Origin of the sequence: Acutalibacter sp. 1XD8-33 (assembly GCF_003612555.1) — a bacterium.
In the GTDB taxonomy this organism is placed as follows: domain Bacteria; phylum Bacillota; class Clostridia; order Oscillospirales; family Acutalibacteraceae; genus Acutalibacter.
On sequence record NZ_RAZF01000002.1, the window covers coordinates 1 to 113,271 of the forward strand.

117 protein-coding genes and 2 pseudogenes are annotated in these 113,271 nt (G+C 55.7%); 56 read left to right on the forward strand and 63 right to left on the reverse strand.

Translation table 11 applies throughout. The features are described 5' to 3' along the window. Positions 1-112: 112 nt before the first annotated feature. From D7X94_RS01935 to D7X94_RS18935, 6 genes are all read right to left on the reverse strand, one after another. Positions 113-2,977 (reverse strand): DEAD/DEAH box helicase, encoded by a 2,865-nt coding sequence (locus D7X94_RS01935; protein WP_120426020.1) that lies wholly within the window; start codon positions 2,975-2,977, stop codon positions 113-115. 2 nt (positions 2,978-2,979) lie between these two features. Next, on the reverse strand, positions 2,980-5,103 hold the full coding sequence (locus tag D7X94_RS01940; RefSeq protein WP_120426021.1) for a site-specific DNA-methyltransferase: 2,124 nt from the start codon (positions 5,101-5,103) through the stop codon (positions 2,980-2,982). A gap of 10 nt (positions 5,104-5,113) precedes the next feature. Then, the gene (locus D7X94_RS01945) at positions 5,114-5,890 is read right to left on the reverse strand and encodes a radical SAM protein (protein ID WP_120426022.1); all 777 of its coding nucleotides are present in this window, start codon (positions 5,888-5,890) and stop codon (positions 5,114-5,116) included. Beyond that, the gene (gene tcmP / locus D7X94_RS01950; protein WP_120426023.1) at positions 5,887-7,035 is read right to left on the reverse strand and encodes a three-Cys-motif partner protein TcmP; all 1,149 of its coding nucleotides are present in this window, start codon (positions 7,033-7,035) and stop codon (positions 5,887-5,889) included. Before tcmP ends, D7X94_RS01945 begins: the two co-directional genes overlap by 4 nt. Before the next feature lie 294 nt (positions 7,036-7,329). Then, on the reverse strand, positions 7,330-7,716 hold the full coding sequence (locus D7X94_RS01955; protein WP_120426024.1) for a TnpV protein: 387 nt from the start codon (positions 7,714-7,716) through the stop codon (positions 7,330-7,332). A gap of 134 nt (positions 7,717-7,850) precedes the next feature. Then, positions 7,851-8,066: a hypothetical protein gene (locus tag D7X94_RS18935; RefSeq protein ID WP_243111126.1), complete on the reverse strand. Its 216-nt coding sequence runs from the start codon at positions 8,064-8,066 to the stop codon at positions 7,851-7,853. Positions 8,067-8,142: 76 nt separating this feature from the next. Here D7X94_RS18935 and D7X94_RS01965 point away from each other — a divergent pair, with 76 nt between their 5' ends. From D7X94_RS01965 to D7X94_RS19755, 4 genes and pseudogenes are all read left to right on the forward strand, one after another. Further along, positions 8,143-8,451, forward strand: coding sequence for a cysteine-rich VLP protein (locus D7X94_RS01965; RefSeq protein WP_120426249.1), 309 nt, complete (start codon positions 8,143-8,145; stop codon positions 8,449-8,451). Between the two features lie 374 nt (positions 8,452-8,825). Then, positions 8,826-9,191, forward strand: coding sequence for a replication initiator protein A (locus D7X94_RS01970; RefSeq protein WP_066534764.1), 366 nt, complete (start codon positions 8,826-8,828; stop codon positions 9,189-9,191). Next, a complete protein-coding gene (locus D7X94_RS01975) occupies positions 9,178-9,423 on the forward strand; it encodes a hypothetical protein (RefSeq protein WP_066534767.1) in 246 nt (81 codons plus the stop codon). The genes D7X94_RS01970 and D7X94_RS01975 overlap by 14 nt, the downstream gene beginning before the upstream one ends. Positions 9,424-9,513: 90 nt before the next feature. Next, positions 9,514-9,603 (forward strand): annotated as a pseudogene (locus tag D7X94_RS19755) (recombinase family protein); the annotation flags it as partial. On the opposite strand, the pseudogene D7X94_RS01980 reads toward D7X94_RS19755, so the two are convergent. The 7 genes and pseudogenes from D7X94_RS01980 to D7X94_RS02010 all read right to left on the reverse strand — a co-directional run. After that, positions 9,602-9,691: pseudogene (locus D7X94_RS01980) on the reverse strand (cysteine-rich VLP protein); the annotation flags it as partial. The pseudogenes D7X94_RS19755 and D7X94_RS01980 sit on opposite strands and share 2 nt — an antisense overlap. A gap of 252 nt (positions 9,692-9,943) precedes the next feature. Continuing rightward, positions 9,944-10,408 (reverse strand): winged helix-turn-helix domain-containing protein, encoded by a 465-nt coding sequence (locus D7X94_RS01985; RefSeq protein ID WP_243111127.1) that lies wholly within the window; start codon positions 10,406-10,408, stop codon positions 9,944-9,946. A gap of 67 nt (positions 10,409-10,475) precedes the next feature. Beyond that, positions 10,476-11,111, reverse strand: coding sequence for an ATP-binding cassette domain-containing protein (locus D7X94_RS01990; RefSeq protein WP_120426026.1), 636 nt, complete (start codon positions 11,109-11,111; stop codon positions 10,476-10,478). A 14-nt stretch (positions 11,112-11,125) separates the two neighbouring features. After that, a complete protein-coding gene (locus tag D7X94_RS01995; protein ID WP_120426027.1) occupies positions 11,126-12,427 on the reverse strand; it encodes an ABC transporter permease in 1,302 nt (433 codons plus the stop codon). 14 nt (positions 12,428-12,441) lie between these two features. Continuing rightward, a complete protein-coding gene (locus tag D7X94_RS02000) occupies positions 12,442-13,821 on the reverse strand; it encodes an ABC transporter permease (RefSeq protein ID WP_120426028.1) in 1,380 nt (459 codons plus the stop codon). A gap of 137 nt (positions 13,822-13,958) precedes the next feature. Beyond that, complete coding sequence (locus tag D7X94_RS02005; protein ID WP_120426029.1) at positions 13,959-15,326, reverse strand: sensor histidine kinase; 1,368 nt, start codon at positions 15,324-15,326, stop codon at positions 13,959-13,961. Further along, positions 15,307-15,981, reverse strand: coding sequence for a response regulator transcription factor (locus D7X94_RS02010; RefSeq protein ID WP_120426030.1), 675 nt, complete (start codon positions 15,979-15,981; stop codon positions 15,307-15,309). The genes D7X94_RS02005 and D7X94_RS02010 overlap by 20 nt, the downstream gene beginning before the upstream one ends. A 610-nt stretch (positions 15,982-16,591) precedes the next feature. On the opposite strand from D7X94_RS02010, the gene D7X94_RS02015 reads away from it, so the two are divergent. From D7X94_RS02015 to D7X94_RS02025, 3 genes are read left to right on the forward strand one after another with little or no spacing between them, the layout of a single operon-like run. Beyond that, on the forward strand, positions 16,592-17,578 hold the full coding sequence (locus D7X94_RS02015) for a glycosyltransferase family 2 protein (protein WP_243111107.1): 987 nt from the start codon (positions 16,592-16,594) through the stop codon (positions 17,576-17,578). Further along, positions 17,562-19,415 carry a DUF6056 family protein gene (locus D7X94_RS02020; RefSeq protein WP_120426031.1) on the forward strand — a complete coding sequence of 618 codons (1,854 nt, stop codon included), beginning with the start codon at positions 17,562-17,564 and terminating at the stop codon, positions 19,413-19,415. The genes D7X94_RS02015 and D7X94_RS02020 overlap by 17 nt, the downstream gene beginning before the upstream one ends. Continuing rightward, complete coding sequence (locus tag D7X94_RS02025; protein ID WP_120426032.1) at positions 19,412-21,280, forward strand: DUF6056 family protein; 1,869 nt, start codon at positions 19,412-19,414, stop codon at positions 21,278-21,280. The genes D7X94_RS02020 and D7X94_RS02025 overlap by 4 nt, the downstream gene beginning before the upstream one ends. Positions 21,281-21,490: 210 nt before the next feature. On the opposite strand, the gene D7X94_RS02030 is transcribed toward D7X94_RS02025, so the two are convergent. The 3 genes from D7X94_RS02030 to D7X94_RS02040 all read right to left on the reverse strand — a co-directional run bounded on the left by D7X94_RS02030 (position 21,491) and on the right by D7X94_RS02040 (position 24,225). Continuing rightward, the gene (locus tag D7X94_RS02030; protein WP_158590852.1) at positions 21,491-22,141 is read right to left on the reverse strand and encodes a GNAT family N-acetyltransferase; all 651 of its coding nucleotides are present in this window, start codon (positions 22,139-22,141) and stop codon (positions 21,491-21,493) included. Between the two features lie 64 nt (positions 22,142-22,205). Then, positions 22,206-22,919 carry a 5'-methylthioadenosine/adenosylhomocysteine nucleosidase gene (locus D7X94_RS02035; protein ID WP_120426034.1) on the reverse strand — a complete coding sequence of 238 codons (714 nt, stop codon included), beginning with the start codon at positions 22,917-22,919 and terminating at the stop codon, positions 22,206-22,208. 31 nt (positions 22,920-22,950) lie between these two features. Beyond that, positions 22,951-24,225, reverse strand: a complete 1,275-nt coding sequence (locus tag D7X94_RS02040; RefSeq protein WP_120426035.1) for a YcxB family protein — start codon at positions 24,223-24,225, stop codon at positions 22,951-22,953. Positions 24,226-24,701: 476 nt separating this feature from the next. Here D7X94_RS02040 and D7X94_RS02045 point away from each other — a divergent pair, with 476 nt between their 5' ends. Then, positions 24,702-25,463 (forward strand): SDR family NAD(P)-dependent oxidoreductase, encoded by a 762-nt coding sequence (locus tag D7X94_RS02045; RefSeq protein WP_158590853.1) that lies wholly within the window; start codon positions 24,702-24,704, stop codon positions 25,461-25,463. Between the two features lie 2 nt (positions 25,464-25,465). Further along, positions 25,466-26,014, forward strand: coding sequence for a GNAT family N-acetyltransferase (locus D7X94_RS02050; protein WP_120426037.1), 549 nt, complete (start codon positions 25,466-25,468; stop codon positions 26,012-26,014). Between the two features lie 540 nt (positions 26,015-26,554). On the opposite strand, the gene rplQ is transcribed toward D7X94_RS02050, so the two are convergent. From rplQ to D7X94_RS02215, 33 genes are all read right to left on the reverse strand, one after another. Further along, positions 26,555-26,896: a 50S ribosomal protein L17 gene (gene rplQ / locus D7X94_RS02055; protein WP_120426038.1), complete on the reverse strand. Its 342-nt coding sequence runs from the start codon at positions 26,894-26,896 to the stop codon at positions 26,555-26,557. 21 nt (positions 26,897-26,917) lie between these two features. Beyond that, positions 26,918-27,871 (reverse strand): DNA-directed RNA polymerase subunit alpha, encoded by a 954-nt coding sequence (locus D7X94_RS02060; RefSeq protein ID WP_120426039.1) that lies wholly within the window; start codon positions 27,869-27,871, stop codon positions 26,918-26,920. A 318-nt stretch (positions 27,872-28,189) separates the two neighbouring features. Continuing rightward, on the reverse strand, positions 28,190-28,816 hold the full coding sequence (gene rpsD / locus D7X94_RS02065; RefSeq protein ID WP_120426040.1) for a 30S ribosomal protein S4: 627 nt from the start codon (positions 28,814-28,816) through the stop codon (positions 28,190-28,192). Between the two features lie 28 nt (positions 28,817-28,844). Beyond that, positions 28,845-29,243: a 30S ribosomal protein S11 gene (gene rpsK / locus D7X94_RS02070; protein WP_066537809.1), complete on the reverse strand. Its 399-nt coding sequence runs from the start codon at positions 29,241-29,243 to the stop codon at positions 28,845-28,847. Positions 29,244-29,258: 15 nt separating this feature from the next. Beyond that, a complete protein-coding gene (rpsM, locus tag D7X94_RS02075) occupies positions 29,259-29,627 on the reverse strand; it encodes a 30S ribosomal protein S13 (protein ID WP_120426041.1) in 369 nt (122 codons plus the stop codon). 42 nt (positions 29,628-29,669) lie between these two features. Continuing rightward, the gene (gene rpmJ / locus D7X94_RS02080; protein WP_016404088.1) at positions 29,670-29,783 is read right to left on the reverse strand and encodes a 50S ribosomal protein L36; all 114 of its coding nucleotides are present in this window, start codon (positions 29,781-29,783) and stop codon (positions 29,670-29,672) included. A 144-nt stretch (positions 29,784-29,927) separates the two neighbouring features. Next, positions 29,928-30,146 (reverse strand): translation initiation factor IF-1, encoded by a 219-nt coding sequence (gene infA / locus D7X94_RS02085; protein ID WP_120426042.1) that lies wholly within the window; start codon positions 30,144-30,146, stop codon positions 29,928-29,930. Between the two features lie 61 nt (positions 30,147-30,207). Continuing rightward, the gene (locus tag D7X94_RS02090; protein WP_243111110.1) at positions 30,208-30,456 is read right to left on the reverse strand and encodes a KOW domain-containing RNA-binding protein; all 249 of its coding nucleotides are present in this window, start codon (positions 30,454-30,456) and stop codon (positions 30,208-30,210) included. A 10-nt stretch (positions 30,457-30,466) separates the two neighbouring features. Then, the gene (gene map, locus D7X94_RS02095; protein WP_120426043.1) at positions 30,467-31,219 is read right to left on the reverse strand and encodes a type I methionyl aminopeptidase; all 753 of its coding nucleotides are present in this window, start codon (positions 31,217-31,219) and stop codon (positions 30,467-30,469) included. Then, a complete protein-coding gene (locus tag D7X94_RS02100) occupies positions 31,216-31,854 on the reverse strand; it encodes an adenylate kinase (RefSeq protein ID WP_120426044.1) in 639 nt (212 codons plus the stop codon). The genes map and D7X94_RS02100 overlap by 4 nt, the downstream gene beginning before the upstream one ends. 80 nt (positions 31,855-31,934) lie before the next feature. After that, positions 31,935-33,248 carry a preprotein translocase subunit SecY gene (gene secY, locus D7X94_RS02105; RefSeq protein WP_120426045.1) on the reverse strand — a complete coding sequence of 438 codons (1,314 nt, stop codon included), beginning with the start codon at positions 33,246-33,248 and terminating at the stop codon, positions 31,935-31,937. Between the two features lies 1 nt (position 33,249). Then, a complete protein-coding gene (gene rplO / locus D7X94_RS02110) occupies positions 33,250-33,690 on the reverse strand; it encodes a 50S ribosomal protein L15 (RefSeq protein ID WP_120426046.1) in 441 nt (146 codons plus the stop codon). Positions 33,691-33,711: 21 nt separating this feature from the next. Next, positions 33,712-33,879: a 50S ribosomal protein L30 gene (rpmD, locus tag D7X94_RS02115; protein ID WP_120426047.1), complete on the reverse strand. Its 168-nt coding sequence runs from the start codon at positions 33,877-33,879 to the stop codon at positions 33,712-33,714. 108 nt (positions 33,880-33,987) lie between these two features. Beyond that, entirely contained in the window at positions 33,988-34,455 is a 468-nt protein-coding gene (rpsE, locus tag D7X94_RS02120) for a 30S ribosomal protein S5 (RefSeq protein WP_120426048.1), read from the reverse strand. A 56-nt stretch (positions 34,456-34,511) separates the two neighbouring features. Beyond that, the gene (gene rplR, locus D7X94_RS02125) at positions 34,512-34,871 is read right to left on the reverse strand and encodes a 50S ribosomal protein L18 (protein ID WP_120426049.1); all 360 of its coding nucleotides are present in this window, start codon (positions 34,869-34,871) and stop codon (positions 34,512-34,514) included. A 358-nt stretch (positions 34,872-35,229) separates the two neighbouring features. After that, entirely contained in the window at positions 35,230-35,778 is a 549-nt protein-coding gene (gene rplF, locus D7X94_RS02130) for a 50S ribosomal protein L6 (protein WP_120426050.1), read from the reverse strand. Positions 35,779-35,797: 19 nt separating this feature from the next. Beyond that, positions 35,798-36,196 (reverse strand): 30S ribosomal protein S8, encoded by a 399-nt coding sequence (gene rpsH / locus D7X94_RS02135; RefSeq protein WP_120426051.1) that lies wholly within the window; start codon positions 36,194-36,196, stop codon positions 35,798-35,800. 54 nt (positions 36,197-36,250) lie between these two features. Continuing rightward, positions 36,251-36,436: a type Z 30S ribosomal protein S14 gene (locus tag D7X94_RS02140; protein ID WP_120426052.1), complete on the reverse strand. Its 186-nt coding sequence runs from the start codon at positions 36,434-36,436 to the stop codon at positions 36,251-36,253. A gap of 14 nt (positions 36,437-36,450) precedes the next feature. Next, on the reverse strand, positions 36,451-36,990 hold the full coding sequence (gene rplE / locus D7X94_RS02145; protein ID WP_120426053.1) for a 50S ribosomal protein L5: 540 nt from the start codon (positions 36,988-36,990) through the stop codon (positions 36,451-36,453). Between the two features lie 17 nt (positions 36,991-37,007). Continuing rightward, positions 37,008-37,328, reverse strand: coding sequence for a 50S ribosomal protein L24 (gene rplX, locus D7X94_RS02150; RefSeq protein WP_120426054.1), 321 nt, complete (start codon positions 37,326-37,328; stop codon positions 37,008-37,010). A gap of 16 nt (positions 37,329-37,344) precedes the next feature. Beyond that, entirely contained in the window at positions 37,345-37,713 is a 369-nt protein-coding gene (gene rplN, locus D7X94_RS02155) for a 50S ribosomal protein L14 (RefSeq protein WP_120426055.1), read from the reverse strand. A gap of 38 nt (positions 37,714-37,751) precedes the next feature. Next, the gene (gene rpsQ / locus D7X94_RS02160; protein WP_120426056.1) at positions 37,752-38,009 is read right to left on the reverse strand and encodes a 30S ribosomal protein S17; all 258 of its coding nucleotides are present in this window, start codon (positions 38,007-38,009) and stop codon (positions 37,752-37,754) included. Between the two features lie 19 nt (positions 38,010-38,028). Beyond that, positions 38,029-38,232, reverse strand: a complete 204-nt coding sequence (gene rpmC / locus D7X94_RS02165) for a 50S ribosomal protein L29 (RefSeq protein WP_120426057.1) — start codon at positions 38,230-38,232, stop codon at positions 38,029-38,031. Further along, entirely contained in the window at positions 38,229-38,651 is a 423-nt protein-coding gene (rplP, locus tag D7X94_RS02170; protein WP_120426058.1) for a 50S ribosomal protein L16, read from the reverse strand. The genes rpmC and rplP overlap by 4 nt, the downstream gene beginning before the upstream one ends. After that, positions 38,652-39,416, reverse strand: coding sequence for a 30S ribosomal protein S3 (gene rpsC, locus D7X94_RS02175; RefSeq protein ID WP_120426059.1), 765 nt, complete (start codon positions 39,414-39,416; stop codon positions 38,652-38,654). A 13-nt stretch (positions 39,417-39,429) separates the two neighbouring features. Further along, the gene (gene rplV / locus D7X94_RS02180) at positions 39,430-39,765 is read right to left on the reverse strand and encodes a 50S ribosomal protein L22 (protein ID WP_120426060.1); all 336 of its coding nucleotides are present in this window, start codon (positions 39,763-39,765) and stop codon (positions 39,430-39,432) included. 20 nt (positions 39,766-39,785) lie between these two features. Then, positions 39,786-40,058, reverse strand: coding sequence for a 30S ribosomal protein S19 (gene rpsS, locus D7X94_RS02185; RefSeq protein ID WP_120426061.1), 273 nt, complete (start codon positions 40,056-40,058; stop codon positions 39,786-39,788). A gap of 25 nt (positions 40,059-40,083) precedes the next feature. Next, a complete protein-coding gene (gene rplB / locus D7X94_RS02190; RefSeq protein ID WP_120426062.1) occupies positions 40,084-40,917 on the reverse strand; it encodes a 50S ribosomal protein L2 in 834 nt (277 codons plus the stop codon). Positions 40,918-40,958: 41 nt separating this feature from the next. After that, a complete protein-coding gene (rplW, locus tag D7X94_RS02195; protein ID WP_120426063.1) occupies positions 40,959-41,249 on the reverse strand; it encodes a 50S ribosomal protein L23 in 291 nt (96 codons plus the stop codon). Then, complete coding sequence (gene rplD / locus D7X94_RS02200) at positions 41,249-41,872, reverse strand: 50S ribosomal protein L4 (protein ID WP_120426064.1); 624 nt, start codon at positions 41,870-41,872, stop codon at positions 41,249-41,251. Before rplD ends, rplW begins: the two co-directional genes overlap by 1 nt. Positions 41,873-41,889: 17 nt before the next feature. Beyond that, on the reverse strand, positions 41,890-42,522 hold the full coding sequence (rplC, locus tag D7X94_RS02205; RefSeq protein ID WP_120426065.1) for a 50S ribosomal protein L3: 633 nt from the start codon (positions 42,520-42,522) through the stop codon (positions 41,890-41,892). Between the two features lie 120 nt (positions 42,523-42,642). Next, on the reverse strand, positions 42,643-42,954 hold the full coding sequence (gene rpsJ / locus D7X94_RS02210; RefSeq protein ID WP_120426066.1) for a 30S ribosomal protein S10: 312 nt from the start codon (positions 42,952-42,954) through the stop codon (positions 42,643-42,645). A 385-nt stretch (positions 42,955-43,339) separates the two neighbouring features. Beyond that, positions 43,340-44,065 carry a class II aldolase/adducin family protein gene (locus D7X94_RS02215; RefSeq protein ID WP_120426067.1) on the reverse strand — a complete coding sequence of 242 codons (726 nt, stop codon included), beginning with the start codon at positions 44,063-44,065 and terminating at the stop codon, positions 43,340-43,342. Positions 44,066-44,264: 199 nt separating this feature from the next. Here D7X94_RS02215 and D7X94_RS02220 point away from each other — a divergent pair, with 199 nt between their 5' ends. From D7X94_RS02220 to D7X94_RS02250, 7 genes are all read left to right on the forward strand, one after another. Then, positions 44,265-45,134, forward strand: coding sequence for an AraC family transcriptional regulator (locus D7X94_RS02220; RefSeq protein WP_158590854.1), 870 nt, complete (start codon positions 44,265-44,267; stop codon positions 45,132-45,134). A gap of 399 nt (positions 45,135-45,533) precedes the next feature. Then, positions 45,534-46,997: a sulfatase gene (locus D7X94_RS02225; RefSeq protein ID WP_120426069.1), complete on the forward strand. Its 1,464-nt coding sequence runs from the start codon at positions 45,534-45,536 to the stop codon at positions 46,995-46,997. A gap of 26 nt (positions 46,998-47,023) precedes the next feature. Continuing rightward, entirely contained in the window at positions 47,024-48,490 is a 1,467-nt protein-coding gene (locus D7X94_RS02230) for a hypothetical protein (protein ID WP_120426070.1), read from the forward strand. Positions 48,491-48,753: 263 nt separating this feature from the next. After that, positions 48,754-49,707, forward strand: coding sequence for an ABC transporter permease (locus D7X94_RS02235; RefSeq protein WP_120426071.1), 954 nt, complete (start codon positions 48,754-48,756; stop codon positions 49,705-49,707). Positions 49,708-49,730: 23 nt separating this feature from the next. Next, a complete protein-coding gene (locus tag D7X94_RS02240; RefSeq protein ID WP_120426072.1) occupies positions 49,731-50,633 on the forward strand; it encodes a carbohydrate ABC transporter permease in 903 nt (300 codons plus the stop codon). Positions 50,634-50,711: 78 nt separating this feature from the next. Next, positions 50,712-52,409, forward strand: coding sequence for an extracellular solute-binding protein (locus tag D7X94_RS02245; protein ID WP_120426073.1), 1,698 nt, complete (start codon positions 50,712-50,714; stop codon positions 52,407-52,409). Positions 52,410-52,989: 580 nt separating this feature from the next. Then, positions 52,990-54,066, forward strand: coding sequence for a Gfo/Idh/MocA family protein (locus tag D7X94_RS02250; protein ID WP_120426074.1), 1,077 nt, complete (start codon positions 52,990-52,992; stop codon positions 54,064-54,066). 20 nt (positions 54,067-54,086) lie between these two features. Here the strand turns inward: D7X94_RS02250 and D7X94_RS02255 are convergent, their stop codons facing one another. Beyond that, complete coding sequence (locus tag D7X94_RS02255; RefSeq protein WP_147401643.1) at positions 54,087-55,643, reverse strand: response regulator; 1,557 nt, start codon at positions 55,641-55,643, stop codon at positions 54,087-54,089. Positions 55,644-55,657: 14 nt separating this feature from the next. Beyond that, positions 55,658-57,397 (reverse strand): sensor histidine kinase, encoded by a 1,740-nt coding sequence (locus tag D7X94_RS02260; RefSeq protein ID WP_158590855.1) that lies wholly within the window; start codon positions 57,395-57,397, stop codon positions 55,658-55,660. A 155-nt stretch (positions 57,398-57,552) separates the two neighbouring features. On the opposite strand from D7X94_RS02260, the gene D7X94_RS02265 reads away from it, so the two are divergent. From D7X94_RS02265 to ribF, 20 genes are all read left to right on the forward strand, one after another. Further along, the gene (locus tag D7X94_RS02265; protein WP_120426077.1) at positions 57,553-58,437 is read left to right on the forward strand and encodes an AraC family transcriptional regulator; all 885 of its coding nucleotides are present in this window, start codon (positions 57,553-57,555) and stop codon (positions 58,435-58,437) included. Positions 58,438-58,617: 180 nt separating this feature from the next. Next, entirely contained in the window at positions 58,618-59,382 is a 765-nt protein-coding gene (locus D7X94_RS02270; protein ID WP_120426078.1) for a ThuA domain-containing protein, read from the forward strand. Positions 59,383-59,942: 560 nt separating this feature from the next. Then, positions 59,943-60,794, forward strand: coding sequence for a class II fructose-bisphosphate aldolase (locus D7X94_RS02275; protein WP_120426079.1), 852 nt, complete (start codon positions 59,943-59,945; stop codon positions 60,792-60,794). 14 nt (positions 60,795-60,808) lie between these two features. Further along, positions 60,809-61,771 carry a carbohydrate kinase family protein gene (locus D7X94_RS02280; RefSeq protein WP_243111111.1) on the forward strand — a complete coding sequence of 321 codons (963 nt, stop codon included), beginning with the start codon at positions 60,809-60,811 and terminating at the stop codon, positions 61,769-61,771. 328 nt (positions 61,772-62,099) lie between these two features. After that, a complete protein-coding gene (locus D7X94_RS02285; RefSeq protein ID WP_120426081.1) occupies positions 62,100-63,485 on the forward strand; it encodes an L-fucose/L-arabinose isomerase family protein in 1,386 nt (461 codons plus the stop codon). A gap of 205 nt (positions 63,486-63,690) precedes the next feature. Next, positions 63,691-64,767 (forward strand): Gfo/Idh/MocA family protein, encoded by a 1,077-nt coding sequence (locus D7X94_RS02290; protein WP_120426082.1) that lies wholly within the window; start codon positions 63,691-63,693, stop codon positions 64,765-64,767. 36 nt (positions 64,768-64,803) lie between these two features. Further along, positions 64,804-66,591 (forward strand): glycoside hydrolase family 13 protein, encoded by a 1,788-nt coding sequence (locus tag D7X94_RS02295; protein ID WP_207667174.1) that lies wholly within the window; start codon positions 64,804-64,806, stop codon positions 66,589-66,591. Positions 66,592-66,889: 298 nt separating this feature from the next. Continuing rightward, positions 66,890-67,429 (forward strand): stage V sporulation T C-terminal domain-containing protein, encoded by a 540-nt coding sequence (locus tag D7X94_RS02300; protein ID WP_120426084.1) that lies wholly within the window; start codon positions 66,890-66,892, stop codon positions 67,427-67,429. Between the two features lie 153 nt (positions 67,430-67,582). Continuing rightward, on the forward strand, positions 67,583-68,065 hold the full coding sequence (rimP, locus tag D7X94_RS02305) for a ribosome maturation factor RimP (RefSeq protein ID WP_158590856.1): 483 nt from the start codon (positions 67,583-67,585) through the stop codon (positions 68,063-68,065). A gap of 11 nt (positions 68,066-68,076) precedes the next feature. Further along, positions 68,077-68,508, forward strand: coding sequence for a GNAT family N-acetyltransferase (locus D7X94_RS02310; RefSeq protein ID WP_120426086.1), 432 nt, complete (start codon positions 68,077-68,079; stop codon positions 68,506-68,508). A gap of 131 nt (positions 68,509-68,639) precedes the next feature. Beyond that, entirely contained in the window at positions 68,640-69,728 is a 1,089-nt protein-coding gene (gene nusA / locus D7X94_RS02315; RefSeq protein ID WP_120426087.1) for a transcription termination factor NusA, read from the forward strand. 182 nt (positions 69,729-69,910) lie between these two features. Next, positions 69,911-70,228, forward strand: a complete 318-nt coding sequence (gene rnpM, locus D7X94_RS02320) for an RNase P modulator RnpM (protein WP_120426088.1) — start codon at positions 69,911-69,913, stop codon at positions 70,226-70,228. After that, entirely contained in the window at positions 70,221-70,562 is a 342-nt protein-coding gene (locus D7X94_RS02325; protein WP_120426089.1) for a L7Ae/L30e/S12e/Gadd45 family ribosomal protein, read from the forward strand. Before rnpM ends, D7X94_RS02325 begins: the two co-directional genes overlap by 8 nt. Beyond that, on the forward strand, positions 70,546-72,933 hold the full coding sequence (gene infB / locus D7X94_RS02330; RefSeq protein ID WP_120426090.1) for a translation initiation factor IF-2: 2,388 nt from the start codon (positions 70,546-70,548) through the stop codon (positions 72,931-72,933). Before D7X94_RS02325 ends, infB begins: the two co-directional genes overlap by 17 nt. 20 nt (positions 72,934-72,953) lie before the next feature. Further along, on the forward strand, positions 72,954-73,181 hold the full coding sequence (locus tag D7X94_RS02335; RefSeq protein ID WP_120426091.1) for a hypothetical protein: 228 nt from the start codon (positions 72,954-72,956) through the stop codon (positions 73,179-73,181). 49 nt (positions 73,182-73,230) lie between these two features. Continuing rightward, positions 73,231-73,770 (forward strand): GNAT family N-acetyltransferase, encoded by a 540-nt coding sequence (locus tag D7X94_RS02340; protein ID WP_158590857.1) that lies wholly within the window; start codon positions 73,231-73,233, stop codon positions 73,768-73,770. A 76-nt stretch (positions 73,771-73,846) separates the two neighbouring features. Further along, on the forward strand, positions 73,847-74,233 hold the full coding sequence (rbfA, locus tag D7X94_RS02345) for a 30S ribosome-binding factor RbfA (protein ID WP_120426093.1): 387 nt from the start codon (positions 73,847-73,849) through the stop codon (positions 74,231-74,233). Then, positions 74,220-75,185, forward strand: coding sequence for a DHH family phosphoesterase (locus D7X94_RS02350; RefSeq protein ID WP_120426094.1), 966 nt, complete (start codon positions 74,220-74,222; stop codon positions 75,183-75,185). Before rbfA ends, D7X94_RS02350 begins: the two co-directional genes overlap by 14 nt. Beyond that, entirely contained in the window at positions 75,182-76,090 is a 909-nt protein-coding gene (gene truB / locus D7X94_RS02355; RefSeq protein ID WP_120426095.1) for a tRNA pseudouridine(55) synthase TruB, read from the forward strand. The genes D7X94_RS02350 and truB overlap by 4 nt, the downstream gene beginning before the upstream one ends. 185 nt (positions 76,091-76,275) lie before the next feature. Then, on the forward strand, positions 76,276-77,193 hold the full coding sequence (gene ribF / locus D7X94_RS02360; protein WP_120426096.1) for a riboflavin biosynthesis protein RibF: 918 nt from the start codon (positions 76,276-76,278) through the stop codon (positions 77,191-77,193). A gap of 593 nt (positions 77,194-77,786) precedes the next feature. On the opposite strand, the gene D7X94_RS02365 is transcribed toward ribF, so the two are convergent. Further along, entirely contained in the window at positions 77,787-78,266 is a 480-nt protein-coding gene (locus D7X94_RS02365) for an AAA family ATPase (protein WP_120426097.1), read from the reverse strand. Next, positions 78,267-78,713 (reverse strand): acyl-CoA thioesterase, encoded by a 447-nt coding sequence (locus D7X94_RS02370; RefSeq protein ID WP_120426098.1) that lies wholly within the window; start codon positions 78,711-78,713, stop codon positions 78,267-78,269. 43 nt (positions 78,714-78,756) lie between these two features. Here D7X94_RS02370 and D7X94_RS02375 point away from each other — a divergent pair, with 43 nt between their 5' ends. From D7X94_RS02375 to prmC, 8 genes are all read left to right on the forward strand, one after another. Further along, positions 78,757-79,314 (forward strand): AAA family ATPase, encoded by a 558-nt coding sequence (locus D7X94_RS02375; RefSeq protein ID WP_120426099.1) that lies wholly within the window; start codon positions 78,757-78,759, stop codon positions 79,312-79,314. Positions 79,315-80,189: 875 nt separating this feature from the next. Continuing rightward, on the forward strand, positions 80,190-83,114 hold the full coding sequence (locus tag D7X94_RS02380) for an acyl-CoA dehydratase activase-related protein (protein ID WP_120426100.1): 2,925 nt from the start codon (positions 80,190-80,192) through the stop codon (positions 83,112-83,114). A 521-nt stretch (positions 83,115-83,635) separates the two neighbouring features. Then, positions 83,636-84,877 (forward strand): 2-hydroxyacyl-CoA dehydratase, encoded by a 1,242-nt coding sequence (locus D7X94_RS02385; protein ID WP_120426101.1) that lies wholly within the window; start codon positions 83,636-83,638, stop codon positions 84,875-84,877. 428 nt (positions 84,878-85,305) lie between these two features. Beyond that, the gene (locus D7X94_RS02390; RefSeq protein WP_120426102.1) at positions 85,306-86,667 is read left to right on the forward strand and encodes a hypothetical protein; all 1,362 of its coding nucleotides are present in this window, start codon (positions 85,306-85,308) and stop codon (positions 86,665-86,667) included. A gap of 15 nt (positions 86,668-86,682) precedes the next feature. Beyond that, positions 86,683-87,387: a response regulator transcription factor gene (locus D7X94_RS02395; RefSeq protein WP_120426103.1), complete on the forward strand. Its 705-nt coding sequence runs from the start codon at positions 86,683-86,685 to the stop codon at positions 87,385-87,387. 9 nt (positions 87,388-87,396) lie between these two features. Next, positions 87,397-88,803, forward strand: a complete 1,407-nt coding sequence (locus D7X94_RS02400) for a sensor histidine kinase (protein WP_120426104.1) — start codon at positions 87,397-87,399, stop codon at positions 88,801-88,803. A 406-nt stretch (positions 88,804-89,209) separates the two neighbouring features. Then, positions 89,210-90,145, forward strand: coding sequence for a DUF1385 domain-containing protein (locus D7X94_RS02405; RefSeq protein WP_120426105.1), 936 nt, complete (start codon positions 89,210-89,212; stop codon positions 90,143-90,145). Continuing rightward, positions 90,142-90,981 carry a peptide chain release factor N(5)-glutamine methyltransferase gene (gene prmC, locus D7X94_RS02410; RefSeq protein ID WP_120426106.1) on the forward strand — a complete coding sequence of 280 codons (840 nt, stop codon included), beginning with the start codon at positions 90,142-90,144 and terminating at the stop codon, positions 90,979-90,981. Before D7X94_RS02405 ends, prmC begins: the two co-directional genes overlap by 4 nt. Positions 90,982-91,035: 54 nt before the next feature. On the opposite strand, the gene D7X94_RS02415 is transcribed toward prmC, so the two are convergent. From D7X94_RS02415 to recA, 3 genes are read right to left on the reverse strand one after another with little or no spacing between them, the layout of a single operon-like run. Then, complete coding sequence (locus D7X94_RS02415) at positions 91,036-91,506, reverse strand: hypothetical protein (protein ID WP_120426107.1); 471 nt, start codon at positions 91,504-91,506, stop codon at positions 91,036-91,038. Then, the gene (locus tag D7X94_RS02420; protein ID WP_120426108.1) at positions 91,503-92,120 is read right to left on the reverse strand and encodes a regulatory protein RecX; all 618 of its coding nucleotides are present in this window, start codon (positions 92,118-92,120) and stop codon (positions 91,503-91,505) included. The genes D7X94_RS02415 and D7X94_RS02420 overlap by 4 nt, the downstream gene beginning before the upstream one ends. Beyond that, positions 92,120-93,295 (reverse strand): recombinase RecA, encoded by a 1,176-nt coding sequence (gene recA / locus D7X94_RS02425; RefSeq protein WP_243111114.1) that lies wholly within the window; start codon positions 93,293-93,295, stop codon positions 92,120-92,122. Before recA ends, D7X94_RS02420 begins: the two co-directional genes overlap by 1 nt. Before the next feature lie 369 nt (positions 93,296-93,664). On the opposite strand from recA, the gene D7X94_RS02430 reads away from it, so the two are divergent. The 3 genes from D7X94_RS02430 (at position 93,665) to D7X94_RS02440 (ending at position 97,484) form a co-directional block, all read left to right on the forward strand. Beyond that, on the forward strand, positions 93,665-95,149 hold the full coding sequence (locus D7X94_RS02430; protein ID WP_120426109.1) for an L-fucose/L-arabinose isomerase family protein: 1,485 nt from the start codon (positions 93,665-93,667) through the stop codon (positions 95,147-95,149). A 24-nt stretch (positions 95,150-95,173) separates the two neighbouring features. Then, entirely contained in the window at positions 95,174-96,514 is a 1,341-nt protein-coding gene (locus D7X94_RS02435; protein ID WP_120426110.1) for a sulfatase-like hydrolase/transferase, read from the forward strand. 685 nt (positions 96,515-97,199) lie between these two features. Next, on the forward strand, positions 97,200-97,484 hold the full coding sequence (locus D7X94_RS02440) for a hypothetical protein (protein ID WP_120426111.1): 285 nt from the start codon (positions 97,200-97,202) through the stop codon (positions 97,482-97,484). A 64-nt stretch (positions 97,485-97,548) separates the two neighbouring features. On the opposite strand, the gene D7X94_RS02445 is transcribed toward D7X94_RS02440, so the two are convergent. From D7X94_RS02445 to D7X94_RS02475, 7 genes are all read right to left on the reverse strand, one after another. Beyond that, positions 97,549-98,499 (reverse strand): helix-turn-helix transcriptional regulator, encoded by a 951-nt coding sequence (locus D7X94_RS02445; protein ID WP_120426112.1) that lies wholly within the window; start codon positions 98,497-98,499, stop codon positions 97,549-97,551. Positions 98,500-98,775: 276 nt separating this feature from the next. After that, the gene (locus tag D7X94_RS02450; protein WP_120426113.1) at positions 98,776-100,155 is read right to left on the reverse strand and encodes an MATE family efflux transporter; all 1,380 of its coding nucleotides are present in this window, start codon (positions 100,153-100,155) and stop codon (positions 98,776-98,778) included. 6 nt (positions 100,156-100,161) lie between these two features. Next, positions 100,162-101,526, reverse strand: a complete 1,365-nt coding sequence (locus D7X94_RS02455; RefSeq protein WP_120426114.1) for an MATE family efflux transporter — start codon at positions 101,524-101,526, stop codon at positions 100,162-100,164. 189 nt (positions 101,527-101,715) lie between these two features. Beyond that, positions 101,716-102,645 carry a metallophosphoesterase family protein gene (locus tag D7X94_RS02460; RefSeq protein ID WP_120426115.1) on the reverse strand — a complete coding sequence of 310 codons (930 nt, stop codon included), beginning with the start codon at positions 102,643-102,645 and terminating at the stop codon, positions 101,716-101,718. Beyond that, positions 102,642-103,409, reverse strand: a complete 768-nt coding sequence (locus D7X94_RS02465) for a TrmH family RNA methyltransferase (protein WP_120426116.1) — start codon at positions 103,407-103,409, stop codon at positions 102,642-102,644. Before D7X94_RS02465 ends, D7X94_RS02460 begins: the two co-directional genes overlap by 4 nt. 22 nt (positions 103,410-103,431) lie before the next feature. Next, a complete protein-coding gene (locus D7X94_RS02470; RefSeq protein ID WP_120426117.1) occupies positions 103,432-104,013 on the reverse strand; it encodes a S24 family peptidase in 582 nt (193 codons plus the stop codon). Continuing rightward, positions 104,010-104,855 carry an HAD family hydrolase gene (locus D7X94_RS02475; RefSeq protein WP_120426118.1) on the reverse strand — a complete coding sequence of 282 codons (846 nt, stop codon included), beginning with the start codon at positions 104,853-104,855 and terminating at the stop codon, positions 104,010-104,012. Before D7X94_RS02475 ends, D7X94_RS02470 begins: the two co-directional genes overlap by 4 nt. Before the next feature lie 538 nt (positions 104,856-105,393). On the opposite strand from D7X94_RS02475, the gene D7X94_RS02480 reads away from it, so the two are divergent. From D7X94_RS02480 to rsmI, 9 genes are all read left to right on the forward strand, one after another. Next, positions 105,394-106,281, forward strand: a complete 888-nt coding sequence (locus tag D7X94_RS02480) for a polysaccharide deacetylase family protein (protein WP_243111116.1) — start codon at positions 105,394-105,396, stop codon at positions 106,279-106,281. Between the two features lie 66 nt (positions 106,282-106,347). Then, complete coding sequence (locus D7X94_RS02485; protein WP_120426254.1) at positions 106,348-106,854, forward strand: N-acetylmuramoyl-L-alanine amidase; 507 nt, start codon at positions 106,348-106,350, stop codon at positions 106,852-106,854. Further along, positions 106,844-108,175: an alanine/glycine:cation symporter family protein gene (locus D7X94_RS02490; protein ID WP_158590858.1), complete on the forward strand. Its 1,332-nt coding sequence runs from the start codon at positions 106,844-106,846 to the stop codon at positions 108,173-108,175. The genes D7X94_RS02485 and D7X94_RS02490 overlap by 11 nt, the downstream gene beginning before the upstream one ends. A gap of 189 nt (positions 108,176-108,364) precedes the next feature. Further along, positions 108,365-108,688, forward strand: coding sequence for a cyclic-di-AMP receptor (locus D7X94_RS02495; RefSeq protein ID WP_120426120.1), 324 nt, complete (start codon positions 108,365-108,367; stop codon positions 108,686-108,688). Positions 108,689-108,705: 17 nt separating this feature from the next. Further along, entirely contained in the window at positions 108,706-109,668 is a 963-nt protein-coding gene (locus D7X94_RS02500) for a DNA polymerase III subunit (protein ID WP_158590859.1), read from the forward strand. Positions 109,669-110,222: 554 nt separating this feature from the next. Then, positions 110,223-111,086 carry a PSP1 domain-containing protein gene (locus D7X94_RS02505; RefSeq protein WP_120426122.1) on the forward strand — a complete coding sequence of 288 codons (864 nt, stop codon included), beginning with the start codon at positions 110,223-110,225 and terminating at the stop codon, positions 111,084-111,086. A gap of 122 nt (positions 111,087-111,208) precedes the next feature. After that, positions 111,209-111,379: a DUF362 domain-containing protein gene (locus D7X94_RS02510; protein WP_120426123.1), complete on the forward strand. Its 171-nt coding sequence runs from the start codon at positions 111,209-111,211 to the stop codon at positions 111,377-111,379. 90 nt (positions 111,380-111,469) lie between these two features. Then, the gene (locus D7X94_RS02515; RefSeq protein ID WP_120426124.1) at positions 111,470-112,198 is read left to right on the forward strand and encodes a tRNA1(Val) (adenine(37)-N6)-methyltransferase; all 729 of its coding nucleotides are present in this window, start codon (positions 111,470-111,472) and stop codon (positions 112,196-112,198) included. Positions 112,199-112,352: 154 nt separating this feature from the next. Beyond that, positions 112,353-113,198: a 16S rRNA (cytidine(1402)-2'-O)-methyltransferase gene (gene rsmI / locus D7X94_RS02520; RefSeq protein ID WP_120426125.1), complete on the forward strand. Its 846-nt coding sequence runs from the start codon at positions 112,353-112,355 to the stop codon at positions 113,196-113,198. Positions 113,199-113,271: the final 73 nt, after the last annotated feature.

The following is a 113,271-nucleotide window of genomic DNA, read 5'->3' on the forward strand; positions in this document are numbered from 1 at the left end:
CAAAAATTATGCTGACTTTTTTATTTTGGGGCTTGACACCTATTTGCAGGTTTGCAAAGTAGCGCACGACCCACCGTTCCCGCCAACCTGGTACAGTTGACTTCATCGTTCATTATACAAAGAATCCATCAGTATCAAAGAGATGGTTAAGTTCCTCGCTGGTTTGTGCATGAGAAACTTTATCCCTGACAGCACTTTTCGACATGTCCAGTCGCTTGTATTTATAAGTTCCCGATGCCTGTTTCATTTGGCGAATTAGTTGGATTCTGCCAAGTCCAGGATTTTGTCTTGCATATTCTGCAAATCCTTTTGCCTTGCTAAGATTATCATCAAGGTCTGCGCGGTGAGGTTCTAAAATATCAATGACATATTTCGAAACAGGGTCTCTACGCACAATGATAAAGTCTGGGTATGCAGGCTTCATTTCCCCATCCATTTCGTAAGGGATGCAAAGAGACCATGCACCTCTGGAGGGGTTACGAATAAAACAGACAAAGCCATCCTGCGCCTGTTCTTCTTCAAGCGTTCCGATTTCCCATGTGTTCAACTTTAATATAGCGATTCCTGTTGCATCGCTGACAAACAAATGATCTCGATACGCTTTTCCGCCTGCTTCGTGTGGAACCTGAATTGTTTCCGGTAAACGGAAATTGTGCTTGCTTACCACATCCCCGTCAGATACAATAGTATCATATTGTCTGCGTATCTTCTCATCAACGCTCGTAGCAATATGACGGCGATAATCATCGTTCAAGCGGTGGAAACGTTGCTGAGCATAGGTGTGCAGTTTATTCATGCTGTCTTCATCGGCGACAAATAGAATGACATCTACCTTGAATCCATTGGGATCATCTTCATCTATATATTTGTTGCCATAAATATTTCCGATACCCTCATTGCCGAGTTTACTTTCCGCAATGCGAAACTGCCTGTCCACATCTGTGTCTGTAGTTGTGAAAAGGTTATGCACATAGTAGTTATCAACAGTTTCCCCGAATGCATCAAAAATCTGTGTTGCCAACTTGAACTGCTTGACCTGTAGCACAAGGTCATCGTATTCTCCGCAGGTTTTCAAATCTTCCACATAGTTGTGAATCATATCCGCAATCTCGGATTGTACTTCTCTGATTGCCATGCGATGCAAACCAGACATAGTAAGCAAGTGTGCCATTTTAAAGAGAGATGTCAGGTAGTTGTTAATTCGCACAACTCTAACATTGTAGGAGAGAAGACCCGCGTCATTGATGAATTTCATAACCTCTTCGCGGTCGAATAAATCAACTGGGGTTTCCTGATCTGCTTCATCTGCATTCTCGCCTGCAGAAGATTCTGCCACTGGAGCCGATATCCCGTTGTCGGCTGTTGATGTAGCGTCAGTAGCTTGAATATCGGAAGATTCAACCATTGAACTAAAACTGGAACTCTCAGCTGTATTCACTGCTGGAGGGCTTATCTCACTAACAGGCTTTGCTGCACCTGTTCCGCCTTGACTTTGGGAATCTGTTGTAGTAGCTTCATCTTGTTCTGTTGTGCCACCCGAAATATCGAGTGAAAGCTGTCCAGGCATATTGTTATTTGGCTTTTTTCTACCAGGCCTGACCGTCAAGGTATCGTATCGCCTTTGATTGGGAGTTTCCCCATACACATCTGTTGGTATATCGCCACCCTCTGCACTTTGCAAAGCATCTACGACATCCTTAACCGTATCCTCATTAAAGTGCGGCAAAAACAGATGAACATCATTCAACACTTCATCTACTGTGATGTGCATCTGCATCGGTGTTCTGACCATTCTGCCGAGCAGCTGTGCAATGTAGGTGGCATCGCTGGCGTGCTTGAAGGACATCATAGTTTCTGCCCTTGGGCAGTCCCATCCAGTGGAAAGATTCTCCTTGAAAAATACTACACGGATATTCCTATCCTCGGAGATATCTGACGGTTCCACATAGCGCACATCCAGTCCGCCCACCGTAATTGTTCCCTTTTCGCCGAAAGTATGCACAACTTGTCCAGCGTCAAAGCGGAAACCAGTGCGTTCCTCGATTTTCTGCAAGCAGTCCTGTAAATCCGTATCTGTAAGTTTGCCATTGCTGCCGTTCAGTACCTGTATAACAAAAACAGGGTTTACATAGGCATAGTGCTGTTCTTGGCAATACTGTGTCCAATGTTGCCATTTTTCCTGCCAATCATCGGCGGCGGCTTGTAGAATAGCCATATCCTTGTTTACGGTACTTTCTTCCGGGTAGGTAATCACAATGCGGTCTTTCAGCAGGCCTGACGCCCGCACCTCATCTGCTGTGACAATAGATTTGTGTATCGTTGAGGAAGTCCCCTCCACCAAGACATTAAAACGCTGGGGGGTGGCAGACATCCCGATTACCAGAGGCATCGGAGGTATCTTATCTTCCTCACTGCCTTTCAGGAATTTTTGCATGATGGTCGTTGCCTTGCCAGCTTCTCTGCCCTGCATCCCACGATGTGCTTCGTCAATGATAAAATAGAGACGGTCACTCTTTTCCCTTGCAGTATTAGCGATGGTCTGCCAAATCGTGTATGTGCGTCCATCTCCATTTTTTGTGAGTTTGGATGTCTTTGACAATTTCTGCGTGTTCAAGAAGTAAATATGGCCGTCCTCGAACAACTCCATATCAAAGGAATCCTCACTGACCGTCACACACCGCCCAAGGCGGATTCTATCTGCCTTGGCATCGATTTTCAGTTTGGACTGCTCATTCAGTTGCGGCGAGTCCGACAGCCAAATCACAATGGCGTTCTGCTGTTCCATATAGGATTCATCCCCAAAGAAAATACTTTCAATCAAGGATGCCATGATAATTGTTTTGCCCGCACCCGTGGGTGCAGTAAAGGAAACCACCTGCGGAGCGTGTGTCCTATGGTAGCTGCCGAGGGCTTCTGCTGTTTTCAAGCGGATGTCCACAAGCGCCCGTTTTTGAAATGGAAATAATTCTACTTTCATGTTTATCTCCCCGTGTTAATGCGGAAATTGTCCAAATAATCCCTGTAAAGCTGGTAGCAGTCCTTACCGTCATAGTTGCGGATCATCTCACGGTAGGCCGTCTCTGAATCCGTCACAATGAATATCGTTTGAATCTCCGAGTATTTGCGAATCTCATTATCAAACTCGGAATAGAAAGTTTCATCAATCAGAACCGCCATCTTGTTTTCTGGTAGGAGCAACATAGGCGGCAGTTCCTCTGTATTCAAAACCGGACATTTCCCAATTGCTCTACCCTTCATCCAGAGAACAGGCAGCAACTCCGCAAACTGTTTTCCAAGCGCAACAGATGTCTTGTCAAGAAAACTAAGTTTGAAAAAAGCGGCGTTAGCCTTGAATCCATCTGACATAGGAATATCGCTACCAAAGTAGTTTCCACTGAGAGGATTGCCGTTTATATCATGCCCCTCAATACTGCATACTGTGCGCGGCCAGTTTACATATCTGGCAATACCGAGTTTTTCCCATTCTTCGTCCCCAGGTTGGTAGCCTTGTGCGGTTAGAGCCGTTGCTTCATCTGCCGAGACCTCATTATTTGTGACCATGATACAACGGCGATGTCCACCGTCTTCGGCGTTAAGAAGATTGACAGCATGAAGGGTAGTGCCAGAACCAGAAAAGAAGTCAAGGATAAGAGCATGGGTTTTACTTTTCAATGAGAAATTTATACAATCATGTACGGCATAAAGTGACTTTGGAAAAGTGAATTTTTGACCACCAATAATATTCCGTAGCATCGTAGAGCCATAAACACTTGCATCATGTCTATCCCGCACCCATATTGTCCGAGGATTTTGAACTGAGTCAAAATCCCCAGTTTTTTGCGCTACTACATAAGCGCCAGAATCATCTGTTCCGAGAATTTCTAAGAGGCCATTTTCAATTTGTTCCATCTGTTTGTCTTTCAACATGACAATACTGCATTGCTGAGTAGTCGCATTAAACTGACCAGCCTTAACGCGATGTTCCGCCATTCGTTTCCTTAGTGTATCTTGTCCTACTTGCCACCGCCCCTCAACATTGTTTTTTCTTAATGGCCAGCAGATAACAGCACTGCTGGGAAGCGTTGACGGCCAAGGAATGTTGTTGCGGTTTTCTTCCAAAGCAAGTGAATCTCCAACATACAAAATCTTATGAGTTTCCTTATCCACATAAATAGGATAAAACAGATTTGGCCTGTCAGAACGGAGAGCTGCAGTTCCTCGGCGGAGTAAGCTATTCCATATTGTTATAGTCTGTTCTGATTCATCATCCTCATCATTGGACAATAACATATTGTCATTAACCTGTTCAATTGTGTGATTTCCCATGAAAACATAAAAGAAGTATTCACCTGCCCTGGAAAACTGCCCCGGTCTTGTGGACCCTTTTTTATTGGTCATTGCAGAAATCATCTGAATCTTTGCCTCTTTGAATATCTCCTCAAGCAGACAACCCAAGTGCAGGTATTCTTTTTCATCTATGGTGGCGATTAACACCGAATCTGTAGGATTAAGCAATTTTTTCGCCAATCGTAACCGTTTCTCCATCATGGACAGCCATTTACTGTGTCGGTACTGATCGTTTCCGTCTACATAATCATTATTGTATTTCCAGTCCTTCGCCCCCGTGTTGTAGGGCGGGTCAATATAGATGCAATCCACTTTCCCGGCGTAGAGATATTCCAGTAACTGAAGGGCGTGGTAATTGTCGGCTTCAATCAGCGTATGCCAAAGGTCACTGTCTGGTGCATTCTCGACCGCATCAATCGGCGTAAGTGTCGGGTAAATTGGCTCACCAAATTCCGCAACAACTACAATCTCATCGAGCCTGAAGGTTTTTTGCTCATGCGTTTCTCTGCGATCACAGATTGTATTGTCACCATCAATGCGCAGAACCGTGTAGATGTCACTGACGTACCCGGTTTTTAGAGCAACCTTGGAGCCAACTCGAATCGGCATACTATAAAGCGGTGTACATTCCGGCAGATGTTCCTCAAACACAAGGCCGAACTTTTTCTGCTCGATTAGTTTATCAGTTTCTTGCAGAATCCGCTCCCGGAGTATCGGGTCATCTATCTGCTGGATCAAATCCTGTAAGAGTGCCATAGCTTGCACCTCATCCTTCAGTAATCGTCTTTTCCTTTATGTGATACTGAATGCCATGTTCCTCACAGAAGAAAATGACCTTCGCTGCACATTTGTTATAAAAATCCTTGTGTTCCTCATAGGAACTTGCGGTCTTATTGTAATTTGTTCTTCCAAAAATAATTCGGTCAACGAAACTAACGGCCTCCAGCAACTCTTGTAAATCTTGCTCTGCCATATTTGGAGTTGGATATGGTTCCATGCTTATCCATGTCTTGCATCCGGCATTATGTAGTGCTTTCAATGCTTCCAGCCGGTCTTTATAGGGTGCTGCCCCCGGTTCCATCTTCTTTCTATACTCTTCATCCAATGAGATGAGTGTTATGCCGTACTCATTTTCATCTGAAAGTTCAGCCAGCGATATGGGAAGAATTCCTTTTGTCAGCACTGTGCATTTGATTCCGGCAGCATTCAACTTTTTGATTGATGCGATTGCCATGTCTGCGATCTCCTGATATCCATACATGAACGGGTCAGTAGTAAAACACAGCTGCACGGACACAATCTTTCCCTTTAATCTCGGAATTTCTTTATCAAGGAGTTCAAGCGTGTTCAATACGAGCCTTGGACTGCGCCAGTCTTCATAGTCTTTTATTTGCCCGAAACGCTTTTTTTGTAAAAAGGCGTAGCAAGGGAACAGGCAGCCATGAGAACAGCCCAGCACAAAATTCATTGTATAATCGCCATACTCCACGCCCGTTTTGTAAAGCATAGTTTTTCTTTGTACATAGCCAGTCACTTTACTCATAGTGCGGGCGTTCCTTTCTGAAACGAAACAACAGTGTGCCTTTTTCCATCCTTGGAATCAACGGCAGTGCTGAATATCGCTCCATATGTGTTTTTCAGTTCATTCCGTATTTCCTGTCTAAATCCGTCAGACGGAAAAATCGGATGATAATCCAAAAGCTGCCATAATGACTCAAGTGGCACATTTTTCTGGCCAGAAAATGATTTTTGCAAATATTTTGCAATGTCTGTCACAAAAAAGCAGGACTCGTCCGTTGCAGGCACAAGAAAACCCTCATTGCCAAAATCAAACGATAACTGGTACTGACCACCGTGCGTGTCTTTAGTTGAGGACTTTCCTCCGAAAGTTTTCCATGCCACCTGTTTATATAGCTTGAAGCCTTCGATATGGCTGGTACAATGAATCAAACTGTACAACTGTGAATTTTGCGTATTGAAAAATGGAAATGCACCCACAAAATATCTGCGTTGACCTTTTAGCTCTTGTATGATTTCTTCCACCCGTTCTTCATATGCCTCTTTGTCGCTGCCAAATGGAATTAGTTTCTCAAAGTCAGTGAGATAGGTGTTTTCATATTTTTCCTTCGCAGCTTCCCGCCTTACCTGCGAAATTGCTCGTACTGTATCCGAGACCATGTGGTTAATCATGACCTCGCCCCAATTTCTTAAAAACGGGATAAGCACAGGCCAGTTGATAGATGCATCATACGGATCGTAAAACAGAAAATAGTGCAGATGCTGACGACCATACAACTGAGGACCTATCGTCTCTAATAGTTCATCCCGATCTTTGGCAGTTGCGATGATTCTAAAATTCCCTTCGTCAGCGGGAAGATGTTTTTTAAGTTCGTCCACTTTCTCTTGAGAATTATCATTCAAATATATCTGGATCTGTTTCTGCGGATAGGTGCGGGCAACATCAAGAAGCGCCTTAGCAACCCGAACAGGCGTCCCTTCGACAACTTCCCCATTATGTGTATAAACGCCGCTATTACACATACAGTCGATAAACACCAATCCATAGCAGGAACTATTTAGCATCAGCTTTTGCGCCCAAGCTTTTATGTACTCCTCTACCAGTTTGAATTTCATGATGGTGTGAGGACTTGCCTTACTTATTATTTTACTATTGTTACTGCTTGACATAAACTCCCTCACATTCTTCATTTGATTTCACAATATCAAAATCAAATCCACCATGCTATTTCAGCATCAATCGGCCAAAGACGCTTACCCGTACTTAAATTAACAAACACTTCTATAATCTACTATACCACATAACACGACTGATTTCCAGAACCCCCAGCAATTTTCCTCATGTTTTCAGATATTCTACCCATTTGTAACGCATAAAACGCCAGAGGGAGCCTTGCCTTATAACAAGTCTCCCCCTGGTGTTCATGGTCTCCTGTTGGCGCATTTGCCAGAGTTTTGAACCTATCAAACGTTACTCATCTCGCTCTTGATGATTTCCTCTGCACGGTTCACAATACTGTTCATGGCTCTGACCCATTCCCATTGCGATTGGCGCTTCAAATCCTCCGTCACGCCCTCGGTGGTTGCCATCTGCTGGATGATAAGCCGATAACGCTCCTGTACCTGTTCGTTCAGGTCGGCAAGATAGGTGTGTAGCTTGCCCGTCAAGATTAGATGATTGAGCAGGAGAGGATTTGTTTTTTCCATATACGCCTTGTGCATCCACCCCCATTTCCCGATGGGACGGTCATCGTCCTCTGAAAGCTCGATAGCCGGAATGTAGTAGTCCCCGACAAGGACATAATCAAGTCCACTCGCTTCATCATGGATTCTCGGTTTTAATTCGTTCATTGTGTTTTCCTCCGTTATTTTCGGTAGCCGCTACCGTTAATACGATGTTTGGCATAAAGTTGTTTCTGTCTGTGGTACAAATCAACTTTGTCGGAGGTAACAGGGATGCTATGTCCTGCATGTAATGTCATTCTTTATGAGAGGGTGTCATTAAAAACATTCTTGAATACAGCAAAATCATTCTCGCCCTTGGCGCTGTCCACATCATCATTGATGGCAATAAAGCGGACATCATAAGCGGGAAAGATGAAATCCTGTAAACGTCCCATATAGAAATATTCCCTGCCCAGACGGGACAGGTCTTTGACGATCAGGGTGGAGACTGAATAGTCCTCCACATATTTCATCATTTCCAAAAACCCGGGCCTTTGAAAATTTGCCCTGAGAATCCGTCGTCCACGAAAAACATAGTGTTTCTAAAGCCGTGTGCTGCCGCATATTTGGACAATAGAGCCTTTTGGTGAGGAATGTGTATGTGTCCAGAGTATATCCTATTCGCTTCTCTGCAAATGGTTCCGCTCTGCTGTCCTGCCGCTGGACAAGTCCCTGGAAACGGTGCTCTTATTCCGGGATGAGTTAAAACGCTGTTCCGTCTGCGGGCAGCCGTTCCGCCCCGGTTCTAACCGGGCCAAATACTGCAAGTCCTGTGCGGCGAAGGTTCACCGCCGGCAGAAAACGGACAGCGACCGGAAAAGGCGGCTGGCATGCGGACAATTAGAGTCGAAAAAGCATTGAATTTACTGCTGTTTTAAGCTGCTGTCAATGGGCGTGAGGGATAAATCTCCTGCGCCCCTCATAAACCTGCTTTTAACCGTCCGCAGAAGGATTTTCACCTAAATTGGAAAATCCCATTTAGGTGCGGTTTCTATTCTGCCGGTTTATCGGTTTATTACATATCCTGCCTGTATGGGATTTGCCAATACTGGATTTTCAGAGACTGGAAAACCTGACGTTCCAGACAACCCTGTCCCTCTCTTTCAGACGCTGGATTTCCAGACCTTTCTGGCAGCCCATATTTAGACGGAAATAAAAGAAAAGAAGTTAATAACAAAATAGTCAATATCAATCAAATCAATCTAAGGGGATGGATTGATGGAAGGGAGTGTGCTATGCAAAAACATTTTTTGATACCTTACAAGGAGGACAGCGGCGTACCGCCCTATCTGCCCTTTCCACGTTTTCTGATACCATTGGATTTATCCAATGATGCAAAGGTTCTGTACGCCCTGCTCTTTGACCGGGCAGGCATTTCCAGGGAGAACGGCTACATAGACCCGAACGGCCGGATCCGTCTTTATTTTACAGTGGAAGAAGCAAAGGAAAAACTGCACCGTAGCCGCCAGGTGGTGACAAGGGCTTTTCAGGAACTGGAGCGCAGCGGCCTGATTGTCCGCTGGAAACAAGGGCTTGGCCGTCCGGCGGTCATTACGCTGAATATTTTGCCTGCAAGGAAGGAGGGAGATGCGATTGTGTAAACCTGCAGATATGAACGAACTTCCTAAATATTTGAAGCCGGAAATTGCCGAGCGGGTGGCGGAGCATTTCAAGAACGGCATCTTTGAGTTTGAATTCAGCAGGGAAGAACTAATTGAAATTGAAGGAAACACCGTCTACCATACGATTCCCCATTATGCGGAGGAAGGGGCGGAAAGCGTGCTGGATAAGCTGCGCCGCATCATGGCCGGGAATTTGGAGGAAACAGAATGAAACCTGCTGAAAAAAGAGAAACAACGCGATATAATATAGGCAACCGTTTACCGGGCTGTTATCCCGGATTGCGGGAAGAAAGGAGCTACTATGAACCAGCAGCCAGATAAAATTACAGCTTTATACTGCCGTCTGAGCCAGGACGATGCGCTTGATGGAGAAAGCAATTCCATTACTAACCATTATCCAATGCGATACAGTTACCGTTGTCATAGTTACAGCATTCATGCACCAGTTTCCGCATCCGGCGGTACTGTCGATAGTCCATGACCGGAATCTTTTTATGGATAGTAACACCTCCTTCCATACGAAAAAGTATCCCTCTACATATTCAGTACATTTTTAGGGCAAATTGTGGGGGGCAGCTTGAAAAATTCACAAAAAATTCAGATTTGAAACATATGAACACTCCCTACAGAACAAAATTCCCTCTATATATCCGTTCATTTTCTCCTCAAAAATTGCCGTCTGTGTTTAGTTATTTACAAAAAATCCGCCGCAGGTTTTCCTGCAACGGATTTTATGGACTTGGCTGGTATTCAAATTTATATCCGACACCAGCAACGCTTTTGATATAATCGGACACATCCGGCGAGATTTTCAGTTTCTTCCGCATATTGCTGATATGGTTGTTGACAGCTTTTCGTGAGTAGTAAGAATAATCCTCATTCCACACAAAATCAATAATCATCTCATAGGTGAACACCCGCTTTGGATTTCGAATCAGCAATGCCAGTATATCAAACTCCTTAGCTGTCAGATTGACAGTCTGATCCTGAACCCGTACAAGCCTTTGCTCCAGGCATACGTACAGGTTGCCCTCCTGAAATTCAGTTAATGATGGATTGTTGCTACGAAGGTATGAAGGAAAACGTGGAACACAGTTTCCCTCATATTCCCGGACAAATTCAGTCAGTTCTTTTTTTCTTCCAGCATTAAGAACCGCAAATAACTTCTCACCAATCTGTCTGCCGGATTCGGATATATCTAATACAACTAATTTCCCATGTTACCCCCCTCCTGTTCATTCTGAATATTTCGTTGCTTACCCTCTAATTTCCTGCGACCTGCAAGTCACCTTTCTTCAATCGAAAGATAACATCTGCCTGCTTTGCAAGCTCATTGGAGTGCGTGACGATAACCACGCATTTATTCATCTGATGGGCACATTCTTTCAAAATTGCCGTGATTTCTGCTGCTGTATCTTCATCAAGGTTGCCTGTCGGCTCATCGGCAAGGATGACCTTTGCATCAGAAGCTAACGCACGGGCAATCGCTACACGCTGTTGCTGACCGCCAGAAAGTTTCAGAACATTTCGTTTGCTTTCTTCTTCGGTCAGTCCCACACGCTCTAAAATAGGCTGTGGCGGCAGTTTTGAAGTGAGAGCTACATTCTCTTTTGGTGTTAGATAGTCAATCAGATTGTAGCTCTGAAAGATAAAGGCTACATTATTTTTACGATGTGCCGCAAGACCTGTAATTTCAATGTCTTGTCCATCAAAAAGGATTTGACCCTCAAGAGGACTGTCCAACCCACCAAGCAGGGAAAGCAGCGTTGTCTTTCCGCAACCACTCGGTCCAAGTATGGCGTACATTTTCCCTGCGTCCAATTCGGCACTCACGCCTTTTAACACATTTCGCTTGTTATCATAGGAGTAGCGAACTCCTTTTATTTCCATAATACTCATCGTTTTATACCTCCTTAGCTCATCTTTGAAAGAATATCTCTCGGCTTCAAACGGAACACCGTCCACGATGCAAGTACCACCGAAGCGGCAATAATGGCAATACCAATAAGGTATAGAGGCAACAGATATGTCGCTGAAATTTCAACATTAAGCGTTGCTGCACTTGTTGTTACTCTGGACACCAGAAATTCACTTGCTTTTCCTGCAATCAGACCGCCAAAGAAAACAGAAGTTGCAAAGGCGACAATCGCTACAGTCACCGTTTCCACAAAAAATTGTCCGATAATACCCATCTTGCTCTTGCCGATAGACAGGTAAACGCCAATCTCTTTTTTACGCCCTCTAATCCAAAGAGTTAAAAGAAGTGTCAGTACAAGAGAGCTTACAACCACGATAATCACGATGATAGTGTTTACTAAGCTCTGCAAAGTTTCAAGCGGTGCTTGTACGACCTCATATTCATCCGTATCAATGCTGAGTTTCAAGGATTTCCCACGAAGCTCTGACAAGTTCTTTACTTTATCATAGACATTTTGGATGCTTACAGGGTCTTCCACATAAATATCAATCTGTGTATAACCATCTATCTTACGACCAAAGTTTTCAAACATTGTCGTGTAGTCCACATAGCCGCAGTTTGCTGGTATGTCCGATACAGAAAAACCTCCGTTTCCAGAAGTACCCTCCGTACCATCAAAAATACCAATGATTTCAAGCTTCACATTGCTGTCAGAGTCAAGACAGTACATTGTCATTATATCGCCCACAGACAGCTTATTGTAATCCGCAAGCTCTTTTGAAATCATCACAACATACTTATCCTCGGGAGTGATGTGCCTGCCATCCACAAGGCTATATTTTCCGCTTTCAAAATCAGAACTTTTTTCAGAGGAAAGAGCTGCCGTATAAGCAGACGACTCTCCATAAGGGGTGTAGCTCAAATTAAATGCCGCAGGTAAATACTCAAAGTCTACACCTGCTCCCCAAAATCCTCTCGGATTGTCAGAGTTATAATCTACAACGCCGTCTACCTTTGAAATGGCATCTAAAATCTCTGGGGTAATGTAATCGCCATTGTAGGTATAGGTCATACCGTATCCGTCTTGGCTCGAATCGTATTGGTTGGTAGGGTCAATTTCCAAAAATAATTTACCGCCGATAGCTGTCTGCACATCCTCAGTCGCTCCCTCGGATGCATCACGGATTGCCAAACCTGTCAGAAGAAAGGTCGAAATAATCGCTAATACCAAAAACAAAATCAATGTCTTTACTTTCTGCCTAATGCAGTAAAGAAAAGCTCTATTTACAAAATTCATTATGCATATCCTCCTTAGCTCATTTTTGTCAGTATCTCTCTTGGTTTCAGCTTCAAGATAGAAGCCGATGAGAGCAGTACAGAAAGCACAACTACGATAAGCTGGCCTTCATATATCAGCAGAGTTTTTCCAATACCCAGAGTGAGATAACTGTCGATATTTACTGCATCGCTTATTCCGCTTTGCAATACCGCACTGCTTATAAGATTAGGCTGAAAATCTGCAAGCAGATAATTACCTAAGTTATGGCTTATTTTAAAGCTCACAGCATAAGAGAACAGAAAGGCGGCGGCAGCGACAAACAGTACCTCTAACAGAAATTGCTTTATGATTTCCCCCTTTGGGATACCTGCTCCTAAAAGGATGCCTGCTTCTGGTATGCGACCTCTGATACGCAAAGTTAAAATCAAAGTCAAAATAGCGGCACTCACTATGGAAACACACGCCAACAGGATTTTTATTAAATCCCCTAAAGAAGCAAGACTATCGGCAATTTTGGAATACTGAAAATCGTTAGTGCGGATAAAATGTGTTTTCCAATCAATTTCCTCTATCTGCTGCACCTTAGATACAATCTCATCCAGTGTCTTAGGGTCGGTCACATAAAAACCAACCTCGCCTGTATAAACAGACGGCTCGCTTGCGGCAAGCTGTGTCAAAACATCAATACTTGCGTAAATACGATTTTCTTGTCTGCCTGCGGTTGCTGTTACATTCGCATCAGCTTCCAGAATATCGTATATTCCGACAATCGTTACACCTGCCTCTTTTCTTTCCCCAGACCACACATCAATGTACTCGCCGTCAGCTTCTCCAAGTTCGGACGATGACAGGACAATTTTATCTCCAACAGACAAGCCATTTACAGCCGCCACCTCAGAGCTTATCAAAACGGCGTTTGTATCTGCTTCAGTAATGTGTCTGCCTGCGGCAAGAGCCAGTACCTCGTCTACAAAATCTGTTTCCAATGCAGAGTAGCAAAGTGCTGTAACTGCTCCCATATTGTTATCCTCAGTGTGTTTCTCTCCGTGGATAAAAGTAATGGGATTGCCTTGAGCAAGTTGTTCGCCCTTGGCATATCCATAATTGATAGGATTGTGGTATGCAATATCGCCACAACTTTGTATCTGCTTTATCTCATTATCAGTAATACGGATATGATTTTCCGTAACTGTCATTTCGCCGTTTTCATCTGATACGACGCCTGTACTTGCCCTTAGATAAAAGGCAGCTCCTAAAGCTCCTCGAATGTCGCTCGCTAATTTCTCGGAGGCGGTAAGAAGCGTAAAACAGGAAATGAGAAAGGTCGAAACGACCAGTATGAGCAGAAAGATACTGATGGCATTTCCTTTTTTGCGGAGCAGATACAGACCTGCCCGCCTTTTATAATCCATTTAGGCTTCATCTCCTTTCTGCTGACAATCATATCTTTTTTTGATTAGTTTTTGGTTAGCATTTGGTATGCGTTTCATTCGTTTTTAGAGATGCAAAGGAGCCGCCAGATAACTGACGGCTTCCTTAGAAGATGATTTTAATTTAATTTCAGATAGAACGCAACACCGTTGTCGGTATTCGAAATTTTGTATTCCATTCCGTGTAGGTCAAGAATAGTTTTTACAATGTATAAACCCAGACCGCTTCCGCCTGTGGCTTTGCTGCGGGATTTGTCCGCCCTATAAAACGGCGTAAACATATTTTCCAAATTATCCTCGTCTAAAAATACGCCTGTATTTTCTACAACCAAAATGTGCGTATCCATGTCATAATCTACATAAACCTTAGCATCTGCTTTAGAGTGACGGATGGCGTTGCCGATGATGTTGGATAACGCCTTACCGAACAGGTTGCAGTTGACTGACACACTTATATCTTCGGAGATATTCTGAAAAATAGCAATGTCTTTTTCAGTCGCCAAAGGCTGCAACTCCGTAACTACTTTACTTACCATATCAGCTAAAGAAAGTGTTTCCAAAGAGCTGCCGATGTTCATTGTTTCCATTTTGGTAATAGATAGTATCTCTTTAACTAAGTATTCGATGTCCTCAGCGGATTTTAGTGCCTGCGGCAGATATTTGTCGTGGTTCTGGTAATCTCCAAAACCTAATATCATATTCTCAAGCTGACCTTTCAGAATAGTCAACGGTGTTTTCAGCTCGTGGGAAACAGCCGCAAAAAAATTCCTATGCTGTTCCTCCAACCTTTGAAATTTCTTAACATCTTTGGTTAGCTGCTGATTTGCCGTTTCCAGTTCTTCCATTGTACTTTGCAGCCTTGCCGCCATTGTATTCAGACTGGAAGAAAGTACGCCGATTTCGTCCTTGCGGTCTGTATCACACCTCCAAGTCATATCAAGTTCAGTCATTCGCTTGGAAATCTGACTGATTTTTGCAATCGGTGCAACAATCACTCGGCTGCAAATGAAAGCACTTAGGGCAGAGAGAAGCAGAATGACCGTCAATACTAACGGAATAAAGCGGAGCAGCAGACTGAACAGTTCACTTGCCGTTTTGGAAAGAGAAATAACAGAAAGCGTATAGCTTGCCTTATCTTCAGAAAAGGTTACATCTGTTGTATAGGTCTGTGCTGTTGACAGGTCGTCGCCAATGTTGTCAAAATCTCCGAAAGTAACGCTGTTCTTTTCATTTCCTAACATCGCCACGGCATTGTTTTCAATACAGAAATTTGTAATCAGAGTTGTTCCGTCCTCATAGTTTTTGTTTTCCAGAGCAGAGAACAACGCTCCCGCATTGGTTTCAAATTGTTTGCTGCCTGTGAGCTGATAACTTTGTGGCACGAATATAAGGACAATGCCGTATATCAAAATGCTACACAAGGTCAATGCGGTAAAGACCCACAGGAACACTTTTGCACTTAGTGAGTTACTGATTTTCTTTCGCAATTTTGTATCCCACCCCTCTGACAGTTTCTATGTAATCCACGCCTAACTTTTTTCGCAAATTCATAATGTGGAAGTTGACACTTTTTCCCTCGCCGATAAATTCATATCCCCACACAAGGTTGAGCAGCTCATCTCTTGTGAATACTCGTCCTTGATTTTTAAGGAACAAGAGTAAAATATCAAACTCGGATTGCGTAAGAATGACCTCTGCACCTGCTACAAGAACTTGCCTTTGCTTGGCACTTATCTGAAGTTCCTTATATCGGATAATGTCTGTACCCATATCCGTTGTTTCTGTTCTTCTAAGCAATGCTTCCACACGCTTTAGTACCAGTTTGATAGAAAAGGGCTTTGTGATATAGTCATCTGCCAATAAATCAAAACCTTTTATCTGGTCATCCTCTGTATCAAAGGCAGTCAAAAGGATAATTGGTGTCTGTGCTTCTTGTCGTACCATTTCGCAAACAGCATATCCGTTGATTTTCGGTAACATAATATCCAAAAGGATAAGGTCTATATGGTGGGTATGAAAAGTATTGATACCCTCCAGACCATCCGATGCGGTCACAACTTTATAGCCGCAAGCCCTAAGTGGCTCGGCTAAGATGTTTTGTATTGCAATTTCATCTTCAATAATCAGTATTGTCTTTGCCATATCTGAAACCTCCAATTTGATTATACTAAGGCTTGGTTAGTTTTTGATTAGTTTTTTCGATTTTCTTATTATAGACATTTAAATGAATAATAGCAATAGATTTTACAATTAGCGGTTAACAGGAATTCACGATACAGTTCGCAAGCAATGCAATCTTCCGTAAGATTGCGTATTTAACAGAAATCCCGTCCCCGGAATTTCTGCTAAATGCTTGTTGGTGACATGTCCCCCAACCCCTGAGATCATCACCTGCGGTGATGGCTGCGCGTTCCGTTGGAACGCTGGAAATCAAAAACTAAATAGAAAGACAAAAGAAAACTGCTATGCAATCGGATAACCCTTTTGCATAGCAGTTATTCTTTTTCCGTTTACCTGGCATTCGTCACAAATTTTGCAATATTTCCTTATGGACTACCGCCATTGCGGGAACCCCCTCTTTTGAGCCTTTAAGGGCAAGTTTTAGAAATTTTTTAACTTTTTTGTAGTCTTGACGTTCGGCGGCCGTTTTCCTTTTTCGGGAAGTCCTTGAAGATCAAGGGCTTTTCTGCTATAATAAGGAAAATGTCTTTCGCCATAGCAACAGCGATCCAGATAGGAGATGTAGAAAGCCTTGGAAATTTCCTCCCCCATCCTGCTGTCCCTCATTGCCCCCTGTATGAACGAGGCCGAAAATGTGGCCGCGTTTCAGGCGGAGGCTCTCCGGGAATTCAGCGGTGTTCCTTTTGAGATCATCTTTGTAGACGATGGCTCTCAGGACGACACTCTTGCCCAGCTCCACCGGCTTTACGAGGAAAAAGCCTGCCCCATCCAGATTGTCAGCTTTTCCCGGAATTTCGGAAAAGAAGCCGCCATGCTGGCGGGGATGCGTGTTGCCAGGGGCGAACTGCTCTCCATTGTGGACGCGGACCTCCAGCAGCCCCTCTCTGTGGTGAAAGAAATGGTACGCCTGCTTCAAAAGGATTCCCTTTGCGACTGTGTTGCCGCCTATCAGGAACGCCGGGACGAGGGCGCTTTACAGCGGGGATTGAAATCCACTTTCTACCGGGTGATCAACCGCTTTTCCGAGGTAGACTTTGTGGCCAATGCCAGCGATTTCCGCACCTTCCGCCGGCCTGTGGCCGAAGCGCTGCTTTCTATGGCCGAAACCCATCGCTTCTCTAAGGGGCTCTTCTCCTGGGTAGGCTTTCCCACCCAGTATATTCCCTATACAGCCCGTACCCGGGAGCATGGTCAGACCAAGTGGTCCCTGCCAAAGCTCTTTCGCTACGCTTGGGAAGGGATCCTCAGCTTTTCCACCATTCCCATCAAAATGGCCATCTATCTGGGCCTCGTCTGCGCGGCTTTCTCCATGGGATATCTTCTGGTGGTGCTGGTGCAGAAGCTGGCCTTTTCCATCGATGTGCCCGGTTACGCCACTATTGTCTGCCTGGTGCTTTTTCTAGGGGGGCTGCAATTATTCTTCTTGGGAATTTTAGGGGAATATATCGGGCGCATCTATATTCAGGTAAAGCGTCGCCCGCCTTATATTGTGCGGGAGCACCTCACCTCTCCAGAACCGCTCGAAAAGGAGGGTTCCCCCGATGCTGTGGAAAAATAAGGTAAAATCCATTTGGATCTCAGGTTCCTGGGCCGGGCCCGTTCTCTTTTTCCTGGCCGGGCTGGGCGTTCTGCTACTCACGGCCCAGATCACCGTCTACTGCGACGACTACTGGTACGGGATTTTTTTCCGGGAGGGTTGGGAGAAATTCTGGGAGCTCACGGTCTGGCACTATCAAAACTTCAACGGCCGGGCCTTTGTGCACCTGATGGCTCAGCTGGTCCTTCTGTTTGATACCAAGCTCTTCGTAGTACTGAACCCTTTGATGCTTTCCCTGGTGTTTCTTCTGGGCCAGCGCTTGCAGGACAAAAGCAGCTCCTGGCCCACGCTGTTGCTTACCGCTGGGCTGGGGATCCTCTCTGTGCTGGCCCTGCCCCTGGAATACCTCTCTACTTCTATCCTGTGGATCTCCGCCGCATTTAATTATCTCTTTCCCCTATGCTTCCTTTTCCTTACCTTCTGGCTTTACCGCCGGGATTTCCCCGGACCCTGGGCCTTTGCCGGACTGTGCCTGATGAGCCTCCTCTCTGGGGCCACCACCGAACAGAGTGGCCTGGCCGCTGTGGTCTGCCTGGGGGGATGGGGGCTGCTGGGCCTGCTCCGTAAGACCCTTTCCCCCTGGCGGGCCCTCCTCCCCGGCGGGCTGGCCTCTTTGGGCTACGCCACCATCATCCTGGCCCCAGGCACCTGGGTCCGGGTGGGCAGGGAGATCGGCGGCGGCGTGACCCGGGTGTTCCAGGGGGACGAGCTGCTGTTCCGGTTCCGGCTGTCCATGCGCTTTTTCACCGGCAGCGATGGCGTGCCCGCCCTGTTCGCGGCCTTCGCCCTGCTCTGGGGGCTCCACTGGGCCCTCTGCCGCCAAAAGCGCCCCCTCTGGGGCCTGCTGGGCCCCGGCGCGGCGGTTCTATACCTGCTTCTGCTGGGAAGTCAACACTACTTTCTGGCGGAGCTGTTCACGGTGCTCTGCTTTACGGCTTCGGCAGTTTTCTGCCTGCTCTCTCCGGAAACCACGGTCCGGGGGCTCTTGCTCTCTGGAATGTTGGCTGCGCAGATGGTTATGCTTTTGAACCGCTCCGCCGCGCCTCGCACCGCTATTCCCGCCATTTTGCTGCTACTCACTGTGTGCGCCTCTCTCCTGGCGGAGTCCCTCTCGGCTTTTCTTGGGCTGATTCCCCGGCTCTCCGCCTGGGTTTCGCCTCTGCTAGCGGTTTTGGGCCTTTTCTGCCTGCTTCCCTTTTTCCTGCCCACCTTCCAGGGCTACGCCAAAAACGCCCCCGCCTTTCGGGATAACGAGCGGGAGCTGCGGGACCGATCAGATGACGTCATTCTGCTTAACGCGGACCTGGACCCCCGGTTTGCTCACTATTCCTACCTGTTCTCCGACAGCTACCTGCAAAACGCCATGGACTACTACGGGGTGACGGACGAGAAAATCCAGTATACCAGCTCCCAGGGGAAGGTTGCCGGCACCTATTCCTTCCGGGCGGGCCTGCCGGTCATCGAGCAGGACGGCAAGCTCTGCGCCGCCCTGCTGGGCACGGTGGAGATGTGCGGGGGAGAGGGCCATTGGGAGGGAAAGAGCAGCGGCACGGCGGTCTCTCTGGGGGACAAATCCTACCTGATTCAGAACAACGGCCGAGTGTTCGGCTGGGACCCCGCCGCCAAACAGCGGCTGGAGCTTTTGGAAACGGTAGATATCTTTATTCCCTACTATACCTACTATGTCCCCATCGACGACCTCAGCCGCCTGTTTTCCATCTCCTTTTCCTACCATCCAGAGGAAAATATCTATTATATCTCCACCGGAAACTCTGAAAGCAAAGAGGCGATTTCATGAAGAATTCTGAGAAACGGGGCCACTGGCTGCTGTGGCTGGGGCTTGCGGTCTTGGTAGCGGCAATGCTCCTCCAGTTTGCAGTGAACTGCAATATTACCGTCTATTCCGGCGACTACAAATATGCCACCTTCTTCCGGAATGGCCTCTCCGGATTTGTACGGAATACCATCGACCACTACAAGTCCACCAACGGCCGGTGGTTCGTACACATCCTCATCCCTATCGTGCTCTTGGCGGATACCAAGCTCTTCGCCTTTCTTAGCCCCTTGTTCACAGCAGGCATTTTCCTTCTGGGCCTTCGGATGCTCAACCGGGACATGAGGAAAGCCCCCTGGCTGCTGGCCGCTGGGCTGGGGTTGCTGTCCCTTCTGGGCAGCGAGGTCCAATATCTGCGCATGAGCCTCTACTGGATTGCCGCCTACTTCAACTATGCCTTTCCCCTGATTTTCCCTCTGGGGGTTGTGGCGGCGATGGACCGGGGCAGGCCTTTCTCTCCCTGGGCCTTTGCCGGAATTTCGGTTTGCGCCTTTTTCGCCGGAGCAGGCACCGAACAGTGCGGCCTTATTTCTCTGATTCTCATCTGGGGCTTCTGGCTGTTGCGCCTGCGGGGCAACAGGGAAGATCTCAATGATGCCTCTCCTTCCCCTGAAAGCGCCGTCCCTTCCAAGGCCCGAAGAAATCCCTGGCTCCTTCTGCCACTGCTCACTAGCGCGGGGTATCTTACTATTCTTCTGGCCCCCGGAAGCCGGGCCCGGGTGTCACGGGGCATCGACGGTGGGATCTTCAGCGTATTGGACCCAGAAGTCTTTCTGAGCCGCTTTTTTGATGTGATGCATTACCTCTGTGGCTTCTGGTTCTGGAATCTGCTCTTCACTGGCCTCTGCCTGATTGTGGGCCTGCTCTGCCTCACCAGCCGAGACTTGCCCCGGCATCTCCTCTCCGGCCTGCCTGCCGGGATTCTGGCGGTAACACTGGCCGTAGCAGGCTGGGAGCCAGCTCTGGCCGTGTTCACCGTGCTCTATACCCTCTATCTTGCGGTTACATTTCTTTTCTTTCCCAGGTATCAGGCTACGGGGCTGCTACTTTTGGGCGCGGGGGCTTCGGTGATGATGCTCACCATCACCACCCTGTACTATGCCCGCACCTTTTTCCCCTGCCTGATTCTCTGCTTAATCGCCGCCTGGAGCTTGCTTTTTCGCCTGCTGGACCAGTGTCCCCTGGTCCCCGGAGCTGTGGCCTGCTGTCTGTTGGCGGCAGTCTGTGTGGCACGCTACGTTCCCATCTACCAGGGCTACGCCAAGAATCACCAAGTAGTCGTCCGGAATCTTCAGGCCGTGGAGGAGAGCCGCTCCACCGGAGAGCTTACCCTCTGCATTGACATGGACCCAGACTACCGCTTTAACATGTTCTATGAGGGCAGCTATTTCCTAACCCATTTTCTGAAATATTACCGCCTTCCCAGCGACATCCACATCACCTTTACCAGCGAGGAATGGAAGGTAAGCAAGGTGCATATCAACGGCCAGGAGAGCACTTTTCCCAGCCTGGAAAAGGACGGTAAATTGCTGCTGCCCATTGAATTTGTGTTTCAGTCTGCCGGGGGAACCTGCGTGTACGACTGGTCCAATTACACCTATGATATCACTTGGCAGAACGCGGCCTACATCCTCTATGAGAACGGCAAGCTAATGGAGTATTCCAATGGGTGCGGCTACCTAAAGGATGAGAACTGCCAGTATGTTCGTCCCTTCTCTGAGACCTATACGCTGCTCTACCTCTCGGAAGAGGATTTTGCCCGGTGCTTTGGCATCACCTTTGACTATGACCCGGCAGAAAATGTCTATCTGCTCGCCGGAACCCAATGAACGCGGCCTTTGTTTTCCATAAATAGAAAAGCAGACTCCCCGTTTGGGGGAGCCTGTTTTTTTTATGAATTCTCTGGTTAAGAATCCCTATTTACCGATTCTTAAGCTGGCGGCTATGCCGCTGGTTCAAAAGAGAAAAAAGCAAAGGTTTCTTTTGACCCGTGTTACCTATATCGTTCGGAAGAAACAGAATGGTTTTTCTGAACCCCACTAATTATCTCCTCCCAGCCAATATACACTTCCGTTGTCTATGGTGTAACCCATTCTTTTATACAGGTCCAGAGCTTCTTCGTCCCACACCGGAATATGCACAAAAGGAGCGAAATCGTTTTCCAAACACCAGCTGGTAATATGAGCCACCAAAGCCTCGTCAATCCCCATGCCCTGGCAGTCGGGAGAGACGGCCAGCAACCCAATTCCCCCCTCTGGGTAGAGCCCCACCGTACCTGCCAGACGGCCGTTCTGATAAGCCCCCTGGAGCATACCGGTACGCAAGGCATCCTGGATTTCCTCCGTACCCAGAGCCTCGCCAAAGGCCTCCAGGACCTCCTCCGACTGGTCCGGAGTCAACGCCCGCAGCTCAATGTTCCGGGTTTGGGGCGGGTCCAGTTCCAGATAGGCGGCGGCTCGGCACTCCATGCTCCGCCAGCCCAGCCGGTCCTCCAGCAGGCGGGCCGTCTCCAGATGGTGCACCGCCACCTGAGAGGCCTGCCCCAGCCCGTGGCACAGGGCCTCTGCGGCCTGCTGGTTTTCCGCCGCCAATAGATAAACCTGGCTGGACCGAATATATACTAGCGCGCCGTCCTCCCGTACTGCTGCCACGGTTCCAATTTCCCGGCGCAGGGCTTCCATCACGTCCATATACAAAAGGGGGCTCCTCCCCAGATAGGAGTACGCCCGCTGCGCCAACTCCTGCATAGCGCGCTTATAGCCTGGGCAGGGCCCTAGCCAGCAGCCGGGCCGATTTGTCCGCGCTCTCCCTGGCAAAGGTGGGGAAGTCCACCGGGGAGTCGTCGTTGGCGTTGTCGGAGATGGCCCGGAGCACCGCGAAGGGCACCCCGTTCATGTAGCAGGCCTGGGCGGTGCTGGCCCCCTCCATCTCCACGGCCTTGGCCCCAAAGGTGGCCCCCAACCAGCGGTTCTTCTCCCGGTCCGCCACAAAGGTGTCTCCTGTGGCGATGACGCCCATATGTGCCCCGCCATAGATGCTTCCCGCTTCCTCCAGCAGGACGGCGGCCGCCTGTTTGTCGCTCTCCAGCATGATGAAGGATTCCTCCCCCTCGCCCCGGCAGATGGTGATATTACCCAGAGGATCCCCCAGCGGGGTGGAGTCAAAGTCGTGCTGCACCAGAGCGCTGGCGATCACCAGATCGCCGATGCCAACCCCCACGCCCCCGGCCACGCCGATGTTGATCACCAGCCGGGGGTGATAGGTGGAAATCATGATCTGAGCACACACGGCGGAGTTCACCTTACCTGGGCTACACTGGGCCACCACGCAGTCCACGCCGTCCAGAATACCCCGGTGAAATACCAGCCCGGCAATCTCCTCCCGGCCGGACTCCTCCATATGGGCGATCAGCTCCTTGACCTCTACCGCCATAGCTCCAATGATTCCGATTGGTTTTTTGTTCTCCATCTTTCTCGTCCCTTTCCGTTTGCAATTCAATTTACTGTTTTCCGGTTTTTTCCCGAATAAACTTCTCAAAGTCCTCAAATTCACCCCGGGAAAAGCCATACTGATCTATCATATATGCGTTATCCGGCCCATAATACAAATAAAAATATTGACCCCGGCGGCGCACATCGGTAATCTGAAAATAGGGCAATACATTGGCGGACTGAATTCCCGACACCCGGAAAGCCTCGGGATAGAAGCTGAAATGGGCCGTCTCAGACATGCCGCGGCCAAAGACCTTTCGCTGGATTTTCTCTATATTGTTGGGCATAGAAATGATTTTATAAGCATAATAGACCGTTACTCCGGCTGCGGCCAGCCGCATCCACCACTCCGTTTTCATCAAAAAGGCGGAAACCACCATAATCAGGCACAGCAGCATTCCGAAAATCAGCTCGCCCACGTTTTTGAAGTAGGCATGATAAATGCTGAAATGATGAATGGCCTCTTTTGTGCAATCGGTAGAGTTGATAAACACCGCCTCGCCGTCCACTTGATTGCTTCCATGGGTTTTGTGATATTCTGAAAGCTGCTCCGCCAGCTGGGCCTTTTTCTTCTTATCTATTTTCCCCCTCACCGGCACATAGATAATGGGCGCGATCACCGCGATCAACAACAGCGCCACCAGCGCTAAACTGCTGTACGCTCCCGCCACATCCGGCTCAGGCTTTTCCAGAATCTGTGTGAACGTGACCGAGTCTACCAGATCCAGCAGCAGTTCCGTCTGCTCTTGGGAAATAGGCTCCTCTCCGTTATACAGGTCGATGCTCAGGCTATGTCCATTTTTGATGGTCCCATAGAGGCGCTCGTGCATTTCCTGGTTGCCTCCGGCATCTAGCTGAATCCAGAAAAACAAATTCTGGCCGCTCTCCTGCCACCCTTTTGTTATGGCCACGTCCGGATTTTCCGACTGCGTCATCTTGTCCAGAAGTTCTGTCCTTTCTTCTTCAGAAAGCAGGGTCAGGTCGTGGACCCGTTTGGTCGTATCCGACTCCTTCTGCATCACGCTGATGTTGGCTTTCCCTTCTTTGGGGATCAGGTTCACCAGCACCCCCATTTCGTCGTACTCTCTCAGTCTGGCGGAAGGGTCGGACACCCCCGCCAGCGCCCACGCCGGATCCTCCTCTTCCAACTCCGGACCCAGCTGGTAGAAGCCCTCTGGAATTTCCAGGGTGAAATCCAGTCCCACCCAGGTTTCCGCGCTGGCCGGCATAGGTAGCGCCACCAGCAACAGCACCGCCAGCAGTACCATCATCGTTTTTTTCAATCCCGCACCCTTCTTTCCTAAAATTTGCATCATTGGAATGCCGCAGAAGTATTCCCGCCGCCCGGGACAGGAATACCAAAAACCGGGGGCGCGAACGCCCCAGGCCTCCGATCTCCATGGCACAACCCACAAGCCGCCGGAATAGGCCGGCCAGATCCTGCGGACATTATGGCACAATTTCATGGGAGTTTTCTCCAGATTTTGCGAAGCAAAACGAGCGCTTCGCGCGATGGGAGAAAACTCATGAGGCACAACGAAGCCGGGCCTTCTTTTTGCACTCTCTTGACGTTGTGTCCATTATATCATATCTTCCCTAGCGAAGGAAAGACATTTTGTAAATATTCTTTTCCCGTCTTTCGGCAAAGTTCTTCCTTTTATTCTCTTGACGAATTCCACAGAAAGGCGTAAAATTTAAGGCAAGGACAGAAAGCCGTCTGATTTATGCTCCCATCTTGAAAGAAATGAGGGAAACAGCTATGGTTACAGCAGTCATTACCGGCGCTTCCAGCGGATTGGGCAAAGAATACATCAACGCTATTATCTCCCAATATCCCAGTGTAGATGCCTTCTGGCTGGTTGCCCGGCGCAAAGAGCTTCTGCGGGAAATTGCCGAGGAACATCGGGACAAAACCATTGCCGCCATTTCGTTGGACCTTTCCAAGGAAGAAAGCCTGGATCTTTTTGACCAACTGCTCAAGGAAAACAGCCCTGAAATCAAGGTATTGGTAAACAATGCGGGGTATGGTAAATGCGATGATTTTTTCTCTTCCAACCGCCGTTCTCAGACCGGCATGGTGGACCTGAACTGTCGGGCCCTTACCGCCTTGACCCGCCTGTGCCTGCCCTATATGCTGGATGACAGTTTGATTCTGAACATTTCCTCGATTGCCGCCTTTGCTCCCACGCCGCGGATGTCGGTGTACAGCGCTTCCAAAGCCTTTGTGCTGGCTTTTTCCAAAGCCCTCCACGACGAGCTGCGTCCCAGGGGCATCAAGGTGCTGGCCGTATGCCCAGGGCCTATGGACACTGAATTCTGGCGCGTAGCCAATGTGCCAGAAGGCAAATCCAGGCTCATCGATAAGCTGCCCCGGGTCTCTCCTAAGGAGGTGGCTGAGGGCTCTCTGCGGGCCGCCAAACGGGGAAAGATGGTCTATACCCGGAGTTTTTTCTATAAATTATACCGGTTGTTGGCCAAGCTCCTGCCCCACGGCTTCATTATGGAATTTACGGAGATTTAGCCATGCAATATCGTATTTGTGCCCAGGAGGGCTCCGTTTCCCTCCGCCCTTTGGAGTCACAGGATTCGCCCCTCCTTCTGCACTGGCTCACCGATTCTCGGAACCTGGCCTATTGGGAGGGAGAAAGCGCGGTGTTCACCCCAGAGCGGATTCAGGAGGATTTCTACCACGACGAGTGGAACGCTTCCCGCTGCATCATTCAATATGAGGGGCGGGATATTGGCTACGCCCAGGCCTATCTGCTGGACGGGGAGATGTTCGCGGAGTACCAGTACCCCCGGACGGACCTGCGTACCTTTGGCATCGACCAGTTCATCAGCGTGCCAGAGCTATGGGGCCAGGGCATCGGCCGGCGGTTCATCCGGCTGCCCTGCGGCTGGCTTCGGGACTGTGGCGGCGCCCAGGCCGTGGTGCTAGATCCCCACGCGGACAATCCCCGGGCCATCCGTTGCTACGAGGCCTGCGGCTTCCGGAAGGTGAAGCTCCTCCCCCGCCACGAGCTCCACAACGGCGTGCTGGTGGACTGCTGGCTGATGGCCCTCGAGCTTTAAGGTCATGGGGTTTCACCCCACACCCCACAAACTTTTTGAAAAGAAGTTTAAGACGTTACCTTCGGTAAGTCTCAAAAACTTTTACCCACTCCTCGCTTTGCTCGTCGTGAACGTTTTATGTTGTTTGACAAGCTAACCGAACAACCGTAAAAGTTTCGTCAACCTTTTCAAAGGTTGCGGAGGTTTGGAGGCAGAGCCTCCAAGGTCTTTCCCTTGACCTGAAACACCCGAGAAGCGCATTTTTTGAGGGTGAATTGGCACGAAGTGCCAAGGGGGAACTTTTTGCAAGAAAAAAAGTTCCCTAGAAGCGTGCCCAAGCTCCTTATATGGTTAACGCAGCTCAAAAGAGGTAGAATACCTCTTTTGAACCAGGCAGTGCAGCTGCCCAGCTTGAAAATCAGTATATGCTGATTTTCAAGTGCGTTTACTATTGGTGATACAGGCCCTCAGCCGGAGTCATGGATACTCACTCGGCTCAGCCAAACAAAAAAGCGCGCTCCCGCTGTGGGAACGCGCTTTTTTGTTTGGCTATGTGCAAACTTATACCAGCTCAAGAATAGCCATCTCGGCGGCGTCGCCCCGGCGGGGGCCAAGCCTCGTCACCCTGGTGTAGCCGCCGTTGCGGTCGGCATACTTAGGGGCGATGGTGTTGAACAGCTTCGAAGCCGCGCTCTCCTTGGTGACAAAGCTCATCACCAGGCGCTTGTTGTGCAGGTTGCTGTCCTTGGCAATGGTGATCATCTTCTCGGCCAGAGCCTGCACTTCTTTGGCGCGGGTGGCCGTAGTCTCAATTTTGCCGTTTTCAAAGAAGAATGTTACCATCCCTCGCAGCATGGCGGTCCTGTGGGCCGTGTTGCGGCCCAGCTTTCTGGTTCCCGGCATGATATTCCCTCCTATCTGTGCTTATTCATCGTCTTTGCGCAGGCTGAAGCCCAGAGAAGCCAGCTTCCACACGACCTCTTCCAGCGACTTGCGCCCCAGGTTGCGGACCTTCATCATGTCATCCTCAGACTTGTTGATCAGGTCCTCCACATTATTGATCCCGGCGCGCTTGAGGCAGTTGAAGGAACGGACCGACAGATCCAGCTCTTCAATGGTCATCTCTAGCACCTTCTCTTTGCCGCCCTCGTCCTTTTCCACCATGATCTCCGTGCTCTTGCCCTTGTCGGACAGGTCCACAAAGAGATTCAGGTGGTCCGTGAGGACCTTTGCCGCCAGGGAGACGGCCTCCTGCGCGTTGATTACCCCGTTGGTCCAAACCTCCAGGGTCAGCTTGTCATAGTCTATGCTCTGGCCCACGCGGGTGCTTTCCACGTTGAAATTCACCTTGAGTACCGGTGTATAAATGGAATCGACCGCAATCTCGCCAATAACGCCCTCAGGCATATTCTGCTTATTGCGTTCGTTCGAGACATAGCCCCTTCCCTTATCCAGGGTAAGCTCCATATAGAGCTTCGCCCCCTCCCCCAGGGTGGCAATATGCAGGTCTGGATTCAGCACCTCGACCTCGCTGTCCGCCTTGATGGACGCGGCGGTAACCTTGCAGGGCCCCTCCGCAGAGATCTCCACTGTCTTGGGCCCGTCGCAATAGAGCTTTGCCACAATGCCCTTAATATTCAGCACAATCTCGGTTACGTCCTCTTTTACCCCCGGGATAGTGGAAAATTCATGGAGCACACCGTCAATCTTAATGGATTTGACGGCCACACCCGGCAGGCTGGAAAGCAACACCCTGCGAAGAGAATTGCCCAGCGTGGTACCAAAGCCCCTTTCCAGGGGTTCCACCACAAACTTACCATAGGTGCCGTTATCCAGAATTTCCGCAATTTCAATTTTGGGTCTTTCTATCTCAATCATCCGCGATCCTCCTTTACACAGGCAACTGAACGGCTGCTTCTTCCTATTCGCTTTGCCGGTCTTTTCCGGCACGTTTTTCTTAGAATCTGTACCATTAGAATTCGCGCAATGGTTTTCGAGCTTGTTTTGGACACTGACGAGGCGTGACAGCGCGGGAAATCTGTCGATTTTCGAGTTTTCACAACAGTGCCAGCACTCAAAACAGCCGGAAAACAGCACGCTATATTCTATCGGTACGGCTTCTTAGGATTGCACGGAACTCATAGCAATAGGACACCATATACGTCCCCTTTGGCAAAACCCTATCGCTATAAATTCTTACTTGGAGTACAACTCGACGATAAGCGTCTCGTCCACTTCAAGATCGATTTCCTCGCGAGTAGGCAGCGCCGAAACGGTCGCCTGTGCGTTGGCAGCGTCCACATCCAGCCACTTGGGCACGGGCCGGGCGGAGTTGGCCTCTAAAACGGCCTTAAACTTGTCGCTTTGGCGGCTCTTATCCTTGATTGCCACCATTTCGCCGGACTTGCAGAGATAAGAGGGGATATCCACCTTCTTGCCGTTTACAGTGAAATGGCCGTGCACCACCAGCTGGCGGGCTTCCGCCCGAGAGCTGGCCCAGCCGCAGCGGTAGACCACATTGTCCAACCGGCTTTCCAGCAGGATCAAAAGGTTGTCGCCGGCCTTACCGGGCATGGTGGTTGCCATCTCATAGTAGTGATGGAACTGGCCCTCTAAAACGCCATAGAACCGGCGGGTCATCTGCTTGGCGCGCAACTGCATACCATATTCCGATGCCTTCTTGCGGCCCTGGCCATGCTGTCCAGGGGCATAAGCCCGGCGGGAAATGGCGCACTTGTCAGTGTAGCAGCGCTCGCCCTTCAGGAACAGCTTCTGTCCCTCGCGGCGGCACAGCTTGCAAACGGCTTCTGTATATCTTGCCATATTCTGAGTAACCTCCTATGATGGGTTTTTACACACGCCGTCTCTTGGGCGGGCGGCAGCCGTTGTGGGGGATGGGGGTCACGTCTTTGATCATGCTCACGTCCAGCCCAGCGGCCTGCAATGCGCGGATAGCAGCTTCCCGTCCGGCGCCAGGTCCCTTTACAAACACCTCTACAGACTTCATGCCGTGCTCCATCGCCAGCTTGGCGGCGGTTTCCGCAGCGGTCTGAGCGGCGAAAGGAGTGGACTTGCGGGAGCCTCTGAAGCCCAGTTCGCCAGAACTGGCCCAAGAAATCGCGTTGCCCTGGGTGTCTGTGATGGTCACGATGGTGTTGTTGAAGGTGGACTGAATATGGGCCGCGCCGCGCTCAATATTTTTGCGCTCACGGCGGCGGCGCACGGTACCTTTGGTGGTCTTTTGTGCCATTTTGTGAATCCCTCCTTACTTCTTCTTGTTAGCCATGGTCTTGCGGGGACCTTTGCGGGTGCGGGCGTTGGTCTTGGTGCGCTGGCCTCTTACAGGCAGGCCCTTGCGATGGCGCACGCCCCGATAGCAGCCAATCTCCACCAGGCGCTTGATGTCAAAGGCCACATCCCGGCGCAGGTCGCCCTCCACATGACAGTTCTTGTCAATATAATCGCGGAGCTTTGCGGCGTCGTCCTCAGAGAGGTCCCGCACGCGGATGTCCGGGTTTACGCCGGTGGCGGCGCAGATATTGGTGGCAGTTTTGCGGCCTATGCCGTAGATATAGGTAAGCGCGATCTCAATGCGCTTGTCTCTTGGCAGGTCTATGCCGGAAATTCGAGCCATATTACATGACCATTCCTTTCTTCTGTTTTACGGATCTGCGGCTTAACCCTGCCGCTGCTTGTGCTTGGGATTGTCACAGATGACCATGACCTTGCCCTTGCGCTTGATAATCTTGCACTTCTCACACATCTTTTTCACAGAAGGACGTACCTTCATGGATATCACTTTCCTTTCTCAGCGAAGGATGCCGCTGGTATAGGATGGGCTCTCGCCCATATTCGCTTTGCGGTGAGCGGTCCCGGCGGACCACTTTCGTCACTTTACCATAAGCTCCACAAAACGGCCGCTTCCTATGTGGCCCTACTTGGAACGCCAGGTGATGCGCCCCTTTGTCAAATCATAGGGAGACATCTCCATAGTCACTCTGTCACCGGGCAAAATGCGGATAAAATTCATGCGCAGCTTGCCGGAAATGTGGGCCAGCACCGTGTGCCCGTTTTGCAGCTCAACCTGAAACGTCGCGTTGGGCAAGGCTTCCTTTACCACGCCCTGCACCTCAATTACGTCCTGCTTTGACATATCAATAACCTCCGTATACGGTAACGCTATGCTTTTTCTGGCTGTCCCCCGACGGCCTCTCTCAAGGCCTCCCAGTGGACATCTCGCCCAGGGCTGCCCGGAGTTTTCTGTTCGAGCCCAGGCAGGCCTCCGGCACCTGCCTCCCCGTAGGGGCCAGATGCTTCGGGTTTTTCCGCTTGGGTCTTTCCAGGGGCCTTTCCTTGCCATCGCATATCAGGGCCCAGCCGCCCTTCAGGGCCAGCACAGCTAAAAGGCTACCTTTGTCCCGGCCCGCCTTGGACCGTACCACTTGGCCGCGTTTCAGCTCCATGGCGCCCTCCTCAATCAGGTAGGGTCAATATGACCGGCCCGTCAGGGGTAATGGCAACCGTGTGCTCGAAATGGGCGGAAAGGCTGCCGTCTTTGGTTACAACCGTCCAGCCATCGCCCTTAATCTCGATCTCACGGCGGCCCAGGTTTATCATAGGCTCAATGGCTATCACCATGCCTGCCGTCAGTCTCACGCCCCTTCCGGGCGTGCCGTAATTGGGAACGCTTGGGTCTTCGTGCATCTTCGCACCTACTCCGTGGCCGGTAAACTCTCGTACCACCGAGTAACTGCGAGCTTCGACATACTCCTGCACCGCGTGGCCGATATCGCCCAGACGTCTGCCCGGGCGGGCCTGCTCGATCCCCAGAAACAGGGATTTTTCGGTGGCGTCCAAAAGTGCCTTTGCTTCTTCCGCGATCTCTCCACAGGGGAAGGTCCAGGCGTTGTCTCCGTGAAAGCCCTGATAGCAGGCCCCCACGTCTATGCTGACAATATCGCCTCTCTTCAAAATGACACTTTTCTTGGGTATGCCATGGATCACCACATTATTTACCGAAATACAGGTGCTGGCGGGGTAGCCGTCGTATCCGAGAAAGCTGGGGACCGCACCCTCCGACTCAATATAGCGTCGGACCTCTTTGTCGATCTCCCAGGTAGAAATCCCCGGTTCCACCGCCTCACCGGCCAGGCGCAGCGCCTTTTGGGAAATGACTCCCGCCTTGCGCATCACAGACAGCTCCCGGCTGGTTTTCAGCACGATCATGTCAGGTCCTCCAGGGCCTCCAGCACCATGCGGGTGGTGTCCTCCACCTTGTCTTGGCCGTGGACAACCCGCAGCTTGCCCTGTTTGCTGTAATATTCTTTCAGGGGCTCTGTCTGGGTGTGGTACACCTGCAACCGCTCCTTTACCGTATCCGGGTGGTCATCCTTGCGCTGAACGAGGGCGCCCGCGCAGGCGTCACATTTGCCCTCCTCCTTGGGCTGCTTATAGAGCACATGGTAGGAAGAGCCGCATTTCTCGCAGACGCGGCGTCCGGACATGCGGGTCACGATATCTTCGTCTGCCACTTCGATATCCAGCACAACGTCGATCTCGGCCCCCATCTGGTCCAGAGCCTCGGCCTGGGGAATGGTGCGGGGAAAGCCATCGAGGATGAAGCCGTTTTTGCAGTCGTCCTCTTTCATGCGGTCCTTGATGATGCCAATAAGAATCTCATCAGGCACCAGCTGGCCGCTCTCCATATAGGTTTTGGCCTTCAGCCCCATCTCCGTGCCGTTCTTCAGCGCTTCGCGCAGAATATTGCCCGTAGAAATTGTGGGTATTTTTTTAGTCTCGCAGATAATCTCGGCCTGGGTGCCCTTTCCGGCTCCCGGAGCCCCTAACAGAATCAGCTTCATACCTATCATCTCATCCTTTCTTCTCAGGGGCGGGTCTGGCGGCGGGGATATCCCCGCCCAGCCTCGCCAAAAATCTGTTCTTAATCCAGGAAGCCTTTATAGTGGCGCATCATCATCTGGGACTCCAGCTGCTTCACCGTCTCAAGAGCCACGCCCACGATAATGATCACGGAAGTGCCGCCCAAGGACAGGCCGTACATTCCTGTGATATTGGTGAAGATGATGGGAATGAGGGCCACAAAGGCCAAAAACAGTGCGCCGATCAGAGTTACCTTAGATAGAATCTTGGCAATGAACTCCGCTGTGGGCTTGCCGGGACGCATCCCGGGCACCGTGCCGTTGTTCTGGCGGAGATTATTGGCCATTTCCAGGGGGTTATACTGAACAGACATATAGAAGTAGGCGAACATGATAATCAGCAGGAAATAGAGAATGGTATAGAGCCAGCCTGTGCTGGAAAAGGCGTCCATAAAGGCCTTGCCGAAGCCCTCCGAGGGGTTCCAGAAGAACTTGATGAACTGGGGGATGCCCAGGATGGCGTTGGCAAAGATCACGGGCATGACGCCGCTCATGGCGACCTTTACCGGCATATAGGTGCTCTGACCGCCGTACATCTTCCGGCCAACCACTTTTTTGGCGTACTGCACCGGAATCCGGCGCTCAGCCTCGTTCATGAACACGATAACCCAGATCACTACCAGGAACAAGATGATGAACAAGGGCGCCAGCACCAGATATTGCCCACTGGTAGAGGGACTAGTGAGGCCCAGATTGAAATATTGCCACACGCCACCGAAAGTAACGGGCAGGCGGGCCACAATACCGGCAAAAAGGATGATGGAGATGCCGTTTCCGATGCCCTTGTCATTGATCTGCTCGCCCATCCACATCACCAGGGCGGTGCCCGCGGTAAAGGCCAGGACAATCACCAGGCCCACAAAGAACCCGGCAAAACCGTTGGTGATCTTTACCACGCCCGCGTTGGACCGCAGGTAGAAATAGTAGGCGATGCCTTGGATGAGGCCCAAGCCCACCGTCACATAGCGGGTAATGGTGGCAATCTTCTTCCGGCCAGTTTCCCCTTCTTTCTGAAGGCGCTCCAGAGCCGGGATGGCAATGGTCATCAGCTGCATAATAATCGAGCTGTTGATATAGGGAGTGATGCCCATAGCGAACAGCGAGGCGTAGGAAAACGCGCCGCCGGTGAGCATGTTGATATAGCCCAGAGCCGTGTTTTCGCTGGCGGCGGACATCAAGTTTGACAGGGCCGCGGCGTCCAGGAACGGCACAGGAATCACCGAGCCGAAGCGGAACACCACAATAATCAACAGGGTATACAGCATCTTCTTGCGCAGGTCCGGAATCCGCCAGGCGTTCTTGATTGTGTTAAGCAACTCAGACCACCTCGGCTTTCCCGCCCGCGGCCTCTATCTTGGCCTTTGCCGCTTCGGAAAAAGCGTCCGCCTTCACGGTCAGCTTCTTTGTCAGCTCGCCGCTGGCAAGGATTTTCAGGGCGTCGCCGCTCTTCTTCAGAATGCCGGCCTCCTTGAGCGCCTGCACGTCCACCTGGGCGCCGTCCTCGAAGCAGTTCAGGCTGCCCACATTCACAGAGACGACCTCTTTGGCGAAGATATTGTTAAACCCTCTCTTGGGAATACGCCGCTGCAAAGGCATCTGACCGCCTTCAAATCCCGGGCGCATTCCGTGGCCCGCCCGCGCCTTTTGGCCTTTATGGCCCTTACCGGCGGTTTTGCCGTTGCCAGAGCCGTGGCCCCGGCCAATTCGCTTGGCATCCTTGGTGGCGCCCGGCGCCGCCGTAAGCTGGTTTAGCTTCATACTAACGCACCTCCTTCACGCTTATTTGCTAACCTCGATCAGATGGCCGATCTTTTTCACCTTGCCCTGGGTCTGGTCGTTGTCCGGCTGTTCTTTGCAGTCGCCGACCTTAAAGAGCCCCAGCGCGTGGGCCGTTGCAATCTGGTCCTTTTTGCTGCCGATCAGGCTCTTGATCAGTTTTACTTTCATAGATTCGACTTCCTTTCTGAGTTTTGTGGTTTTGCGCCAGCAAAACCGAAGCCTTGCTGATAAAACAAAACTCACGGTTGAAAACGGATTTTCAACCTGGCCCCGGCCTTACAGAATTTCCTTGACCTGCTTGCCCCGGATGGCGGCCACCTCTTCGGCGGTGCGCAGCTGGGTGAGGCCGGCCAGGGTGGCGCGGACCACATTGCAGGGATTATTGGAGCGCAGCGCCTTTGTACGGATGTCCTTGATGCCCGCGCTCTCTACCACCGCGCGCACAGGGCCGCCGGCGATAACGCCAGTACCAGGAGCGGCGGGCTTCAGAATCACCTTGCCGGCGCCAAACTCGCCCACAATCTCATGGGGAATGGTGCTGCCGCGCAGGGCCACATGATATAGGTTCTTCTTGGCGTCCTCAATACCCTTGCGGATGGCGTCGGGCACCTCGGCGGCCTTGCCAATGCCAAAGCCCACCGTGCCTTTGCCGTCACCGACCACCACCAGGGCGGAGAATTTCATGACGCGACCGCCCTTTACGGTTTTCGATACACGATTAATGGCCACAACGCGCTCCTGCATCTCTACGCCATTGGGGTCAAAATTCCTTTCACTAGCCAAACTCTTTTCCTCCTCGCTTAGAAGTTGAGGCCACCCTCGCGGGCGCCTTCGGCCAACTCTTTTACCCGGCCATGGAAGATATAGCCCCCGCGGTCAAAGACCACAGTGCTGACGCCCTTCTCCAGGGCTCTCTCGGCAATCGCCTTGCCCACCTTGCGGGCCGCTTCTTTGTTGCCGCCAGGGCCCTCAAAGCCCTTCTCCAGGCTGGATGCGGCGCACAAAGTACGTCCGGTTACATCGTCGATCACCTGGGCGTAGATATTCGCGGAGGAGCGGAACACGTTCAGCCGGGGGCGCTCCGCGGTGCCCGAAATTTTGCCCCGCACCCTTTTATGGCGGCGCAGGCGCGCTTTGTTGGTATCCGGTTTATTTACCATTTCGATTTACCCTTCTTTCCTTCAACGCTTGATACGTTAAAACTCGCAGATTTTTGGGGGCGATTGTGGGGCCACTGGCAGACGCTCACCCCAGGCCCACAACCTTTGAAAAGGGCGCTGGTCTCCAAATAGGGACCGACCCGACCGAAGTGGCAGCTGGGACAGACGAAACTTTCCATTCGCTCCCAAAAATGTGCCAAGTCCAGGCTTGCCGCCCGACGGCGGACTTCCAGAACTGCGGACTGGCATGGCCGATCTCTCTCAGGCCAAGAGTTTGCCGGTACTTTTCCCCAGGAAAAGGCAATCGCTTCTCGATTGTGGCAAACTCGGAAAGATAATTTTACGAACCTGCGTAAAATTAACCTTTCGCGCCCTTGCCGGCCTTGCCTTCCTTATGCCGCACATACTCTCCCTGATAGCGGATGCCCTTACCCTTGTAAGGCTCCGGCGGACGCTTCTCCCGGACCTCCGCAGCGAACTGGCCTACCTTCTGCTTGTCAATGCCGGAGATGATGATGGTATTGGCGTTGGGAGCCTCGATCTTGATGTCCTCATTCTCGGAGACCACTACCTGATGGGAGTAGCCCAGGTTCATCACCAGGTCCTTGCCCTGCTTCTGCACACGGTAGCCTACGCCCTGAACCTCTAGGGTTTTCGAGAATCCCTCGGTCACGCCCACTACCATGTTGTGGATCAGCGTGCGGGTCAGACCATGGAGGGAACGGGACTCCTTCTGGTCGTCCGGACGGGTTACCAGTACTTCCGTCCCTTCCTGGGCAATCGCCATCTTCGGGTTAAACTTCTGAGAAAGGGTTCCCTTGGGCCCCTTTACGGTCACTTCGCTGCCGTCAATCTTTACTTCGACTCCAGCGGGAATATTTATGGGTTTTCTTCCAATTCTCGACATACTTGCCGCACCCCCTTCTTTACCAAATAAACGCCAGCACTTCGCCGCCGACGTTTTCCTGCCTTGCGGCCCGGTCCGTCATCACTCCCCTGGAAGTGGAGACAATGGCCACGCCCAGGCCCTTCATGACCTTGGGCAGCTCAGCCGCGCTGGAATAAATCCGCAGACCCGGCTTGGAAACTCTTTTCAGACCCTTGATGACAGGGGTTCTTCCCTCGGCGTATTTCAGAGAAATAGTGATGATTCCCTGCTTGCCGTCCTCTTTTACAGAGTAGTGCCGCACGTAGCCCTCTTCCACCAGAATCTGGCAGATGGCTTTCTTCATGTTGCTGGCGGGCACTTCCACAGTATCATGCTTTGCGGCCTGCGCGTTGCGAATCCGCGTCAAGAGGTCCGCGATGGTATCTGTAACTTGCATGAATATGCCACTTTCCTTTCTCGCTTAATCTCGGCTTTCCTTCAAAAATGCCGGTTACCAGCTTGCCTTCTTCACGCCGGGAATCTCGCCCTTGTAGGCCAGCTCGCGGAAGCAGATCCGGCAGATGCCGAACTTGCGCAGGTAAGCATGGGGCCTGCCGCAGATTTTGCAGCGGTTATACTGGCGGGTGGAAAACTTCGCGGGCCTTTTCTGCCTGATCTTCATTGATGTCTTTGCCACAAAATGTCCCTCCCTTATCTGGTGAACGGAGCGCCCATGAGAGTCAGGAACTCCCGGGCCTCCTCGTCGGTCTTTGCGGTGGTGACAAAGCAGATATCCATGCCCCGCACCTTATCCACCTTGTCATAGTCGATTTCAGGGAAAATCAGCTGCTCGCGGATTCCCATGTTGTAATTGCCCCGTCCATCGAAGGAATTGGGGTTAATCCCCCGGAAGTCGCGGACGCGGGGCAGGGCCGCGTTGAAGAGGCGGTCCAGAAACTCATACATCCGCTCGCCCCGCAGGGTCACCTTTACGCCGATGGGCATACCCTCGCGCACCTTAAAGTTGGCCACGCTCTTCTTGGCCTTGCAGACCACAGGCTTCTGGCCGGTGATCTTCATCAGGTCGCCGCTGATGGCGTCGATGGCCTTGGAGTTCTCCTTGGCCTCGCCCGCGCCCACGTTGATCACGATCTTGTCCAGCTTGGGAATCTGCATCACGCTCTTATAGCCGAACTTCTTCATCAGCGCGGGGGCAACCTCCGCCTTATACATGTCTTTCAGTCTAGCCATATTCTCGTTTTCCTCCCTTACAGCGACTCGCCGCATTTTCTGCAAATGCGCTCTTTGGTGCCGTCCTGCAGGACCTTGTGTCCCACCCGGGTGGGCTTGCCGCAGCGGGGGCAGACAACCTGCACCTTGCAGGCATAGATGGCGCTCTCGGCCTTGATAATGCCGCCGGGCTCTCCCATGCGGCGGGGCTTTACATGCTTCTGCACGAAATTCGCGTTCTCCACGATCACCTTGCCCTCTTTGGGGCTCACCTGCATGACCTTGCCCTTCTTGCCCCGGTCCTTGCCGCTGATAATCATCACGGTGTCGCCGGTCTTTACGTGTACTTTGCTGTTCATATTCCCTCAACCTCCATCAAAGCACTTCCGGGGCCAGCGACAGGATCTTGAGATATTCCTTGTCGCGCAGCTCGCGGGCCACGGGCCCAAAAATGCGGGTGCCCCTGGGGTTTTTGTCCTCGCGGATGATGACGGCCGCGTTCTCGTCGAAGCGGATGTAGGTGCCGTCGTCCCGGCGCACGCCGGAGGCGGAACGGACGATCACCGCCTTGACCACTTCGCCTTTTTTCACCACGCCGCCGGGGGCCGCCTTCTTTACGGAAGCCACCACCACGTCGCCGATATTGGCATACCTCCTGCCGGTGCCGCCCAAAACGCGAATGCACATCAGCTCCTTCGCGCCGGTGTTATCGGCAACCTTGAGGTAAGACTGCTGTTGAATCACAGTGTGTTCCTCCTTTTCACTAAAGGCTCAGCCGTTGCTTACTTCGCCTTTTCGATGATCTCCACCAGCCGCCATCTCTTGTCCTTGGAGATAGGCCGGGTTTCCATGATGCGCACGCGGTCGCCTACATTGCACTGGTTCTCCTGGTCGTGGGCCTTGCGCTTTACCGTCCGCTTTATGATCTTTCCGTAGATGGGGTGCTTCACGCTGTCTTGAATGGCAACCACCACGGTCTTATCCATCTTGTTGCTGACAACCCGCCCAACAGCGGTTTTTCTCATGCTTCTCTCGCTCACTTCTATATCCTCCCTTCCCTTAAGCGTTTCCGGCATGGAGCTCGTTCTCGCGGATGACCGTCTTAACCCGGGCGATATCCTTCTTTACTGCCGAAATGCGCATGGGGTTGTCGAGCTGATTGATAGCGAGCTGGAAACGCAGGTTGAAAAGCTCTGCCTTTAAGTCGGACAGCTTTGTGTTCAGCTCGTCGGCTGTCAATTCTCTGATCTCTGAAGCCTTCATGACTGCGCCTCCGTTTCTTTCATGACGAATTTGCACTTGATGGGCAGCTTGGCCGCGGCCAGCCGCAGGGCCTCCCGGGCGGTGGCCTCGGGCACTTCGCCCAGCTCAAACATCACCCGGCCGGGCTTTACCACGGCTACCCAGTATTCGGGCGAACCTTTACCAGAACCCATTCGGGTTTCAGCGGGCTTCTGGGTTACAGGCTTGTCGGGGAAGATCTTAATCCAGACCTTTCCAAAACGCTTGCAGTAACGGGTCATGGCCACACGGGCAGCCTCGATCTGGTTACTGGTAATCCAGGCGGGCTCCAGAGCCTGCAGGCCGTACTGGCCATAAGTCACCTTGTTGCCGCGCATGGCCTTGCCCTTCATGCGGCCTCTCTGCACTCTGCGGTATTTCACGCGCTTGGGCATCAGCATTTACCTGCGCCCCCCTTCCCTGTTGTTTCCCCTTCTGTCGTTGCGGTCCCGGCGGGGTCCCCGGTCGTCCCGGCGGGGACGGTCGCTGCGGTCCCCACGAGGGCCGCGGTCCTGACGTCCACTGCTCTCCCGGTTGTCATTGAGCACCTCGCCCTTATACAGCCACACCTTCACGCCGATACGGCCATAGGTGGTGTTTGCCTCGGCAAAGCCGTAGTCAATGTCCGCGCGCAGAGTCTGCAGGGGGATGGTGCCGTCGTGGTACTCCTCGCTGCGGGCGATTTCCGCGCCGCCCAGGCGGCCGCTGACCTTGGTCTTAATGCCCTTGGCGCCCAGGCGCATGCTCCGGCCGATGCAGCCCTTCATGGCCCGACGGAAAGAGATGCGGCGCTCCAGCTGGGAGGCAATGTTCTCGGCCACCAGCTGGGCGTTCATGTCCGGCTGGCGAACCTCCACAATATTGATCACCACAGGCTTTCCAAGCATCTTCTCGCACTGCTGGCGCAGCTTTTCGATCTCCGCGCCGCCCTTGCCGATCACCATGCCGGGCTTGGCGCAATGGATGTGCACCCGCACCTTAGAGGCATCCCGCTCGATCTCGATCTTGGGGATACCTGCGGAATAAAGCTGCTTTTTCAGGGTTTTGCGCAGGTTGTAGTCCTCTACCAGGGTGTCACCGAACACGTTGTCCTTGGCAAACCAGCGGGAATCCCAGTCTTTTATTACTCCCACGCGAAGGCCGTGGGGATTCACTTTCTGGCCCATAATTTCCCTCCTCTTACTCTTTCTCCGCCACGACGATGGTGATGTGGCTGGTACGCTTCAAAATCCTGTGGGCCCTGCCGTGGTCCTTGGGGCGGATCCTCTTGAGGATGGGCCCGGGGGTCACATAGCATTTGGACACATACAGGCTGCTCTTGTCCATCTGATGGTTGATCTCCGCGTTGGAAACGGCGGATTTCAGGAGCTTTTGAAGGTCCTCGCAGGCGGCCTTGGGGGTGTTTTCCAAAATAGCCGCGGCCAGATCCACGGGCTTATTGCGGATAAGGTCCAGCACCAGGCCCACCTTGCGGGGAGAGATTCGGGTATAATTCAGCGTAGCTTTCGCTTCCATTTCTCACTCTCTCCTTTCCCTTATTTACCGGTTTTCGAGCCGGTGTGGCCCTTAAAGGTCCTGGTGGGGGCGAACTCGCCCAGCTTGTGGCCTACCATGTCCTCGGTGATATACACCGGCACATGCTTGCGGCCGTCGTGCACCGCGATGGTGTGGCCCACGAAATCCGGAAAGATCATGGAAGCCCTGCTCCAGGTCTTAACGATCTTCTTTTCCCCGGCCTCGTTCATGGCCTGGATCCTTTTCAGCAGCACGGGCTGTACAAAAGGTCCCTTTTTCAGACTTCTGCTCATGGTAACTTATGCTCCTTTCCCGTGCTTACTTGCCGTTACGGCGGCGAACGATGAACTTGTCGCTGCTCTTATGATGCTTACGGGTCTTGTAACCCAACGCCGGCTTGCCCCAAGGGGTCACAGGACCGGGACGGCCCACAGGGCTCTTGCCCTCGCCGCCGCCGTGGGGGTGGTCGTTGGGGTTCATAACCGAGCCGCGCACGGTGGGACGCCACCCCATGTGGCGTTTGCGGCCGGCCTTGCCGATCTTCACGTTCTCGTGGTCGATATTGGAGACCTGGCCGATGGAGGCCATGCAGTTCTCAGGCACGTTGCGCAGCTCGCCGGAGGGCAGGCGCAACAGGGCCATGCCGTTCTCCTTGGCCATCAGCTGGGCCATGATGCCGGCGGAACGGGCCAGCTGGGCACCCTTGCCGGGGTAAAGCTCCACATTGTGGATGAAGGTGCCGGTGGGGATGTTCTTCAGGGGCAGGGCGTTGCCGGGCTTGATGTCAGCCTCGGCGCCGGAGACAATCTTGTCGCCTACCTTGATGCCATGAGGGGCGATGATATACCGCTTCTCCCCATCCTCATATTCCACCAGGGCGATAAACGCGGAACGGTTGGGATCGTATTCCACAGTCTGCACCGTGGCGGGCATATCGTGCTTCTGGCGCTTGAAATCAATAATCCGGTACTTTTTCCGATTGCCGCCGCCCCGGTGGCGGACGGTGATCCTGCCGTAGCTGTTGCGGCCGGATTTATTGCCAAGAGGGGCCAGCAGGCTCTTCTCCGGGCCGCCCTTCGAGAGGGCCGTATAGTCCGTGACAGACATATTGCGCCTGGCCGCCGTTGTCGGCTTATAATTCTTAATTGCCATTGCTGTTGTTCACTCTCCTAATAGATAAACTGCCGGGCCTCTTAGACCATGCTCTCGAAGAACTCGATGGTCTTGCTCTCTTCTGTCAGGGTAACTACAGCCTTCTTCCAGCTCTTGGTGTAGCCCTGGTAACGGCCCTGGCGGCGCAGCCGGCCGCGTACGTGGAGGGTGTTCACCTTGCTGACCTTTACGCCAAAGGCAGCCTCCACAGCCCGTTTCACGTCGATCTTTGTGGCGGCTTTGTCCACCTCGAAGGTGTATTTCTTCTGGGTGTTGCCGTCCATGGTCTTTTCGGTGATGATGGGGCGGATGATGATGTCGTGGGCCTCCATTATGCGTACACCTCCTCAATCTTCTGCACAGCGCCCTGCACAACGATGAACTTGTCTGCGCCCAGAATGTCGTACACGTTCAGGGTGTTCACCTGGGCGGTTTTTACGCCGGGAATATTCGCGGCGCTTTTGATGACTTTCTCGTCCACGGCGTCCAGCACAATGAGGGCTTTCTTTTCGCTTCCCACCGCCTTGAGCATGGCGGCGATATCCTTGGTCTTGTAGTTCTCGCAGGCGATCTTGTCGATCACGATCATCTCGCCGTCCAGAACCTTGGAGGAGAGCGCGGACTTCATTGCCAGCCTGCGCACCTTCTTGTTCAGGGCGTACCGGTAGCACCGGGGCTTGGGGGCGAACACAATGCCGCCGTGGGTCCACTGAGGGGCCCGGGTGCTGCCCTGGCGGGCCCGGCCGGTGCCCTTCTGCCGCCAAGGCTTGCGGCCGCCGCCGGAAACTTCGCTTCTGGTCAGGGCGGACTGGGTGCCCTGGCGCTGGTTGGCCAGATAATTCTTGACCATATCGTTCATTACAGGGACATTGGGCTCAATGCCGAAAACCGCGTCGGAAAGCTCCTGCCTGCCGACCTCTTTGCCCTGCATATTCAAAACCGCTACTTCAGCCATTCTTCTTCCTCCTCCCCTTACGCTTTCACGCTGTCGCGCAGGATCACGATGCCGCCGTTGGGGCCGGGCACGGCGCCCTTGATGGCGATCAGATTGTTCTCCACGTCCACCTTGGCCACCGTGAGGTTCTGCACAGTAACAGTTTCCGCGCCCAGATGCCCGGCCATCTTCAGGCCCTTCCAAACCCGGGAGGGGCTGGAGCACGCGCCGTTGGAGCCACCATGGCGGGCCACAGGGCCGGAACCGTGGGTTTCCTTCAGCCGGTGAAAGTTCCACCGCTTGATAACGCCGGCATAGCCTTTTCCCTTGCTGCGGCCGGTCACGTCCACACGCTCGCCAGCCTCAAAAGCGTCGGCCTTGATCAGGTCGCCCACATTCACCGTGCTGACATCGTCCAGGCGAAGCTCGCGCAGCGTCTTTTTGGGGGCCACGTCGCCCTTTTTGAAGTGTCCGGTCATGGGCTTGTTCACCCGCTGGGACTTCTGATCGCCAAAGCCAATCTGCACAGCGTCATAGCCGTCGTTTTCCACAGTTTTCTTCTGCGTGACTACGCAGGGGCCGGCCTCGACCACGGTAACGGGGATAACCTTGCCCTTGTCGTCGAAGATCTGCGTCATGCCGATCTTCTTTCCAATGATCCCTTTTTTCATTGTCTCTTTCCTTTCTTCTCCTGGAGTTTGCAGGCAAACTCCCTCAGGTTATTGGTCGATAAGCAGAACGCTTATCGACATGACCCTCCGCTGCTATCGGTTGGTTGGAATCGAAAACGTTTAGAGCTTGATCTCGATTTCAACGCCGGCGGGGAGCTCCAGGCCCATCATGGCTTCCACAGTCTTGTTGCTGGGCCGGAGAATGTCGATCAGTCTTTTATGGGTGCGCGTCTCGAACTGTTCCCGGCTATCCTTATATTTGTGGACAGCGCGGAGAATAGTGATGATCTGCTTCTCAGTGGGCAGAGGCACAGGTCCGGAAACCCGGGCGCCGGTGCGCTTGGCCGTGGCCACAATCTTCTCCGCCGACTGGTCCACCAGCTGGTGGTCGTACCCTTTCAGTCTGATCCTGATTTTTTCTTTGACTGCCATTTGAATAACCGCCTCCTAATCGTTCGTTGGGCGTTTCTGCTTTTTTCAACACTGTCCCGGGTGTTCCCACAGCAGACATAGAAAAACCGGAAATCCGCACACCTTCGCGTAACGGACCCCGGGGACAGAGTCGAAACTCACAAGCTGACCTAAAGCGGCGCACAAGACGGCCTGCCGGGGCACCCCGGTGGTTCCCGCCGCTTCAAAATCCATTCGCCCGGTTTAAAATCGGACATACTCCACGGAAAAACCGGCCGGGGCTCTCCACCCCTGGGCCGCAACCTCCCGCTTCAACGCATATCAAGGGCTTTCGCCCATTTGGCAATCGTACTAAAGTATATTACCACAAGGCCTTGTGTTTTGCAAGGCCTTTTTCAAAAAAAATTTACATTTTTTCATTTGTATCCGCCTTGTGGAGCATGGGATCCTCCGGGCGGAACAGTTTGTATCCCGGATGCCGTCCTGTCACCCGGTAATAGCCCCGCAGATCAATAAGTTTCTGAATATTTTCCCGGCTGATGTCGTAACTGCCGCCTAAAATCACCGCGTTAATAGTGATTTTTGCCCACAGTTCCAGACTTTCCATACGGTAAAAGGCCGTGAGCACGTCACTGCCTACCGCCAGGGCGCCGTGGTTCTCCAGCAGCATTACGTCGTGCTCTTCCAGATAGGGCTCAATGGCGTCCGGCACCTCGCTGGTGGAGGGCGTGCCATAAGGAGTCAGGGGCACAGAGCCGATGACCGCCACGTCCTCTATCATATTATACATGTCCATGGCCTTGTGGGCCACCGCAAAACCCGTAGCCCCCGGCGGGTGGGCATGGATGACGCTCTGCACGTCCGGCCGCTTTTCATAGCAGCGCAGGTGCATTTTGATCTCGCTGGAAGGCCGGTAACCCTCCTCCGCCTCCAAGAGCCGGCCCCCGGCATCCAGAAGCACCAGCTTTTCCGGAGTAATAAACGCCTTGCTGATTCCTGTGGGCGTAGCCAGAATCCGGCCATCCTCCAGCCTGGCGCTTACATTGCCGTCGTTGGCCGCCACCCAACCCAGCTGCCACATCTTGTGGCAGACATCGCAGATCTGTTCCTTGATCTCCTTGAAAATTTCCATGGCCGCGGGAGCCGCTCCCTCATGGGCGCCGGGAACTGCCCCCTGCCTCCCCTCTTATTGACAAAGTTGGATTTTCATGCTATGGTTAAACCAAGTTAATATAGAATTCCGATGATATTATAATCTACACTCCTTGTAGAAATCTTGGTGGATTATGCCATACAGCTTGGAGAATATTCACCTTTTGAGGCTTTGTGTTATGAATTATCATTCCCTATACGAGAATAAACGCCGGGGCACCTTTGATTTTCCCATTGAGCTCTACTATGTTGACAGCGTCTCCCCTCGCTATCAAATGCCTCTGCACTGGCATCTGGAATACGAGCTGATCCAAATTATAGAGGGCGGGTTCACCCTGTCCCTGGGCGGCGGGACCTTCCCCATGGGGCCGGGGGACTGCGCCTGGGTCGGCGGCGGCATGGTCCATGGCGGGGCGCCTCAGGACTGCGTCTATGAATGCGTGGTCTTTGACCTGGGCAGTCTGCTTCAGGACACGCCGGTCTGTGCCAGAAGCGCGGCGGAATTTCTCTCTGATGAGACAGAGTGCAGCGGAGTTTTTCCGAAGGGCGGAGTTCAGGCCCAGCTGGCAAACCGCCTTTTTGAGGCCATGGAAAAGGAGGCGCCGGGCTATGAGTGGACCACCGTAGGGCTCATGTGGCAGCTGATGGGCAGTCTGGTTGGGAGAAGGTCCCGGCCTCAGAATCCTCCCCCCAGCCGGAAGAAAACGCTGCGTCTGAAAAATGTGTTGGCCTATATCCGGGACGGCTTTGACCGCCCCATCACCCTGGACGAGCTGGCGGCCGTGGCGGGGATGGCTCCAAAATACTTTTGCCGGGCCTTTGCTCAGATGACCGGGAAAACTCCCATCGAATACCTGAATTACTATCGGATCGAACAGGCTGGGGAGCAGCTGGCCTTTACAGAGGACTCTGTCACGGAGATCGCCCTGAACTGCGGCTTCAACGACATGAGCTACTTTTCCCGGACCTTTTCCCGGTATAAGGGCATGTCTCCCACAGCGTACCGGAAACAGCACGCGGCGGGAAGAACGGCGAGATCACGGGGCTGAGAGTGTGTATGTTTTTTGAGTATTGGAAGTCCTACGGCAAGACCGTGGGACGCTGTCCCACACCCAGCAACCTTTGAAAAGGTTGACGAAACTTTTACGCTGGTTAGCTGAGTGCGAAAAAGCCAACCAGCGTAAAAGTTTTTGAGACTTACCGAAGGTAACGTGTTCAACTTCTTTTCAAAAAGTTTGGTGGGGTTCTTAGGGGGCGACAATCGCCAGTGGCGATTTCCCGTCGCCGACCGAACCGGCAGGTGAGAAAAAACCCTGAGCTGCCAGCGGCCGTAACCATCGTCCCTCAAAAACTCGTTTGGGACGCTGGCATTTTCCGAAAATTCATTGTTTTCCTGGGCGCTTTATGGTATACTTTCTAAAAATATAGTTGCGCCAGGAGGTATTTTTATGCGCGTGATCCTGTTCGACATCGACACGCTCCGCAGCGATCATCTGGGCTGCTACGGCTATGGCCGGGACACCTCTCCCGCCATTGACTCCATTGCCCGGGAAGGAGTGCGCTTCGACAACTACTACTGCCCCAACGCTCCCTGCCTGCCCTCTCGGGCCTCTCTTATCACAGGACGCTACGGCATCCGCAATGGCGTTGTGGGCCACGGGGGCACGGCGGCTGACCTGCGTTTACAGGGAGAAAGCCGCCATTTCCAGGATGATTGCAGCAGAAACGGCCTGTTCATGCAGTTCCGCCAGGCGGGGATGCACACCGTCTCTTTCTCCACCTTTGCAGAGCGTCACTCTGCCTGGTGGTTCAACGCCGGCTTCAACGAGTGCTGCAACGTGGGTAAATGCGGGGGCGAATCCGCCGAAGAGGTCACCCCCCATGTGCTGGATTGGCTCCACCGTAACGGCGCCGGGGACAGCTGGTTCCTCCACGTCCACTACTGGGATCCCCATACCCCCTACCGGGCCCCGGAGGCCTTTGGCAACCCCTTTGCAGACACCCCTCTGCCAGATAGTTGGATTAACGAGGATGTTTTCGCACAGCATCTCCTGCATGTAGGACCCCATGGGGCCAACGAGATCAACATGTGGGACGACACCCAGTTCCCCCAGTATCCCCGCCACCCGGGAAGCCTGGGCAATCTCCAGGATGTAAAGGCCATGATCGACAACTATGACTGCGGCGTGCGCTGGACAGACGATAACATCGCCCAGATTCTGGATCTGGTGAAAGAGCTGGGCATATATGAAGATCTGGCTGTGATCGTCACCTCGGACCACGGGGAAAACCTGGGGGAGCTGGGGCTCTATGGAGAGCATGGCACCGCCGACGAACCTACCTGCCACATTCCCATGATTATCAAGTGGCCCGGCGGACAGAAGGGCTTTGTGGACAAGGGCTTCCACGACAACGTGGACCTGGCCCCTACTATCCAAGAACTGCTGGGCACGAAATTCCTGGGAAACTATGACTACGACGGCCTCTCCTACGCCAGGACCCTGCTGGAGGGCACGGACTGCTCTAAGGACTCTGTTGTGCTCACCCAGTGCTGCCATGTGTGCCAGCGGGCGGCCCGCTTCGGGGACTATCTGTATCTGCGCACGGTCCATGGCGGCTACCATCTGTTCCCCCAGGAGATGCTTTTCAATATAAAAGAGGATCCCCACCAGCTCCACAATCTGGCGAAAGAGCGCCCGGACCTCTGTGACAGGGGAGCCCGGCTGATCCTGAATTGGACCGAGGACATGATGAAGAAGTCCGACTCCGATACGGACCCCATGTGGACCGTGATGCGGGAGGGAGGGCCGGAACACGCCCGGGGAATGCTGGAGCCCTATATCCGCCGTCTGGAGGGCACCCCCCGGGCAGACCAGATCCCCCTGCTGCGGAAGATGTATCCGAATGGCTGACCGGTTTTTAGGAAAGGGGGAAGCCCGTGAACAGGGAAAATCCGGACAGAAAGAGCGGAAGAATACGGTTTCCCGTTTTGGCCATACTGGCTCTGCTAGGCGCTTTCGTCCTGCTGCTGTGGCTATCTACCCATACGGACGGTGGCGTTGAAGGCTTCCAGGCTCTGCCGGAACCTTCGGAGGCGAAACTCCAGTGGGCGTTCGTCACCCGGGACGGCGGGGAACTCTCTGAATACGGATGCCTTCTGCCGGATGCCGGACGGCTGGAGGATCTGGCCGGGATGCCAGTGGAGATTACTGTGTGTACGGCGGACAAGTTTATGAACCTGATTGCCGCCGGCGCGCCAGTGGACGTGGCCACCCGGTGCTATGCGGACCCTAAGCTCAAGCGCTTTGAAACCTCCGGAAAGACAGAAAACCTCCAGCAGCTGCTGGACCGAGAGCTTCCGGGGTTCCAGCTTCCTTCCAAATTTCGAGACTGGTGCGGAAACACCAAGGGCGATGTATACGCCTATCCCCACACAATCTCTATCGGCCGGCCAGCGGAGGTCCCATCCGCAGGGGTGGTAATGCTGGCCAATAAACAGCTTTTGGAGGCTTACTCTATTTCGCTGGACAGTTTTTCCCAAAAGGAAGCGGCTGTGAATGCGCTGAAAACCATCCGCAAGGCAGAACCACAGGTCATTCCCAGCTATATTGACCTAATCTCCTTACAGCAGATGTTCGGGGCCAGGACCGTAAACGAAAAGGGAGTCTGGCAAGACAAATTTTCTCAAGAGGAAACTTTAGAGGCTTTGGAATTCATGAACTGCCTCTATCGGGAACGGCTACTCAGCCGGGATGTATTCACCATGACCCAAGGCTATCTGCTTTCCCAGCTCCGGGAGGAAAAGGTGTTCCTGGTCTCTACCGGCCCTCTTTATCCTCTGCTCCAGGCTCTTCCAGAGGACGATCCCCTTTGGGAGGTCTATGAAATTGTGGGGCCCATTGTTCCGGATTCCGGCAAGCCCTTTCAGTTCCAGCAAAACTACGATGAGCAGTATGCTTCCACTATTTTTTTGACGGGCAGCGATTTTCCCAAAGTACAGGTGCGGCTGCTTCTGTGGTTCTACTGCCAAAACATGGAACCCAGCCCGGAACAGCGGCAGGCTGCGGATGCCGGCGGCCTCGGCACGGTATTGGAAGCCGGAACCGGAACCCCTGCCCCAAAGGCTGTAGGCGGGATCTATGAGGAATACGCTCAGCCAGAGATCCCCTACGAAATCCTCTTCTCTCACTATGCGGACACCCGTTTGGCCAACATTTTTGAATCGGTAGAGAGCTATCGAAGCGCCCAGGAAGTGCGTATCATTACGTCCACCCCAGAGAGCGAGGTAGAGCAGATCTACCGAGAGACCCTTCTGGAAATGGAAAACCGGAACAGCGGGCTGTTGGTACAGTGGAAACAGAATAAATACTGGCAGGCCACCCTACTGGCAGCTCCAGAAGAATAAAACCTCATTCCCCTGATGCGGATTCTCATCCCAGCAGAGGAATTTTTTGTGCGCTTTTTTCTGTTAGAAAAACCAAATTTGTATTTTCACACAATTCTTTCTCAAAAAATCCCAGATTATTGAAAATACAGCAAAAAATGTTAACAAATCTTAAATTGGAACATTTTTAAAGCGTCCCTTTCACGTTATAATAAATCCGCTATAGAATCAAGGGTCTGGGCTCCGTCTGGGGCGCCGGTCCCTACGGAAAGGGTGCGAGGCATATGGCGGCGAAAGCGGCCGGTGAAAAACTGAGCAAGAAAGAAATCCTGGTGTCCACCTGGCGGCGGATTATCCGCAACTGGGGGCTCTACCTGCTGTTGCTTCCAGCGGTGGTGCTTTTGTTTATGTTCACGTACATTCCCATGTACGGCATACAAATCGCCTTCAAGGATTTCACTCCCAAAATGGGCATCGAAGGAAGCCCTTGGGTGGGTTTTGGGCATTTCCAAACCTTTTTTAATTCCTTTCAGGTGAAATCTCTGTTTACCAATACCATATCCCTTAGCCTCTACAGCCTGATCGCCGGTTTCCCCTTCCCCATCATTCTGGCTCTGGCTATGAACCAAATCCGGGTGAAACGCTTCAAGCAAACCCTCCAGGTGGCCACCTACCTGCCCCACTTTATCTCCACGGTGGTTATGGTGGGTATGTTGCTGGTGTGGCTCTCTCCCAGCAGTGGGCTTTATGGCAACCTGGCGAAGCTCTTTGGCGTCCAGGACCCGCCCAACATTTTGGGCATGGCGGGCGCTTTCCAGAGCATCTATGTATGGAGCGATGTGTGGCAGCACGCGGGCTGGGACAGCATCATCTACATAGCGGCTCTGGCTGCAGTGGACCCCTCCCTTTATGAGGCGGCCACGGTGGACGGCGCCGGGAAATGGCAGAAAATCAAGTATATCGACATTCCCTTCCTGCTGCCCACAGCGGTAATCCTGCTGATCATGCGGGCCGGCAACATCATGAACGTAGGTTTTGAAAAGGTGTACCTGATGCAGAACCCTCTGAACACCATGGTGAGTGAGATCATTGCCACCTATGTGTACAAAATCGGCATTATCAGCAATCAGTACAGTCTTTCCGCCGCTGTAGGCCTGTTTAACAACGTGATCAACTTTGTGTTGCTGTTGCTGGTGAATCAGGCTTCTAAGAAAATGGGCGACACCAGCCTGTTCTAAGCAATTATATAGGAGGGATTTATATGGCCAGCCTGGGTTCCATCAAGCGCCAGGTAACTCGGAACGACTTGATTTTCAATATCATTCTCTATGGGATAAGCGTTCTGATACTTCTCGTTGTGATCTACCCGCTCTATTTCATCATCATCGCGTCCTTTAGCAATCCCACTGAAGTGGCCAACGGCAAGGTTTGGTTTGTGCCCAGCCAATTCACTGTGGACGGCTATAAGGAGATCATGCGCCATCCGGAGCTCTGGATTGGCTATCGGAACACCATCGTCTACACGGTGCTGGGCACAGTGATCGGTCTAGCGGTAAACATTCCCGCTGCCTACGCCCTGTCCCGCCGGGATCTGGTAGGGCGCAAGCTCATCACCTTCTTCTTCATCTTCACCATGTTCTTCAACGGCGGTCTGATCCCCACCTACTTCACTATCCGGGATTTCGGCCTGTACGATACTCTCTGGGTGATGGTGCTGCCTTTCTCAGTGGTGGTGTATCACATCATCATTGCCCGCACTTTCTTTGACAGCAGTCTGCCCCAGGGCATTCTGGATGCCGCCCAGATCGACGGCTGCGGAAATCTGCGATTCTTCTTCCAGATCGCCCTGCCTCTGTCTAAAGCGGTTCTGGCGGTAATTGCCCTGTATACTGCGGTGTCCCAGTGGAACGCCTATTTCAACGCCCTGGTATACATTCGCAACGAGGACCTGAAGCCCCTGCAGCTGGTAATCCGGAACATCCTCATTACCAACCAGGCCATGGCCGGCACCGGCGACGGTCTGGCCGCCCAGGAGGCCCGCCGGCTCTCCGAGCTGATGAAGTACGCGGTCATTATCATCAGCACCGTGCCCATCATGTGTGTATATCCCTTTGTGCAGAAGTACTTCAGCCAAGGCGTGATGATCGGCGCGATCAAGGGCTAATCTTGTGACATCCCGGCTGGGAGGTATCCCAGCCGCTGTCAAATAAATTATCTGTGACATTGAAAGGAGCAGAAAATCATGAAGCAAAATTGGAAAAAGGTTCTGGGTCTGCTGTTGGCTCTGTGCCTGGTGGCTTCCCTGTTCGCGGCCTGCGGCGGAAACGACACCAGCAGCACCTCCTCCAGCGGCGGCGAGAGCAGCGCCTCCAGCAAGGAGGAGGGCGGCGAGTCCTCTGAAGAAGGCGGCGAGAGCGGAGCGGAGGCTGGAGATTCCAACTTCAACGCCACCGGCTATCCCATCGTCAACGAGCCCGTCAGCCTGACCTTCCTGTATGTGAAGGGCGCCAGCCTGCGGGATCTCAACGAGAACGGCATGTTCCAGGAGATGGAGAAAACCACCAACGTGCACATCGACTGGCAGTATGCGGGCGATGCCGACTGGGCTGAGCAGAAGTCTCTGCTGCTGGCCGGCGGCGACCTGCCGGACGTGTTCTTCGGCGACAACAGCCTGGGCGACATGGACATCCTCACCAACCTGGACCTGTTCGTTCCCATTGAGGAGTACATCGACAAGTACTGCCCCAATATCAAGGCCGCCTATGACGCGGAGCCCATCATGCGCAAGATGGTCACCCAGCCCGACGGGCATATCTACACCTTGAACAGCAAGCTGCCTCTGCGGCCCAAGGCCTGCGACATCCCCTTCATCAACCAGAAGTGGCTTGACAATCTGAACCTGAAAATGCCCACCACTGTGGACGAGTGGTACAATGTCCTCAAGGCCTTTAAAGAGCAGGATGCCAACGGCAACGGCGACCCCAACGACGAGGTTCCCCTCAGCGGCAGCGGCAAGGGCGATATGTTCGACTGGATCCGCTACATCAACCCCTGGGGCATCACCGACAGCCTGGAGACCAACTATCTGGCCTTGGAACAGGAGACCGGCGAGCCCATCTTCATCCCTGCTGACGAGCGCTACAAAGAGGCTGTGCAGTTCTTTGAGAAGCTCTATGCCGAGGGCATTATGGACCAGGAGTACTTTACCCAAGACGGCAGCCAGTCTGACGCCAAGCTGAAGAACGAAGAGGTTTCCCTGGTTGGCACCGGCATCGCCTGGGAGGTCAGCTCCGCCACCAACCCCCATTCCGACGAGTATGTGCCCATGCCGCCTCTGGCCGGACCCCGGGGCGACCGCTATGTCCGCGGCAACGACGGCATCATCATCTACCGCCGGAACAACTTCACTGTGACCACCGCCTGCGAGCAGCCTGAGGTTGCCATGCGCTGGGCCGATTACTACTCCTCTGACGACATCTCTGTCCAGTCCTACTGGGGCCCCTTCGGCGAGGCGCTGGAGAAGGCCGACGACGGCACCATCACCTTCCTGGATCCCCCCGAGGGCAAGAGCGGCGACGTGTGGTACTGGGAGATCACCTGCCGCGACTACGGCCCCAAGTATGTCTCTCCTGAGACCGAGGCCAAGATCCAGCTGCCCGCCGGCAGCGGCGACGGCGCCAAGCTGGCCTGCGACGAGGACTTCAAGGAGTTCGTGGCGAAGCCCTATCCCGTTGTGAACTACACTCCCGAGCAGATGGACGAGATCTCTAAGCTCACCGTGGACATCTACAAGTATGTGAAGGAGTGCTGGGCCAACTGGATCGTGAACGGCGGCATCGACAAGGACTGGGACGGCTACATCGCCCAGCTGAATCAGATGGGCCTGGAGCGGCTGATGGAAATCTATCAGGAGGCCCTGGACGCCTATAACGCTGGTTAACCTTAAGGAAAGAACCGCCCTGGCGGTTTGAATGGAACAGAACAGGAAGGAGCCCGGATTTGATTCCGGGCTCTCTCCTTAAATTAAAAAGCGAGATTTTTATGAGTTTTTTGAGGGGAACGCGCGGGACAGCTAGGCGAACGGGCACAGGGCTAGGCGGGAACTTTTGGCTGGGATCCTGCGCACGGCGCTGGCTTTCTCCGGAAAGAGGAAACTTTTTTCTCAGTTGCAAAAGAGATTCATCTCGCACAGCGAGATGAACTCTCCGTTTCCTCTTGGCGTTGCGCGCCAATTCACCTTCAAAAAATGCGCTTCTCAGGAGTTTAAGGGCAAGACCTTGAGGGCTGCGCGAGTCTCGCCTGCCGGCTCGGTCGGTTCGCGGCGTGTCTGCCACTAGCAGACGCTCACCCCTCAAACTCCCCGCCAGCTTAAGACCAGCTGGACCGGTCAATGTTGTTCCGTAAGACGTTCACGACGAGCAAAGCGAGGAGTGGGTAAAGTTTTCGTCCACCTTTTTCAAAAGGTGGCAGGGGTTTGGGGATGGAGTCCCCAAGGTCTTAAAAAGAAGGAGGATTCAACTATGCAAAAGAAAATCTGGCGCATTGGCAGCGTAGGCATTGGTGGGATTTCCCGGGGCGTGCACCTGCCCGGCATCGCCAACAGCCCGGATCTGCAATTAGTCGCCGTATGCGACATCAAGCCCGAGCGCATGGAGTATGCCCGGGAGACCTACGGCATCGACGAGGCCCACTGCTTCGCCGACTACCATGATCTGATCAACTGCCCGGACGTGGACGCCATCGACATCTCCACCTCCAACAACGCCCATTTCGAGGTGGCCAAGGCCGCCATCGAGGCCGGAAAGCCCTATTCTATCGAGAAGCCTGTCACCATGACAGCAGAGGAGGCCGACATCCTGGCCCGGATGACCGCGGAAAAGGGTCTGCCCAATATGGTGTGCTTCTCTTACCGGTTTAAGGCTGCGGCTCGCTATATGAAGGACATTCTGGAGAAGGGCTCCATCGGCCAAATCTACCACGTCTATATGCAGTATCTTCAGGCTGGCGGCGGACCGGAATGGGACCTGCCCCGGTCCTGGCGGTATATCAAAGAACTCACCGGCACCGGCGCTTTAGGCGACCTCGGCTGCCATGCATTGGATTTGGTAAGCTTTGTCACCGGCAAGGATTACGTAAAGGCAGTAGGCCACGCGGACACCTTCACCAAAATGCGCAGACTGGAAGAAGGCGAGGGCCTGGGCCCGGTGGATGTGGACGATTTCTGCAATTACCTGATGGAGATGGAGGACGGCATCGCCGCCGACTTCGAGATCACCCGCTTTGCCTATGGCCGGGGAAATTATCAGCGCCTGGAGATCTACGGAAGCAAAGGCGCGGTGGTCTACACCCTGGATGCCAAGGCCCCCGGTGTGGATGAAATTGAGGTGTGCATTGGCCCTGTTGTAGGCCGTGTGGGAGCCTTTACCACCCTGCCTATTCCAGACCGCTTCCGTACAGACCAGATGCAGTCTTTCGCGGACATTCTGAACGGGGTAGGAGATGGCAAAGCCGCTACCATCAAGGAGGGCTGCCATATCCAGCACGCCCTGGAGAGCATTATCAAGTCTGCCGAAGAGCAGAAGTGGCTGCCGGTTTAAGGCGGCGATTGGCCGGCTAATTAGCACCCGGTTTTTTTGCCCCCCCTCCCCGAGGGGTTGCTGGTAACTAGGCTGGTAGGGGAAGCCTTGTAGTATTGTTTGAACGCCCGAGAAAAAGAATAGACGCTTTCATAGCCCACCAGATGGGCCACCTCCTTGATCTTGATAGAGGGGTCCTCTTCAATCAGGCGCTTGGCCTCCCGCATTCGGATGCTGGCCAGGTACTCGGAGAAACTCTGGTGGGCCTGTTCTTTAAAAAATTTGCTGAAATAAGTATAGCTCATGTTGACGGCGGCAGCCACGTCTTTCATACTGATGTCCTGATTATAGTGCCGCTCCATATAGCTGATGGCCCGAGTAATCACATACCGGTTTTTATCCGTCTCCACCTCGATTTGCTGCTGAAGTCGATAGAGAAGCTCCTGAAAATAGCTTCGCAGCTCATCTAGGCTGGCAAACAAGGTAAAGCTCTTCGGCCGCCCCAGGTCCATCTGCAGGGATGTGGCCAACTGGTGAATCTGGTCGCTGAAACCATTGTAAAAGTCCAGAATATCTCCCAAAGCGGCCTGGCGGGTGGAGACAAACTCTATTGTGAAAATTTCGTTGAGGTCGGCGTATATCTGGCCAAAATTACGGCTTTGAAACGCCGCCTGAATTCTTCTGGAGGCTTTGTGAAATAGGCCTTCGGGGCTGCGCTCCGGCTTTTCGGGAACCTCCCCCGCCATCTTCACCGTGAAGTCCTGGATGATCTGGTAGGCCAAAGCATATCCGGCTTGACGATGAAGTTCCGGAAACTGTGCCAAGTCTCCGCCCGCTTGGCTGACACCGCACCGGCAAGCAAGACCGTTCTCAGCGGCAAAAACGCAAAAAGCCTCCAAATAGGCCCGCAGGCATTCCGGATCCTCTTGGGAATTCACCAGCAGAACTGGGTCCTGGTTTACATCCTGAAAATACCGAAAGACAGGCCCGCCCTCCTGGGGCTCCTTCTGAGAAAACTGCCGGAACAGCTCGAAAAGCCGTTCGTCTGAAGAGCCACCGGAAAACAGCGCCACAAAGAAAGCGGAATTCTCCAGGCCTTCCGGCCGGGCAGAAACCTGCGACCCCATCAACATGGAATTGCAGTATTTCCCGGCCTGATAGCTTAGGGTGGCCTGATTCTGCGCGGACTGCGCCTCGCCCGGATCCAAATTGCCGCAGATATTCCCAATGCACCTTTGGATGATCTCCTTGAGTTGGAGGAGTTTTACGGGCTTTAGCAGATAGTCCGTGACACCGGAGAGAATGGCGCTGCGCATATAGTCGTAATAGCTGTAGCCGCTGAGCACCACCAACTGAATCTGAGGGAACTCTTTATGTACAGTGTCGATCAGCTCCAGGCCAGATTGGTAGGGCATCTGCACGTCGGTAATCAGAATATCCACCCGCTTTTTCCGGATGACTGCCAAGGCCTCCCGGGCCGTACCCGCCGTAAGAACCGGCGCAAGGCCCAAGTCCCCGTCCTGGTTCACATACTCCAGTTTCTTTACCATCGCACTGCGCAGCAGGGGATCGTCGTCTACAATCAACACTTGAATCACTTCAAATCACCACCTTAGTTTTTGAAAATCAAGAACACACTGGTATGTCCGCCAGGAGCGCCGCGCAGAAAGATTCTTCCCTGGCCGGCATAAAACAGTTGAAGCCGCTGGTTGATATTTTCCAGGCCGATGCTGCCCTTTCGCTTCTCCTCTTTCAAGACCGGAGACGGACTGGCAAAGGCCTCGTTCATCCGGCGGGCCTGCTCCGGCGGAATTCCCTGGCCATTGTCCCGAACCCGAAGTATCAGAAATCCCCTTTGGGCCCGGGCAGTAATCACCACCTCCCGACGGGCCTCGGGAGGAAGCTGGGCAAAACCATGGATAAAGGCGTTTTCCACCACCGGCTGTAGGAGCAGCCGTAGCACCTGCACGCCCAGAAGGGCCAGAGGCACATGGACCCGCAACACAATAGAGGAGCCATAGCGACAGCGTTGAAGGTTCACATAGTTTCTGGTGTACTCCACCTCTTCCCCCAGAGAAAGAAACATCCCCGGCCTGGCGGTATTATAGCGGAGCATCTGGGCAAAATCTCCCATATAGTCCGCAATTTCATATTCCCCATTCAGGGCCAGCTTGCCGGAAAACATATCCAGGGTGTTGTATATAAAGTGCGGGTTGATCTGAAGCAGCAGGGCCTGAAGCTGCACATCCTTATAGGCTGTTTCCTGCTGAATTTTCTCCCGCATCAGGGAATGAATCTCCGTGAGGGTGTCGTTAAACTGGATGCCGATTTCCCCCAGCTCATATAGGCGGGAAATTTCCAATTTACCGCTGAAACCAGAGGCGGCGATGTCCTCCATGTCATAAGCGTAAGCCTGAAGGCGCACTACAATCACACGGAGCATATAATAAAAGCTCAGAAGGAACAGCACAGAAACCGTCAGAACCGCTAGAATGGCCACAAACGAGCTTTCCAGCAGAATCTGCCGGTCTGAAGAGGAAAATGCCAGACCCAGCCGAAGAGGCAAGCGGCTGGCCAGGGCGCTCAAATACAGCACCGGCTGCCGGTCCTGTAGAAACTGAGACTCTTCCGGAAACACAAATCCCTCTTCCAGCACCACATTGGACATATAGGGCCTGTTTTCGCCGTCCAGCAGAAAAAAAGCCCGCTGGGTGTCCTGAGACACAAGAAATTCCTGAAACAGAGCCGACGATTTTACTTTTGCTACAACATACCCCACCCGCCGGCCATAGGGGGAAGCAATGGCATGGATAAAATAGAAATCCTGCCGCAGATAATTCTCCAGGGAGTTTCGCACAATTCCTTCTGAGGAATAATACCACCCACCGTCGGGATTTTCGGTCAGAAATTCTTCCAACGCTCTAATCTGGGTGGTAGAGCCATGCTTAATGATGCTCTCCCCATTGGGAAGGGTGCGGTTTTGGGTGATAATCCAAAGCCGCTGGATGGGCGGAGAGGCAGAGTCAGCGGCGCTTTGCAGGATAGGCCGCACGGTCTGGCTGTATTCCTCGAAGGAGGAAGCGTCGTTAAAGGAACGGGAAAGGAAAGTGGCCAAGTTGCTGTTATAAGCCAGAGCGCAGGCAATCGTTTCAACAGAATCTAGTTTTTCATTGATATTTTGCTCCATAGAGTGTAAAATGTAATTCCCGTCCTGGAGAAGCTGTTCGTTCGCTTGCCTGGTAAAGGAGTGCAGGTTATAGAATACCAAAAACAGGAACGGAGCCGCCACCAGCCCCATAAATCCCGCCGTAATCAGGTGGGAGATCTTCACCCGCCGGGAAACACGCTTCATTCTCTGGCCCCTTTCTCCAAAAAGCATACTTTATATTAAGCGTATTGACGGTCCGAATGTACGCTCCATATACATTATAGCATGGCACTCTTCACAAATCAAGCGAAAAACGCTCCGAACTCTTAGTTAAAATAGCCCGAAGGAGGTTTTTGCATATGGAATATCTCGCAAACCTGACCACCCTGCCCCATGTAAGTTTTCTCAATCGGTTCGCCCCCAAATCCCAGTGGACCCATTTCCGCCGCCGGAATGGAGAATTTATCCTCTACTACCTGATAGAAGGGGCGATGCACCTGCGGGAGGAAGAGGTCGAATATTCCCTTAGCCCGGGAGACGTCTTTCTTTTACAGCCAGGGCTTGTTCACGAAGGTACTCGGCCCGCCCTTTGCGACTATTATTTTGTTCATTTCAGCAATCTTACTCTGTTGCCTTTGGAATCTCCACCGGAAGAGTCTTTGATTGTTCCCTATGCCGGAGATGGAGAGGTGAAGTTCGACCTGGAGCGCTGCCTGCTGCCCAAGCTCTCCCATATGGAAAGCCCGGAGGTCCGCGCCCGGTTAAGCGGGTATTTCCAAGAGGCCGTCACCGCCGCCAGAGAGGGATCTCAAAACTACCGAACCCTCTGGGCCTGCAAGCTCCTGGAAATCCTGATGGCCGTATCTCAAAACAGTGCCCGGTCTACCTTGACGGAGGACGGTAGCCAGCTCCCCGCTAGAACTCTGCGCCGCCTGGAGGAGCTCACTGCCTACTTAAACCGCCACTATGGGGACAAGATCACCGGAAAGCAGCTGGAATCCATGGTGGGGATGAATTTCGACTACCTGAACCGAATTTTCCGCCGCCTCAACGGCCGCTCTATTTTCCAATATCTCACCTGGGTGCGGATTAACCGAGCCAAGGAGCTGCTGGCCACCACGGATATGAAGCTCTGGGAAATTGCGGCGGAAACGGGGTTTTCCGACCAGTTCTACTTCAGTCGCCAGTTCAAAAAGCACACCGGCATGCCGCCGGCTTTTTATGCCCGGGGCCGCTCCCGGTAAGGCCAAGACCCCTCGGGGACAGGAATCGGCGTCAGGTCGGAAATCTCCAAAAAAAAGCTGAATTCTCTATTCCTTTTATAGCACTTACACTGTATAATGGAGAAAAACCACCGCAGAAGAGGGCGATTTTGCCGAAAACAAATCCACCCCCAGTATTCAATCATGAAAAGGAGTGCTACTATGCCTATCAACGTAACAGTGTGGAACGAGTATTTGCACGAGGTCCAGTTCCCCGAGGTGGCGGAGGTCTATCCCCAGGGAATCCACGGCTGCATCGCCGACTTTCTGAACAAAGCGGGCATGAACGCCCGCACCGCAACCCTAAAAGAGCCTGAGCATGGTCTGACCCAGGAGGTTTTGGACAATACCGACGTGCTGATCTGGTGGGGGCACATGGCCCATCACCAGGTGGAGGACGAGATCGTAGACCGGGTGTACAACCGGATTCTGGATGGTATGGGCCTTATCGTGCTCCACTCCGGCCACGCCTCCAAGATCTTCCGCAAGGTTTGCGGCACGGACACCTGGAAACTGAAGTGGCGGGAGGACGGCGAGAAGGAGATCCTGTGGGTCATCGACCCCAGCCATCCCATTGTGGACGGCCTGGACGAGAAGATCATCATCCCCCACGAGGAGATGTACGGCGAGCGGTTTGACATCCCCCAGCCGGACGAGCTGGTGTTCATCAGCTGGTTCGAGGGCGGCGAGGTGTTCCGCAGCGGCTGCTGCTACCACCGGGGCAAGGGCAAGATCTTTTACTTCCGGCCCGGTCACGAGGTGTTCCCCATCTACCACCAGCCCGAGATCCAGAAGGTCATCACTAACGCCGTGAAGTGGGCCGCGCCCATCCGGTTCCCCAACACCACCTTTGGCAATCCCCCGCCGGTGGTGGAGATCAAGGCGCAGCTGGAGCACAGCATCCAGGGCCTGCACGAGCAGAAGTAATTTTTTGAGGGTGAAGGGGGGCGTGGCGGGCGCGGCAGCTCGTCCAGGAGCACCGGCTTGGGCGGGCGAGTTGGCTCGGCACATTGGCCGGTCCAGCTGGCCTTAAGCTGGCGCGGGTGTGGGGGTGAGCGTCTGCCAGTGGCAGACAAGCTGCGAACCGACCGAACCGGCAGGTGAGACTCGCGGAGCCCCACGGTCTTATCTCTTGACCTTAACACCTGAGAAGCGTATTTTTTGAAGGTGAATTGGCACGAAGTGCCAAGAGGGGACGGAGAGTTCATCTCGTCACACGAGATGAAACTCTTTTGCAACTGAGAAAAAAGTCCCCTGGAAACCGGAAATTGCCAGCGCTTTCAGGAACTTTCCGACTGTTGCACAGTCGGAACAGGGGGCCCCCGACGAGGGTCCCCTACGCAAAACGTCCCACTGGGACGTTTTGCTACCCTCCTGCGTTGTTTTCTCAGGTGTTTCAGGTCAAGGGCAAGACCTTGGGGTTTCACCCCAAACCCCACAAACTTTTACTCTGGTTAGCTTGTCAAAAAAATTGGAGGAGTGATATCATGCCATTGGCAAAGGTGAAAGACGTTCTGACCCACGCCACGGAAAACCGCTACGGCGTGGTGGCTGTGAACGTGTTCAACTACGAGACGGTAAAATGGGTGGCTCAGGCGGCGGAGCAGGAGCGCGTCCCGGTGATCATCCAGCTATATCCCGGGTTTGAGAGCTACATCGCCCTGGAGCATATCGCGGCCATCGCCAAGGATTTCGCGGCCAAATCGCCGGTTCCGGTGGCGGTGCATCTGGACCATTCCGCCAGCTACGAGATCGCGGTCAGCGGCATCAGGGCCGGGTTCCCCTCCGTGATGGTGGACGGCTCCGCCCTGCCCTACGAGGAGAATCTGGCGGTGACCGCTGCCGTGGTGCGCACAGCCTCGGTCTTTGACATCGACGTGGAGGCGGAGCTGGGCCATGTGGGCTCCGGCGCGCGGCTGGAGGACATCACCGACTCCGCCAAATATACCGACGTGGCCCAGGCCAAGGAATTTGTGGAAAAGACCGGCTGCGGCTCTCTGGCCGTGGCGGTGGGCAACGCCCATGGGGAGTACATACAGACCCCCAACCTTGATTTTGACCGGATCGCGGCCCTGCGCAAGGCCTTGCCCGTGCCCCTGGTGCTCCACGGCTGCTCCGACATCCCCCACGACCAGCTCCAGGAGAGCGTGCGCCTGGGCATGAGCAAGTTCAATATCGCCACAGAGTATTTCCGGGCCTGCTATGGGAGCATCTCCAAGGCCATGGAGGCCGGCCCCAAGGGCGGGATGCCCGGGCTGATGATGGAGGCCGCCCAGGGAGCCATCGACTTCGTCCGGGGCAAGATGCGCCTTCTGAATCCCAACGGCTTTTCCCTGTGATGGAGGATTCCAGCGTGAAACAATTTGAGATTGCCGGATACGACATGCCCTGCGTGGATCTGGCCGTGAATGTGGACGTGTTCCCCAAGCCCAACGGCGGCACCGGGGTGAACGCCCTGAGCTGGCAGGGCGGGGGCAAGGTGGCCTCCGGCATGACGGCCGCGGCCCGGCTGGGGGCAAAATGCGCCATCCTGGGGGCCGTGGGCAGCGACGACTACGGCCGCTTCTGCCAGAAGGATTTCCAGCGCCACGGGGTGGATATCTCCAACCTGCTCTGCCGGGAGGGGAAGACCACCTCCCTCTCCATCGTCATCAGCGACCGGGAGACGGCGGGCCGCAGCATCGTCTACCGCCACGGCTCCGCCCAGCCTCCCGTGCCGGAGGAGTTGGATGAGGAGATCCTGCAGAGCTGCCAGTGGTTTTTCATCTCTCATGTGACGGGGGTGGCTATGTCCGCCGTGGAGAGGGCCAAGGCCTCCGGGGCGAAGATCCTGGTGGACGCGGACTCCTACTCCTCGGAGCTGATGGAGCATATTGACCTGATCGACGTGTTCATTGGCTCGGAGTTCTGCTACGATGTGCTCTTCCACGACCAGAATTATGCGGAGAACTGCAGGGTCCTCTGCGAAAAGGGCCCCTCCACGGTGATTTTCACCTTCGGGCCCAGGGGCTGCGCCGGGTTCAGCCAGGACTGTGGAGGCTTCCGCCTGCCCGCCCATCAGGTGCCCGTGGTGGACACCACCGGGGCCGGGGACGTGTTCCACGGGGCCTATCTGGCCGGGGCGGTCCGGGGGCTGAATTCCGTGGAATCCGCCAAGCTTGCCACAGCCGCCGCCTGCATCAAGTGCACCCGCATGGGCGGACGGGCCGGCGTACCGGACTGGGACACCGCCCAGGAACTCCTGAAAACCGGCCGGGTGGATTATACCGAAATCGACAGGCGCGCCGCCTTCTACGCGGAACGGCTGCAGGTCTAAGGCCTTGGGGGCGCCGCTCCCAAACCCCTGCCAGGGGCCTGTCTCACCTGCCGGTTCGGTCGGGTCAGAACAATCGCCACAGGCGATTTTCCCCGCCCCTGGAGCGTGCAATGTCACTCCTCATTTCATTCGTCGCGAACGTTTTATGTGTTTTGACGAGCTAACCGAACAACCGAAAAAGTTTTGCAAACTTCGCTCTGCGAAGTCTTAGCTTTCTTCAAAAGCTCGCAGGGTGTGCCTTAGCAGCGTCCCACGACCTTGCCGGAATGCGCGTTTCTTTGCGCATGGAGGCCTCATATATACATACAAAAAGAAAGAAGGGAACCGAATGAATAAGCCCACTGTTGTGCTGGGCGTGGCGCCCACCAAGCGGGGCTTCCTCAGCATGGAGGAGGCCAAGCGTCAGAAAGACGCTTTCATGGCGGTGATCCGCACCGTCAAGCCCGATTCCGTCCGGATCGTGGATATCGACGATCTCTGCGAAAACGGTATTCTGTTTGAGACCGGAAAGATCGAGGCTGTGGTGGAGAAATTCCGGGACGCCCGGATCGACGCCCTCTTCCTGCCCCACTGCGATTTCGGCGAGGAGCAGTGCGCCGCCGGAGTGGCCGCCGCCCTGAAGGTGCCCACCCTCATGTGGGGGGCCAGGGACGAGCGCCCCAATACCGACCAGAGCCGGGGCCGGGATACCCAGTGCGGCATGTTCGCCTGCACCAAGGTCCTGCGCCGGTTCGGGGTCCAGTACAGCTACATCTGGAACTGCGAGACCCAGAGCGAGGACTTCCGCCAGGGCTTCGAGAACTTCATCCGAGTTGCGGCGGTGGTCAAGACCGTGAAAACCCTGCGCATCGCCAAGTTCGGGGCCCGGCCCCAGCCCTTTATGAGCGTCATGGCAAACGAGGGGGACCTGGCTACCAAGCTGGGCGTCACCGTGATCCCCGTGTCCCCCAACGCCGTGGCCGCCCGGGCGGACCGGCTGATGGAGGAGAACACCCCAGGCTACGCTGCCTGCCGGGAGGATTTCAAATCCCGGTTCGACGCCAGCGGCACCCCGGAGGAGACCGTGGACCGGATCGCCGCCCTGAAGCTGGCTGTCAAGGAGCTCATGGAGGAGAACCGCTGCACCGCCGGGGCCATGGAGTGCTGGAGCGCGGCCTCCATTTTTGGGGCTCCCGTGTGCGCCGTGCTGGGCGAGCTCTCCGACCTGGGCCTGCCCCTGGCCTGCGAGACGGACGTGAACGGCGCGGTGACCATGGCTATGCTCCAGGCGGCGGCTTTGGGAGAGGACGCGGTGTTCCTGGCGGACCTGACCATCCGCCATCCGGAAAACGACAACGCCGAGCTGCTCTGGCACTGCGGGCCCTTCCCCTATTCTCTCAGGGACCCCGTCTGCGCCGCGGGCCTGACCGGGGGCCAGGAGCGCTTCCCCCTGAAAAAGGGCGGCATCACCCTCTGCCGGTTCGACGAGGCGGACGGGGACTACTACCTCTTCGGCGGAGAGGGCAAGGCCGTGGACGGGCCGGAAACCACCGGCACCTATGTGTGGTTCGAGACGGACAACTGGAAGCGCTGGGAGGAGAAGCTCATGTTCGGGCCCTATATCCACCATGTGGGCGGCGTGTACGGCAATTACAAGGCCGTGCTCCGGGAGGCCGCCCGGTATCTGGGGCTGATCTTCGACGACGCGGACCAGCAGGGGATTCACAGCTTATAATAGACCTCTTGCGAAATTGGCTAAAGCAGTCAAAATTGCGCGGTCCAGGGGCGGCAAACTTGGCCTTGCCAAGTTTCGGCCCCATGGTAGGGTTTGGGGCAAAGCCCCAAGGTCTTGCCGTAGGGGGCGTTTTTTGCCCCCGGAGGCCCATAAATACTCAATAATTTTATTTTCGCAAGAACTCTAATCATTGGGAGGACTGACTATGGAAAAGAAAATCATCCGCGTGGGCTCCGTGGGCCTGGGCGGCATCTGGAACGGCGTGCACCAGCCGGGCATTGACCGTAGCCCCGACCTGGAGCTCACCGCCATCTGCGATATTGACGAGAAGAAGCTCAACGAGACCGGCGAGCGCCTGGGCATCGACCCGGCCCACCGCTTTCTGGACTACCACGACCTGATCAACTGCCCGGACGTGGACGCGGTGGACATCTGCACCCCCAACGACGTGCACTTCCCCGTGGCTATGGCCGCCGTGGAGGCGGGCAAGCCCTACGATGTGGAGAAGCCCGTCACCATGACGGCGGAGGAGGCGGACATCCTGGCAAAGGCCACAGAGGAGAAGGGCCTGCCCAACATGGTCTGCTTCTCCTACCGGTTCAAGGCGGCGGCCCGCTTCGCCAAGGACCTGATCGCCCGGGGGAAGATCGGCCAGGTCTACCATGTGGATATGCAGTATTTCCAGGCCTGGGGCTTGCCCCGGGCGGAGTGCCCCCTGGTCTGGCGGTACGTGAAAAAACATACCGGCTCCGGCGCTCTGGGGGACCTGGGCTGCCACGCTCTGGATCTGGTGCGCTTCGTGCTGGATAAGGAGTACACCCGTGTGGTGGGCCACACCGGCACCTATGTGAACGAGCGGAAGCTCCTGGACGGCAGCGGCACGGGCCCGGTAGACGTGGACGACTTCTGCAACTACATGGCCGACATGGAGGACGGGGTCTCCGCCAGCTTCCAGATCACTCGGTTCGCCTTTGGCCGGGGGAACTACCAGCGCATGGAGATCTACGGCAGCGAGGGGGCCATTGTGTACTCCCTGGACGCCCATCAGGGGGTGGACGACGAGATCGAGGTCTGCTCCGGGGACATCAACGCGGAGGCCCACGCCTACACCAGCCTGCACATCCCGGAGTACTACTATAGCGACCAGATGCAGTCCTTCGCGGACATCGTCAACGGCAAATGGGACGGGAAGGCCGCCCGCATCCAGGACGGCCAGGCCAACCAGCACGTGGTGGACGCCATCCTGGAGTCCGCGGAATCCGGCGGCTGGGTGTCCCTCTGAGCCGGCGTTCTGATGAAAAGAGAAAGGAAACAGAAGATGAACCGTCAAGCCATTCTGCACATTCCCAAAAGCAATTACGCGTTTCCCCTGTCCCCCAAGGACATCCGCATCCGGCTCCGGGCCGGGAAGGGGGACCTGGAGCGGGCGCGGCTGGTGATTGGCAACCAGTACCTGTGGACGACCCGGCAGGAATTTGAGATGCATAAGTCCGGCTCGGACTCCATGTTCGACTATTTTGAGTGCGACTACCACTGCACGGACACCCGCCTGGGCTACTATTTCCTGCTGAACCAGGGGGAGGAGGAGGTCATCTACACGGAAAACGGCTTCCTGGCCCCAGGCTCCGTGGATATTGACACAGAGCGCATCGGGTTCGTCCACTTCCAGTTCCCCTATATCAACGGGATTGACGTGCACAAAAAACCCTCCTGGGTCAACGAGGCGGTGTTCTACCAGATCTTCCCGGAGCGCTTCTGCAACGGGGATCCCAGCCTCTCCCCGGAGAACACGGCGGAGTGGGGGGAGAAGCCCACCCCCTGGAACTATTTCGGGGGCGACCTGCCGGGCATCATCCAGAAGCTGCCCTATCTGGAAGACCTGGGCGTGAACGCCCTGTACCTCACGCCGGTTTTCGAGGCCCTCTCCAACCACAAATACGACACGGTAGACTACACCCGCATCGACCCCCATTTCGGCGACGAGAGCACCCTGGTGGAGCTGGTGCAGAAAGCCCACGAAAGAGGCATCCGCATTATGCTGGACGGGGTGTTCAACCACTGCGGCGGCGGGTTCCGCCAGTTCATGGACGTGGTCGCCCACGGGGAGGCCTCCCCCTATAAGGACTGGTTCCACATCCACAGCTTCCCGGTTTCCTTCGACCCCTTCAGCTTCGAGGGATTCGGGAGCACGGCCGGCATCACCAGCGCCAAGGCCTGGGCCGGGCTGGCCCCTGGGGCGGAGAAGAAGCGGTGTATGCCCAAGCTGAACACAGAAAATCCGGAGGTTGTGGAGTACCTGCTGGGCGCCGTGGCAAAATGGACGCGCACAGGCATCGACGGCTGGCGGCTGGATGTGTCGGACGAGGTGGACGCCTATTTCTGGCGGAAGTTCCGGAAAACGGTGCGGGACATCAATCCCGACGCGGTGATCATCGGCGAGAACTGGTGGAACGCCCAGCCCTGGCTCAGGGGGGACCAGTTCGACGGGGTGATGAACTATGCAGTGCAGCGCTCCAGCGTGCTCTATTTTGCCCAGGACCGAATGGACCCCCACGAATTTGAGGAGAGCCTGACGGAATACCTGATGCGCTATAGCACCCAGGCCAACGACTCCATGCTGAACCTGCTGGACAGCCACGATACCGCCCGCTTTGTGAACACCTGCGGCGGAAACGTGGGCAGGCTGAAAAACGCGGCGGCCTTCCAATATACCTATATCGGGATGCCCTGCACATACTACGGCACGGAGATCGGCATGACCGGGGACAACGACCCCGACTGCCGAAAGACCTTTGACTGGGACGAGGGGCACTGGGACCACGAGCTGAGGGCGTACTACAAAACCCTCATGGCCCTGCGCAAGACAAAGAAAGCCCTGCAGAGGGGCTCGGTCCGGTTCTGCTCCACGGATACGGTCTTCGCCATGGAGCGGACCTGGGAGAAGGAGCGGCTGCTGGTGCTGATCAACAACACGGACGCCCGGCAGGAGTACCCTCTGCCCCAGGCCAACGCCGTGGACCTGCTGGGAGACAGGGCCTGCACGCCCGCCGGGACCATGGAGCTCGTGCCCTATTCCGCGGCGATGCTGGAATTGACAGAGGTGTGAATAGACTCCAATGCCCCCAACTATCCGGCCGCTTTTTTGGTACGGCGCAGGCGGTGGGAAAATTGTGACGGGATATAAATCCCCTCGTCCATGCGCTTGCGCCTTTTCGTTTTCACATTCAAAAAATCTTCCCATCCAGAAAAAAGAATAACCCCCAAATTCGCGCAAATACTACCCTTGTAAAAGCCAGCTGCGGCGGTTCCTCACGTAAGAATGGGAATCGGACAGACAGGTACAGACGAGAGAATGTGTGCAAAACCATCCGGCTGGCGGTATTTTGTGTGAAAGGGAGTTTTATATGAAAGCTACTGGTATAGTGCGCCGGATCGACGACCTGGGCCGTGTGGTAATCCCCAAGGAAATCCGCCGCACTTTGAAAATCCGGGAAGGTATGCCAATGGAGATCTTTACCGATGTTTCCGGTGAGGTAATCCTGAAAAAATATTCCCCGGTAGGAGAGATGTCTCAGCTGGCCCAGTCTTACGCGGAGGCTCTGGTAAACCTTACCGGCCTGGCCGCCGCCGTCTGCGACACCGAGCAGGTGATCGCCGTGGCCGGTCCTGTCAAGAGGGACCTGCTTCACAAGCCCATCTCTCCGCAGATGGACGAGCTGGTCCAGGGCAGGCGACACTTTGTCACCAATTCGGAAAACACCGTGCTGGCCGCCCAAAGCGTTCCCGCCGCTGCGGTAGCCGTGTTCCCAGTGGTGTCCTCCGGTGACTCCATGGGCGCGGTCATGCTGCTGAAAGGCGAGAAATCTCCTCCCCGCGCTACCAGCGAGGCGGTGGAGAGCGCAAAGGCGGCTGCAATGTTCCTTTCCCGGCAGTTGGAAGCGTAAAAACCGGAGCAAATGTGGAAAAAAACCTTGATTTTCCCAAAAACCGGTGCTATAATAATGATGGTAATAAAAGTAGACTGAGAGAGTGGGGCGACCCGCTCTCTCCGTTTGTTATGGATTCCTGCGGACCATGTGGAGAAAGGGATGGGGAAAATGGAGCAGAAGCCAAAAAAGGGCACGGCACCCAGAGTGTGGGAAATGGCCGAACCTCTGGCGGAGAACCTGGGTCTAACCGTCTGGGACGTGCAGTATCTGAAAGAAGGCGCGGAATGGGTTCTGCGGATCTGCATTGACAAGGAGGGCGGGGTTTCCATTGACGACTGCGTGGCCATGACCCATGCAATCAACCCTGTATTGGACAAAGAGGACCCCATTCTCCAGGAGTATACCCTGGAGGTTTCTTCCCCGGGAATCAACCGCAAGCTCACCCGTCCGGAGCATTTCCAGGCCTATCTGGGGGAACCGGTCCGGGCCCGGCTGATCCGTCCTTTGGAGGACGGCACAAAAGAGCTGGAGGGCCTGCTGATTGAGGCCGGGGGAGACACTTTGGAAATCCAGCTGGACGAGGAAACCAGCGTGATCCTGGAGAAAAAAGAATGGGCCTGGGTCTGCGCTCTGGACGATGAGGATCTGTGAGGAGCGGAGCGATGGAATATACGATAAAAGAAGAGCGGCTTTCTCCAGCGGAGTATATCGGCTTTTTGAAAAAGACGGACCTGGGATCCCAATACCCCAAGGAGCGGTTTGAGGAACGGATCGGGACGCTGGTAGCAAGAGTCCCGGTCTCCCTGACGGCAAGAGACGCCGCCGGGAGTTTGGTGGGAGTCTGCTTCGGCATTACAGACTTTGCCTATTGGCTTTTTATCACGGATTTGGGTGTAATCCGCCGGTGCACAGGCCAGGGAATCGGCCGGGCATTGATGAATCGGGCTTTGGAAGCCGCAGGCGGCGAGAAGAATATTATCATGTACACCTGCGCCAATGAAAACGCGGTCCCCTTTTATAAAAAACTGGGCATGACAACAGCGGAGGACGTGATGGTTTATAATCATGTGGAATGGACAGAGTTCACGGTTTGAGAAGCTGTACCGATAGGATTCGTGGCTGGACGCGCCATGGTCCTTGGAAGGCCCCCATAAAACACTTCAAAACAAAGAATATCAGACAATATAGTGTATGTGAAATTACAAGTAAGGAGTGGTCAGAAAAAATGGTACGCAAGAAGAAAAAGGAACCCGAACAGCAGGGAAATCAAGAGCTGTTTCTGGCCCTGAATCTTCTGGAAAAGGAAAAGGGCATCCCGGTAGAGTTTATGCTGGATAAAATAAAGAAGGCCATCGCCACCGCCTGCAAGAACACCTATAATAACGAGGAAGTGGAGATCGACGTCAACCCCGAAACCGGCAAGTTCGATGTATTCCTGCAAAAGCTGGTGGTGGAAGAGGTGGAGGATCCGGACCGGGAAATCCTTCTGGACGCTGCCCGGCAGATCTCCCCTATGGCGGAAATTGGCGGCATGGTGGGCATGAAGCTGGACACCAAGCAATTCGGTCGGGTAGCCGCCCAGACTGCCCGGAATATCATCCGCCAGGGTATCCGAGACAGCGAACGGGGCCAGATGATGCAGGAATTCCAGAGCAAGCACCAGGAACTGGTCAGCGCCCTGGTGGAACGGATCGACCCCAAAACCGGAGCCCTCTCCCTGCGTATTGGCAAAGCGGAGGCAGTGCTCCCCAAGACGGAACAGATCGGCGAAGAAAACGTAAAGGAAGGCGACTACATAAAAGTCTATGTAGTCGATGTGCAGGATGGAGTCAAGGGCCCCAAGGCCATCATCTCCCGGACCAGGCCAGACCTGGTGAAGCGCATGTTCGAGACCGAGGTGCCGGAAATCTATGACGGCACCGTGGAGATCAAGGCTGTGGCCCGGGAGGCCGGCTCCCGCACTAAACTTGCGGTGCTCAGCCATAATCCCGACGTGGACGCGGTGGGCGCGTGCATTGGCGCCCGGGGCGCCCGGGTAAACGAGATCGTGGAGGAGCTGGGGGGCGAGAAGATCGACATTGTGGAATACAGCGACGACCCCCAGAAGTTCATCGCTGCGGCTCTCTCCCCCGCCAACGTTCTTTCTGTGGAACCTGCGGAGGACGGCGGCCGGGCCTGCAGGGTCACTGTGCCGGACAGCCAGCTCTCCCTGGCTATCGGCAACAAAGGCCAGAACGTGCGGCTTGCGGCGAAGCTCACCGGCTGGAAAATCGACATCAAGCCGGAAAGTGGCTTCTTTGGAGAGGAAAACTGAGAACCTGTTATTCACAACCTGTGCTGCCGCTGTCCGGCATTAAACTTTCTCAAAACGCAGCAAGCGTTTCTTTAAAAATTTGTCCTGGCCACCGGCAAAATTTCTCGCTCAACCGGCAGCTTCGGCGATGAATACAGGTTCTGAACAAGCAATATTTCTCTGGAGGGGGGAAGGGTTACAGAATGCGCCAAAGAAAAATTCCCATGCGGATGTGTACGGGTTGCGGGGAAATGAAGCCAAAAAAAGAGCTGGTACGGGTGGTGAAGGCCCCGGAACAACAGGACGAAGGCGGAAAGCCCCTGCCCCCACAGATCAGTTTGGATATCACCGGGAAAATGCCCGGCCGGGGAGCCTATCTCTGCCGGAACCCGGAGTGCCTGCGGCTGGCTCGAAAGGGCAGACGGCTGGAACGGGCTTTTTCCTGCAAGATCCCCGAGGAAATCTACCTCCGGCTGGAAAACGAGCTGGCCGGACAGTCAGGGGAGGGAGATCATGAATAAAGCACTGTCCCTCTTGGGACTCTGCCGCAGGGCGGGCAGGCTGGAACCTGGATTCGCCCTGAGCGCCGGGGCGGCACGGTCGGGAAAGGCCGCGCTACTGGTGGCGGCGGAGGATATCTCCCCCAAGACCTGGAAAAACCTGTGTTACGAAGCCAGCCGGGCCGGGATCCCTTTTGTGCGGCTGGAAACCTCCATGGAGCGGTTGGGCCAGGCCTGCGGGATAAAGGCCGGAGTAGTGGCCGTAACGGACAAGGGCTTCGCCCACGCCCTTTTGAAACAGCTGGAACCCACGGAGCAAGAGAAGGAGGAATCGCCTTATGATGATAAAATATAGAGTGCGGGAAGTGGCCAAGGATTTGAACATTCCCAACAAAGAGGTCATTGACACCCTGGCCCAGTATTTTCCGGAGCCAAAAAAATATATGACGGCTTTGGAGGAAAATGAGCTGGACATTGTGTTGGAAACTTTTACCCAACAGCGGAGCCTGGAAAATTTTGACGAATATTTCGCCCAGCGGAACGCCGCCCCGGAGCCCCAGCCGGAGCCTGAGCTGCCCCCGGCCCCCAAAAACCCGGCTGCTGCCAAAGAGCCTAAAAAGTCTCAGGCCAAGCCTGCCAAAGAGAATAAACCCTCTCAGAAGCCGGAACAGAAGCCCGCGCCCAAGGCTGAAGCAGCCGCAAAGCCCGAGCCCAAAGCCGAACCCCAGCAAATCAAAGAGCCCAAGCAGCCCACCCGCCGGGTGGTGGATACCCGCTCCAGCAACGTGAACATCGATAAGTACAACGAGAAATACGACCGGCTGGCAGACCAGAAGGTCAGTGCCCGGCAGGATAACGCGGTGACAAAGCAGAAATTCACAAACCGCAACCAGCAGCGCCGGGGCCAGCAGAGAAGGGGTAAGCGAGAGACTGAGGCCGAGCGCCTGCGCCGTATCGCTATGGAACGCAAGGCCAAGCATATCACCATCGAGGTGCCGGAGGAGATCTCTGTGGGCGAGTTTGCTCTGCGGCTGAAGGTTTCCGCCCCCGAGGTTATCAAAAAGCTCATGGGCCTGGGCGTGTTCGCCGCCATCAATGATATGATCGACTTTGACACCGCTGTTCTTATTGCCGACGAGTTTCACGCCAAGGTGGAAAAGGAAGTGGTGGTCACCATTGAGGAACGGATCATTGATGACAGCGAGGACGAAGAGGCCAATCTGGTTTCCCGGGCTCCGGTAGTAGTAGTCATGGGCCATGTAGACCACGGCAAGACCTCCATTCTGGACGTAATCCGCCACTCCAACGTGACCGAGGGGGAGGCCGGCGGCATCACCCAGCACATCGGCGCCTACCGGGTGAAGGTGGGCGACCGGGACGTAACCTTCCTGGACACCCCCGGCCACGCGGCCTTTACCACCATGCGGGCCCGGGGCGCCCAGGTGACGGACATCGCCGTGCTGGTGGTGGCCGCGGACGACGGCATCATGCCCCAGACCGTGGAGGCCATCAATCACGCCAAGGCGGCGGGGGTCAGCATCATCGTGGCCATCAACAAGATGGATAAGGTGGGGGCCAACCCCGAACGGGTGAAGGAGCAGCTCACCGAGTACGAGCTGGTGCCCGAGGAGTGGGGCGGCGACACCCCTTGTATCCCCGTGTCCGCTCACACGAAAGAGGGCATCAACGACCTATTGGAGATGATCATTCTCACCGCAGACATGGCCGAGCTGAAGGCCAATCCCGACCGAGCCGCCAAGGGCACGGTGATCGAGGCGAGGCTGGACAAGGGCATGGGCCCCATCGCCACGGTGCTGGTGCAGAACGGCACCCTCCACGCCGGGGACACCATTGTAGCTGGGGCCACCGTGGGCCGGGTGCGGTCCATGATGGACGACAAGGGCCGGAAGGTGACGGAGGCCGGGCCTTCTGTGCCGGTGGAGATCACGGGCCTAGGAGACGTGCCCGTGGGCGGCGACATCTTCGACGCGGTCTCCGACGAGCGGCTTGCCCGAGAGCTGGTGGAACAGCGCCTGAACGACCAGAAGGAGGAGGCCTTCCGGGCCCAGACCAAGGTCACCCTTGACAATCTCTTTGAGCAGATGAAAGAGGGCGAGATGAAGGAGCTGAAGATCATCGTCAAGGCCGACGTGCAGGGCTCAGTGGAGGCGGTGCGCCAGTCTCTGGAAAAACTCAGCAATGACGAAGTGCGGGTACACATCATCCACGGGGCCGTGGGCGCGGTCAGCGAGAGCGACGTGATGCTGGCCAACGCCTCCAATGCCATCATCGTGGGCTTCAATGTACGGCCCGACCCGGTGGCCGAGGAGAACGCCAAGCGGGACGGGGTGGATATGCGCTTATACCGGATCATCTACGACTGCATCGAGGAGATCGAGAGCGCCATGAAGGGCATGCTGGCCCCCAAGTACCGGGAAGTTGCTCTGGGCCGGGCCGAGTGCCGGGAAACCTACAAGATTTCCAACGTGGGCATTGTCATCGGCGGGCACGTGACCAGCGGCAAAATCACTCGTAGCGCCCAGGTACGCGTGGTGCGGGACGGCATCATCGTAGCGGACGACAAGATCGCCTCCCTGCGGCGCTTCAAGGACGATGTGCGGGAGGTGGCCGACGGCTACGACTGCGGCATCACCTTAGAAAAGTTCTCCGATATCAAACAGGGCGATATTCTTGAGGCCTATGAGATGGAGGAATACCGGGACTAAACCATTAGGAGGCGGCGCATATGGCCAGGCAAGACCGCGTGAATGAAATTGCAGAAATGTACGGATGGCTGACCGAGGAACAGCAAAAAGTCGTTTATGTGCTTATAGATAGAATGGCGCGGATCCATCAGGGAATGGCCACAAAAGACGAAATCCGTTCGATTCAATTGCTGCGGGAGAAGCACGCCCGCGGAGAGCTGACTGCGGAGGACGTTTATCAGAGTGCCAGCGCTATTCCGAAACAGTAAGACAACTGGTATGCTTGTAATCATAAAAAGGGGCAAAGGAGTGGCTTGCATGGAGATCACGGAGCTTGTACCGGAGATGTTGGGGAAGATCGACCTTTCACCCCAACCCAGACCCATTGTAGGGCGGTTTTATCCCAGCCTCTCCCGAGGGAAGTGGGGGTATGAGGAGGAGTGGTTTCCCGCGCCGGCCGGGGAGGCCGTCAGCCCTCCCCTTTCCCAGGACAGCCTGGAGCAATACGCCCAGGGCGGGGATTTGGCGCTTTTTCTTGCCAAAGAGGGGGATGCCTGTTTGGGATATATCGCCCTGGAAAAGGACTTTATGGGCTGGGCCTATGTGGAAATCCTTGAGGTGGCCGCCGCTCATCGGGGCAAGAGCGTGGGTACGGCCCTCATCCAAAAGGCCGTCCGGTGGGCAAAGAAGCTGGGCGCCGCAGGGCTGCGGTTGGAAGCCCAGGACAGTAATCTGATGGCCTGCCGGTTTTATCTAAAGCAGGGGTTTCAAATCGGCGGGGTCAACACCTTGCGGTACCACACCCTGCCCGCCCCCAAAAATCAGGAAGCCGCTGTGTTTTTCTATCTGCTCTTTTAGAATCCCCGTTCAAATCGGGAAAACATCTCTTTTGATCTGCGTTTGCCATCACACTTTGCCATAAGGAGGAACTGCCATGCCAGGACACAAACTAGGCCGTATCACCGAGGACGTGAGCCGGGAACTCTCCGCTATCCTGCGGGAGCTGAAAGATCCCCGGGTCACCGGGTGTCTCTTGAGCGTGGTGCGGGTGGAGGTTACCAACGACCTGTCCTACTGCACGGCCTATGTGAGCACCGTGGAGGGCCTGGAGCGCTCCAAAGAGGCCGTGGGGGGGCTGAAGTCAGCGGCGGGCTACATCCGCCGGGAGCTGGGGCACAGGCTGAAGCTCCGCCATGTGCCTGAGCTGGTTTTTAAGGCCACAGACTCCATTGAGTACGGGGCCGGCATCTCCAAAATGCTCCACGACCTAAACATTCCGCCGGAATCCCAGGAACAGGAGGGCAAAGATGCTGACATGTAAAGAAGCCGCCACGCTTTTGCGGGGCTGGGACGATATTCTGGTGGTCTGCCACGCCAGCCCGGATGGGGACGCTCTGGGATCCATGTTTGGTCTGGTCCGGGGCCTGCGGGCCCTGGGCAAACGGGCGGACTGGTACTGCGCGGATCCCGTGCCCAAGAAATTCGCCTATCTGGCCGAGGACATGAAAAACCTGGACCTCACCCCTGCCCATGTGGTAACTGTAGACGTGGCGGACCAGAAGCTGCTGGGGGACGCCTGGGAGAAGTTCGGCGGGCAGATTCAGCTGGCCATCGACCACCATGGCACCCACAAGCCCTTTGCCTCCGCCTCCTGGGTGGAACCGGGAAGCGCCGCCACCGCCGGGATGGTTTGGAGCCTGCTTAAGGAGCTGGGCGTCATCATAGACAAGGCTATGGCTGGCTGCCTCTATACCGGAATGGCTACAGATACGGGCTGCTTCCGCTACCGGAACAGTTCCCCCCAGATCCTGCGGCTTGCGGCGGAGGCCATAGAGGCCGGGGCCCTGGCCGGGGATATCAACCAGAAGCTCTTCGAAACAAAGAGCCGGGCGGTGTTGGAAGCGGAGAGGCGGCTGATCGAAAGCATGGAATTCTTCTGCGGCGGCAAGGGGGCCATTATGCACATTCCCCTCTCCCTATATGAGACGACCGGGGCCCAGGAGAACGAATTGAGTGAGTTGGTTGGCCTGCCGAAGCAGGTGGAAGGAGTGCTTGTGGGCATCACCTTGAAAGAGCGGGCAGGTGGTATCGTAAAGGTCAGCCTGCGTACCAACCCACCTGTGAATGCTGCGGCAATCTGTGAGAAATTCGGCGGCGGCGGGCATCCGGGCGGGGCGGGCTGCAGCTTTGAGGGAGTCTCCATGGAGGAGGTTCGGGGCAAAATGCTGGAGGCCTGCGAGGAATACCTGGAAGAGATCGGGTGCGCTCCATGAACGGCGTCATCGTTGTGGACAAGCCCCAGGACTTTACCTCTTTCGACGTAGTGGCGGTGATGCGGGGGCTCAGCAAGGAAAAGAAAATCGGCCACACCGGCACCCTGGATCCTATGGCCACCGGGGTGCTTCCTTTGCTTCTAGGCCGGGCGGCCAAGGCGCTGGACCTGCTGCCCGATGGGGACAAGGCCTACCGGGCGGAGTTCCGCCTGGGAGAGCGGTACGACACCGGGGACGTCACCGGGACCTTGCTGGAGACGGACGGAACCCCTGTGGACCGGGAGGCTCTGGAACGAGCTATGGCCGGGTTCCGGGGGGACTACATGCAGACCCCTTCCATGTACTCCGCCGTATCCGTCAACGGCCAGCGGCTCTACAAGCTGGCACGGAAGGGGATCGAGGTAGAGCGGCCCCCCCGGCCTGTTCATATTGGGGAGCTGATACTAGAATCCTATGACGAATTCTCCCGGCAGGGGAGCCTCCTGGTAAGCTGCTCCAAGGGCACCTACATCCGCGTCCTAATTGAGGATATCGCCCAGGCGGCGGGAAGTCTGGGGGTCATGACAGCTCTGCGCCGGACCAAGGCCTGCGGCTTCTCTATAGAGGAGGCGGTTCCTCTGGAAGATCTGCGTGCCCTTGCCTCCAAAGAAGCTTTGGAACATAGGCTCCGCCCCATAGACAGCCTGTTTGCCGCCTATCCCCAGGTAACAGTCAGCGGGCCTCAGATGATCCGGTTCTGCAACGGCGGAGCCCTGGACCTGAAGCGTCTCCGTCTGGAAAATGAACCCTCAGACGGCCAGCGCTTCCGGATCTACGGCCTGGAAAAAATATTCCTGGGGCTGGGAACGGCAGATCTGAAATCGGACAGCATGAAATTTCTAAAGCTCTTCGCGGAAGAAGGCTAAGAACAGGATCCGGCCCGGCAGAATTCCCGCGAGGCGGCTCCCCAGAGGCCAAATATAGTTAACACAGTCCAAAAGAGGTAACCTCTTTTGGACCAAGCGGCGTAAGCCGCTCAGCTTGACAATCGGTAAGTACCGATTGTTAAGTGTGTTTACTATACGCCAAACCTATCTCAGGAGGTAAACCCATGGAAATCATCCGGAGCTTGGAAGAACTCCCGGCCCAGCCCCCCTGCTCATTGGCGCTGGGCGCTTTCGACGGCCTCCATCGGGGCCATATGGCGGTAATCCGTGCCGCGATCTCCTCGCCCTTCCAACCGGCGATATTCACCTTTTCCCACAGCCCCTCCGGCGACCAGGCGGTGCTTACTCCCCAGGACAAAGCCGCGCTTCTGGAGCGGGCGGGCATGGCGGCAGTCTATTCCCTGGATTTTCCGGCGCTTCGAAACTGGACGGCAGAGTCCTTTGTCCAAGAGATCCTCTTCGAAAAGCTCCATGCAAAGCGACTCTGCTGCGGCGAGGATTTTCGTTTTGGCCGGGGTGCTCTGGGAAATGTGGCTCTGCTAAAAAAACTGTGCGCGGAAAAGGGCGTGGATCTGGAAGTAGTCCCTCCAGTGCTGGACGGCGGGGAAAAAGTCAGCTCCACCCGGATCCGCCATGCGGTGGAGGCCGGGGACATTCCCCTGGCAAACCGGCTGCTGGGCAGGCCCTTTGGCTTCTCCCAGGAGGTTATCCACGGCAACCATATCGGCTCCACAAAGCTGGGCACTCCCACCATCAATCAGGCCCTGCCGGAGGATTTCGTCCTCCCCCGCTTCGGGGTTTACGCGGCCTGGTGCCAGACGGCGGGCCGGTATTATTACGGCGTGTGCAATGTGGGGGTAAAGCCTACCGTGGGCTCGGACCGGGTTCTGGCGGAGACCTGGATGCCGGATTTCTCCGGGGACCTCTACGGGCGGCAGGTGCGGCTTTTCCTGCTGGAATTCATCCGGCCGGAGAAAAAATTCTCCTCCCTGGACGAGCTCAGGGAGGAGATCCGCCGCAACGGCAGAGAGGCCAAGGCCATTGCCGGGGCATGGGGCCTGCCTGGGGAGTACATTTTTTGAGGGGCCATATTGGAGCACTCAGCTGACCAGGGTAAAAGTTTCGCCCGCCTTTTCAAAGGCGGCAGGGGTTTGGGGACAGCGTCCCCAAGGTCTTTTCCCCTGACCTTAACTCCTGAGAAACGCATTTTTGCCAAGGGTGAATTTGGGCAGAATGCGCAAAGAGGGGAGGCTTTTTGCAAGAGAAAAAGCCTCCCCTGGAAACCGGAACCCGCCAGTTCTGGGCGCAGTATCCCAGCCAGAATGCCCGCCCGACCGTGTGCTCCGCAATCAGCCAGCTCGCGCCCTCACGCGCCCATAAAAAATAAACACTGCCCACAAAGCTGGCCTATTCCGGGACGAGGAAACTTTTTTCTCTTGCAAAAAGTTTCCTCTTGACACTTCGCGTCAATTCACCTTCAAAAAATGTGCTTCTTAGGAGTTTAAGGTCAAGGGCAAGACCTTGAGGGCGTTGCCCTCAAACTCCCACGAGCTTTTGAAAAAGCTCGAGCAAAACTTTTTTCCTGGTTAGCTGGGCTAAAATACGTAAAATGTTCACACGAAATGAAATGAGGAGTGGGTAAAAGTTTTTGGGTTTGGGGCAACGTCCCAAGGTCTTAAAAGCGATAAACCACGTCCATCTCTTCCGGGCGGGGCGGCTCAAAGAGCCCCAGGAGCTTTTGGAGGAGCCCATCGTCTACATAATAGCTGGGATCCTCCCCCGCTAGCACGGCGGCGTTCCGGCGGGCAATATTCTCCCTCCAGGTCTCATCCGACACGTCAATATAATGCCACTCCGTGAGGATCTCTTCTCGCTGGAAAAACTCCACAGCCTCCCGCCGGCTCGCCTGGGTCCAGAAGCCCCAGTCCAGGATCACGTCCGCGCCGGCCCGGACTGCCTCCACGGCCTTGTCCAGCAGATACGCCTGGATTCTCCCGCAGGTCTCGTCGTGGGCGTCCCCCAGGGCATTGTCAAAAATCCGGCTGGTCACCTCGTCCACCGAGAGCAGCAGGGCCGGGGATTTCTCCATCAGCCCCCGGCAGTACCAGCTCTTCCCGCTGGCAATTTTTCCGCAGACCAAAATAACCTTCGCCATCTACTCCGCCCCCTTTTCCACTTGGGTCAAATACTTCTCAATCCGCTGGTGATATTCTGGCATGGCCTTTTTCAGGGACACCGGCTTTCCCGCCTGGTTGATGAAGCAATGGCAGGTCCAGCCGTCGCAGCGGGGCTGGCCGGAGGCCTTATCCCGCACGTGATAATGGAAGGAGATACGGGTACGGGTATAGCTCTGGATTTCAATTAAAATCTCCACTGTATCCCCAAAGCGACACATGGTGTGATAATTGGCCTCGGCGCTGAGCACCGGGCTCACGATCCCCGCCGCTTCCAGGCCCTCATAGGAAAAACCGTTTTCTTTCATGAAATAGACCCGGGCTTCTTCGAACCAGCGGATATAGTTGGAGTGGTGTACGCAGTCCATCCGGTCAGTCTCGTAGTAGTGGACAGGGCGGACGTAGACGGTCTCTGATTTGGACGGCATGGAATCCCTGCTTTCGTAATAATATAGGATAGGAGGAGCTTTGATGGGCACAGGAAGAATCGTTTTGATCTCCGGCCCCTGCGGCTCGGGCAAGACCACCGTCTCCAGAATGCTGGCGGAATCCGGGGACAGCCCCTTGGCCGTGCACATCCACACTGACGACTTCTACCAGTACATCCGTAGGGGGTATATTCCCCCCTGGCGGGAGGACTCCGGGGACCAGAACGAGACGGTGGTGAGGGCTGCGGCGGCCTGCGGGGAGCAGTATGCCCTGGGCGAATACGAGGTGTATGTGGACGGGGTGGTGGGCCCGTGGTTTCTGGGACCCTGGAAGCGGCTGACGGAGAAAGGCCTGGACCTGCGGTACGTGGTTCTGCGGCCCGGACTGGAGGCCACGGTGGACCGGGCGATGGGCCGGGATCAGCAGGAGGAATCCCCTCTGAAGGAGGAGAACGTCCGGCAGATGTGGGAGATGTTCTCCTCTCTGGGGGGATACGAGGCTTTTGCCCTGGACACCACCGAACAGACAGCGGCGGAGAGCGCCCGGCTTATCAGGGAGAGAATCCGCGCCGGGCTTCATGGCATGGACGGGAGATGTTGAGAATTGTATGGGGGAACGGCGCGCGGGATGGCTGAGCGAACGGGCGCCAAGTCCGGGCGGGCGCGTGGGCTGAGATGCTGCGCACAGAGCTGGCTGGTTCCGGGACTGGGGCCTTCGTCCCGTCTGCTTCCGCAGCCAGGACAAGAAACCCCTTACGGGGGTTTCTTGCGGAAAACAGTCCACTGGACTGTTTTCCTATCTTCCTGCGTTGTTTTCTCAGGTGTTAAGGTCAAGGGCAAGACCGTGGGACGTTGCTAAGGCACACCCTACCACCTTTGAAAAGGGCGCTGGTCTCCAGTGGAGACCGTCAAGCGCCGACCGAACCGGCAGGTGAGACGACGAAACTTTTACGGTTGTTCGGCTAGCTCGTCAAAAAACATAAAGCGTTCACGACGAGCGTAGCGAGGAGTGGGTAAAAGTTTGTGGGGTTTGGGGGTGAGCGTTCTGCCGGATACTTGGCAAAGCCAAGTATTGCAGACAACGCTGCGAACCGACCGAGTCGGGGAAGCTCCCCGGTGGGGAAGAGTTCATGCAAGCATGAACTCTCCCGACCGAGTCGGCAGACGAGACCAGGCGAGACCGGAGCCCCTGAGCCGCCGGAGGCCACCATCACTCAATACAAATTATACCAAATGCCGGAAGAAAAAGCAAAGGCTTTTCCCTGGCAGGCAGGCTCTGCGCCTATCTACACAAAAATTTTTTCTCGTACACCATATATTGTTATCTCTTCCTGTGTTGATTTTTCGGTCGAAAAATGGTATCATTCTCGTATATGAATTTTGTGGGGCAGGGGTGCTTCGGGGAGACTTGGAGCAGGGCCTTTCAGCGGGCCCCGGAGGCATTGCGAAATGACAGGAAAGGAAGTAGCGCAAGCAATGAAAATCGGTTTGGACGTGGGTTCCACTACCTTGAAATGCGTGGTCTATGACGGGGACCGGCCCGTCTTTCGGGAATATGAACGGCACTATTCCCAGATAGCGGAAAAGGCCTCTCACATGCTCTCCCGGGTGATGGAGCAATTCCCCCAGGCAAAATCGGCGGAACTTTGCGTGTCTGGCTCGGCGGGCATGGGCCTTTCCGAGGATCTTGGCATTCCTTTTGTCCAGGAGGTCTACGCCACGCGCATTGCCGTAAAAAAATATATTCCCGATGGGGATGTGGTGATTGAGCTGGGAGGCGAGGACGCGAAAATCCTCTTCCTCTCCGGCTCCATGGAGGTGCGCATGAACGGCTCCTGCGCCGGGGGCACCGGGGCCTTCATCGACCAGATGGCTACCCTGCTGGATATCACCCCCGGAGAGCTGGACAAAATCGCCGGGGAGAGCCAGCGCACCTATAGCATCGCCTCCCGCTGCGGGGTGTTCGCCAAGTCAGACATCCAGGCCCTTCTGAACCAGGGGGCCCAGAAGGACGATATCGCCGCCAGCATCCTCACCGCCGTGGTGAACCAGACCGTGGCTGGGCTGGCCCAGGGCCGGGAGATCACCGGCCAGGTGGTGTACCTGGGCGGGCCCCTCACCTTCCTGCCCCAGCTGCGCCGGGCCTTTGACAGCATCCTGGGGATCACCGGCGTCTGCCCGGAAAACTCCCTCTACTATGTGGCAGCGGGGGCGGCCCTCTCCGACTCGGCGGAGGAGTTCGGCCTACGGGAGATCACAGGGAAAATCCGGAACTATAGCTCTAGCCACAGCTACCAGAGCAGCGAGGCCCTTTTCGCCAATGAGGAGGAGTACCGGAAATTTGTGGAGCGCCACAAGCGGGACAGCGTACCCACCGGCGGCGAGCTCTCCCCGGACGGCGGGGCCTATGTGGGCGTGGATGCGGGGTCCACCACCCTGAAGGCCGCCGTGGTCAACCGGGCGGGGGAGATCGTCTACTCCCGCTATCTGCCCAACAACGGCAACCCGGTGCCTCTGGTCCGGGACTTCCTGCTGGACCTCTACAAGGCCTTCCCGGAGATCCGGATTCTGGGCGCGGCCTCCACTGGCTACGGGGAGGAGATCATCAAAAACGCTTTCCGCCTGGACTTCGGCGTAGTGGAGACCATCGCCCACTTCACCGCCGCAAAAAAATTCCAGCCGGACGTGGACTTTATCATCGACATCGGCGGCCAGGATATCAAATGCTTCAAGATCAAAAACGGGGCCATTGACAATATCTTCCTCAACGAGGCCTGCTCCTCCGGGTGCGGCTCCTTTCTGCAGACCTTCGCCGGGGCTCTGGGCTATGATATGAACGACTTCGCCCGGCAGGGGCTCTTCGCGGACAGCCCGGTGGATCTGGGCTCCCGGTGCACGGTGTTCATGAATTCCTCTGTGAAGCAGGCCCAGAAGGACGGAGCTACCCTGGGGAACATCTCCGCCGGGCTCTCCATGAGCGTGGTGAAGAACGCCCTCTACAAGGTCATCCGGGTCACGGACGCCAGAAGCCTTGGAAAGCACATTGTGGTCCAGGGGGGCACATTCCTCAACGACGCGGTGCTCCGGGCCTTTGAGAAGGAGATCGGCCAGAACGTCACCCGGCCCTCTGTGGCGGGGCTGATGGGGGCCTACGGCGCGGCCCTCTATGCCATGGAGCGGAAAAAGGCCTCCGGCGGAGAGGAGGGCCCCAGCGGCATTCTCACCGCCCAGAAGCTGGAGGGCTTCTCCCATCAGGTGAAATCCATCAACTGCAATGGCTGCCAGAACCATTGCCGCCTGACGGTGAACACCTTCTCCGGTGGGGCGAAGTTCACCGCCGGGAACCGCTGCGACAAGCCCCTGCAAAAGCACAGCCTCACCGCCGCCTATAACCTCTATGACTACAAAAAGCAGCTTCTGGCTGGGTACACGCCCTGCGAAGGGAGGCGGGGGACCATCGGCATCCCCATCGGCCTGAACATGTTTGAGCTATATCCCTTCTGGCACCGGTTCTTCACCGCCCTGGGCTTTGGGATCCTGCCCTCGCCGGAATCGGATCGGCAGCTCTATTTCAAGGGCCAGCACACCATCCCCTCGGACACGGTGTGCTATCCGGCCAAGCTCATGCACGGTCATATCGAGGCCCTGCTGGAGCAAAAGCCCGACGCCATTTTCTACCCCTGCATGAGCTATAACCTGGACGAGCACAAGGGCGACAACCACTACAACTGTCCGGTGGTGGCCTATTATCCCGAGGTGCTGGACGCCAACGTCACCGCCCTCTCGGAGACGAAATTCATCTACGACTATGTAGGCCTCCACCGGCGGAGGGATTTCCCCACAAAGATGACCGCCATCCTGAACCGGTACTTCCCGGGCATCCCGGAGAAGGAGGTGAAGGCCGCAGCCAACGCCGCCTATGAGGAATACGCCGGATATATGGAAAAGATCCGCCGGAAGGGCCGGGAGTATCTTCGCTACGCCAAGGAGCACAACCTGCCCGTAATCATCCTTTCCGGCCGGCCCTACCACCTGGACTCGGAGATCAACCACGGCATTGACAAGCTGATCTGCGAATGCGGCGCGGTGGTGGTGACAGAGGACTCCGTCAGCGACCAGGTGGAGAAGTTCCCCACCAAGGTGCTGAACCAGTGGACCTACCACACTCGGCTCTACGCCGCTGCCCGGTATGTGGCGGAGAGCGGCGACCCCCGGATCAATCTGGTGCAGCTGGTGAGCTTCGGCTGCGGGGTGGACGCCATCACCGGCGACGAGGTCCGCTCTATCCTGGAGGCCGGGGACCGGATCTATACCCAGATCAAGATCGACGAGATCACCAACCTGGGCGCCGTGCGCATCCGCCTGCGGAGCTTGTTCGCCGCCCTGGGCCTGGGGGAGTGAGACCAAGACCGTGGGGCGTCACCCCACACCCCACAAACTTTTTGAAAAGAAGTTTAAGACGTTACCTTCGGTAAGTCTCAAAAACTTTTACCCACTCCTCGCTTTGCTCGTCGTGAACGTTTTATGTTGTTTGACAAGCTAACCTAACAACCGTAAAAGTTTCGTCAACCTTTTCAAAGGTTGCGAGGTGTGGAGCGGAGCTCCACGGTCTTGTCCTTGATCTTAAACTCCTAAGAAGCGCAATTTTGGCGGGTGGTGAATAATTGCTTAACGCTCGCTCCGCTCGGTTAACTATCCGAGTTTTGCTCCGCGAAACATCGGCAAGAGGGGTGCGCAGAGTTCATCTCGTTACACGAGATGAAACTCTTTTGCAACTGAATAGAAAGCACCCCTGGAAACCGGAGCAAGCCAGCGGCGGGCGCGGCTTCCCAGCCAATTCGCGCGCCGGGACATGTACCCCTTGACGCGCCAGCGCACCTCGAAGCCCCCCATATATACACTAAAAAAAGAAAGGAACCTCTATGGCCGACAACGAGAGCCGGGTGGAATTTACCCGAGAAATGAAGAAGGACTATACCATCCTCACGCCCAACATGGCGCCTATCCATTTTGAGCTGATCAAGAACGTGTTTAACAGCTTCGGCTACCACCTAGACCTGCTACGCACCACGGGCCGGGAGATTGTGGACGAGGGCCTGAAATACGTCCACAACGACACCTGCTACCCGGCGCTGCTGTCTATCGGCCAGCTGATGCACGCCCTGCACAGCGGCCGGTACGACCTGCACAAGGTGGCGCTGATCATGACCCAGACCGGCGGCGGATGCCGGGCCTCCAACTACATACACCTGCTGCGCAAGGCCTTGAAAAAGGACGGCCTGGACTACATCCCCGTAATCTCCCTGAACCTGTCCGGCATGGAGAGGAACAGCGGCTTCCACATGACCCTGCCCCTGCTGCGCCGGGCCATCGCGGCCCTCACCTATGGGGATCTGCTGATGTTGCTGAAAAACCAGACCAAGCCCTATGAGGTCCGCCCCGGCCACAGCGACGGGCTGGTGGAGGAGTGGATCAAGAAGCTCACCGGGCTCTTCGAGCAGGGCAAGGCCTTCACCCAGCGGGAGGTCCGGGCATGGTTCGACCAGATCGCCCAGTCCTTCGCGGAGATCCCCCTGGAGAAGCACCCAAAGACAAAAGTTGGAATTGTGGGAGAAATCTATGTAAAATACTCCGCTTTGGCCAATAATGGATTAGAGGACTTTCTCTTTCACCAAGGCTGCGAAGTGATGGTGCCGGGCATCATGGGCTTCATGATCTTCAAGGTGGACAACCGCCTGGAGGACATCGCCCTCTACGGGGGGAGCTCCGCCAAAAAGCAGCTGTGCACCATGCTGAAATGGTATTTCACCAAGTTCGAGGGGGACCTGATCGAGTCCGTGAAGAAGTATCCCCAGTTTACCGCCCCCGCGCCCTACGCCCGCCTGAAGGAGCTGGTCGGGCAGGTCATTGGCTACGGGTGCAAGATGGGGGAGGGCTGGCTCCTCACCGCCGAGATGATGGAGCTCATCGAGAACGGCTACGAGAACGTGGTGTGCACCCAGCCCTTCGGCTGCCTGCCCAACCATATCGTGGGCAAGGGCATGATCCGCAAGGTGAAAAAGGTGTACCCCCAGGCCAATATCGTGCCCATCGACTACGACCCCAGCGCTACCCGGGTCAACCAGGAGAATCGGATCAAACTCATGCTGGCCGTGGCCAATTAAGGTCGTGGAGGCTCTGCCTCCACACCTCCGTAAGGGGCCTAACGCCCCTTGACCGCGCAATGTCACTCCTCATTGCATTCGTCGTGAAGGTTTTATGTGTTTTGACAAGCTAACCGGACAACCGTAAAAGTTTCGTCAACCTTTTCAAAGGTTGCGAGGTGTGGAGCGGAGCTCCACGGTCTTGCCCTTGACCTTAACACCTGAGAAGCGCATTTTTTGAAGGTGAATTGGCGCGCAGCGCCAAGAGGGGACTTTTTGCAAGAGAAAAAAGTCCCCTGGAAACCGGAACCAGCCAGCTGAGCGCGCGAGCGTACCAGCCGAGAGAGCGCCCTGCCTGCTGAAATCTGAACGCGCTATTGCGCCCAGCAGCCCCCATACAAATCCCCAAATATACTTCTCCCAAACCCGACCCCGAAAGAGGTGATCCCATGAAAAAGCTGGCCCTGCTGATGGCGCTGGTGATGCTCCTCGCGGAGTTCCCCAGCTGCTCCTTCACCGGGCTCTCCGCCCAGAACCTCATGTCCCCTCCAAAGACCAACGCCGACCAGCAGAGCATCTACCGGCTTTTGCAGGGCTCCCAGAACGACGTCACCTTCATCTACCCGAAAAACGGCGAGTACCGCTCGGCCATCATTATGCGGGACTTTACCGGCGACGGCACAGAGGACGCCATCGGCTTTCATGAGGTGGAGGACGGCGGCGTAGAGGTTCAGTTTCTTACAAAGTCTCAGGGGGAGTGGCAGACCGCCGCCGCCTTTCTGAACAAGGCCACCCAAGTGGACCGGGTATGCTTTGGCTCTCTGGCAGACAATCGAGAAGCGGTATTCATCGGCTGGGGCAGCACAGCGGGTGCTACTGGGCGCACCGCTGAGGTCAAAGCCTATCTATACGACGGGGAGGAAGGCGTCTCGGAGTACAGTCTCGGCGTGTACGGGGAATTGGCACTGACTGATTTTGACAGTGACGGGGTGAACGAGCTGTTCACTGTAGACAAGTCCGTTGTTCCCGCAGAAGAGGAAGGGGCCGAACCTACCACCGCATATGCCCGCCTCTACACCTTTGACAGAGGCCAGCCTTACGAGGCTGCCGCTGCCCAGGCCGACAACGATATTTCCACCTATACCTCCACCACCTTCGGCCAGCTAAACGCCTCCATGCAGGGCGTCGTGGTAGACGGCACCACCGCAGACGGAAGCATGACCACCCAGATCTTTGTATACCAGGACGGGCAGCTGGTGAACTATCCCCAGCTGGTGAACACGGAGGATTACGTGAACGAGTATGCCCGGCCTTCCGCCGCCTCCTTCACCTCTCGGGACATCAATGGCGACGGATATATCGAACTTCCGGTGGTATCCCTCCTGCCGAATCTTTTCGAGGACACGGCCCCGGATTCCACCGGTTATATGGTAGAATGGAAGGCCTTGAATCCCAGCGGCGAAAACCGGGTGGTCCTGCGGGCCCTGATGAATTCCCGAGAGAATTACTGGTTCCGCCTGCCCTATGTTTTGCAGGGGCGGATCTGCGCCGCCAACGATCTGGAACGCCGCACGGTCACTTACACCGAGGTTATCACCGGCGAGGATGGGATCAGTCTTTTGGGCGGCACCCTGTTCTCCATCCGGGTCTTTACCCAGTCCTCCTGGGAAAGCCGGGGGGAAACCAGCGGCTATACCATGCTGGCAGCTCAGAACGACTCGGTTTACGGCATACAGATCCGCTCCAAAGACGAGAAATACCGACAGATTTTGGAGGAAATTTCACGCAGTTTCCAGTTGCTTGCGGACTGAACAAAGGAGGGCGCTATGAAAAGGGTATTGGTAGCAGAGGACGAGCAAAATATCCGGGAATTTGTAGTAATCAACCTGGAACGGGCGGGATACGAAATTATCGAGGCGGAAACCGGCGACCAGGCGCTGGAACTCTACGACCGGGGAGGCGGGCATTTCGACGTAGTGCTTCTGGACATTATGATGCCCGGAGCCCACGACGGCCTGGCGGTCTGCCGGGAACTCCGCAGCCGGAACCCCTCCATCGGAATCATTTTGCTCACCGCCAAAACCCAGGAGATGGACAAGGTCAGCGGCCTGATGATGGGCGCCGACGACTATGTCACCAAACCCTTCTCTCCCTCTGAGCTTGTGGCCCGGGTAGACGCCGTATATCGGCGAGTAGCTCTGGCGGCGGAGCAGAGCGAATCCGGCCGCCGGGACGAGGTGAAGTCCGGCGTCTTTACCCTGAACCTGCGAGACCGCTCCTTCAGCAAGGCGGGCGTTCCCATTGAGCTCACCCAGGTGGAATTTCAGATCATGGAATATTTTCTGGATAATCCCGGCCTGGCCCTAGCAAGAGGGGACATTCTCCGTCATGTATGGGGACCCAGCTATGTGGGGGAAGAAAAAATCGTAGACGTAAACATCCGCCGCCTGCGCATGAAGGTAGAGGACGAGCCCTCCAATCCTCAGCATATCACCACCGTCTGGGGTCTGGGATACCGGTGGAAAGGATAGGAGGTCCCCATGTTTGCCAAAAGTATTTCCCGGCGGTGGTTCGTGAACACCATCGGCGTAGTCTTTGTGATCCTGGTAGGCTTTGTGGTTACCCTATCCGTCATGGTGCAAAACTCCACCTATAACGGCATGGAGCTGGCGCTTACCGGCCGCATGGACGAGCTGCTCAACTGGCTCTCCGGCAGCTCCGGCGGCTACAAGACCTCGGAATTTGCCGCTATCACCCGGGATTATATTGAGAAATCCTTCCAGGACAAATCCAAGATGGAGATCATGGCTCTTTCAAAGGACGGGCAGGTTTTCATTACCTCCACGGGCTTCGAGCCGGACCGCCAGCAGCCCATGCCTGACTACCAAATGGCCCTGATGAGCGAGGATAACTCCGGCAAGTGGGTAGGAGAACTGAATACAGGAGAAAAGGTGATGGCTGTCACCCGGGTAGTACGCAGCGAAAACGGGGGCCTCATCGGGTCCATCCGATACATGGTCTCCCTGGAGCGGGCCGACCAGCAGACCATGCTGGTGATCGTGGTGCTGGCAGTGGCCGCCCTCTTCATCATGCTGCTGCTCACCCTCTCCGGCGTGTACTTCATCCGGTCCATTCTGGTGCCTGTGCGGCAGGTGAGCCAAAGCGCCCGGCAGATCGCCCAGGGGGACTTTGAAGTGCGCATCCAAAAGGCCCGGGCCGATGAGATTGGTCAGCTCTGCGACGCCATCAACGATATGGCCGGGGAACTGGGCGCTGCTGAGCGGATGAAAAACGAGTTCATCTCCTCTGTCTCTCATGAACTGCGCACGCCCCTTACAGCCATCAAAGGCTGGGCGGAAACTCTGCGCGATGGGGCGGACCCGGCCACCGAGGAGAAGGGCATGTCGGTGATCATCCGGGAGTCGGAGCGGCTTTCGGGCCTTGTGGAGGAGCTGCTGGACTTTTCCCGCCTGCAGAACGGCCAGATGCAGCTGCTCTCCGAGCGCATGGACATCCTGGCGGAGCTAGACGAGGCGGTGTACCTGTTCACCGAGCGGGCCCGCACCGAAGGCAAGGAGCTGATCTACGAGGAGAATATCTCTCTGGCGCCGGTCTATGGGGACCGCAACCGCCTGCGGCAGGTCTTTGTCAACATCATTGACAACGCCTTGAAGTATACCCAGCCCGGGGGATCTGTCACCGTGACCTCTCAGCTGGACCTGGACCAAGTGCGGGTCATTATCTCCGACACAGGCTGCGGGATCCCCGCCGAACACCTGTCCAATGTGAAGAAAAAATTTTACAAGGCTAACCAGCTGGTGCGGGGTTCGGGAATTGGGCTGGCGGTGGCGGACGAGATCGTAGCCATGCATAAGGGAGCCCTGGACCTGGAAAGCCAGGAGGGCGTGGGCACCACCGTGACAATAACCATCCCCCTATGTAAGTAGCCCGCTGGAGGTGGCCAAAGCGCGTATTTGTTGGACGATGTTTTGGGGTCTCGCCTGCCGGCTCGGTCGGTTCGCAGCTTGGTCTGCAATACTTGGCTTTGCCAAGTATCCGGCAGAACGCTCACCCCCTCCACCCCCACCACCTTTGAGAAAGGTAAGGCTTCGTAAAACGAAGTCTACGAAACTTTTACCCTGGTTAGCTGTGTGCGGTAAAGCCAACCGTATTGCGTTACGCGGTCCAGGGGCGTTAGGCCCCTGGCAGGGTGTGGGACAGGGTCCCACGACCTTGCCGGAATGCGCGAGAGTTCGCAAGCGAACTCTCGCGCATTGAGGCCTTCCAACACTCAAAAGAACATACACTCGAAGGCCCTCTACCACTTCTCTAGGAAGAGCAAAGGAGAAAGCAATGGCAAAAAAAATCACCACCATCGGCGGTCAGGCCCTGATGGAAGGAATCATGATGGTAGGCCCCAAACGCACCGTAGCGGCTTTTTGCAGCGAAAAAGGAGAGATCTCTACCGAGGAAATCCAGTCTGACCGGCTGACAAAGAAATACCCCATCCTAGGTAAACCATTTATCCGGGGCATCTTCGCCATGGTAGACACCTTCCGCCTGGGCTACAAGGCCCTCTCTCTCTCGGCGGAAAAGATCACCGACATGGGAGACGAGGAGCTCACCGGCATTGACAAATGGCTAGACGAGCACCTGGGGGACAAGCTCACGGGAATTGTCATGGGCGTGGGCTCTGTTCTGGGCCTGGCTTTGGCTGTGGTCCTCTTCTTCATGCTGCCCACCATGCTGTTTAATCTGGTAGAGGGCGTCGCTCCAGGGGATATCTCCAGCTGGCGATCTCTGTTCGAAGGCGCGCTGCGTATCGGGATCTTTCTGGCCTACATTCTATTGGTCTCCCAGATGCCGGACATTAAGCGGGTATTTCGGTATCATGGGGCAGAACATAAGACCATCTTCTGCTATGAAGCCGACCTGCCCCTTACCGTGGAAAATGTGCGGATACAAAAGCGGTTCCACCCCCGGTGCGGCACCAGCTTTATGGTGCTGATGCTGGTGCTGGGCATCGTGGTGGGATTCTTTATTCCCTTCTCCAATCCAGTCTTGCGCACAGTGGTAAAGCTGCTGTGCATCCCTGTGATTGTCAATATTGGCTACGAGGTGCAGAAGCTCTGCGCCCGACATGACACTCTTCTCTCCCGGATTGTTACCGCCCCCGGCCTGTGGATGCAGCGGATCACTGTGAAAGAGCCGGACGATAAAATGATAGAGGCCGCCATTGCCGCCATGGAGGCCGTAATTCCGGAAAATGGCGAGGACCTAATCCGTTGACCTACCGGGAGTTATACTTACAGGGCAAGAACTGTCTGGCCTCGGCCGGAATCGATTTCCCCGGCTTTGACGCGGCGGCGCTGGCAGAACAGTTTCTAGGGCTGGACCGCCCGGCGCTGGCGGTTCGGGGGGAAGAGTCCCCCCCTCCAAAAGCAGAGAAAGCCTATCTGCGGGCCGTGGCCCAGCGGGCGGAGCGCCGTCCCCTGCAATATATTCTGGGAAGCTGGCCTTTTATGGGGCTTCGGTTGCATGTGGGGGAAGGGGTTCTGGTTCCCCGGGAGGACACGGCTGTGCTGGTAGAGGCCCTGGCGTCCCGGTTGGACACCCTTTCTCCCCAGGGGCTGGACCTTTGCGCGGGGACCGGCGCGGTGGCTCTAGGGCTCTGCTCCCTGATTCCCGGAACAAGAGTGGCTTGTGTGGAGCTGGACTCCCTGGCTCAAGGCTTTTTGCGGGAGAATCTGGCGGCTTACCCGCAGTTTCAGATCCAGCTGGTCCAAGGGGACGTGCTGGCGGGACCAAAGAGTTTTCCCGGCGGCCTTGATTTTATTGCCGCCAACCCCCCCTATATTCCCACCGGCCAGCTGTCAAGCCTGCAGCCAGAGGTTCGCCGGGAACCCGCCCTTGCCTTGGATGGCGGCGAAGACGGCCTGATTTTTTACCGGGCCATCGTCCGGCGCTGGACTCCTTTGTTGCGTCCTGGAGGGCTGCTGGGGGTGGAGATCGGAGAGACCCAGGCCAAAGACGTGGCCGCGCTCTTCTCTGCCCAAGGCCTCCTGGACATCCAGGTGCTTCAAGACCTGTCCGGTTTGGATCGAGTGGTACTCGCTCAAAAGTAGGAAAAAGCCCCCTGTATTTCCAATGCAGAGGGCCTTTTCACCACCATACGGGCACTATGCGTTTACCATCCGTTGGCGGGTCTGGGCACTGACAATATCTGCCCGCAGATTTCCATCAATATCCATCATCTTTACCTCAACTCCGAACTCCTGCACACACTGAGCCAGAATCGATGTGCCGCAGAGCTTGGCATATACGTTTTCATCACAGACCACGATAATCTTCCGATAATTCCGGCCCTCCAGCTTTTCCAGGAGGAGCATTTTCAACAGGTCGTTGGCGATTTTATTGTCCTGGGCCTTGTTGGTCCTGCCGATATGGGCGGAAATCTCTCCGATCACGCCCTCTTCTTTGGAATAGAAGTCCGGCTGCATAAAGGTGCTCCCCACAAAAATTTTCGGGCCGTGCTCCAGCTCCATTCCCAACCACCGGCAGACCTGCTTTAGAATGATCTCCTCCGCCCTCTGCTGCTCCATAGAGCTGGATTTGTGCTGGTTGTTTCTGGCTTCCATGTTTCTCTTCAACCCCATTCATCCTCCGCTGCCATGCCCTGCCGGATCTGCTCATAGGTATACCCCATGCGCTGTAAGGCCCCAAAGGCCCTGCGACGGATTTTTTCATCCTCCTGCCAGCCGGAATACTTCCTCTCCAGCACAGCCCGCAAGTTTTCCTCCAGAAGAGCCCCGTCGCCGTATTCCTCCAGCAGCTCGTCGATCAGCCAGGACTCCACGCCCTTTTGGCGCAGCTCCTGTTTTACCCGCATGGGGCCGTATCGTTTGCGCTGAAACATCTCCCGGGCGTAGTCTCGGGCATAGGCCTCGTCGTCGATCAGACCCAGCTCCTCCATATGGTTGGCGGCGGCCTGGGCGGCCTCCCGGGAAGCCGCCGTGCGGGCGATCTTTTCCGCCAGTTCTTTTTTTGTATGGTTCCGGTGCTCAAGGAGATACAGCGCCTTCTCATTGGCCCTGCGGGCGTCCGAAGCCTGGATCAGCTCATGAAGCTCCTCATCGGTGATCTCGTCTCCCAGCTTCAGCCCAGAACGCAGAAACGTCTCTCGATCGATTTTCACCGCTGCCTCCCCGTCTATGTAAAGCTGGAGAAGGCTCTTTCTTCTGGGTTCTGCCGCAGTAATCTCCATCAGTCGTCCACCGTAATGTCAATGCTGGAAGGGTCGTCCTCCACAGGCGCCGCCGGGCTTTTCTTACCAGACGCCGGCGCGGGAGCCGCCGCTTCCGACTGGCTTTCCTCAGCTGCTTCCGCTTTGTCAGAGGGCTTCATAAACAGCTGGTTCACGTTTTCCTTGACCGCCTTTTCCACTGCCTCTGCTACCTCCTGATGCGTGCCCAGGAAATCCTTCACCTTTTCCCGGCCCTGGCCAATCCGCTCTCCGTTATAGGAGAACCAGGAACCGCTTTTCTGGATGACGTCCAGCTGCACGGCAATGTCCACCAGTTCGCCTGTCCGGGAAATCCCCTTTCCGTAGAGCACGTCGAACTCCGCCGTGCGGAAGGGTGGCGCCACTTTATTCTTTACCACCCGGGCTTTGGTGTGGGCCCCAATAATATCTGTGCCGTTTTTCAAGATATCTCCCTTGCGCACGTCAATCCGCACGGAAGAATAGAATTTGAGAGCCCGTCCTCCCGGCGTCACTTCCGGGTTGCCATACATCACGCCCACTTTCTCCCGCAGCTGATTGATGAAAACCGCTACGCAATTGGACTTGGAAATGGCGCCGGCCAGCTTGCGCAGAGCCTGGCTCATCAGCCGGGCCTGAAGGCCCACATGGCTGTCCCCCATCTCCCCCTCAATTTCCGCCCGGGGAACCAGCGCCGCCACGGAGTCAATCACGATAATGTCAATGGCGTTGGACCGCACCAGGGATTCCGTAATTTCCAGGGCCTGTTCGCCGGTATCCGGCTGAGAAACCAGCAGACTCTCCACGTCCACGCCCAGGTTGGAGGCATAGACAGGGTCCAACGCGTGCTCCACGTCGATAAAGGCCGCGTTGCCCCCCTTCTTCTGGGCCTCCGCCACACAATGCAGGGCCAGGGTCGTCTTGCCCGAGGATTCTGGCCCGTATATTTCCACAATCCGCCCCCGGGGCAGTCCGCCCACACCCAAGGCCAGATCCAAAGACAAAGACCCTGTCGGGATCACGTCCAAGTTCAGCGCGGCGTTCTGCCCCAGGCGCATGACAGCCCCCTCTCCAAACTGCTTTCTGATTTGAGTCAGGGCCGTCTCCAGCGCTTTCCTTTTGTCCTCCGGGGTGCCGGAAAATCTGGTACTGATGGGCGCTTGTTTCTTCTCTGCCAATGTAACTTCCTCCTTCGCTTGGACTGATGTTCCCATTATACCGGAACCAGCGGATAAAATCAATAGGACAGAAAGATTCGATTTTCCCTCCCCTCTCCTCTATGGAGAAAATTTCTCCATTCCATGTTGCATTTTCATTAAAGCTGCGGTATGATATATCATAGCTAATATCTAGCGCAGATCTCGGAAATTCGTAATTAAGAAAGGAGGCGGGGATGTGGGGCGCAGGGCAAGACAGACAACGCGGGCAGGTGCCTGCCAAGCGAGGTTAACGCAACCCTACACACCTCAGACCGCTGAACTTCTGTTTCGTATTTTCGGGATATGCTCAAAATGCGGAACGTCACCAAAAAGATGGAGGAATCCCCTATGAACAACATTCCAGAAGTAAAAATCGGCGTAGTCGCCGTCTCCCGGGACTGCTTCCCCGAGTCCTTGTCCGTAAACCGCCGCAAAGCCCTGATGGAGGCTTTCTCCGCCAAGTACGGCGCGGAGAAGGCCAACGTGTATGAATGCCCCATCTGCATTGTGGAAAGTGAAATCCACATGGTGCAGGCTCTGGAAGATATAAAGAAGAACGGCTGCAACGCCCTTGTGGTATATCTGGGCAATTTCGGCCCGGAAATCTCTGAAACCCTGCTGGCCAAGCATTTCGATGGCCCCGCCATGTTTATCGCCGCCGCTGAGGAATCCGGAGACAACCTGGTGGGCGGCCGGGGCGACGCCTATTGTGGTATGCTCAACGCCAGCTATAATCTGAAGCTCCGGGAGATCAAGGCCTATATCCCCGAAAATCCCGTGGGCGACGCGGAGGACTGCGCGGACCGCGTCCACGAGTTCATCCCCATTGCCCGAGCTCTGGTGGGCCTCAAAAACCTGAAGATCATCAGCTTCGGCCCCCGGCCCCTGAACTTCCTGGCCTGCAACGCTCCCATCAAGCGTCTCTATGATCTGGGGGTAGAGATTGAGGAGAATTCCGAGCTGGACCTGTTCGAGGCCTTCCACAAGCATGACGGCGACCCCCGTATCCCGGAGGTCAAGGCCGACATGGAGAAGGAGCTGGGCCAGGGCAACAAGAAGCCCGAGATTCTGGAGAAGCTGGCCCAATATGAGCTCACCCTGCTGGACTGGGTGGAGGAGCACAGGGGCTACCGCCAGTACGTGGCCCTCACCAGCAAATGCTGGCCCGCTTTCCAGACTCAGTTTGGCTTTGTGCCCTGCTACGTGAACTCCCGCCTGACAGGCCGGGGCATCCCCGTCTCCTGCGAGGTGGACATCTACGGCACCCTCTCCGAGTTCATCGGAACCTGCGTCAGCAATGACATCGTCACCCTGCTGGACATCAACAACACCGTCCCCAAGGACATGTACAAGAGCGACATCGAGGGAAAATTCCCTTATCAGTTCTCCGACACCTTCATGGGCTTCCACTGCGGCAATACCTGCTCCTCCAAGCTCTGCAGCCCCACTATGAAGTACCAGATGATTATGGCTCGCAGCCTGCCTGAGGAGGTCACCCAGGGCACTCTGGAGGGGGACATCGTCCCCGGCGAGATTACCTTCTTCCGGCTCCAGTCCACCGCCGACTGCCAGCTGCGCGCTTATGTGGCAGAGGGCGAGGTGCTGCCCGTAGCCACCCGATCCTTCGGGGGCATCGGCGTGTTCGCCATTCCGGAGATGGGCCGGTTCTACCGCCATGTGCTCATCGAGAAGAACTACCCCCACCACGGGGCCGTGGCCTTCGGCCATCACGGCAAGGCCCTCTTCGAGGTGTTCAAGTTCCTGGGCGTGCCCGACATCGGCTTCAACCAGCCCAAGAGCATGCTCTATCCCAGCGAGAACCCCTTCGCGTAAAAAATCCTGCGGGCTGGTGAAACCATGGCGAAAAAGCCCAACTTCATTGTGATCATGACCGACGACCAGGGCTACGGAGACCTCTCCTGCATGGGCAGCCCGGACTTCGTCACCCCCAATATTGACGGGCTGGCAGCCTCCGGCGCGCGCTTTACCGACTGGTACTCCGGCAGCCCGGTGTGCTCCCCCTCCAGGGCCTGCCTGCTCACCGGGCGCTACCCTGGGAACGCCGGGGTGCGGGCCATCCTGGCCGGCCACCGGAAGGCCTCCGGCCTGACGCCCCAGGTCCCCACCATCGCCGCCGCTCTGAGGGAGCTGGGCTACAAAACCGCCCTCACCGGGAAATGGCATCTGGGGCTTCGGGACCAGTGCCGGCCCAACCAGAACGGATTCGACGAATTTTACGGCTTTATGGCCGGGTGCGTAGACTACTACTCTCATATCTTCTACTGGGGCATGGCGGATGGCCACACAGACCCCACCCACGATCTGTGGGAAAACGAGACGGAGGTCCGGGAGAACGGCCGCTATCTGACGGAGCTCATCACGGAAAAGGCGGTGGAGAACATCCGGGACCACGCCCGGCGCCAGGAGCCCTTCTTCCTCTACGTGGCCTACAACGCCCCCCACTACCCCATGCACGCCCCGGAAAAGTACATGGCGCGCTTTGCCCATCTGCCCTGGGACCGGCAGGTCATGGCGGCTATGATCGCGGCGGTGGACGACGGCGTGGGGGAGATTGTGGCCGAGCTCAAGCGCTGCGGGGAATACGAGAACACCTGCATCTTCTTCCAGAGCGACAACGGCCCCTCCAGGGAGTCCCGCAACTGGCTGGACGGCACCCCGGACCCCTATTACGGCGGGCAGACCGGGGGCTTCAAGGGCCACAAGTTCAGCCTGTTCGAGGGGGGCGTCCGGGTGCCGGGGATCTTCTCCTGGCCGGGAGTGATCCCCCCGGGGCAGGTGATCTCCCAGCCCTGCAGCGCCATGGACGTGTTCCCCACCCTGCTCTCCTGGGCCGGGGGCGATCCCGGCCGGTACGCCCTGGACGGCTTTGCCCTGCAGGACGTGCTCACTCAGGGCGGGGAGAGCCCCCATGAGGACATTTTCTGGGAGATGGACGGCCAGACGGCGGTACGCCACGGCAAGTACAAGCTGGTGCTCAACGGCGTGCTGGTGGAAGGCGAGCCCGCCCAGGACCCGGTCTTTCTCTCCGACCTGGAGGCGGACCCCGGCGAGACCCACAATCTGGCGGAGGAGCTGCCGGAGCTTGCCAAGGAGCTCACGGAAAAGGCCCAGGCCTGGCGGGCAGGGATCGAACAGACCTGGAGGGAGAACTTCGCCGCCAATTACGGCTTGGCTTAAAAAGAATTGAAACGAAGAGGAACAGCCCGGGAGCACGCGTCTCGGGCCGTTCTTTTTTGCGTAATTTGCATAATACAGAGTGGCCTCCAGGCGCATAAGACCGTGGGGGTTCACCCCACACCCCACAAACTTTTTGAAAAAAGTTTGATCAAAAACTTTTACCCACTCCTCGCTTTGCTCGTCGTGAAGGTTTTGATGTTTTGACGAGCTAACCGAACAGCCCTAAAATGTTTCGTAGACTTCGTGAAACGAAGTCTTACCTTTCTCAAAGGTTGCAGGGGTTTGGGGACGGCGTCCCCAAGGTCTTGCCCTTAACACCTGAGAAGCGCAATTTTTGCGGGTGGTGAATAATAGGTTAACACTCGCTTCGCTCGGTTAACTATACAAGAGGGGTGCGGAGAGTTCATCTCGTTACACGAGATGAACTCTTTCGCAACTGAATAAGAAGCTCCCCTGGAAACCGGAACCAGCCAGCTCTTACCATTTCCCGCTGTGGAAAGTCTAAGATGATATAGTTAACGCAGTTCAAAAGAGGTATTCTGCCTCTTTTGAACCCGGCGGCGTAGCCGCCTAGCTTGAAAATCAGTACTTACTGATTTTCAAGTGCGTTTACTATTAGGATGCGGCAAGGCGCCAAAACCGCCGCATCTCTTAAATTTTCCATACTGGAAAGGAGCTATGATTCATGAAGAAAAAATTTGCCATTCTCCTGGCCATGCTGGTGTTCCTGGTGCCGGTCTTTGGGGCCTGTTCGTCGGAGGACGGACAAAACGCCTCCCAAGGCTCTCCGAAGGCAAACGTCAAAACAGTGGTGGGCGACACAAGGGGCGGAGGCGCGACCCCAGCCCCCGCAGAGGAGCAGGAGAGGGTCAAGAGGGAACTGGAGAAAATGAAGGAGGAAGGCATTCTGGATGAGAACGGCCAGCCTGCCCCAGGCGTGGACCTGAACGACTATCCCGGGCTGGGATAGCCCCCGTCCTCCGCCCAGAAAAGGACCCCCGGTCGAATCAGGGGTCCTTCTTCCTTTTCGCCGCTTATTTCAATTTCACCGGGCGCAGCACCTCGTAGCCGATGCCCTCGGGGTAGTGGCGCTGATAGCACTGGCACTCCGCCTCGTTCCAGGCAAAGCGCCCGCCGCCCCGCTCCGCCGTGCTGATGCCGCTGGGGTCCAGCCGCTCGTTCTCCAGGTCATAATTCCAGGCCAGCTCCTCCACTCGGCGCATCACCTCGCCGTTATCCTCCATATAGTCGAAGGGCGGGTGATAGAACACAAGATAGTAGCTTCCCGGGAAGGACCGGAGCTCAAAGCCCTCAGGCACGGGGCCGCTGTAGTCCTGGGACACGCCGAAGCCGTAGAAGTACCGGCGCTGACTGTCCACATAGTGCCAGCCCGCCGTGTGGGAGGCCACCACCGGGTGGGACTCCCGGCGCATACTCTCGATGATGCCGCAGACGTGGTCGCAGTCATGGTACTGCCAGAAATCGCCGTAGCCCTGAGCGCGGTCCTCCCAGATACCGATGTACTTGTGGGCGGGGATGTACTCCACCCGCACCCGGGCCTCTCTCAGATCGTGAACACTCATGCCGCTTCCTCCTTTATATAGCTGTGAATATTGCCAGGGGTGGAACACCTCTTTTCCCATGAACAGAGGAATGGGCCGGGGGTTCCTCCGATAGGCGGCCGGCGTGCACCCGAACGCCCCGCGAAAGGCTCTCGTCAGAGCCTCCTGGGAAGAAAACCCATGTTTGACCGCGATATCCAAGATTCTGTCCTCACTGTCTCGCAGATCCAGCGCGGCCAGGGAAAGCCGCCGCCGGGCCGCGTAGCTCTTCACCGTGTCTCCGCAGATCCGGTGAAAAAGCGTGGAGCAGTACCAGGGAGAATACCCCACCTGCCGTGACATCTCCAGCAAAGCTGGCTCCCTGTCCAGATTGGCTTCTACCCAGCGAATCATTTTCTGCACCGCTTCGTTCCATTCTAACAAGGCGATCCCCCCTGACTGGCTACATCATACCACAAAGGTCCGGAGATTTTCTTGACATGAGTTGCGAAAAACCGGCATCCGTTGGCGCGGAATCGTTCTGCCCCGCAGCCAAAGCCTTTAGAAGCCGTACCAATAGGCCTTTGTATTCTCCTTTCCGGCAAATTCAGCCGGGAAAAGCGGCGTTGTGAAAACTTGCCAATCGCCATATTGCTGCTCCCGACTGAATTTGCTCGAAAGACAAAACACAAATCCTCTTATCAGTACAGCTTCTTAATCTTACTCTCTTCCCTCTTCTATATAGCCGGCGGCCTTAATGCTGCGCTTCAGCCAGTTCATGCGGCAGTAGTAGATGATAAACACCAGCGCCGTCGTCACCCAGGTGACCGGATAGTTCATGGCGGCCATCTGCATAGTGGGGTGAAGGGGCAGCGCCACCAGCATCCAGAGAATCCGAAGGCCGCACACCCCGAAAATGGTGATCACCATGGGCTGCAGAGCCTCTCCCGCTCCTCGAATGGCTCCTGAGAAAATTTCAATAAATACAAAGGTGAAGTAGGACGGGGCCAGAATCTGCAAGAAGCTCTGTCCAATGGAAATCACCGCCGGATCTCCCGTGAAAAAACGCAGCAGAGGCTCCATAAAGACCAGCAGCAGGATACTTAACGCTACTACAGATCCCATTGCCATGCCCAGGCATACGTTCACTCCCCGCTTCACCCGGCCAAACTTCCGGGCTCCAAAATTCTGCCCTACAAAGGTGGTGATAGAAATACCGAACGCCCCCATGACCATCCAGATAAAGCCATCGATCTTTCCAATAGCCGCCCAGGAGGCAATGGCGTCTGTCCCAAAGGAATTGATGGCCGCCTGCACTACCAGGTTCGATACGGAGTACATCACCGACTGCAAACCTGCCGGCAGTCCAATACGGATTACATTCCGCAGGAGAAGCCTGTCAAATCCAATCTTTCTCAGCTCCACCCGGTAAGCCTCCTGGGTAAGCATCAGCCGCAGCATAATCAGCAGGGCGCTTACCGCCTGGGAAAGAACCGTGGCCAGAGCCACTCCAAGCACGCCCCAGTGAAAGACCACCACAAAGAGCAGGTCCAGCACAATGTTTACCAGACAGCAGACAATGAGCACATAGAGGGGCATCCGGGAGTCCCCGATCGCCCGGAGCACTCCCGTACCAATATTGTAGATCATGCAGAACAGAATGCCGCCATAGTAAATATTTAAATACGTAAGGGCGTCCCCCATGATCTGCTCCGGCACCCCCAGCAGCCTCAAAGAGGGCCGAGCCGTACCCAAGCCCACAATCATGATAACCCCGCCCCCCGCCAAGGCCAGGGCCACAGAGGTATGCACCGCTTTAGAAAGGTTTTTCCAGTCGCCGCCTCCAAAAAACTGGGATATAATCACCGTGGCTCCAGAGGAAACGCCTACAAAGAATCCCACCAGCAGGTTGATCAGCGTGCCGGTAGTCCCCACGGCCGCCAGAGCTTCCTTGCCCACATACTGTCCTACAATAATGGTATCCACTGTGTTATAGAGCTGCTGAAAGAAAGTGCCTACCAGAATGGGGAAGAAAAACAAAAGCAGCTGCTTCCAAATAATCCCCTCGGTAATACTGTTTTCTCTTATGGTTTGGCTCATGCTTCCTTATTCCTCCTTGTTTCCGGGTACTTGCTTATATTTCCCCATCCGCACAAAATAGGATGCCGTCAATAACACCGCGGCCCCGGTCCAGGCACCCACTTCCGCATAGTAAATTCCCTCCTGACCCATGGCCAAGGGCAAAAACAGGGCGATGCCAATGCGCACTACCATCTCCACAAAGCCGGAGAGCATGGGAATCACCGTATCTCCCAGGCCCATCAGGGCGGAGCGGTAGATATGTAGCATATAGAGAATGGGCAGGCAGATGCTCATAATCGCCAGATAGTGGTAGGCAATAGCCATAGAGGCCTCTACCTCTTCCGCCGTGCCGGAGATAAACAGCCCCAAAAAACTCCTGCCCAGCGCCAGCATAGCGGCGGCGATTACGGCGGAGGTCAGTAGAGCAATTACAGCGGCGGAACGCATTCCCTGCCGGATCCTCTTGATCAGCCTGGCGCCCAGGTTCTGCCCCACAAAGGAGGTAACCGCGTAGCCATAGGAGGTGGCGGCAATCTCCAACAGGCCGTAGAGCTTGTTTGTCGCCGTGAAGCCCGCGATGAACAGCATCCCATAGCGATTGATCACCGACTGCACCACCATGCCCCCCACGGAGATGATCCCGTTTTGCAGCGCCACAGGAGACCCCAGTTTCAGCAGGGTGCCGGTTAGGCCGGGAGAAAGCCGGAAGTCCTCCCGGCGCAACTGGATAAAGGTGATTTTCTTCACATTTTTATAGCAGTACACCGTAGATACCGCCTGGGCAATAATGGTGGCCCCCGCCGCCCCGGCGATTCCCCAGTGAAAGCCCAGTACGAACAGCAGGTCCAGAACGATATTCACCACCGTGGCCACGATCACCGCGTAAAGAGGCGTTTTGCTATCCCCTAGGGCCCGGAGGATAGAGGCCAGCAGGTTGTATGCAGCGATAATGGGAATCCCGGCAAAAACAATGCGCAGATAGAGCATAGAGCCGTCAATAATATCCCCGGGGGTGTTCAAAAGAGCCAGCACTGGCTTTGCCGCCAATTGGCTCCCAACCAGCGCCACCACGGCGGTAATCCCGCACAAAGTTACGGAGGCCCCCGCTGCCCGGGACAGCTGACGGTAATCCTTTGCGCCGAAATACTGAGCCATTAAAATGGAAAGCCCCTGGGAAAGCCCCTGGACTACACTGAGTACCAGCCAGTTCATCCAGTCGGCCGCTCCCAAGGCAGCCAAAGCCTTCACTCCCACGCCCTGGCCTACTACAGCGGTGTCTACTACTGTATATAATTGTTGGAATACGTTGCCCAGCATCAGGGGCAACGCGAAAGTGACAAGAAGCCTGGTAGGGCTTCCCTCTGTCATGCTACGAATTCTTTGCGCCATTATGTTCTCCTCTCCAAAAGCTCTCTCAGGGCCGGGCTCTGGGTTTCGGCTGCCGCTTTGGCCGACGATGGGGAAACTGCCATTGGCGATTGCTACCCTCACACTCTTGCGGTCCTTAAAAAGGCGACGAAATTTTTGCCCGGCTCCCTCACTTTGTTCGCCGCAGATGCTTATCTTGATAAGGGCTGTTCACCACTCCAGGTCGATGCCGAACTCCCCAGCCGCCTGCCGCCAATAGTCCTCCGGCACATTGGCCCAGTCCTCCTCCACACCAGAGGCGTTCCGGTATAGTTCCACCGCCCGGGCGGGAACGGAGCCGAAGGGGTCGGTTCCGGTCAGCACATTGTGGCGCAGCATTGCCGCCCACACCGGAGCCCGCCTTGCCAGCCCGGAAGTCCTCAGGTTTTGGACGGTCTCCTGCCAGTCATAGGGGACCAATGCATATTCGGGCTTCCAACGCTCCCCTTCCAGATGGAGAAACACCATCTGGGCCATTTTGGCATACTCGCTTGGCTGGGACAGACCGGGCCGGGCCCTCCGGCAGCAGGGATTTCCCACCGAGCCGGCACAGACAATCCGCTTTCCCCGATAGCCCAGGCAGAAATGTTTATGGTTGTGGCCCTTCACCAGCAGGTCCGCCTCCACTTTTTCCAGCGATTCCCAGGTGCCAGGCTGGCCCCGCATGGGCCCCTTGGTACTTTCCGGCGAACCATGGCAACAGGCCAACGGCGGCGCGCCCCCAATCTGCCACAGCGCATAGACGGGCAGGCTCTTGAACCAGCGGATATCCTCCGGGGTCAAATTTTCATAGCAATATAAAAGCGCCCCCTGACAGGAGCCCTCTTTCCACACAGAGCCGTCCGGCTGCCTGCCGCCGTTTCTCTGATAATTCACCATATAGTCCTCCCGGTTCCCCCGGACAAACCGGCAGTTGCAGCGGCGCTCCATCTTATAGAGCTGTTCCATCACTCGCTGGGGATAGGCATGGTCTGTAATATAGTCTCCCAGGAAGAGGTAATGGGTCGCCCTCCGGCGTCCGGCATAGTCCAGACAGGCCTTCAGAGCCTGAGAATTGCCGTGTACATCGGCCAACACGGCCACAACAGGGGGATTTTTCATTGGCTGCCTCCATTTTCTCTCGGGCTAAGGCCCGGGCATTGTCCGTTTTTCTGGGCAAACAAGTAAGCCCCCACCGCCACAGCAGCCGAGAGATTCAAAGAATCCACCGCGGGGCTTTGGGCAATAAACAGGCTCTTACCGTAGGTCTGGTATTCCGGCGGCAGTCCGGTGGCCTCGTTGCCGAAAATCAACGTATAGCAGGGCGTTTCGGGGCAGGTCCCCGGCGTGAGCACCGTGCCCCCATCCAGCATAAAGGGGAAGATTTCCCGGCCGGAGCCATGCGCCTTGAGATAAGCCGGGAAGTCCGGAAATGCCTCCACCTCCAGATGAAAAACCGCCCCCATGGACGCCCGGACCGCCTTGGGGTGCCAATGGTCCGCCCCACCGCCGATCAAAGCCAAATTTTCAAAGCCGAAGCCAAGCAACGTGCGCTGGATGGTTCCCAGATTTCCCATATCCCCCGGGTTCACCAGCGCTACATGGGGCCCTTCGGCCCGGAGCTGCCCCGGGTACTTCCGAAACGCTCCGGCAGCATAGCAGATTTCTTTCTGGGAAATGCGCTCCAAGGCTTTGTCATTGATCGAAAAGGGAACTCCCAACTCCCCGCAAAGGGAGGAGAGCTTGTCCCGCTGGGTGAAATCCTGACGGCAATAAACCGCCAAAGCCTGTTTCGGGCGGCACTTTAGCAGTTCAAACGTGGGGAAAGGCCCCAGGGCGTAAGAATGGTCAAATTCTTTTTTATATTTTTTGGGATATTCCAGCATACTGCCTCCTTCATCTTTCCAGTTAATGCCTGGGCGTGTAGCGATTCCGGCCGGCACGGGTGCCGTGGGTAAGGATTTCTACCGGCTGAGCGTCCCTTCGTGAACCTCTTCTGTTTTTGCCGCTTCGGGGCGCCGCCCCTAAGACGATCAGCAAAGCCCCTCCGATAGCGATCAAGGCAATGCCTGGCAGGCTGCGGAGAAACTCCGCCGGGGCCCCAAAGCCTGGGAGATAGGTTTCGCACACGCCAGCCACAGCGGAGGGCGGAGCCAGAAAGCTGTTCTCCCCTCCGTCGCCTTTCAAAATCAGCTGTCCCTCGCTGGTGCCAATGATCCTGCAAAGCACCAGCCCGCCGCCCTCTTCTACTCTTTGGCACAGGACCGGGTCCCCTGGCCGAGCCTCCGCGCCCATGCGGATAATGGCCAAGTCCCCCTTCTGGATCTCCGGGGCCATGGAGGAATCCTCCGCCGTCCAACAGGCCCACCCGCTGATTTGGGGCGGGATATCCCCCGCCGCCTCGCTTACGTGCAGAAGAACGGCTCCTGCCAACAGAGCGATCCACACCAGGGCAAGCAGGCCCTGGAGCAGTCTGATCATGGCTTTCATCCCATTCCCTCCGTTTTTCCCATCTGTTCCAGCAGAAACCGGGCCACACCGTCCTCCTGGTTGCTTCCAATAATTCCCGTGGCGGCCGCCTTTACCTCCGGCATGGCGTTCTCCACCGCGTAGCTCTCATCCGCAGCGGCAAAGAGAGGCAGATCGTTCATGGCGTCCCCAAAGGCCACCAGCCTGTCGCAGCCCAGATCCTCCTTCAGCCGCAGGGCGGCACAGGCCTTTGTTGCCCGCCGGGGCGTGATCTCCAGATAGTACTCCTCCCGGTAGAGCTCCCGCTGGAAGGTGATATTCAGCCCCTTTAGCCCTCTGACCCGCTCCCACAGGGGCGCAAGCCGTTCCTGATCGTCAATGAAGGTGAAATAGTAGGCCTTTTCCCGCAGGAGCTCCTGGGGAGACTTCACGGGCAGGAGCCGCCGGTCCCCCTTCCGCTTGGAGAGGTAGCGCTCCATGCCTGGGTGCCGGGGCCCGCCCTCCTCCAGGTAGAGCACCCGCTCCTGGCCGTCTATCACCGCGTAGGCCAGGGGATGCAGACCCAGCTCCTCCCCGGCGGCCAGGACCAGCTCCCGCTGCTCCGGCGGGAAAAACTCCTCCCACCGCCGGCCCCCGGTGACGCCGTCTACCACAAACGCCCCGTTGTGTACCACCCAAGGCAGGACGGGGGAAAGTCCCGACGCCACCTCCCGGGCCGAATGCCAGGATCGAGCCGTGGCGAAGGTAAAAAGCATTCCCTCTCTGAGCAACCGGTTCAGCGCTTCCAGGGTAAATTTCGACAGACGGCTTTGCCGGTTCAGCAGCGTGCCGTCCAGGTCGCTGACATACAGTGTTTTGTCCATAGCCCTACCCCCTTTTTCCGCAATTTCGCGTATTGCATCACAAATCCGCTTGGAGTTTTCCGATACTGGGCGGCAGATTCACACCGTCTGAGACGCTGCCCTTCGGACGGACTCCAAGGCAAAAGACGTCCTCTTCGCGGCTGGGGAAACTCCGAATGCACACAGCGGGTGCATTGGCAGACCCCGCGTACATTGTAACACGCCTCAGAACTTTTTTCCACATGATTTTGCCGGAAAGCCGAAAAATTGGGCAGAATAATTTCCCGCCGCCGGGATTATAAATAGATAGGGGCTGTTTACACTATAGAATACCTCCAATTATATTTTTGTTATGAAATGGCTCAGACTTAGAAGCTGTACCGATAGAATTTGTGTTCCGATTTTCGAGCAAATTCAGTGGGGAGCAAGGCGTGAAAACGCCGGCAATCTGACGATTGGCAAGTTTTTACAACTCCACTTCCCGGCTAAATTTGCCGAAAAGGGGAATACAAACGCTGGTTGGTCCGGCTTCTTAATCCCTGGAAAGGCGGCGCTGCGCATGGGCCTAAGCAAAAGGACACAGAAAAAGACTTTATACGCCCTGGTACGGGTAAATCTGCGGGCTCTGGGCCTGGGGATCCTGGCGGCGGTCCTCAGCGCGGCCGCCGTTTTCACCGTAAGCGCCATGGCACCCCAAGAGGGAGTATCCATCCCCATCGTCATGTATCATTCCATACTGAAGGACGAAGCCCGCCATGGAAAATACGTGATATCCCCAGCGGAATTTGAAAACGACCTGCTCTACCTGCAAGAGCATGGATACACCACCATTCTCATTCAAGACCTCATCAACTACACCCAGGGGGGCAGTCTGCCGGAAAAGCCGGTGCTGCTCACCTTTGACGACGGCTACTACAACAACTATTTTTACGCGTTTCCCATTGCAAAAAAATATGGCTGCAAATTTGTGATCTCCCCCATTGTAAAACATACGGAGGCCTACTCTGAAACCGGCGAAACCAACGCTTACTATAGCCACGCCACATGGGAGCATCTGAAAGAAATGGCGGATTCCGGCCTAGTGGAAATCCAAAACCACAGCTACGATATGCACAAGAGCAAGGGCCGCTTGGGCGTAAAGCAAAAGCCGGGGGAGCCGGACGAGGCCTACCGCCAGGTCCTCACTTCCGACCTGACGCAGGCTCAGGACGCGATTGCCGCCCATTTGGGCGCGCCCCCCACAGCCTTTGTCTATCCTTTTGGAGCGGTCAGTCAGTCCACCCCGGAGATCGTAAAAGCCCTGGGCTTCTCCGCCACCCTGACCTGCCGGGAAATCACTGGAGTAGTCACCCGGGATCCGGAGTCCCTCTATGGGCTGGGGCGCTTTCTGCGGGTGTCGGGAATCAGTTCCCGGGAGTTTTTTAAGGAGCGCATGAAGTTGTCGTAGCCAAAGGAAAGGCCGTAGGACACTGCCCCACAGCCTTATCACAAATCCAGGAAAGCGAGGAAACCCATGGCGAAAATCTATCTGAAGCCCTCCTCCCGGGCAGACGCCTATCCCAACGGGGGAGACGAAAGCTATTGGATGCGCAAAATTGCCTCCGCTGTGGAAACAGCTCTGTCCCGGCTGGGAGTATGCTGCGTTTTGGAGGGGGATCCCCCGCCGGACTGCGGCCTCTGCCTCTATCTGTGCAGCCACGCCGCCCCGGCGGAAATGGAGGCCAAGATCAAGGGCGCGGATGTTTTTTATTACAAATACAGCCCCGCGGGCAGACGGGCCGCAGAGGTTTTCTCCGCCTGTCTGAAAGGCCTCTACCCCCAACCCGAACTGGTGGAGGCCTCTCCCACCGCCGCTCGAGAGGACCTGGCCAACGCCAAGGCTCCCGCCCTGCTGCTGAATCTCTGCTATCACGACAATCCCCAGGACGAGGCCTGGCTTGTCAGCAATGTGGATGTTATCTCCGCCGGGCTGGCAAAAACTGCGGCGGAGTTTTTGGGGGTGGATTCCGTTGACGGCTGACTACCTGCTGGAAGGCCTGCGGGGAGCCCTTTGGGGCTGGCATGTCCTGCTGGGAATCCTGGCCGCCGGGGCCTATTTTTCCTATGAGAGCTGTTTCTTCCAGCTGCTTCATGCCGGGACCTGGCTCAAGGCTGCTCTGGGATCAAAATTCTCCCCCAAAAAAGCATCTGGAGGAACCACCCGATTCCAGGCTATCTCCACCGCCCTGGCAGGGTCCATCGGCACGGGAAATATTGTGGGCGTGGCGGCAGCCATTACCACCGGGGGGCCAGGCGCTCTTTTCTGGATGTGGGCTTCCGCTGGCCTGGGCATGATGACCGTGTTCGCGGAAAACTACCTGGCCGCGAAAAACCGCGCCAGGGGCCGAAGAGCGCCCGGCCCTTTGGCGTACATAGAAAAGGCGGGAAAGTATGGCGGAGCCCTGGCTGCGGTCTATGCTCTTGGATGCTGTCTCTCCTCCCTGGGCATGGGGAATATGGCCCAGATGAACGCCTTTGCCGCCGCCTGCGGCGATCTTGGCCTGCCCATCCCGGGAGTTGCCATAGGAGCGGCTCTATTGGTATACTTCGTGGCCCGGGGAGGCCTGTCCCTGGCCGGACGGATCGCGGAAAAGCTGGTGCCTGCCATGACCCTGCTCTTTTTTGCCGCCTCTCTGGGCGTGATCTGGTTCTACCGAAAAAACCTGCCCGGGGCGGTGGAGTCTGTCTTTCAGGGCGCTTTTTCCCTGCGGGCAGGAGCCGGAGGAACCGCCGGAATGCTTATCGCCATGAAGGCCGGCATCTCCCGGGGAGTGTTCACCAACGAAGCCGGCCTGGGCAGTTCCGCTTTCGCCTACCAGGATGTAAGGGACTACAGCCCGGAGGAATTAGGGTGCATGGGGATTTTCCAAGTATTTGCGGATACAATCTTAATGTGCACGGTCACCGGCCTCTGCATTTTATGCTGCGGCCCAACCCAGTTGGAAGGGGCTGCGCTCACCTTCTACGCCTACCGGTCTGCTCTGGGCCAGGCAGGCGGCTGGGCGGTGTCCCTGTGCACGGCCCTGTTTGCCATCGCCACGGTCATCGCCTGGTGCTGCTATGGCCGGGAAGGGCTTCTGTACCTTACAAAGGGGCGGGGACGGAAGCTCTATCCCCTGGCGGCGGCTCTGGCGGCGTTTTCCGGGTGTCTTCTGCCTCTGCGGGCGGTTTTTCAGCTGGGAGACGCCTTCAACGGCCTAATGGCTATCCCCAATCTGGCCGCGCTGTTCCTTCTGGCAGGGCCGCTTGGAAAAGCGCCGGCTGCCCTCTTTGAAAAAACTGTTCAGAAAAACCCAAAATAGGGCTGGCTTTTCCGGAGGTTTTATGCTAAAATATAGATAAAGTATTTCCATAAAAACCGCACGGATACGCGCTCAGAGTTTTTCCCATTCTTCGAGAAGGCTGATCCCTTGGGAATAGCCCGGAAGAACTCCCGTCCGTTTGTGAAAACAGGTGGAAACAGACTTTATCCTCAGGAAGGGGTCCCTATTATGAAACTGATACTTGCCATAGTGAGCAACGATGACAGCGGAGCGGTTTCTTCCGCTCTAACCCGGGAGGGCTTCTCCGTCACCAAGCTGGCCACCACCGGCGGATTTCTGATGGCCGGCAACACCACCTTCATCTCCGGCGTAGAGGACGGCAAGGTAGACGAGGTGATCGGCATCATCTCCAAATACAGCAGCCGCCGTACCCAGATCGTGCCCCACTCCTCTACCATGGAGGTTGGGATGTACTCATCCTTCCCAGTGGAGGTCACTGTAGGCGGTTCTACTATCTTCGTGCTGAACGTGGACCGCTTTGAAAAGGTCTGATGGAATTTCCCGGCTTTTTGGGTAATAGTGAGGTAAAGCAGGCCCTGAGCGTGGCCTTTGCGGCAGGGCGTTTTCCTCATGCGGTGATGCTGCAGGGGGAGCGGGGCTCCGGCAAAAGTACCCTGGCGGAGATTGTAGCCCAGGCTCTGGTCTGCCGGGACAAATCCGCCGCCCCCTGCGGTCGGTGTCCCAGTTGCATCCGGGCCCGGGCGGGCAGCCACCCGGATGTCCAGGTAGTACGGGGAGGCGGGGCCTCAGGCGCCCTTACCGTGGAGGCCGTGCGCCTGATGTTGGAGGACGCCTATCGGATGCCGGAAGAGGCGGATTACAACGTGTATATCGTCTATCTGGGGGAGCACAGCCTGCCGGCGGCCCAAAACAAGCTGCTCAAGCTCATAGAGGAGCCGCCCCAGGGCGCGGTGTTTCTTCTGCTCTGCCCCAGCGCCGAGGCTGCTCTGCCCACCATCCGCTCCAGAGTGCAAATTTTCACCCTTCGTCCGCCTGAGCGGGAGGAGGCTGCACAGTGGCTTGTTGCGCACTACGGGATGGAGCCGGAACAGGCTCGGGAGCTGGCGGACCTGTGCGGAGGCAACCTAGGCCGGATGCAGGAGGAGCTGAAGGGCGGAGGGCTGGGACAGGCCTTTTCCATCGCCAAAGAAATGGCCGAAGCCATGCTGGGAACCGGTGGGCACCCGCTTCTCAAGGCTGCCGCGCCCTTGCAAAAGGATCGATCCTTGTTCCGGGAGGCACTGGCCCGGTTGGCCGTTATTTTTCGGGATGCCTGTGTGGCCCGGGCCGGGGGAACCACAGCCCTCAGCGGAGCGGTGCAAACAGTAGATAAGCTGTGCAACCTGCCTATGCGCCGGCTGCTTTGTCTGCCGGACCTTGTGGAAGAATACCGGCAGAAGCTGGAACGCAACGCCAATACGGGACTACTGCTCACCTGCTTCTGCGCGGAGCTTTTGGAAAACGGGCGGTAGCTTGGGGGATTTTTGCGAGTACGCGATGGCCTCCGGCGGCTTAGGGCTTCGGGTCTCAGCTGCCGCTTCGGTCGGCGACGGGAAATCGTCACTAGCGATTGTCGCCCCGAAGAACCCACCAAACTTTTACCCTGGTTGGCTTTGACGCACTCAGCTAACCAACGTAAAAGTTTCGTAGACTTCGCTCTGCGAAGTCTTAGCTTTCTTCAAAAGCTCGCAGAGGTTTGGGGGTGAGCGTCTGCCAGTGGCAGACACGATGCGAACCGACCGAGCCGGCAGGCGAGACCGGCGTCCCCAAGGTCTTGACCTTAACACCTGAGAAGCGTATTTTGGGTGGTGAATTGACGCGCAGCGTCAAGAGGCCCCTTTTTGCAAGTGAAAAAGGGGGCCTGGTCCCGGAGTACGCCAGCTCCGTGCGCCCCGCACCCAGCCAAAACGCGCTCTGCGCTGTCTGAAATCTGGACGAGCCATCGCGTCCGGCAGGCCCCCATATATCAAAAAAATTCCATCCCGACCCGCGTGGAAGGCAACAGTAGAAATTTAGGAGAGATCAAATGGCAGAAGTGATTGGGGTGCGCTTTAAGAGCACCGGCAAGATATATTATTTCGATCCCGGAGGGGAGAAGGTTCACAAGGGCGAAATGGCCATTGTGGAAACCGCCCGAGGCATGGAATGCGGAGAGGTGGCCATGGAGAACCGGGAGGTCCGGGACGCGGCCATCGTGCAACCTTTGCGCCGTCTGATCCGCCGGGCCACTCCCGAGGACCTGCGGCAGGTGGAGGAGAACCACCGCAAGGAGAAATCCGCCTTTAAGGCCTGTGAAAAGCGCATTGCCAGCCGGGGGCTGGAGATGAAGCTGGTGGACGTGGAATACACCTTTGACAACAGCAAGATCCTCTTCTACTTCACCGCCGATGGCCGGGTGGACTTCCGGGAGCTGGTGAAGGATCTGGCGGGGATGTTCCGCACCCGCATTGAGCTGCGGCAGATTGGTGTGCGGGACGAGGCAAAAATGCTGGGGGGTATGGGAATCTGCGGTCGGCCCTTCTGCTGCGGCTCCTTCCTGGGGGGCTTCCAGCCGGTATCCATCAAGATGGCGAAGGAGCAGGGCCTCTCCCTGAATCCCGTGAAGATCTCCGGAGCTTGCGGGCGGCTGATGTGCTGCCTGAAATACGAGCAGGAGGCGTATCAGGATCTGCTGCGCACCACCCCCAAAGTGAATGCCATTGTCTCCACCCCGGACGGCAAAGGCGTGGTCATCGACCAGAACCTGCTCACCCGAAAGCTCACTGTGCGTCTGGACAAAGATCCCGACGCAGCCCCCAAGGTCTATACCGTGGATCAGGTAAAGGTGCTCCGGGACGGTCGGGTCAAGGTGGATAAGCAGGAGCTGGAACAGCTGAAGGACCTGGAATAGTTTTTCTCTGACGCGTCCCTCTCCCGCCGCCCTGGAAAAGCGTCAATTCCCAGCACAAAACAGTTGCAATTTCCCGAAAATATGATACAATAGGGATATAAACTTACATGGAGGTGTTCCCTATGCCTTATACCATCAACGATGAATGCATTGCCTGCGGCGCCTGCGCCGGAGAGTGCCCTGCCGACGCTATCTCCGAGGGCGACGGCAAGTACGTGATCGATCCCGACAAGTGCCTGGATTGCGGCGCTTGCGCTGGTGTTTGCCCCGTTGGCGCGCCCCAGGAGGGCTAAGCTGCGGCAAGCTGTAAAACGCAAAGAAGCGGAGCCTGATTTTGATCGGGCTTCGCTTTTTTCCGGTGATTTTAAGAAGGAGGGAACGCGGTGGACACCCATTGGGAACCTTTGGGCGGCGGGTTGAAGGTATTGGTGAGCGCTGTCCACCGGTTTAATACCGATACCCTGCTGTTGGCGGACTTCTCCATGCCCTGCCGGAGAGAACGGTGCGCGGACCTAGGCTGCGGCTGCGGAACCATCCCCTTGCTCTGGTGCAGCCGGGGCAATCCCGGCCCCGTGACGGCTTTGGAACTCCAGGAGGACGCCGCCGTTTTAGCGGAGCGGTCGGTTCGGGAAAACGGCTTGGAATCCCGTGTTTCTGTTCTACAGGGGGATCTGCGGGACTACAAGGCCTTGCTGCCCCACCAGGGCCTGGACCTTGCCGTCTGCAATCCGCCCTACTACCCCCCGGGAACCGGCCTGCGGGGAGAGGTCCCTCAGCGGACCCTGGCCCGCCACGGGGAAGGCCTCTCCTTGGAAGATCTGGCCCGCGCTGCCCGGTATGCCCTAAAATGCGGAGGCCGACTATGCCTGTGCCTGCCTACATTCCGCCTGGCGGAGGCGGCTTCTGTTTTCAGCACTCATAGCCTGGAGTCCAAACGCTTGCGGTTGGTACAGGCCCGCAGGGAGAAGCCCGCCTATCTATTTTTATTGGAATGCCGCAGCGGCGGCAAACCAGGTCTGCAGACGGAGCCTGTTCTGATCTTGCAAGAGAGAAACGGAGAGTTTTCCCCGGAAATGAAAAAGATCTATGGGGATTATTACGGATTCCTCTGAAGCCCGTCAGACCTCAGTTCTCAAACAGGCGGGTGCTCTCCCCCATACTCTATCGTTAACCGCAGCCGCCCAGCTTGAAAGCCCGCAAATACTGATTTTCAGGCGCGTTTACGTTCACTATTAAGAATACACCTCATATTAAGGAGATGAGCCCATGCTGGAAAAAGGCGCGCTATATGTGGTGGGCACACCCATCGGGAATCTGGGGGACTTTTCTCCCCGGGCCAAGGAAACCCTGGAACAGGCGGATTTTATCGCGGCGGAGGATACCCGGGTCACCCGGGGGCTTTTGACCCATTTCGGCTTGCACAAGCCCCTGCTCAGCTATTTCGAGCACAACAAGCTCAGCCGGGGAGAGTCCATCCTGGCCCGGCTGCGGGCTGGGGAGACTTGCGCCCTGGTATCCGACGCCGGGATGCCCGCCGTGTCGGACCCTGGGGAAACCCTCATCGCCGCCTGCGCCCAAGACGGGATTCCTGTATATGTAGTGCCGGGCCCCACCGCCGCCGTCTCTGCCCTGGCTGTCAGCGGTCTGCCCACCGGGAGGTTCACCTTCGAGGGTTTTTTGTCCATGAACAAGCGCAGCCGCCGGGAACATCTGCGGCAGGTGGCATGGGAAACCCGGACCATGATCTTCTACGAGGCTCCCCACAAGCTCCGGCGCACCCTGGGGGACCTGGAGAAGCTCTTCGGCCCGGAGAGGAAAATTGCCGTGGTGCGGGAGCTGACCAAGCTCCACGAGGAGGTCTGGCGGACCACTCTGGGGGAGGCCGCCGCCCGCTACCGGGAACAGGAGCCCCGGGGAGAATACGTGCTGGTGGTGGCCGGGGCGGAGAAGCCTCCGGAGAAGGAATCCTATACCCTGGAGGACGCGGTGGAGCTGGCAAAGGAACTGCTGGAAGAGGGAGCGTCACCCACCGACGCGGCAAAGCAGGCGGCGAAGGCCTCCGGCCTACGGAAAGCGGAGATCTATAAAGCACTTGCAGAGGCAGCGCCTTGAGGGAGCGCCTGTTTTGGCCGCTGGCAAGGCCGTGGGGCGCTGGGTCTCGCCTATCGGCTCGGTCGGTTCGCAG

What these genes read in the sequence shown, in the direction of transcription:
- D7X94_RS01935 (WP_120426020.1), bottom strand. Translation starts at nt 2,977, where the DNA reads ATGAAAGTAGAATTATTTCCATTTCAAAAACGGGCGCTTGTGGACATC.
- D7X94_RS01940 (WP_120426021.1), bottom strand. Translation starts at nt 5,103, where the DNA reads ATGGCACTCTTACAGGATTTGATCCAGCAGATAGATGACCCGATACTC.
- D7X94_RS01945 (WP_120426022.1), bottom strand. Translation starts at nt 5,890, where the DNA reads ATGAGTAAAGTGACTGGCTATGTACAAAGAAAAACTATGCTTTACAAA.
- tcmP (WP_120426023.1), bottom strand. Translation starts at nt 7,035, where the DNA reads ATGTCAAGCAGTAACAATAGTAAAATAATAAGTAAGGCAAGTCCTCAC.
- D7X94_RS01955 (WP_120426024.1), bottom strand. Translation starts at nt 7,716, where the DNA reads ATGAACGAATTAAAACCGAGAATCCATGATGAAGCGAGTGGACTTGAT.
- D7X94_RS18935 (WP_243111126.1), bottom strand. Translation starts at nt 8,066, where the DNA reads ATGATGAAATATGTGGAGGACTATTCAGTCTCCACCCTGATCGTCAAA.
- D7X94_RS01970 (WP_066534764.1), top strand. Translation starts at nt 8,826, where the DNA reads ATGCAAAAACATTTTTTGATACCTTACAAGGAGGACAGCGGCGTACCG.
- D7X94_RS01975 (WP_066534767.1), top strand. Translation starts at nt 9,178, where the DNA reads ATGCGATTGTGTAAACCTGCAGATATGAACGAACTTCCTAAATATTTG.
- D7X94_RS01990 (WP_120426026.1), bottom strand. Translation starts at nt 11,111, where the DNA reads ATGAGTATTATGGAAATAAAAGGAGTTCGCTACTCCTATGATAACAAG.
- D7X94_RS01995 (WP_120426027.1), bottom strand. Translation starts at nt 12,427, where the DNA reads ATGAATTTTGTAAATAGAGCTTTTCTTTACTGCATTAGGCAGAAAGTA.
- D7X94_RS02000 (WP_120426028.1), bottom strand. Translation starts at nt 13,821, where the DNA reads ATGGATTATAAAAGGCGGGCAGGTCTGTATCTGCTCCGCAAAAAAGGA.
- D7X94_RS02010 (WP_120426030.1), bottom strand. Translation starts at nt 15,981, where the DNA reads ATGGCAAAGACAATACTGATTATTGAAGATGAAATTGCAATACAAAAC.
- D7X94_RS02020 (WP_120426031.1), top strand. Translation starts at nt 17,562, where the DNA reads ATGCTGTGGAAAAATAAGGTAAAATCCATTTGGATCTCAGGTTCCTGG.
- D7X94_RS02025 (WP_120426032.1), top strand. Translation starts at nt 19,412, where the DNA reads ATGAAGAATTCTGAGAAACGGGGCCACTGGCTGCTGTGGCTGGGGCTT.
- D7X94_RS02030 (WP_158590852.1), bottom strand. Translation starts at nt 22,141, where the DNA reads ATGGACGTGATGGAAGCCCTGCGCCGGGAAATTGGAACCGTGGCAGCA.
- D7X94_RS02035 (WP_120426034.1), bottom strand. Translation starts at nt 22,919, where the DNA reads ATGGAGAACAAAAAACCAATCGGAATCATTGGAGCTATGGCGGTAGAG.
- D7X94_RS02045 (WP_158590853.1), top strand. Translation starts at nt 24,702, where the DNA reads ATGGTTACAGCAGTCATTACCGGCGCTTCCAGCGGATTGGGCAAAGAA.
- D7X94_RS02050 (WP_120426037.1), top strand. Translation starts at nt 25,466, where the DNA reads ATGCAATATCGTATTTGTGCCCAGGAGGGCTCCGTTTCCCTCCGCCCT.
- rplQ (WP_120426038.1), bottom strand. Translation starts at nt 26,896, where the DNA reads ATGCCGGGAACCAGAAAGCTGGGCCGCAACACGGCCCACAGGACCGCC.
- D7X94_RS02060 (WP_120426039.1), bottom strand. Translation starts at nt 27,871, where the DNA reads ATGATTGAGATAGAAAGACCCAAAATTGAAATTGCGGAAATTCTGGAT.
- rpsD (WP_120426040.1), bottom strand. Translation starts at nt 28,816, where the DNA reads ATGGCAAGATATACAGAAGCCGTTTGCAAGCTGTGCCGCCGCGAGGGA.
- rpsK (WP_066537809.1), bottom strand. Translation starts at nt 29,243, where the DNA reads ATGGCACAAAAGACCACCAAAGGTACCGTGCGCCGCCGCCGTGAGCGC.
- rpsM (WP_120426041.1), bottom strand. Translation starts at nt 29,627, where the DNA reads ATGGCTCGAATTTCCGGCATAGACCTGCCAAGAGACAAGCGCATTGAG.
- rpmJ (WP_016404088.1), bottom strand. Translation starts at nt 29,783, where the DNA reads ATGAAGGTACGTCCTTCTGTGAAAAAGATGTGTGAGAAGTGCAAGATT.
- infA (WP_120426042.1), bottom strand. Translation starts at nt 30,146, where the DNA reads ATGTCAAAGCAGGACGTAATTGAGGTGCAGGGCGTGGTAAAGGAAGCC.
- D7X94_RS02090 (WP_243111110.1), bottom strand. Translation starts at nt 30,456, where the DNA reads ATGGAGCTGAAACGCGGCCAAGTGGTACGGTCCAAGGCGGGCCGGGAC.
- map (WP_120426043.1), bottom strand. Translation starts at nt 31,219, where the DNA reads ATGATCGTGCTGAAAACCAGCCGGGAGCTGTCTGTGATGCGCAAGGCG.
- D7X94_RS02100 (WP_120426044.1), bottom strand. Translation starts at nt 31,854, where the DNA reads ATGAAGCTGATTCTGTTAGGGGCTCCGGGAGCCGGAAAGGGCACCCAG.
- rplO (WP_120426046.1), bottom strand. Translation starts at nt 33,690, where the DNA reads ATGAAGCTAAACCAGCTTACGGCGGCGCCGGGCGCCACCAAGGATGCC.
- rpmD (WP_120426047.1), bottom strand. Translation starts at nt 33,879, where the DNA reads ATGAAAGTAAAACTGATCAAGAGCCTGATCGGCAGCAAAAAGGACCAG.
- rpsE (WP_120426048.1), bottom strand. Translation starts at nt 34,455, where the DNA reads ATGCAGGAGCGCGTTGTGGCCATTAATCGTGTATCGAAAACCGTAAAG.
- rplR (WP_120426049.1), bottom strand. Translation starts at nt 34,871, where the DNA reads ATGGTAAATAAACCGGATACCAACAAAGCGCGCCTGCGCCGCCATAAA.
- rplF (WP_120426050.1), bottom strand. Translation starts at nt 35,778, where the DNA reads ATGTCGAGAATTGGAAGAAAACCCATAAATATTCCCGCTGGAGTCGAA.
- rpsH (WP_120426051.1), bottom strand. Translation starts at nt 36,196, where the DNA reads ATGCAAGTTACAGATACCATCGCGGACCTCTTGACGCGGATTCGCAAC.
- rplE (WP_120426053.1), bottom strand. Translation starts at nt 36,990, where the DNA reads ATGGCTAGACTGAAAGACATGTATAAGGCGGAGGTTGCCCCCGCGCTG.
- rplX (WP_120426054.1), bottom strand. Translation starts at nt 37,328, where the DNA reads ATGAACAGCAAAGTACACGTAAAGACCGGCGACACCGTGATGATTATC.
- rpmC (WP_120426057.1), bottom strand. Translation starts at nt 38,232, where the DNA reads ATGAAGGCTTCAGAGATCAGAGAATTGACAGCCGACGAGCTGAACACA.
- rplP (WP_120426058.1), bottom strand. Translation starts at nt 38,651, where the DNA reads ATGCTGATGCCCAAGCGCGTGAAATACCGCAGAGTGCAGAGAGGCCGC.
- rpsC (WP_120426059.1), bottom strand. Translation starts at nt 39,416, where the DNA reads ATGGGCCAGAAAGTGAATCCCCACGGCCTTCGCGTGGGAGTAATAAAA.
- rplV (WP_120426060.1), bottom strand. Translation starts at nt 39,765, where the DNA reads ATGGAAGCGAAAGCTACGCTGAATTATACCCGAATCTCTCCCCGCAAG.
- rpsS (WP_120426061.1), bottom strand. Translation starts at nt 40,058, where the DNA reads ATGAGCAGAAGTCTGAAAAAGGGACCTTTTGTACAGCCCGTGCTGCTG.
- rplB (WP_120426062.1), bottom strand. Translation starts at nt 40,917, where the DNA reads ATGGCAATTAAGAATTATAAGCCGACAACGGCGGCCAGGCGCAATATG.
- rplW (WP_120426063.1), bottom strand. Translation starts at nt 41,249, where the DNA reads ATGGAGGCCCACGACATCATCATCCGCCCCATCATCACCGAAAAGACC.
- rplD (WP_120426064.1), bottom strand. Translation starts at nt 41,872, where the DNA reads ATGGCTGAAGTAGCGGTTTTGAATATGCAGGGCAAAGAGGTCGGCAGG.
- rplC (WP_120426065.1), bottom strand. Translation starts at nt 42,522, where the DNA reads ATGAAAAAAGGGATCATTGGAAAGAAGATCGGCATGACGCAGATCTTC.
- rpsJ (WP_120426066.1), bottom strand. Translation starts at nt 42,954, where the DNA reads ATGGCAGTCAAAGAAAAAATCAGGATCAGACTGAAAGGGTACGACCAC.
- D7X94_RS02215 (WP_120426067.1), bottom strand. Translation starts at nt 44,065, where the DNA reads ATGGAAATTTTCAAGGAGATCAAGGAACAGATCTGCGATGTCTGCCAC.
- D7X94_RS02220 (WP_158590854.1), top strand. Translation starts at nt 44,265, where the DNA reads ATGAATTATCATTCCCTATACGAGAATAAACGCCGGGGCACCTTTGAT.
- D7X94_RS02225 (WP_120426069.1), top strand. Translation starts at nt 45,534, where the DNA reads ATGCGCGTGATCCTGTTCGACATCGACACGCTCCGCAGCGATCATCTG.
- D7X94_RS02235 (WP_120426071.1), top strand. Translation starts at nt 48,754, where the DNA reads ATGGCGGCGAAAGCGGCCGGTGAAAAACTGAGCAAGAAAGAAATCCTG.
- D7X94_RS02240 (WP_120426072.1), top strand. Translation starts at nt 49,731, where the DNA reads ATGGCCAGCCTGGGTTCCATCAAGCGCCAGGTAACTCGGAACGACTTG.
- D7X94_RS02245 (WP_120426073.1), top strand. Translation starts at nt 50,712, where the DNA reads ATGAAGCAAAATTGGAAAAAGGTTCTGGGTCTGCTGTTGGCTCTGTGC.
- D7X94_RS02250 (WP_120426074.1), top strand. Translation starts at nt 52,990, where the DNA reads ATGCAAAAGAAAATCTGGCGCATTGGCAGCGTAGGCATTGGTGGGATT.
- D7X94_RS02260 (WP_158590855.1), bottom strand. Translation starts at nt 57,397, where the DNA reads ATGAAGCGTGTTTCCCGGCGGGTGAAGATCTCCCACCTGATTACGGCG.
- D7X94_RS02265 (WP_120426077.1), top strand. Translation starts at nt 57,553, where the DNA reads ATGGAATATCTCGCAAACCTGACCACCCTGCCCCATGTAAGTTTTCTC.
- D7X94_RS02270 (WP_120426078.1), top strand. Translation starts at nt 58,618, where the DNA reads ATGCCTATCAACGTAACAGTGTGGAACGAGTATTTGCACGAGGTCCAG.
- D7X94_RS02275 (WP_120426079.1), top strand. Translation starts at nt 59,943, where the DNA reads ATGCCATTGGCAAAGGTGAAAGACGTTCTGACCCACGCCACGGAAAAC.
- D7X94_RS02285 (WP_120426081.1), top strand. Translation starts at nt 62,100, where the DNA reads ATGAATAAGCCCACTGTTGTGCTGGGCGTGGCGCCCACCAAGCGGGGC.
- D7X94_RS02290 (WP_120426082.1), top strand. Translation starts at nt 63,691, where the DNA reads ATGGAAAAGAAAATCATCCGCGTGGGCTCCGTGGGCCTGGGCGGCATC.
- D7X94_RS02295 (WP_207667174.1), top strand. Translation starts at nt 64,804, where the DNA reads ATGAACCGTCAAGCCATTCTGCACATTCCCAAAAGCAATTACGCGTTT.
- D7X94_RS02300 (WP_120426084.1), top strand. Translation starts at nt 66,890, where the DNA reads ATGAAAGCTACTGGTATAGTGCGCCGGATCGACGACCTGGGCCGTGTG.
- rimP (WP_158590856.1), top strand. Translation starts at nt 67,583, where the DNA reads ATGGAGCAGAAGCCAAAAAAGGGCACGGCACCCAGAGTGTGGGAAATG.
- D7X94_RS02310 (WP_120426086.1), top strand. Translation starts at nt 68,077, where the DNA reads ATGGAATATACGATAAAAGAAGAGCGGCTTTCTCCAGCGGAGTATATC.
- nusA (WP_120426087.1), top strand. Translation starts at nt 68,640, where the DNA reads ATGGTACGCAAGAAGAAAAAGGAACCCGAACAGCAGGGAAATCAAGAG.
- rnpM (WP_120426088.1), top strand. Translation starts at nt 69,911, where the DNA reads ATGCGCCAAAGAAAAATTCCCATGCGGATGTGTACGGGTTGCGGGGAA.
- D7X94_RS02325 (WP_120426089.1), top strand. Translation starts at nt 70,221, where the DNA reads ATGAATAAAGCACTGTCCCTCTTGGGACTCTGCCGCAGGGCGGGCAGG.
- infB (WP_120426090.1), top strand. Translation starts at nt 70,546, where the DNA reads ATGATGATAAAATATAGAGTGCGGGAAGTGGCCAAGGATTTGAACATT.
- D7X94_RS02335 (WP_120426091.1), top strand. Translation starts at nt 72,954, where the DNA reads ATGGCCAGGCAAGACCGCGTGAATGAAATTGCAGAAATGTACGGATGG.
- D7X94_RS02340 (WP_158590857.1), top strand. Translation starts at nt 73,231, where the DNA reads ATGGAGATCACGGAGCTTGTACCGGAGATGTTGGGGAAGATCGACCTT.
- rbfA (WP_120426093.1), top strand. Translation starts at nt 73,847, where the DNA reads ATGCCAGGACACAAACTAGGCCGTATCACCGAGGACGTGAGCCGGGAA.
- D7X94_RS02350 (WP_120426094.1), top strand. Translation starts at nt 74,220, where the DNA reads ATGCTGACATGTAAAGAAGCCGCCACGCTTTTGCGGGGCTGGGACGAT.
- truB (WP_120426095.1), top strand. Translation starts at nt 75,182, where the DNA reads ATGAACGGCGTCATCGTTGTGGACAAGCCCCAGGACTTTACCTCTTTC.
- ribF (WP_120426096.1), top strand. Translation starts at nt 76,276, where the DNA reads ATGGAAATCATCCGGAGCTTGGAAGAACTCCCGGCCCAGCCCCCCTGC.
- D7X94_RS02365 (WP_120426097.1), bottom strand. Translation starts at nt 78,266, where the DNA reads ATGGCGAAGGTTATTTTGGTCTGCGGAAAAATTGCCAGCGGGAAGAGC.
- D7X94_RS02370 (WP_120426098.1), bottom strand. Translation starts at nt 78,713, where the DNA reads ATGCCGTCCAAATCAGAGACCGTCTACGTCCGCCCTGTCCACTACTAC.
- D7X94_RS02375 (WP_120426099.1), top strand. Translation starts at nt 78,757, where the DNA reads ATGGGCACAGGAAGAATCGTTTTGATCTCCGGCCCCTGCGGCTCGGGC.
- D7X94_RS02380 (WP_120426100.1), top strand. Translation starts at nt 80,190, where the DNA reads ATGAAAATCGGTTTGGACGTGGGTTCCACTACCTTGAAATGCGTGGTC.
- D7X94_RS02385 (WP_120426101.1), top strand. Translation starts at nt 83,636, where the DNA reads ATGGCCGACAACGAGAGCCGGGTGGAATTTACCCGAGAAATGAAGAAG.
- D7X94_RS02390 (WP_120426102.1), top strand. Translation starts at nt 85,306, where the DNA reads ATGAAAAAGCTGGCCCTGCTGATGGCGCTGGTGATGCTCCTCGCGGAG.
- D7X94_RS02395 (WP_120426103.1), top strand. Translation starts at nt 86,683, where the DNA reads ATGAAAAGGGTATTGGTAGCAGAGGACGAGCAAAATATCCGGGAATTT.
- D7X94_RS02400 (WP_120426104.1), top strand. Translation starts at nt 87,397, where the DNA reads ATGTTTGCCAAAAGTATTTCCCGGCGGTGGTTCGTGAACACCATCGGC.
- D7X94_RS02405 (WP_120426105.1), top strand. Translation starts at nt 89,210, where the DNA reads ATGGCAAAAAAAATCACCACCATCGGCGGTCAGGCCCTGATGGAAGGA.
- D7X94_RS02420 (WP_120426108.1), bottom strand. Translation starts at nt 92,120, where the DNA reads ATGGAGATTACTGCGGCAGAACCCAGAAGAAAGAGCCTTCTCCAGCTT.
- D7X94_RS02430 (WP_120426109.1), top strand. Translation starts at nt 93,665, where the DNA reads ATGAACAACATTCCAGAAGTAAAAATCGGCGTAGTCGCCGTCTCCCGG.
- D7X94_RS02435 (WP_120426110.1), top strand. Translation starts at nt 95,174, where the DNA reads ATGGCGAAAAAGCCCAACTTCATTGTGATCATGACCGACGACCAGGGC.
- D7X94_RS02440 (WP_120426111.1), top strand. Translation starts at nt 97,200, where the DNA reads ATGAAGAAAAAATTTGCCATTCTCCTGGCCATGCTGGTGTTCCTGGTG.
- D7X94_RS02450 (WP_120426113.1), bottom strand. Translation starts at nt 100,155, where the DNA reads ATGAGCCAAACCATAAGAGAAAACAGTATTACCGAGGGGATTATTTGG.
- D7X94_RS02455 (WP_120426114.1), bottom strand. Translation starts at nt 101,526, where the DNA reads ATGGCGCAAAGAATTCGTAGCATGACAGAGGGAAGCCCTACCAGGCTT.
- D7X94_RS02460 (WP_120426115.1), bottom strand. Translation starts at nt 102,645, where the DNA reads ATGAAAAATCCCCCTGTTGTGGCCGTGTTGGCCGATGTACACGGCAAT.
- D7X94_RS02465 (WP_120426116.1), bottom strand. Translation starts at nt 103,409, where the DNA reads ATGCTGGAATATCCCAAAAAATATAAAAAAGAATTTGACCATTCTTAC.
- D7X94_RS02470 (WP_120426117.1), bottom strand. Translation starts at nt 104,013, where the DNA reads ATGAAAGCCATGATCAGACTGCTCCAGGGCCTGCTTGCCCTGGTGTGG.
- D7X94_RS02475 (WP_120426118.1), bottom strand. Translation starts at nt 104,855, where the DNA reads ATGGACAAAACACTGTATGTCAGCGACCTGGACGGCACGCTGCTGAAC.
- D7X94_RS02480 (WP_243111116.1), top strand. Translation starts at nt 105,394, where the DNA reads ATGGGCCTAAGCAAAAGGACACAGAAAAAGACTTTATACGCCCTGGTA.
- D7X94_RS02485 (WP_120426254.1), top strand. Translation starts at nt 106,348, where the DNA reads ATGGCGAAAATCTATCTGAAGCCCTCCTCCCGGGCAGACGCCTATCCC.
- D7X94_RS02495 (WP_120426120.1), top strand. Translation starts at nt 108,365, where the DNA reads ATGAAACTGATACTTGCCATAGTGAGCAACGATGACAGCGGAGCGGTT.
- D7X94_RS02505 (WP_120426122.1), top strand. Translation starts at nt 110,223, where the DNA reads ATGGCAGAAGTGATTGGGGTGCGCTTTAAGAGCACCGGCAAGATATAT.
- D7X94_RS02510 (WP_120426123.1), top strand. Translation starts at nt 111,209, where the DNA reads ATGCCTTATACCATCAACGATGAATGCATTGCCTGCGGCGCCTGCGCC.
- rsmI (WP_120426125.1), top strand. Translation starts at nt 112,353, where the DNA reads ATGCTGGAAAAAGGCGCGCTATATGTGGTGGGCACACCCATCGGGAAT.